The sequence below is a fragment of the Vibrio sp. SNU_ST1 genome, assembly GCF_030563405.1.
In the GTDB taxonomy this organism is placed as follows: Bacteria; Pseudomonadota; Gammaproteobacteria; order Enterobacterales; family Vibrionaceae; genus Vibrio.
Genome location: NZ_CP130748.1, coordinates 2,017,256 through 2,132,598, shown reverse-complemented (window position 1 = coordinate 2,132,598; position 115,343 = coordinate 2,017,256). Strand labels below are relative to the sequence as shown.

The window sequence follows — 115,343 nt, the reverse complement described above, 5'->3', positions numbered from 1 at the left end:
AAACCATAACCTAAATGTTTCAGCGACAGCAGAGAGTTTGTACACATCTCAGCCCGGCATAAGTAAACAGGTTAGATTACTTGAAGACGAGCTAGGCATTCAAATATTTGAGCGTAGCGGTAAGCATTTAACCCAGGTTACACAAGCCGGTGAGGATATTATTCGTATCTCTCAAGAGATTTTGGCACGTGTTGAAAGCATTAAAGCGGTTGCGGGTGAGCATACTCATCCAGAGATGGGCACATTGAATATTTCAACCACTCATACTCAAGCTCGTTATGCACTCCCTGATGTGATTAAAGGTTTCACGGCGCGTTATCCAAAAGTGTCGCTTCACATGCATCAAGGCACGCCAAGCCAGATGTCAGAAGCGGTAGCTAAGGGGACAGCGAACTTTGCGATTGCAACGGAAGCGCTGCACCTTTATCAAGATGCAATTATGCTGCCTTGTTATCATTGGAACCGTTCGATTGTGGTAACGAAAGATCACCCTCTTGCACAGAAACGAAATATCTCGATTGAAGATCTTGCCGCTTATTCTCTCGTGACTTATGTATTTGGTTTTACTGGCCGTTCCGAGCTTGATACAGCATTTAACAAAGTAGGCTTAACACCGCGTGTTGTGTTTACCGCGACGGATGCAGATGTGATTAAAACTTATGTTCGGATGGGGATAGGGGTGGGTGTAATCGCAAGCATGGCGATTGACCACGAGCAAGATACAGACTTGGTTGCTATTGACGCGAGCCATCTATTTGGGGCTAGCACCACAAGTATTGGTTTCAGAAAAGGCACTTTCCTGCGTTCTTACATGTTTGACTTTATGGAGCGTTTTGCACCGCACCTAACTCGCCCAGTGGTTGAGCAAGCTATTTCTTTGAAATCGAATGAAGAGATCGAAGAGATGTTTAAAGACATCGACTTACCCGTTCGCTAAGGGTCATAGTCTTACCTAGATTCCTAATACGGCCTGTTTACAGGCCGTTTTCATTTAAGCTCATTTGTGGTTTGCTTGCCGGTAGGTTGTCTTTATACAACCTCAATTTGTAACGTTCCTTTCCATTTTGGCCTCTTACCCCTACAATCCTCGCACCATAGGGGGAAGCATGCACTCACGATTTAAAATACTCGATTCATTTTTGCTAGAGCACCAGATTTACTGGCGTTCAGAGCCTTTTCACCTATGCCAAACTCACGATCAGCCATGGATAGGCGTAAACCTTCCACTTGTCGATTGGTTAGATGGCTTGAGTATTGAGCGCATTCAAACGTTAAAAGAACAGCCTCAAGTTCTGCTTTCGGAACTTATGCGTTTTCTCCCAGAGTTAGGGAATGCCAATCAACACATCCAGTTTGATAATTCGGCTTTAGTTGGGCTTGATCTTCCGCGCGGTACTGCCGATGGTATTCCCGGCAGAAAGCTGCAACAAATCGTCGCGATGGGTGAGGCTTCATTAAAAGGCCATCATGGTAAAGAGTGGCTTGAATGGTGCTCTGGCAAAGGCTTTCTCGGTCGAATCTTATCTCAGCAATCAGATCAAAAAGTCACTAGCTTTGAATGGCAACAATCGTTATGTGAAAGCGGACAAAAGATTGCAGATGACCAAAAACTAGAGATGGACTTTGTTCAAGGTGACGCGTTTTCAAAAGATGCAGATCGGGTGTTTAACTCAAATCAACATGCTGTTGCTCTTCATGCTTGTGGTGACCTTCATGTCGAATTAGTGAAAAAGTCTGTTTCACATGGGCTTCCTGCAGTCACCATTTCTCCATGTTGCTACCACCTTATTCGCGATGAAAGCTACCAAGCTATGTCTTCTGTCGCGAAAAGCTCTGAATTAACTCTAAGTAAAAATGATTTAAGAATACCGCTTCAAGAAACCGTCACTGGTGGTGAAAGAGTAAAGAGACACCGTCAATTAGAGATGAGTTACCGTTTGGGTTTTAGCCAACTACTTAAGGGTGAGCTTGGTGTCGACGAGTACATTCCTGTACCAAGCATTAAGAAATCGGAGCTATCCGAAGGCTTTGAATCATTTTGTTGCTGGGCATCTGAAGTGAAAGAGCTATCGATGGGTTCAGATATTGATTTTGACTCTTATTTAATTCAAGGCGAAGCGCTTTTCTGGGAAATGGAAAAGCTGAGTTTGGTTCAGCAAGTATTTAGACGACCATTAGAAATATGGTTGGCTTTAGATCGTGCCATCTATCTGCAAGAACAAGGATATGAAGCTTCGATAGAAGAGTTCTGCGAACGCAACATTACGCCAAGAAACCTATTGATTCATGGGGTTAAAGTCTAGTGCTAGCGGTAAACAGCATTGGTACGTGTTTTTACGATCTAAACTTATGAATGCAAAATAAAGTTATAAATACAAAAAAGCTATACATACAAAAAAGCCAGCGCGACATTATGTCGTACTGGCTTTTTGTTTAATGTGTATGAGTTAACTGAACGTTTCAACGAGAAGGTTATTGCGTTCAGTTAGTCATTACATCATTAGTTAAACATTGCGATTGCTTCTGCAGGCGCTACGTATTCGAGGTCAAAGCTCTCTGCAACTTCTTTACAAGTCACTTTACCGTGGATTACGTTTAGACCTTCTAGGAAACCTTCATCAGATAGAAGTGCTTCGCGGTAGCCTTTGTTCGCTAGCTTAACAATGTAAGGAAGTGTTGCATTGTTTAGTGCGTAAGTAGAAGTACGAGCAACGGCACCTGGCATGTTAGCAACACAGTAGTGAACTACGTCATCAACGATGTAAGTTGGATCAGCATGAGTCGTTGCATGTGAAGTTTCAAAACAACCACCTTGGTCGATTGCAACATCAACAACCGCTGAACCTGGCTTCATCTTAGCGATGTGATCTTTTGTAACAAGTTTAGGAGCGGCTGCGCCTGGGATTAGTACTGCACCAATCACTAGGTCTGCTTCTAGAACATGCTTCTCAATAGCGTCTTCAGTAGAATAAACCACTTTTGCGCGACCTTGGAATTCTTCATCAAGACGACGAAGTGTATCTACGTTGCGATCAAGAATGGTTACATCAGCGCGAAGGCCAACAGCCATACGTGCTGCGTTAGCACCAACAACGCCGCCGCCAACTACAACAACTTTCGCTGGCTCAACACCAGGAACGCCGCCAAGAAGAAGACCACAACCACCGTTAGATTTCTCTAGTGTTTGTGCACCTGCTTGAATAGACATGCGACCAGCGACTTCAGACATTGGTGCTAATAGTGGCAAGCGACCCATATTATCTGTTACAGTCTCATAGGCTACGCAGACAGCTTTGCTCTTGATTAGCTCTTCCGTTTGTGGAAAATCTGGTGCAAGGTGTAAATAGGTAAATAATATTTGCCCTTCACGAAGCATAGCTCGCTCGACAGCTTGAGGTTCTTTAACCTTTACAATCATTTCTGCTTTCGCAAAAACGTCAGCAGCAGTAGGAAGAATGGATGCGCCTACAGCGATGTAATCATCGTCTGAAAAACCGATACCAGTACCGGCATTGGTTTCTACAAAAACTTGGTGGCCGTGTGAGATTAGTTCTCTCACGCTAGCTGGGGTCATACCAACGCGGTATTCGTGGTTCTTGATTTCCTTAGGTACGCCAATGATCATCCTGACTCCTTATTTTATTTTGGTTGTTTTATCTATGTGTAGGGTAATTCTGTCGAATTAATATCTAGTATAGATAGGTTTAGATAGAATTTGATACCGAATATTAAAAAGTTGTAGTATATTTTTTTGCAAGGAAGTAATAAGGTGGAATAAAAAATGGCAGACAATTATAAGAAGCCGTCCAAGGAACTAGATCGTATTGACCGCAACATTCTTAATGAGTTGCAAAAAGACGGTCGGATCTCAAACGTTGAACTCTCAAAACGAGTAGGACTTTCTCCAACTCCATGTCTTGAGCGTGTTCGTCGTTTAGAGCGTCAAGGTTACATTACTGGGTACACAGCATTGCTGAACCCACAGTACCTTGATGCTTCACTTTTAGTGTTTGTTGAAATTACGTTGAACCGTGGTGCGCCAGATGTGTTCGAACAATTCAACACCGCTGTGCAGAAACTGGATGACATCCAAGAGTGTCATTTAGTGTCGGGTGATTTTGACTATCTTCTAAAAACACGTGTATCTGATATGGGTGCTTACCGTAAGCTACTGGGTGATACGTTACTTCGTCTACCAGGCGTAAACGACACTCGTACTTACGTTGTAATGGAAGAAGTGAAACAAACCAATCAACTTGTGATTAAAACTCGTTAATCACAATTGGTGAAATGAAAGAAAGCGGACATTTGTTCCGCTTTCTTGCTTTCTGGAATTGGGTTTTTCTGTTTGATATGGTTAAATCAACAGTAGTTTCATTGAAACGAGCGGCTATTGCCGCTCGAGATGTTTTTATCCCGTTTAATTATTAAGTTGGTTTATGTTCAAGCAGAGCAGTAATAAAGTAGAAACAATCATTAAAACGAGTGAAGAGCCTCAGTCTCCTCGTTTAAGTGGTTCTCAACGTCTAAAAGAGTGCAGTCTAATTCTAGGTGTTCTCTTCTCTATTCTACTTGCCGTTGCGTTATTAACTTTTAGCCCTGCTGACCCGTCATGGTCGCAAACGGCTTGGGGTGGTGATATTCAAAATGCAGGAGGCTACGTAGGTGCATGGTTGGCGGATACGCTTTTCTTTGTGTTTGGTTCTTTAGCTTATCCTTTACCTATCTTGGTGACGGTTGCTGCGTGGGTATTATTCCGTAAACGTAATGAAGATGAGCAGATCGATTTCATGCTGTGGGGTACTCGTTTACTTGGACTTACTGTCCTTATTCTTACTAGCTGTGGTTTAGCGGATATCAACTTCGATGATATTTGGTACTTTTCATCTGGTGGTGTAGTCGGTGATGTATTAACAAGTCTTGCACTTCCAACGCTGAACGTTCTGGGCAGTACGTTGGTTCTTCTTTTCTTATGGGGAGCTGGCTTTACCCTATTAACGGGCATTTCCTGGTTAAGTATCGTTGAATGGTTAGGCGAGTGTGCAATCAAATTCTTTACGGCAGCCGTTAATAAGGCGCGCGGCCAAGATCAAGAGCTGCTTGAACCTCAGTTAACAGAATCAGCAGATCGCGAGTTAATTGAAGAACGTAATCACGCGCCTATCTACCGCGATGTTCCAGCTATAGAAGATAATGGTCTAGAAGGCAGTGCTATAGAAGGCTCTAAACAAATAGAACAAGAGCAGCTTGATCCCACTATGAGTTTCTCTGCAACCAATGATTCTTCAGATAAGACTGAAGAGTCGTTGGACAATACAGCAACACCGAAGCGCCATTATAATATTCATATGCCAATAGAAGCGGCCATTAAGCAAGATGCTTCTGTTCATGAACAACCTCAGGTTCAGCCTCAAGCTATAATTGAGCCAGAACAGTCGATCTCGGCAGTTCCTACTTACCAACAGCCAGAAGAGCCTTTGGAAGAGGGCATTGAGCGCTCGAAGCAGTTGAATGCAACGATAGAGCAGCTAGAAAATGCAGCAATGTATGAAGATGATCTAGCGGCTCAGGAACAAGTTGACGCACATGAATCTCAGGTTGCGTACCAACAATACATGCAAAACGAGCAAGCGGAAGTTAGTCCAACTCATAGTGATTTTGATAGTGCTGAAACAGCAACGGATAGTTCCTCTGAAGTCGAGAGTGAACTCGGTGCAGAAGACGTTCAGCCTGAATCTTTATATGCTTCGCCAGCGAATGAAACAGAAGAAACAATCGAAGACGATTCTTCTGTACAAGCATCTCCGTTTGATATGGCGGAAGAGCAAGATGAACAAGCTTCAGTATTTCAACCGGTATCGATTGAAGATGTTAATACTGAGCAACAAGAGCCTTTCGCCGCCCAACAAGGTAATGCGGAGTTTGAGCAAGCTAACGAACAAGCTCAAGAGCAGGCTGTTGATCTTCCATGGGAAGAGGTCACGGAAGATGAGTCTGCGCACCAAGACCAAGATGTAGCAGCATTCCAAAATCTGGTATCTGAAGCGCAAGCGAATATGGCGGCGACACAAAACCCGTTCTTGGTACAGCAAGATGTGAATTTGCCCAAACCTGCCGAGCCATTGCCAACACTTGAGCTGTTGTTCCACCCTGAAAAACGTGAAACCTTTATTGACCGCGATGCACTAGAGGCGATTGCTCGTCTTGTTGAATCGAAGCTAGCGGACTACAAGATAAAGGCAGATGTAGTTGATATCTTCCCTGGCCCTGTCATCACTCGATTCGAACTCGATCTGGCTCCTGGCGTGAAAGTGAGCCGTATTTCTGGTCTTTCTATGGACTTAGCGCGTTCACTTTCTGCATTGGCAGTGCGTGTCGTAGAGGTAATACCGGGTAAACCTTATGTTGGTTTGGAATTGCCGAACATGAGCCGTCAAACCGTATTCTTCTCCGATGTGGTAGGTAGCCCTCAGTTCCAAGAAGCGACGTCACCAACGACCGTTGTTCTAGGACAAGATATTGCAGGTGAAGCGGTTATTGCTGATTTATCGAAGATGCCACACGTACTGGTTGCAGGTACCACCGGTTCTGGTAAGTCGGTGGGTGTGAACGTGATGATCTTGAGTATGCTTTACAAGGCATCGCCTGAAGACGTTCGTTTCATCATGATTGACCCGAAAATGTTGGAATTGTCTATCTATGAAGGTATTCCACATCTACTGTCTGAAGTAGTTACTGACATGAAAGATGCGTCTAACGCCCTTCGTTGGTGTGTTGGCGAAATGGAACGTCGTTATAAACTGATGTCGGCACTTGGTGTTCGTAACATTAAAGGCTACAACGACAAATTGAAGATGGCTGCGGAAGCGGGTCACCCAATTCATGATCCTCTGTGGAAACCGGGTGACAGCATGGACCCTGAAGCACCATTATTGGAAAAACTGCCTTACATCGTAGTTGTCGTCGATGAATTCGCCGATTTAATCATGGTAGTTGGTAAGAAAGTTGAAGAATTGATTGCTCGTTTGGCGCAGAAAGCGCGTGCGGCGGGGGTTCACTTGATCTTAGCCACTCAACGTCCTTCGGTGGATGTTATTACGGGTCTTATTAAAGCCAATATCCCGACACGTGTAGCCTTTACTGTATCAACCAAAACGGACTCTCGAACCATTCTTGACCAAGGTGGTGCAGAGTCACTGCTTGGTATGGGTGATATGTTGTACTTACCACCGGGTTCAAGCCACACAACTCGTGTACACGGCGCATTTGCATCTGATGATGATGTACATGCGGTCGTGAATAACTGGAAAGCACGCGGTAAGCCAAACTATATTGAAGAGATTACGAACGGCGACCAAACCCCAGAAACACTATTGCCGGGTGAGAAGATGGAAGGCGACGAAGAAGTCGATCCTCTGTTTGATCAAGTTGTCGAACATGTTGTTCATTCACGCCGAGGTTCGGTTTCTGGTGTGCAACGTCGATTTAAGATCGGCTACAACCGTGCCGCACGAATTGTCGAGCAATTAGAAGCTCAAGGTATTGTCAGTGCTCCAGGACATAACGGTAACCGAGAAGTCTTGGCGCCAGCGCCACCAAAAGATTAGTTCCAATAGGAACTCATAACTATTCAGTCGGTCAAAACCAAAACATGACCGACTTATGTTCTAACAGGATTATTGATGAAAAAAGTATTCGCACTTTTATTTATGAGCTTCTCAGTATTTGCTTCTCCGAAAGAAGAGTTGAGTAGCCGCTTGTCGCTGAATGCAGGTTTTAGCGCTGACTTTAAACAAGTTGTCACCAGCCCTGACGGTGATGTTGTGATGGAAGGCGAGGGCACAGTAGAGATTGCACGCCCTAGCTTGTTCCGTTGGGAAACGACTTTCCCTGATGAAAACCTATTGGTCTCTGATGGTCAAAGCTTGTGGTACTACAGCCCGTTCATTGAACAAGTGAGCATTTACTGGCAAGAACAAGCCACATCGCAAACGCCATTTGTATTGCTGACTCGTAACCAAGCAAGTGATTGGGATAACTACAATGTTGCGCAAACGGGTAACCAATTTACGCTAACGCCAACGGCTGTGGACTCTAATCAGGGCGATTTCCAGATTAATATCACCGAGAAAGGCATTGTTCAGGGCTTTAATGTGATTGAACAAGACGGCCAAAAAGGTGAGTTTACCTTTAACAATGTTGACTTAGGTAAACCTGCTGCAGACCGCTTTACTTTTGTGGCGCCGGAAGGTGTCGAGGTCGACGACCAAAGAAACTGATCCAAACTGGCAGATCGTTTGGTAGTAAGTCGATAGGCATTGATGCCATCAACGAATCAAGAGATTGCAATTGAGTAATTACAGCTTAGATTTTGCAGGGGACGAAGATTTTCGTCCCCTTGCTGCTCGTATGAGACCTGAAACTGTTGAACAGTATATCGGTCAGCAGCATATATTAGGTCCAGGTAAGCCCCTTCGCAGAGCGTTGGAGGCGGGCCATATCCACTCTATGATTTTATGGGGGCCTCCGGGCACCGGTAAAACCACGCTGGCAGAAGTGGCAGCAAATTACGCCAATGCAGAAGTCGAGCGCGTGTCAGCAGTGACTTCGGGTGTAAAAGACATTCGTATCGCCATTGAAAAAGCGCGTGAGAACAAGCAAGCAGGGCGTAGAACGATTTTATTTGTGGACGAAGTCCATCGCTTTAACAAAAGCCAGCAAGATGCTTTTCTACCTCATATCGAAGATGGCACGGTTACGTTTATTGGCGCGACGACAGAAAACCCTTCTTTTGAATTGAACAACGCTTTGTTGTCGCGTGCGCGTGTTTACAAATTGACATCGCTCAATACAGAGGATATTTCTCTCGTCATTCGTCAAGCGATTGAAGACAAGCAGCGCGGGTTGGGTGATGTGTCTGCCGATTTTGCTGATAACGTCTTAGATCGCCTCGCTGAACTGGTCAACGGTGACGCACGTATGTCGCTCAACTATCTTGAGCTGCTGTATGACATGGCGGAAGACAACGATAAGGGCGATAAAGCGATAACCTTGCAGTTGTTAGCGGAGGTGGCTGGCGAGAAGGTTGCTCGTTTCGATAACAAGGGTGATATATGGTACGACCTAATCTCTGCCGTTCACAAGTCGATTCGTGGCTCTAATCCCGATGCCGCGTTGTATTGGTCGGCGCGAATGATTGCGGCGGGTTGTGATCCTCTGTATATCGTAAGGCGTTTATTAGCGATTGCTTCTGAAGATATTGGTAATGCTGACCCAAGAGCAATGCAGGTTGCGATGTCGGCTTGGGATTGCTTCACGCGTATTGGCCCAGCAGAAGGGGAGCGTGCGATTGCTCAGGCGGTTGTCTATTTAGCGTGTGCACCTAAGAGTAATGCCGTTTACACCGCTTGGAAGCAAGCCTTAACGGATGCGCACAATCTTCCTGAATATGAAGTGCCTCATCATTTAAGAAATGCACCCACAACTTTGATGAAGGACATGGGCTACGGGCAGGAATACCGTTATGCTCATGATGAACCAGGTGCCTACGCGGCTGGCGAAAAGTATTTACCGCCAGAAATGGGCGATACACAATACTATTTCCCAACAAAACGAGGCTTAGAGACCAAAATTGGCGAGAAGCTAGATTATCTGGCGGATTTGGACGCAAAAAGCCCACAAAAACGCTATGAAAAGTAGTCTTTTTTGGATATCGTTACCTAGTCATAAAATTTAAATTAAACCGTTAGATATTGGTTGAAATAGCACCAATTTTAGGGGTTTAGCAGTGATTCAGTAGCAAACTACTGAGTATTCAAATAACTAAAGCATAGGATTAGCAATGCTGGATTCTAAATTACTTCGAGCTGAGCTGGATGAAACAGCGGCAAAATTAGCACGTCGAGGCTTCACCCTTGATGTAGAGACAATTCGTGAACTTGAAGAAAAACGTAAGTCCCTTCAGATGAAAACTGAAGAGCTGCAAGCGTTACGTAACTCTCGATCGAAGTCCATTGGTCAAGCGAAAGCAAAAGGCGACCATGAAGAAGCTGAGCGTATCCTTGCTGAAGTAGGCAACTTAGGCGCAGAACTAGACCAAGCTAAAGTAACATTGGCTGAGCTTCAATCTGAGCTAGAAACGATCACAATGTCGATTCCTAACCTACCTGACGCAGAAGTGCCAGATGGTAAAGATGAAGACGACAACGTAGAAGTTTCTCGTTGGGGTCAACCTAAGACTTACGACTTCGAAGTGAAAGATCACGTGGATCTTGGCGAAATGTCTGGCGGTCTTGATTTTGCTAGCGCAGTTAAAATCTCTGGTTCTCGTTTCATCGTGATGAAAGGTAAATTCGCACGTCTACACCGTGCTATTGCTCAGTTCATGCTGGACCTTCACACTGATGAGCACGGCTACACAGAAATGTACGTACCGTACCTAGTGAACCACGATAGCCTATACGGTACTGGTCAACTTCCTAAGTTCGGCGAAGACTTGTTCCACACAAGCCCGCTAACTGAGCAAGTAAGTGACGTGCCTCTTAAGACTCTATCGCTTATCCCTACTGCGGAAGTGCCGGTAACGAACATGGTTCGTGACACGATTACTGATGAGGCTGAACTGCCACTTAAGATGACAGCTCACACTCCATGTTTCCGTTCTGAAGCGGGTTCTTACGGACGTGACACTCGTGGTCTTATCCGTATGCACCAATTCGACAAAGTTGAATTAGTACAAATCACTAAGCCAGAAGACTCAATGGCAGCGCTTGAAGAGCTAACAGGTCACGCTGAGAAAGTACTTCAACTTTTAGAGCTTCCTTACCGTAAAGTGATTCTATGCACGGGTGACATGGGCTTCGGTTCTGCGAAAACTTACGACTTAGAAGTATGGGTTCCAGCACAAGAGACTTACCGTGAAATCTCTTCTTGTTCAAACATGTGGGATTTCCAAGCGCGTCGTATGCAAGCTCGTTTCCGTCGTAAAGGCGAGAAGAAACCTGAACTAGTGCATACACTAAACGGTTCTGGTCTTGCTGTCGGTCGTACTATGGTTGCTATCTTAGAAAACAATCAAGAAGCTGATGGTCGTATTGCGATTCCAACAGTACTTCAACCATACATGGGCGGCGTAACGCACATCGGTTAATTAGACTGATTCAGCATTAGATTGCTAATAAAACCCAGCCAGCAGGCTGGGTTTTTTATTGCCTATAGAATGGGGCAATGGTGAGAAATAATTAACTTTGTTACCTGTACGTAATAGTGTTTTCTTAATTCTGACGATTATTGCAAGTCGATAATGTGGTTATAATATGCTCTTACCGCGGTAGGTATAGATTTTCTCGTTCAATTACTGAGGAGGGCTTATGGCCGTAGGATGGGCTGGTGACGATAGTGTGAGCCAGCAAATTCAAAACACCATTGATGATGAGATCTCTCGAGTTAGAGGTAACATTCAAGGCGGAGAAAGCTTACGTTATTGCGATGAATGCGGTGGTGAGATACCTGAGCAAAGGCGACTTACGATAAAAGGCGTACGTTTCTGTATTGAATGCCAGTCAATGTTAGAGCATGCAGCACATCGACATTCATTGTTTAATCGTCGAGCAAGTAAAGATAGTCAATTACGTTAAATTATTAGCTATCACCGAAAATAGAGTAAGGCCTTACGTTCACGTAAGGCCTTTTAATTTATGAGATTAACCAACAAAGAAAGATAAGGGTATACTTCGTTTTTACTTAAAGCAGTTCTTATCTTGTAATGCACTTTCAATGGCTGAAACAAGTTGTTTGATATGTTCAGGTTTGCTAATGAAAGGAGGCATCATATAAATCAATTTACCAAATGGGCGAATCCAAACACCTTGTTCAACAAAGTGAGCTTGGATGGTTTCCATATCGACTGGTGTGTGTGTCTCAACAACGCCAATCGCGCCCAACCAGCGAACATCTTTGACAAGATCATGCTCGAGTAGAGGTGGTAATAACTCAGAAAAGAGTTGTTCAATCTGATGAGTCTGATTTTGCCAATGACCTTGCTCTATGATCGACAAACTTGCTGCACCTACTGCACAAGCTAAAGGGTTGCCCATGAAGGTTGGCCCGTGCATAAAGCACCCGGCTTCACCGCCACATACAGTGTCGGCGACTTCTTTACTCGCAAGCGTCGCTGACAGCGTCATGTAACCGCCAGTTAGCGCCTTTCCAACGCATAAGATATCCGGTTGAACATCGGCATGTTCGCAAGCAAACAATTTCCCTGTACGGCCAAAGCCGGTCGCAATCTCATCTAAGATCAGTAAGACGTTAAATTCATCACACAGCAAGCGGACTTGTCTCAGGAATTCAGGGTGGTAGATGCGCATACCGCCAGCACCTTGAACGATTGGTTCTAAGATCACAGCTGCCACTTCTTTGTGGTGGAGCGTTAGCTTTTCTCGAAAGCTATCGATGTCACTTGAGTTCCAGTCATCCCAAAAGCCAGTTTTTGGTGAATCGGCAAAGACGTGTTCAGGTAAAAAGCCCTTGTAGAGACTATGCATTGAGTTATCAGGATCGGTCACTGACATTGCCGCAAAAGTATCGCCGTGATAGCCATCTCTCAGTGTGAGGAATTTTGAACGAGGTTGCCCTTTAGCATGCCAGTATTGAAGGGCCATCTTGAGACTAACCTCTACGGCTACTGAACCTGAATCGGCCAAGAATACGTGCTCGAGATGATTTGGCGCTAGGTTCAAAAGTTTCTTACATAAATCGATAGCAGGCTGGTGGGTGATACCTCCAAACATAACGTGTGAAACCTTATCGATTTGGCTGTGAGCTGCAGCATTGAGCTCTGGATGATTGTAGCCGTGGATGGTTGACCACCAAGAGGACATTCCATCAATAATTCGTTTTCCGCCCTCTAATTCTAGGTAAACGCCGTCTGCATTGGTGACTGGGTAGCAGGTCAGAGGTGTCAACGTTGATGTATAAGGATGCCAGATATGCTGGCGGTCAAAGGCGAGATCCATAGTAACTTCCATTCTTGGTGTGGTTTAAAAATAACCAAATGTAAACTTTTGATATTATCAATGTGTTGACAGTCTAAAGCTTGTCGGTAGACTATCCAAGCATAAATACAATCTCTATTGATAGAGATGTAACATCAAATAATAAAAAAGGATCGACACGTGGAAGTTCGTCATGACTGGACAGTTGCTGAAGTAAGAGCACTGCTTGAAAAACCGTTTATGGATTTAATGTTTGAAGCTCAAGTCGTTCATAGACAGTACCAAGAGCACAACCACGTGCAGGTGAGTACGCTGTTATCGATTAAGACAGGTGCTTGTCCTGAAGATTGTAAGTACTGTCCTCAAAGTGCTCACTACCGAACGGATGTCGACAAAGAGCGCTTGATGGAAGTCGAGCGTGTTTTGGATGCGGCACAAAAAGCCAAGAACGCGGGTTCGACTCGTTTTTGTATGGGCGCGGCGTGGAAAAACCCGAAAGAACGCGATATGCCTCACCTAACTGACATGATCAAAGGTGTGAAAGGCATGGGCCTAGAAACATGTATGACACTAGGCATGTTAACGCCTGATCAAGCAGGTGAGCTAGCGGACGCAGGTTTGGATTACTACAACCATAACCTTGATACGTCTCCGGAGTTCTACGGCAGCATTATCACCACTCGTACTTACCAAGATCGTTTAGATACGCTATCTCACGTGCGTGATGCCGGTATGAAGATCTGTTCTGGTGGCATTATTGGTATGGGCGAAAGTACTAATGACCGTGCAGGCCTACTTGTCGAGCTTGCGAACCTTCCTGTTCACCCAGAAAGTGTACCAATCAACATGCTTGTGAAAGTGAAAGGCACACCGATGGAAAACGTCGATGATGTTGAGTCTTTCGACTTCGTCAAACTGATAGCGATTGCTCGTATCATGATGCCAATGTCTGCGGTTCGTCTATCAGCAGGCCGTGAGAACATGAACGAACAGATGCAGGCAATGTGTTTTATGGCTGGCGCGAACTCTATCTTCTACGGTTGTAAGCTACTGACTACGCCAAACCCAGATGAAGACACGGACATGCAGCTGTTTAAGAAGTTAGGTATCAATAGCCAACAGGTGGCTCAGAAGCCTGACGAAATTCAAGAAAATGAACTGTTAGATCAAGTGGTGGAGCGCGTTGCCGCTCGTCCAACGAAAGATGACATGTTCTACGATGCCACTGTTTAAATCTCGTATCAAAAGCGCTCTTGTTCACCGCCGTGAGCAAGGGTTAACTCGTCAACTTAAGGTACTCGAAAACAGTAATGGCCCTTTGCTTACTAGCGAAGGTTCTAGCTTCATTAATTTTTCGAGTAATGATTACTTAGGCTTGGCAAACGATTCTGAATTGGTTGATGCGTGGCAAGTGGGGCTTTCCCAGTATGGCGCTGGCAGTGCAGCATCGCCCTTGGTCACGGGCTTTAGTCCTGCTCATCGAAATTTAGAGGGTCAGCTGTGTGAATGGCTTGGCTTTGAACGCGCGATTCTCTTTAACTCTGGTTTCAGCGCTAACCAAGCCTTATTGTTCTCTCTGCTCGAGAAAGACGACTCTCTACTGCAAGATAAGCTCAACCACGCCTCTTTGATGGAAGCGGGGATGCTTTCACCTGCAACCATGAAGCGCTTTAAGCACAACGACACGCAACATTTAGAATCGCTGTTGAGCCGAACCCCACAGTCGTTGGTTGTGACTGAAGGTGTGTTCAGCATGGATGGCGATCAAGCGCCTCTCAGCCAGATATCTAACCTAACTCATCGATACGACAGTTGGTTGGTGGTTGATGATGCTCACGGTATCGGCGTATTAGGTGATAAAGGGGCAGGGAGTTGCAGTGCGGCACAAATCTCACCTGATATTTTGGTGGTGACCTTTGGAAAAGCATTTGGCCTTTCTGGTGCTGCGATTCTTTGTTCGTCTGAAGTGGGTGATTACTTAACTCAGTTCGCTCGTCATCATGTGTATTCGACGTCAATGCCACCTTCACAAGCGGTGGCTTTGTCTCATGCATGCCAGATGATTCAAACGCAAGAGTGGCGTCGTGAGAAACTCACGGAGTTAGGAGCTCTCTATGCAGAGCAGATGAGTGGCGTGAAAGGTTTTATTGATACTCAGACGCCGATCAAGCCATTTTTAATCGGCGAAGCCCAAGCTGCACTATCTATTGCTGAAGAGTTAAAGCGCAACCAAGTTTGGGTAACGGCAATAAGGCCACCAACGGTGCCTATTGGGACTGCTCGTTTGCGTATTACCTTAACGGCGAACCATAGTCAGAAACAGATTTCTCAGTTAACCAATTCTCTGCTTCAAGCAATGGAGCAACACGCCGAATTAAATATCAAACCAAGCTTAGAATCGAACTTTGAATTAAATAAAGAGGCTCAGTAAATGTCACAAGAAGCAGTAGTGGATAATTACGTAGGCCAAGACAAGAGTGCGATTGCCGAAGCCTTCGGCAAAGCAGCAACAACCTATGACAAACACGCTGAATTCCAGCGCGATGTCGGCCACCGACTGCTGGGTAAGTTACCGAGTGACCTCTCTGGGTTAAAGGTGCTCGATCTAGGTTGTGGCACTGGCTATTTCTCACAGCAATTGGTGAAACGAGGCGCTGAAGTGGTATGCGCAGACCTTTCTGTTGGAATGCTGCAAAAAGCCGAACAGCGCTGTGGCGCAATGGTCTCTTTATATCGACAAGCTGATGCCGAGCTATTGCCATTCGAAGATGGGGCTTTTGATATTGTTTTCTCTAGCCTTGCGTTGCAATGGTGTGACGATTTGTCGTCGCCTTTGAGAGAGATGAAGCGTGTTACAGCAGTTGGTGGGCGTGTTATTTTCTCAACTTTGCTTGATGGGTCACTGTTTGAGCTGAAAAAGTCATGGTCAAAAATTGACACACATCAACACGTTAACCATTTTATTACAATCAATCAGGTAAAAATTGCGTTAGCGCAATCTAGCTGTACTGCTCATCAACTAGACTTGCCCACCATCACCGTTTGGTACGACACTGCGTTTGAACTGATGCGCGACCTTAAAGGCATCGGCGCTAATCACGTAAGTGGTCGCTCACAAGGTTTAACAAGCCGTCGAATGTTGCAGCTTGTTGAGCGGGAATATAGAGAGTTTAAAAACCATCAAGGTTTCTTACCAGCAACATATCAAGTTTGTTTAGGGGTTATTCAATTATGATTGATGCATTATTCATTGCAGGTACGGATACCGAAGTGGGAAAAACTGTGGTTTCAAAAGCGATTCTTCAAGCTTTAGCCGCACAAGAGTTATCAACAATAGGCTACAAGCCAGTTGCCGCAGGGTGTGAACAATCCCCTGAGGGATTACGTAATAGTGATGCACTGCATCTTCAAGAAGCTGCGACGCAAGATATCGCCTACGAAGACGTTAACCCGTATGCGTTGTTGCTACCATCATCACCACACATCGCTGCCAAGCATGATGGTGTCGTGATTGATGAAGCGGTATTATCAGCTAAGTTGGCAGAGCATAAGCAAAACTCTGACATCGTGTTAGTTGAAGGTGCTGGTGGTTGGCGTGTCCCGGTTTCTGATGAAGAATATTTGTCTAGCTGGGTCAAAAAAGAACAGCTGCCAGTGGTATTGACGGTCGGTATTAAGCTTGGCTGTTTGAGTCATGCTCTGCTAACCGCAGAAGTGATTCGTGCTGATGGACTGAACCTAGTGGGTTGGGTTGCAAACCGCATTAACCCAGGTACTGAACATTACGCCGAAATTATAGCGATGCTTGAAGATAAGCTAGGTGCACCGAAGTTAGGTGAAATTCCGTATGTGCCAAGAGCGGAGTCTAAGGACATCGGTAAATATATTGATGTTGCCCCGCTTCTTAATTTATAGGTTTAGCCAACTGAATCAGAAAAACCGATTGTAATTGTTACAGTCGGTTTTTTTATTTTTGCATCAGCACATTACTTTTTATCTTCTTGATTCTCTGGTTTATAGCCCATCGTTCGAATATGTTCACCGTGGATTGTGTTTTTCATTAATGCCCACAAAGCTTCAAGAAATCGTTTATGCGCTTCGTGGTGTCGAATGTACTTAATATGGACAAATAGATAAATTGCTATGAAAAGTAGAGTTGCTATAGTGAGGCCATAGGCTTCATATAAGGTGATTAAATTCATTTTTTATCTCTCAATTTTATCAAGTAAAGTGTGTTATTGGGCTAGATAGTTCAGCCACTTTTTGCTTCTAAACCGATGAATACATGCAAACCATTTGAATAGAGCTTCCAAGAAAAACAGAGCGAAGATCCATTGCGGGCTCAAACCCATTAATAAAGCACCTATTGCAGCCAAAGGAATACCAAAACACCATTGGGTGAGTAGATCTTGGTATAAGCAGAACTTTACGTCACCCCCTGCTCGTAACACGCCAACAACCATCGTTGTTGGGAGTGACCGCAAAACAATTCCTACACAAAAAATCAAATAGAACTTATTGGCTAGCTCTCTAGTAGTGGCTTCCATCGAGGTAAAGAGGTTTAGAATGCTGTCTTTGAGTACGTACAAAGATAGAGATACACAAAGGGTAACCAAGAATGCGGTTGCAGTGAACACGATAGCGTGGCCGTAGGCTTTCTCAAAATCTTTCGTACCTATATGGTTACCAATAATAACGGCAGAGGCGTTGGCGATGCCGATCAAGAAGCTAAGCGAAAATGCTTCAATCGGTGTAATGATAGATAAAACGATCAGGCCTTCATCGCTTGCCTGTCCCATGATTGAGGTATAGGCAAACAATCCTCCTGCCCATAATGTAAAATTCACTGTGGTAGGGAAGGCCAAACAAGTGAGTTGCTTTATGTGGGTAAACTGTAAAGCTTGTTTGATATCTGAGGAATTAAATAAGGTTACGCTTTTACTCAGTTTCAAATAGATAAGCGTAATAACAACTTCAAGCCCACAACTGATTAACGTTGCAATAGCGGCACCTTTCAACCCCATTTGTGGCGCACCGAAGTGTCCGAAAATGAATACCCAATTAAATAATATATTGAGAATAATCCCAATACTACTCAGATAGAGACTGGTTGAGGCTTGATGTACCGAGCGTAAGTAGGCGGCGATACTGCCTGTAAAAGCTACACAAAATAAGCTAAAACTTGTAACAAACAGATATTGAGAGCCTAAAGCTTGAACTTCAATGTTATTAGAAGACATTCCCATTATCTGTGAATTTGCTAGCGCCAGAACACCGAAAGGTAATAAGGCGAGTAAGCTTGATAGTAACCAGGTTAATGCAGTACCTCTTCTTGTCCCTTGATGATCTTTTTTTCCAAAATATTGAGCAATTAAGATCGCTCCGGCGGTTGTTACACCAGAGAGAATAATGGTAGCAACAAATAAGGCTCGGCTAGCAACGCCTGCGGCAGCGATGTCATTTTCGCTCAATTGACCAATCATGATTAGGTCAATCACTCCTTTGCTAGAAAAAAAGATACTTTGTAGCGTTATAGGGATCGCGAGAGCAAAAAGCTGCTTTAAGAGTGGAGCATTAAATTGCGCCAATGGATTTGAAGTTATTGTTCTTTTTTTGGGAGTCATAGCACTAGCAAGTAAGAAATACTGCTAGCAATTATGATTGCACTTTAGCACCATATAAAACCACTTATGATGGGGTTTTACGTTCAAGGGGTCATGTGCATACATTGGAACAATTGCGATCTTTTGTCGCTGTTTACGATGAACATTCGTTTAGTGCTGCGGGACGTCGTTTAAAGAAAGACCGTACGACAATTCGAGAGTTGGTTAAATCTTACGAAGATTCATTAGGTTATGAGCTTTTTACTATCATAGGAAGAAAGGCAGTCGCGACCTCAGCGGCAGAAAAACTCTACCCACACGCTATTTTGGTTATTCGACAAGATAGTAAGTTGGCAGAAATCAGTAAGTTTTTATTTACCGATTCGAGAACACATTTCAATATCGGCTATGACACTGATTTTCCTTTTGATTTTTTGAAATGCCTAGAGTTATGGGCAGCAACATCTTTTCCATTGGTCAGTATTAATTGGCTAGCAAGAAACCGTGAAATTGGGCTAGAGGATTTGAAAAGCGCAGAGTTAGACTTTGCTTTCTTCCCAACAAGAGGTTCAATTTCATTGACGTTCCCTGCCTATTTTCAACACCTTGGTTATGTCGATTATGGGTTATATGTTGGATCGAATTCTAGATTAGCGACTAAAGCAAGTTTTGACCTCGAAGATGTGCAGTTGGAGACTCAATATTTGAGTGAAAATGCCTTAAAAGCAGGGGGAGTGATAAAAGCTTTCTCTTATAGCACGCGCGTTGTGAGCAGTAGCGATCTCATTATTCAATTGCTTCAAGAGCAAGGGTGGGCATTGCTTCCTAATCATACGGCAGAAAATGGCGTGCGGAATGGAGGGGTACAAAAGAAAGAGACGAGCTTGCTTTGTAACGATTTGAAAGTGCCTTTTAGTTTGTTTCATACTGTTGAGCTAGAACGTGACCCATTTATTAAAGCGCTTTGTGAAGAGTGTGCTGTGCTGGCTAAACGGTATTTTCAATAGTGGTGTAGGCCATCGATCATCGGCCTTGTAAGGAAGATTGAGGTGTTGTCAGTTAGTCAATATAGAGTTTTAACAACAAGAAAAGAGCTGCGATTGCAGCCCTTTTGCTATGTTAAGCCTTTTGGCCATAAGTTTATAAACAACTGGCCTTTGAACAAGTCGCTATGGGTTAGTGTTCTTTGGTAAGTCCCATCAGTGCTTGTTGTGTTTCTGTGATTTTTGTCTGTGCCGCTTGTGGAGTTAGGATCCCAATCTGCTTTTTTGCTTCTTCTTCAGTAATCCCTAGGTGACAGCACAGTAAATCGATAGCCATTTGAGTGTTAGTACCTTCAACCATGATTCTTCCCTTTTTGTACATGGACTAGCCAATAAATCATCTGAAGCCACTGTAAACGGATTGTTATACCGACACCATACGACTTAGGTCTAATAGACTAGGGGTAAGTCGAATATGGTCTCGTAATCAAATGTTGCAATTTAATGCTTAACCTTGTTTTCTTAATCTAAGACTATATGTATAAGTAAGGATAAGTCTTCAAGGTTGGAATAAATTGCTGTCTGCCTTGTCTATAATAATAAGTTTTATAAAAACAGCTTTCATGCGGAGATAAGTAATGAAGCGAGTAATGTTGTTCCTTGCAACCAACCTAGCGGTTGTATTGGTACTAAGTGTTGTTCTTAATATTGTATACGCAGTTACAGGTATGCAACCTGGTAGCCTATCAGGCCTATTGGTGATGGCTGCAGTATTTGGTTTTGGCGGCTCATTCATTTCGTTGATGATGTCAAAGAAAATGGCGCTACGATCGGTAGGCGGCATGGTCATTGAAAGTCCACGTAACGAAACAGAACATTGGTTGATGGAGACGGTAAGCCGTCAGTCTCAACAAGTTGGCATTGGTATGCCAACAGTGGCAATTTACGACTCGCCAGACATCAACGCATTTGCGACGGGCGCTAAGCGTAATGATTCATTAGTAGCAGTCTCTACGGGTCTGCTACACAACATGACGCGTGATGAAGCTGAAGCGGTATTAGCGCATGAAGTTAGCCATATCGCGAACGGTGATATGGTGACCATGACGCTGATGCAAGGTGTAGTGAACACATTCGTTATCTTCCTATCTCGTTTCATCGCCAACATTGTTGCGTCGAATGACAATGAAGAAGAGGGTGGTAGCAACATGATGGTGTACTTCGGTGTATCTATGGTGCTGGAACTGGTATTTGGTTTCCTAGCGAGCTTCATTACGATGTGGTACAGCCGTCATCGTGAGTTCCATGCCGATGCAGGTGCTGCGCACTTGGTAGGTAAAGAGAAGATGATTGCAGCGCTAGAGCGTCTTAAGGTGAGCCATGAGCCACAACTAGAAGGTTCTATGATGGCGTTTGGTATCAACGGTAAGAAGTCTCTAACTGAGCTTCTAATGAGCCACCCGCCGCTAGATAAGCGTATTGCTTCTCTACGTAACATGTAATATCTAACACAAGCTACTGTCGTTAAGCGGCAATATGTATTCTAAAGGCTTCCTTCGGGAGGCCTTTTTTGATCTTAGCGTTTAAGAATGTTTGTCTAATGTGGTTTGCAGTATTTGAATGGGGGAGGTGAGTAGGATAAGTCAGATTTGATTCATTGTTGTTGCTTTACCTAGGGCGCTACTGTTCGAGACATTTGTTCTACGCAACAAAAAGGCTTCCACATGGGAAGCCTTAGTTTATTTTTTGATTCGAACTTTGAATCTTACAGCTTGTCAGTAAGCTCGATTGCTTGACCGATGTAGTTCGCTGGAGTCATCTCTTTCAGGCGAACTTTCTCGTCTGCAGGGATTTCAAGGCCGTCGATGAATGCACGCATGCCTTCGCCATCTACACGTTTACCACGAGTTAGCTCTTTTAGCTTCTCGTATGGCTTCTCGATGCCGTAACGACGCATTACTGTTTGTACGGGTTCAGCTAGTACTTCCCAGTTTTTGTCTAGCTCAGCAAGTAGCGCATCACGGTTAACTTCTAGCTTGCTAATACCTTTCAGAGTCGAAGTGTATGCAATGATAGCGTAGCCAACACCAACACCTAGGTTACGAAGAACCGTAGAGTCAGTAAGGTCACGCTGCCAGCGAGAAACTGGAAGTTTTTGTGCAAGGTGGCTGAATACTGCGTTTGCTAGACCAAGGTTGCCTTCAGAGTTTTCGAAGTCAATTGGGTTAACTTTATGCGGCATTGTAGAAGAACCGATTTCGCCAGCAATAGTCTTCTGCTTGAAGTGACCAAGAGCGATGTAGCCCCAAACGTCACGGTCGAAGTCTAGAAGGATAGTGTTGAAACGAGCAACAGCATCGAATAGCTCAGCGATGTAATCGTGAGGTTCGATTTGAGTTGTGTACGGGTTCCAAGTTACGCCAAGAGATTCAGTGATGAACTCTTCGCTGAACTGGTGCCATTCAACTTCTGGGTATGCAGAAAGGTGTGCGTTGTAGTTACCTACAGCACCGTTGATTTTCGCTAGGATCTCAACGTTTTCGATTTGCTTGTATTGACGTTCCATACGGTACGCAACGTTAGCCATCTCTTTACCCATAGTAGAAGGAGAAGCAGGCTGACCGTGTGTACGAGACAGTAATGGAATGTCACGGTACTCGTTCGCAAGTGCTTTGATAGCATCAATTACGTTACGGATTTCTGGAAGAATCACTGTGTCACGAGCTTCTTTAAGCATAAGCGCGTGAGATGTGTTGTTGATGTCTTCAGACGTACATGCAAAGTGAATAAATTCGTTTACAGCGTGAAGTTCAGGAACGCCAGCAACTTTCTCTTTCAAGAAGTACTCAACTGCTTTAACGTCGTGGTTAGTCGTGCGCTCGATCTCTTTGATACGCAGAGCATCTTCTTCACTGAAGTTAGCAGCTAGTTCATCAAGAAACTGGTTAGCTTCTGTACTGAACGCTGGTACTTCTTTGATTGCATCTGTAGCTGCAAGCTTTTGTAACCAACGAACTTCAACGATAGAGCGGTACTTTAGTAGGCCAAACTCACTAAAGATGCTGCGTAATGCAACAGTCTTGCTTCCGTAACGGCCGTCTACTGGTGAAACAGCAGTCAATGCTGACAGTTCCATGATGTTCTCCTGAATTGAGTTTTCTAAATTTTGAGAGGTTTATACCAGTAACAATCTCAATTGTCACGCACATTGCGCAATCGTTTGCGTGAGGGTTGTGTTGGTACAAAAAACAAGCTCGCGACGATGCGCGAGCTAATAAATCACATGCGAGCTAGTAGGATTTGAGCCTGCTCGATCATCTTCTTTCGACCGAATATAAGGTGGCGACGTTTACCGCCAACTTGACGCCATAACACAGCGCTTCGAATTCCTGATAGCAGCAGAGCGCGAACCTTATGCTGGCTCGACGTCTGTTGAAGTACAGCTGGCGTACCAGAAACCTGAATACGCGGGCCGATAGGGCTTACAATATCAAGGTAGATACTGGCTAGGTTGCTGACCATTTGCTCGTCAAACAGATCAAAGTGTTCAGTTTGACGTTCTGCAGTTTGAATACGATCGCCAAGCTGAGACATAGAGTCGTTACGAGAAGATAGCTTACGCTCAAGTGCCATCAAGCTGATGATGTAGCGCGTAATATCGCTACCAGCTGGAGTACTATCGATACCTTTTACTAAGCACTCAAGACCAAGCTTTAGGTTCGCTTCACGTCCAAAGACACCCACGGTGTTCGCTGGATTGGTGTTTAAAATGGCACTGAGTGAAGCTTCGAAGGCATCTTTATCACAATGGCCGTCTTTCGCTACTTGTTGAACCAAAGCCACAGCTTGGCAAATTCCAGCGAAAGCAATAGTACGGTCATAAAGTGTATTAGCCACGTAGTAACTCCTAGTTGTCTTCTATTGTTTGTCGTTCGTTTATTGGTTAGATGCGCTTTTCAATGATACCACCACCAAGACATACCTCGTCTAGGTAGAACACTGCTGATTGACCTGGGGTCACCGCAATTTGTGGTTCGTCAAAAATAACCTTAATGTTCTCATCATCAATTGGAATGATTGTACAAGGAATATCGGTCTGACGGTAACGTGTTTTTACCGTGCACGTCATAACTTCAGTAATTGGTGTGCGATTAACCCAATGAAGTTGAGAAGCGATCAAACCTTCTGATTTTAAAAGAGGGTGGTCTTTACCTTGCACCGCGATCAGAACGTTACGTTTAAGATCTTTTTCACCAACAAACCATGGTTCTTCATTACCGCCGCCACCTTTGGTGCCACCGATATGCAGGCCTTTACGTTGGCCTAGCGTGTGGTACATCAAGCCTTGGTGTTGCCCAATAACTTGGCCTTCTGGTGTTTCGATGTTTCCCGGTTGAGCGGGTAGGTATTTGCCTAAAAACTCAGTGAACTTGCGCTCACCAATAAAGCAGATGCCTGTTGAATCTTTCTTTTTCGCAGTGATCAAGTCTTGCTCTTCAGCAATACGTCGTACTTCTGGCTTCTCTAATTCACCCACAGGGAATAGGCTGCGTGCCACTTGATCTGAGCTTAGCGTATAAAGGAAATAGCTTTGGTCTTTATTGCCATCTAGGCCGCGTAGCATTTCTGGCTTCGCACCAGCGTCTAGCTCTTCTTGAGTTGGGAAAGTACGACGAACGTAATGACCCATAGCAATGTAGTCCGCGTCTAATACTTCATCCGCAAACTCTAAGAATGCTTTGAATTTAATTTCTTTGTTACAAAGGATATCTGGGTTCGGTGTACGACCCGCTTTGTATTCTTCCAGAAAGTACTCGAATACATTATCCCAGTACTCTGCTGCAAAGTTGATAGTGTGAAGGTGGATACCTAACTTGTCACATACCGCTTGAGCATCAGCAAGGTCTTCAGCTGCCGTGCAGTATTCTTCGTTATCGTCTTCTTCCCAGTTTTTCATGAAAAGGCCTTCTACCTGATAGCCTTGTTGCTGAAGAAGATACGCCGATACTGACGAATCTACACCGCCGGACATACCGACAATTACTTTCTTTTCGCTGTTTCCAGAGCTGATATCTGACATGTCTAAACACCGTTACTATTACTTGGTCGCAGATTCTAACAGAAAGAGAAACACCGTGACAGATCCGAGACCGGAATCACAGTTTCATTTGCACAAATAATGCGCTGACTTCGTTAGAGAATCGCATGAACGCGAGGAGACTCGCTAGGATGTCAGATCTATATGTGGCATAGTCGCTCAAAATCCAAGAGCTGAGATAAAAAATGTCTGAACAAAATGAGTTTATGCAAGAAGAACAGTTGATCGAGATTATCGAGAACCAACTTGAAGATGGACAACCAGTAAAAGTGAAAGAGACGCTAATGCGTTTAATGATGACAGGTACGCCTCGTGAAGAGGCAATTGCAGCGATGGCATGTGCACTGGCAGTTGAAGTATTTGATGTAATGAAAAACGGCGCAGAGTTTAATCAAAAACGTTACGCCGAGCATTTGGGGATGCTGCCTGATCTAAGCTTTATGGAAGGCGAATAAAAAAATAGCCTGGCAAACGTTTGCTATAGTTTGAAAGATTGCCGCGTTAAATATAGCGCGGTAGAATCCGCCACCTATTTCCCCTTGACTTAGACTAGCCCTATGAAATTCCCTGGACAACGTAAATCAAAGCACTATTTTCCTGTTCACGCTCGTGACCCTTTAGTAAGCCAAGCTCAAACGAGCAAAAGAATGTCACGTACCCATATTATCGGTATTGACCAAACCTTGGTGGATATTGAAGCAAAGGTTAGTTCTGAGCTAATCGAAAAATACGGCTTAAGTAAGGGACATTCACTGGTTATCGGTGATGAAGCTGCTGAATCCTTGTATCAAGAATTAAAAGAACAGTGCCTGATTACTAATGAATACGCAGGTGGCACAATTGGTAATACATTACACAACTACTCAGTATTGGCGGATGACCGTTCAACACTATTGGGTGTAATGAGCCAAGATATTAAAATTGGTAGCTACGGTTACCGCTATTTATGTAATACATCAAGCAGAATGGATCTGAACCATTTACAAGGGGTAGATGGCGCAATTGGTCGCTGCTTTGCATTAATTACAGAAGATGGTGAACGTACTTTCGCAATTAGCGAAGGACAAATGAATCAATTAAAACCAGAAAGCATTCCTGAGAAAATTTTCAAAAGTGCTTCTGCTTTAGTATTAACGGCGTATTTAGTTCGTTGTAAACCAGGTGACCCTATGCCTGAAGCAACAATGAAAGCTATTGAGTACGCGAAGAAATACGATGTACCTGTTGTTTTAACGCTTGGTACTAAATTCGTTATTCAAGATGATCCCGAGTTTTGGAAAGATTTCCTTGAACAACATGTAACCGTTGTTGCAATGAACGAAGACGAAGCTGAAGCATTAACTGGTGAAAGCGATCCTCTAGCTGCTTCAGACAAAGCACTCGATTGGGTAGACTTAGTTCTATGTACAGCAGGCCCTGTGGGCTTGTTTATGGCGGGTTACACTGAAGATGCAGTGAAGCGTGAAACATCATTACCGTTGTTACCAGGCTCGATTGCTGAATTTAACCGTTATGAATTTAGCCGTCCCGCACATAAAAATTTATGTGAAAATCCAACGAAAATCTATTCGCATATCGCACCTTACATGGGCGGTCCAGAAAAGATTAAGAATACTAATGGTGCCGGTGATGCTGCGTTGTCAGCTCTATTACATGATATGGCCGCTAATAAGTACCATAAAGAAAATGTGCCTAACTCAAGTAAGCATCAGCATTCATTCTTGACGTATTCTTCTTTCTCACAAGTTTGTAAATATTCAAACCGCGCAAGTTATGAAGTATTAGTTCAGCATTCGCCACGATTATCTCGAGGCCTTCCTGAAAGAGAAGATAGTCTAGAAGAAGCGTACTGGGAAAGATAAGGCATTTTTTGATTTATAATTCTAATAGTGAAATATAAAAAAGGCTCCGAAAGGAGCCTTTTTTGTTTCTGAATATATTGAAGCCGTAAATAATACTTTAGTCGACTTAAATATTAATTCTATTGCTTAGTGGGTTATTGATTATTCACTTAGCAAACTCGATGCCTTAAAGAGCAAACTCTTCTAGAGATTTACCAGCATCTAGTTGTTCTTGGATAGCTGAAGGCGTACGACCTTGACCTGTCCAAGTTTTCTCGTCGCCATTCGCGTCTACGTATTTGTATTTCGCAGGGCGAGGAGCACGTTTAGATTTTGTTGTTTTAGATTTTGCTTCACCAGAAAGTGCAGCAATAAGATCGGCAACATCGATTCCGTCTTTTGCAATTTGTTCTGCGATAGCAGAAAGCTTAGCTTCTTGCTCTGCTTTTGCTGCGCGTTCTTCAGCTTCAGACTCTTGACGTTCTTGTACAACAATAGTCAGCTTGTCTAGCGCTTCTTCAAGTTGCTCAAGAGTTAATTCACGTGAGAACGCACGAAGGCTACGGATATTTAATAGAGTTTTTGTTAATTCAGACATGATATTTCCCATCAAGGTAAACTAAATAATCCTCCTAATAATAAACAGAGCCTAAGAATAAAACAAATAGTATTTCTTCTATTAGTTATTTAAATAAAAAAATGAGACGAGTGCTTTAAGATGAAAAGGTAGACCTCTAATGAACTTATAATAACTATTAAGAATATCTTAAAAAAAACAGGTGATATCTGATATGTGTTAAGTGGAGTAATCCGTAAAAGTTGACTATTCTTCTATTGATTACTTCATTAACAAAAAGCTATTTTTCTCGGAATGATATGTTGCATTGTTGCTCTTGATGGGTACAATTGCGGCTACCTGATGCGGTGCTTTGGTTAATCCGTTGTTAAACTCTGGTTTACACGGTTAATAATGTTACCGCACGTAGAGGTGCAATTATAAAGAGTAGTTTTCGTTGGGGTGATGCCAATGAACGGAAATGAAAGGTGTAATTGCCGAAGTAAATTGTATATCTAAGCAATTTGCTGGGGTTGTGCTCAATAGGTACAACACTGCCATAGTCTTAATTTTAAACTATGGAGCGCTACTGTAGGGTTGGGTGAAGTGTTCACTTCCCTTTCGCTTAGTTCAACATGAGCTTGATAAGCCGTATCAAGTTTATCTGCAGTAGATCTCTAGCCAAATAAAAAACTGGTTTTTGAAGATCATGAATTTAATAGATTTTGCAACATCGCCTTTATCGCTGCTTCCTCCCTTGGTTGCCTTGACTCTTGCTATTGTTACCCGCCGTGTATTAGTTTCCTTGGGTGTCGGTATCGTAATGGGTGCGATTCTACTTGCTGACTACTCAGTAGGTAACGCAGCTAGCTACGTCTTTACTAAAGTATCTGGTGTTTTCATCGAAGATGGTGGTATTAACACTTGGAACATGAGCATCGTTGCTTTCCTTATTATCCTTGGAATGACAACGGCATTATTAACACTATCTGGCGGTACTCGCGCATTCGCTGAGTGGGCACAGTCTCGTGTTAAGAGCAAACGTGGTTCAAAACTACTTGCTGCATTTTTAGGTGTATTCATCTTTGTTGATGATTACTTCAACAGCTTAGCGGTAGGTGCGATTTCTCGCCCTGTAACTGACCGCTTCTACGTATCTCGCGCTAAGCTAGCTTATATCCTAGATTCAACTGCTGCTCCTATGTGTGTGATCATGCCGGCTTCTAGCTGGGGTGCTTACATCATCACTATCATTGGTGGCATCTTAGTGACACACGGTGTGACAGAGTATTCTGCACTGGGTGCTTACGTTCGTCTTATTCCAATGAACTTCTACGCTGTGTTTGCACTATTAATGGTGTTTGCTGTTGCGTGGTTTGGTTTAGATGTTGGCAAAATGCGAGAGCATGAGATCGAAGCCTCTCAAGGACGTGGCTTTGAAGGCGACAACGATCAAAAGCAAGCTCACGATCTAAATGAAGAGCTAGATATTCAAGAGAGCGAAAACGGTTCTGTTTCTGATCTCGTTATGCCAATCGTAGCGTTAATCGTAGCGACGGTTGCAGCAATGCTTTACACCGGTGGCCAAGCGCTTACTGCTGATGGTCAAGCATTCAACTTACTTGGTGCATTTGAAAATACAGATGTAGGTAAGTCTCTGGTTTACGGTGGTGTTATTGGTTTACTCGTCGCGCTAGCAACGGTATTCAAACAGAAACTGCCTATGGTTGATATCGCAAGAACAATGTGGATTGGTGCAAGCTCAATGTTTGGTGCTATCCTTATCCTTGTATTTGCATGGACGATCGGTTCTGTTATCGGCGACATGAAAACAGGTTCGTACCTATCCTCTCTAGCAACAGGTAACATCGATTACCACTGGCTACCGGTTATCTTGTTCCTTCTTGCTGGCCTAATGGCGTTCTCGACAGGTACATCTTGGGGTACGTTCGGTATCATGCTACCGATTGCTGGTGACATGGCTGCAGCCTCTGACATCGCGCTAATTCTTCCTATGCTAAGTGCGGTTCTTGCGGGTTCTGTATTTGGTGACCACTGTTCTCCAATCTCAGATACAACGATTCTGTCTTCTACAGGTGCGCGTTGTAATCACATTGACCACGTATCGACTCAGCTCCCTTATGCGCTGTCTGTGGCGTTCGTATCGTGTATTGGTTTCATCACCCTAGGAATGACATCATCAACTGGTATTGCATTTGGCGCAGCGTCTCTAACGTTTGTTGCGGTATGTTTTGCATTGGCTTATTTCTCTCGTTGCAAGATAGCAACATGTAAAAGCTAATCATCATTTGATTGAATAATGAGAAGGGAGGCGTTTGCCTCCCTTTTTTTGTGTTCGTTAATTTAATTTTAAATTTCGTGAAAAAAGTTCGAATAAATGGTTGAAAAAGGGTGTCAGCTTAGTTAGTGTGGAGACAAGACAGCAAACAACCTAAGAGCTGATAAGTATGCGTAAATTAGTAATGAACATTCATCACCATCATCACCCTATCTAGTCTTTCGGGGAGATTTACGTATACCCGGGAGCTAGAATTCTCCCGGAGGTTAAGTCAAAGAATTTAGATTTAAACCCTCGGGACGACAAAGTCTTCCGAGGGTTTTTTAGTTTTAGCACTTTAAATAATCAATAAATTCAAATATTTGCACAGGGATATAGCAATGCAGAGACAACGCCTAAGAATCGCAATTCAAAAGAAAGGTCGCTTAAGTAAAGAGTGCCAAGATCTACTTAAAAAATGTGGTGTGAAATTTAACATCATGGGTGAGCGCTTAGTTGTTCATTCACTAAATATGCCAATCGACTTGTTACTCGTTCGTGATGACGACATCCCAGGCCTTATCATGGATGGTGTGGTTGACCTTGGCTTTATCGGTGAGAATGAACTAGAAGAAGTTCGCCTAGACCGTGTCGCTCTAAAAGAACCATCAGATTTTCGCACACTTCGTCGCTTAGATTTTGGTGGTTGCCGTCTTTCTATCGCGATTAACAAAGATGAAGAATACAACGGCCCACAAGATCTAGCGGGTAAACGTATCGCGACAACCTACCCACAACTACTTAAAGCCTACATGGATGAGCAGGGTGTTGAATTCAGCGCTTGTATGCTAACTGGCTCCGTTGAAGTCGCTCCTCGTGCCGGCCTTGCAGACGCTATCGCTGATTTAGTTTCTACAGGCGCAACGCTAGAAGCAAACGGCCTAAAAGAAGCAGAAGCTATCTTCCAATCTAAAGCAACACTGATTCAACGTGTTGGTGATTTCGATGCAGACAAAACCGCGCTGATTGAAAAGCTACTGACTCGTATGCAGGGTGTTCAACAAGCGAAAGAGTCGAAGTACATCATGCTTCACGCACCAACGTCTCAGCTAGAGCAAATCAAAGCACTACTGCCTGGTGCTGAAGATCCAACGGTTCTCCCTTTATCAACAGACAAAGACAAAGTTGCCGTTCACCTAGTAAGTACAGAGAACTTGTTCTGGGAAACAATGGAACAGCTGAAAGAGTTGGGTGCAAGCTCGATTCTAGTATTACCAATCGAAAAAATGATGGGGTAGTGACGATGAGAACCGTTGTTTGGCAATCTTTAAGTGAATCACAGCAAGACTCGGTATTAGAGCGTCCAGCTATTACTGAAGGTGCAAACATCACTGCGACTGTTTCTGATGTTATTGCAAAAGTACGAAATGAAGGCGATGCCGCACTTAAGGAACTGACTGAAAAGTTCGATGGTGTGACTCCAGAATCTATCCGAGTTAGTTCGGGTGAGATCGAAGAGGCGTGTGCTCGTCTAACACCAGAGATGAAGCAAGCGTTGGAGCAAGCTTACAGCAACATTGCTAAGTTTCACGAAGCTCAAAAGCCACAGCCAATTAAGGTTGAAACACAACCTGGTGTTGTGTGTGAGCAGGTGACGCGCGCTATTAATACTGTTGGACTTTATATTCCGGGTGGCAGCGCGCCACTTCCATCAACGGTTCTTATGTTAGGTGTACCCGCTCAAATTGCGGGTTGCCGTAAGGTTGTGCTTTGTTCACCTCCGCCAATCGCGGATGAAATCTTGTATGTCGCTAATCTTTGTAAAATCGATGAGGTTTACAATGTTGGTGGTGGTCAAGCAGTGGCTGCCATGGCTTACGGTACAGAGAGTGTTGCTAAGGTCGATAAGATCTTCGGCCCAGGTAACGCTTACGTAACGGAAGCTAAACGCCAAGTAAGTAACGACTTCCGCGGCGCAGCGATTGATATGCCTGCTGGCCCGTCTGAAGTGTTAGTGATTGCAGACGAAACTGCGGATGCTGACTTCATTGCTGCTGATCTCCTGAGCCAAGCTGAACACGGGCCAGACTCACAGGTTGTATTAGTAACACCATCACCAGTTATTGCCGACCAAGTAACCGATGCGGTTCAGAAGCAACTGAGAGAGCTGTCTCGTGCGAACATCGCTCAGCAAGCATTGGCTTCAAGTCTAATCATCATTGCAGAATCGATCACTCAAGCGATTGCGATTTCGAATTTCTATGGTCCTGAGCACTTGATTGTTCAGACCAAGAGTCCACGTGAATTGCTGCCGTTGCTAGATAATGCAGGTTCAATTTTCCTTGGTGACTGGTCTCCAGAATCTGCAGGTGACTACGCATCTGGTACAAACCACGTATTACCGACTTATGGTTATACCAAAACCTATTCAAGTTTAGGTTTGGCTGATTTCTCTAAGCGTATGACGGTACAAGAGCTAACGGCTGATGGTTTGAAAGGTCTAGCACCAACGGTAGTCACAATGGCGGAAGCCGAAGGTTTGGATGCGCACAAACGTGCTGTGACTATCCGAGTTGAAAAATTAAATCGATTTGAACAGTTAAATAAAGCGAAATAAGGGTAGGGCATGGAAAAGTTAGCAAGAAAACAAGTTCAGGCTCTGACACCTTACTTGTCTGCAAGACGCATTGGTGGCAGCGGAGATGTATGGTTGAACGCCAACGAATCTCCGTTTGATAACGAGTACAACCTGAACTTGTCTCGTCTTAACCGCTACAGCGAGTGTCAGCCAAAAGAGCTGATTGACGCTTACGCCCAATACGCAGGCGTGAAATCAGAGCAAACTCTGACAACGCGTGGTGCTGACGAAGGCATTGAACTACTGATTCGTGCTTTCTGTGAGCCGAACGAAGACGCTATTCTTTACTGCCCACCCACTTACGGTATGTACGCAATCAGTGCAGAGACGATTGGTGTTGAGCGTAAAGTGGTGCCTCTGACTTCTGAATGGCAATTGGATCTTCCTGCTATTGAAGCTCAACTTGACAACGTAAAAGTGGTGTTTGTTTGTAGTCCAAATAACCCAACCGGTAATTTGGTTGATCGCAAAGACATCATCAAGCTGCTTGAAATGACACAAGACAAAGCGATTGTGGTGATGGATGAAGCGTATATCGATTTCTGTCCAGAAGCCTCAACTGTTGACTTGCTTGAGCTATATCCAAACCTAGCGATTTTGCGCACCTTGTCGAAGGCCTTTGCTTTAGCGGGTTTACGTTGTGGCTTTACGCTAGCGAACAAAGAGCTTATCGATGTATTGTTAAAAGTGATTGCTCCTTATCCTGTACCAATCCCTGTTGCTGACATTGCCGTTCAAGCACTTTCAGAGCAAGGACTAGCGCGTGCTAAGTTCCAAGTTCTGGATTTAAGTGCTAACCGAGCGTATTTACAAGCAGGTCTATTAGGCATGCCTCAAGTGACGGTATTTGATGGCTGGGGCAACTACCTACTGGTTAAATTCCCGAACGGCGATGAGTTATTTAAAGCGGCTTGGGATACGGGCATCATTTTACGTAATTCACCAATTGAAGACTGTGTTCGTATTAGTATTGGTAATCGCGAAGAGTGCGAAAAGACACTTGGATTTATTCGTAACTTTTATCAGTAACGAAAGGCTTACCAGTAATAACATTTGTCAGTTTGGTTCGATTAATTAGGTTGGCAAGTGAAACCAATATTTTGGGTTAGCGTTGATTTTAGCTAGGCCAGCAGATTTAAAATTAAAAGGAAGTTCAAGTGAGTAAACAACAGAAAATACTTTTTATAGACCGTGACGGCACCTTAATTGTTGAGCCGCCAGTTGATTTTCAAGTAGACCGTTTAGACAAACTAAAATTCGAACCGTTAGTGATCCCTAGCCTACTTGCACTGCAAGATGCTGGTTACCGCTTAGTGATGGTTACTAACCAAGATGGTCTAGGCACAGATAGCTACCCGCAAGAAGAGTTCGATGCTCCACACAATATGATGATGGAGTTCTTCGAATCTCAAGGCGTTAAGTTTGACGACGTGCTTATTTGTCCTCACTTTGACGAAGACAACTGTTCTTGCCGCAAACCGAAGCTAGGTATGGTTAAAGAATACCTTCAAGGCGGTAAAGTTGACTTCCAAAAGTCAGTCGTGATTGGTGACCGAATGACGGATCTTCAACTTGCTGAGAACATGGCAATTCGTGGTATCCAATATGGCCCAGATGCGGAAACTGAAGGCACGCTTAACTGGCCACAAATCGTTAAAGATCTGACGGTTAATGCACGTGTTTCTGAAGTAATTCGTACTACTAAAGAAACGGATATCAAGGTGGCAGTAAACCTTGATGAAACCGGTGGTAACAAGATCGATACCGGCATGGGTTTCTTCGACCACATGCTTGATCAAATCGCGACACACGGCGGTTTCCAAATGAACCTGACTGTGAAGGGCGATCTACATATTGATGATCACCACACAATTGAAGACACCGCTCTGGCTTTAGGCCAAGCACTAAAAGATGCGCTAGGCGACAAACGTGGCATTGGCCGCTTTGGTTTCAGCTTACCAATGGATGAGTGTTTAGCTCAGTGTGCGCTAGACCTTTCTGGCCGTCCATACCTGAAGTTCGATGCTAAATTCAGCCGCGAGCAAGTGGGTGATCTTTCAACAGAGATGGTGGTTCACTTCTTCCGTTCTCTAACCGATACATTGGCTTGTACGCTACACCTCTCTTCTGACGGTAATAATGATCACCACATCATTGAGAGCCTATTCAAAGCGTTTGGCCGTACTCTTCGCCAAGCAATCAAAGTTGAAGGTAACGAGTTACCAAGCAGCAAAGGCGTTCTGTAAGGCTAACGTTAGCAAGGAAAAACAATGAAAGAGCAAAAAGTAGTTATTATTGATACTGGTTGTGCCAATGTTTCCTCGGTGAAGTTTGCGATTGAACGTCTGGGCTACGCAGTTGAAATTTCAAAAGAACCAGAAGTTGTTCTTGCTGCCGATAAGCTATTCCTACCCGGTGTAGGTACAGCAAGTGAGGCAATGAAGAACCTGCAAGAACGTGACCTTGTTACCCTTGTGAAGCAAGTAGAGAAGCCTCTGTTAGGTATCTGTTTAGGTATGCAGCTGTTAGGCAAACTGTCTCAAGAGAAAGGCCAAAAGGCTGACGAGTTAGTTGAATGCCTAGGTTTGTGTGATGGTGAAGTTCGTTTACTTGAAACGGGCGACTTGCCATTACCACACATGGGTTGGAACACCGTCACGGCAACACCTAATCACCCTCTATTTAAAGACATTGAAGAAGGTGAATACTTCTACTTTGTTCACAGCTTCGCAATGCCCGTGGGTGACTACACAATTGCACAATGTGATTACGGTAAACCGTTCACTGCGGCGGTTCAAAGTGGCAATTATTATGGTGTTCAGTTCCACCCAGAGCGATCTTCGAAAGCTGGCTCTAAGCTGATTCAGAACTTCTTGGAATTGTAATAAGGATTAGGCAGCGGCTAACGTTGCCATATAAGGAATGTAAATGATTATTCCCGCGTTAGATTTAATTGAAGGCCAAGTAGTTCGCTTATTCCAAGGAGACTACGGGCAAGTAACAGAATACAAAGTAGACCCAGCAGAGCAGTTTAACTTGTACCACCAAGCTGGCGCAGGTTGGCTTCACCTTGTTGATTTAACCGGCGCAAAAGACACAACGGCTCGTCAATTAGACTTGATCGCTAAGCTACTTGCTAGCACGCCTGCGAACATCCAGATTGGTGGTGGCGTGCGTAACGAGCAAGATGTCGTTGATCTGCTAGAAGCTGGCGCACAGCGCGTTGTGGTTGGTTCTACAGCAGTTAAGCAACCTGAGTTGGTGAAAGGTTGGATGGAGAAATACGGCGCGGAAAAAATTGTGCTGGCTCTGGACATCAATATTGACGAAAGCGGCACACGTAAAGTCGCAATTTCAGGTTGGCAAGAAGATTCAGGCGTGACCATTGAAGCGCTGATTGAAGACTACCTCACGGTTGGTCTTAAACACGTTCTGTGTACCGATATTTTACGTGATGGCACGCTAGAAGGATCAAACGTAGAGCTCTATGTTGATCTTTGTAAGCAGTACCCACAAGTGCAATTCCAATCATCGGGCGGCATTGGTAGCCTAGCTGATATCGAAGCGCTTAAAGGCAGCGGTGTTGCTGGTGTGATTGTGGGTCGTGCGCTACTTGATGGCAAGTTTACCGCAGAGGAGGCATTTGCATGTTGGCAAAGCGAATAATCCCTTGTTTGGATGTCCGTGATGGACAGGTGGTTAAGGGCGTTCAGTTTCGTAACCACGAAATTATTGGTGACATCGTTCCGCTAGCACAACGCTATGCAGAAGAGGGTGCTGATGAACTGGTATTTTATGACATCACTGCATCAAGCGATGGTCGTGTGGTTGATAAGAGCTGGGTAAAACGCGTAGCTGAAGTGATTGATATTCCTTTCTGTGTGGCTGGTGGTATTAAATCAGCGGAAGATGCGGCGCGTATTCTTGAGTTTGGTGCGGATAAAGTATCCATCAACTCACCTGCATTGGCTAACCCACAACTGATCACTGACCTTGCTGATAAGTTCGGCGTGCAGTGTATCGTTGTTGGTATCGATTCATACTTCGATAAAGAAACCGGTAAATATCAGGTTTACCAATTCACTGGCGATGAAGCGCGTACTAAAGCAACCAAATGGGAAACCAAAGATTGGGTACAGGAAGTACAGAAGCGTGGCGCAGGTGAAATTGTGTTAAACATGATGAACCAAGATGGTGTTCGTAACGGCTATGACATCGATCAGTTAAACATGGTACGTGAAGTGTGTAATGTGCCATTGATTGCCTCAGGTGGCGCGGGTGCAATGGAACACTTTGCTGAAGCCTATAAGAAGACCAACGTGGATGGAGCGTTAGCAGCTTCGGTATTCCACAAACAAGTCATCAATATTGGTGAACTTAAACAGTATTTAAAACAACAAGATGTAGAGGTGCGACTATGAGTTTTGAATCCGCAAGCTTATCAAAAACAGAAGTAGGCGCATTGTCAGAGCGTATTAACTGGGAAAAAGTAGATGGCTTAGTGCCAGCTATTGTTCAAGATTACCAATCAAGCCAAGTGTTAATGATGGGATACATGAACCAAGCAGCACTTGAGAAAACAGGTGAAACTGGCAATGTGACGTTTTTCTCTCGCACCAAAGAGCGTCTTTGGACGAAAGGTGAAACGTCGGGCAATGTATTGCAACTGCAAAACATTGCCTTGGATTGTGACAACGACACTTTACTGGTTAAGGTTAATCCCATTGGCCCAACGTGCCACACTGGTACTACAACGTGCTGGGACGGAGACAAACAACAAGAGTCTCAGATGGTGTGGCTTCATCAGCTTGAGCAGCTATTGGCTGCCCGCAAGGACGCCGATCCTGAGTCTTCTTATACTGCCAGTCTATATGCCCGCGGCACCAAGCGTATTTCGCAAAAAGTGGGCGAAGAAGGCGTTGAAGTCGCGCTTGCGGCGACGTCGGGCGATAAGGCGGAGTTAGTGTGTGAATCTGCGGATTTGATTTACCACCTAATGGTCTTATTGCAAGACCAAGGTCTATCGATGAACGACGTGGTGAACAAACTAAAAGAGCGCCACAAGTAGTTTTGTTAGATAAATAAAATCGTGTAACAAACAAAGAGCGCCGTAAACAAATATGTTTACGGCGCTCTTTGTTTGTTTTCATTCCTGAACTTCTCTCGTAATGCATCTAATCCTGATTCTTCGTCATTCCGAGGAGCCTAAGCGACATCAGGAATCTTTTCTCTTAATCTGACTTCTTAGTCGTACGAGTTACCCGCAGCACTTTTTGTATTTCTTACCACTGCCACAAATACACGGATCATTACGACCGATCTTAAAGCTCTCAACGGTTTGATTTAAGCGTGGGTCAATTTCTTGCTCTTCTTGCTCATTTCCTTGCTCGGGGAAAGTGCCGTCAATGTAGTACCACAAACCGTCTTCACGAACAAAGCGCGAGCACTCTTGCATGCAAAACTGTTCAGTGCCTTCGTTGAAGTAGGCTTTAAATTCAACAAAACCTTCGTCTTGGTGCGAGCCTGCCGCAGTATCGATGACTTCTAGTCCTACCCAATCACTGTCGATAGATTCGGCAATACCTTCTCTTTGCGCTTCTGCATTGCAGCTAGGGTGGTAAGTCGCAACAACATAGTCAACCAAACCCAACACGTGCGCTGAATAACGAGAGCGCATCAACTGTTCAGGTGTTTCAACAGCACTGTGGTGAAGGTGCGCTGATTCGCAGCACTGTTGGTAAGTATTTTTGCTACCGCATGGGCATAAAGACATGGTCAAATCCTGTAAAAATGGCCTCTGTTAAGAGGCCATAAATGAATGCGTTGGAGTTTATCAAGAAACGACCGCTCACCAAAGCTTAGTTTCGATTGAAGTTGCTGTGTGATGTGAACTATTTCAAAGTAGGAGACAGCAGGTCTTGGGCCCAAGAAGTTGCTTCGTCATAAGCTTGACCTAGCTCAGCTTCGTTGAGTTTGAGCAGTTTACGAATGCGCGTTGCTTCATCCCAGCGAGCTTGTTCATAAGCTATGACCATCGCCAAAATGGCACCTAATATACCCTTGCGCTCAATCAAGGCTTGTTTAATCTCATCATCGATCGGCACTGAGTCCAGTACTTTTACTAACGGCAGATCGAATAGGGAGTCGAGTAGCGAGAACATGCCGGTTAAAAAGGCTTGTCCGGGCTCAACCTTAACGTTCATTTTCTCGACCAACAGTTCACATTGGCGCGCACGTATCACGGCTAAACCATAAAGTGAGTCTGGTTTATCTTCTTTCGCTGATGCGATAGCAACCAGTGACACTAGCTTACGTAGCTTCTGTTCACCAAGATAAACAAGCGCTTGGTGGAATGAACGAATCGGTGTTGATGAGCCACCTGCGGAGTTTACGTAAGAGAGCAACTTATACGACATTGTCATATCAAGGGTAATCAAACGCTCTACTTCGGCAAAGTTGATAGGATCGTTGGCTATCTCTTTCAACAGTTGAACAATGGTTAAAAAAGCAGGGTTTAATGCACGAGTTTGAATCATCTCCGGCTTGCTGAAAAAGTAGCCTTGAAAGTAGTTAAACCCGGCTTGGATTGCTTCTTGATATTCTTCGTGAGTTTCTACTTTCTCCGCTAGAAACTCGATATTCAACTCTTTCAGCGTGTTCATGAACATCGCTGCTTTAGCGATTGAGATCAAACGTATGTCGAATTTGATAATTGATACGTAGGGTAAGAAGCGTTTCCATGCTTTGCTGGGCACAAAGTCATCTAACGCGATCGTGTAACCCGCATCATAAATTGTGATGATGGCTTCTAGCAGTTCGTCTGTTGGCTCACAGTCTTCCAGTACCTCGACAACTAGGCTCTCTTTCGGAAATAGAGTCGGGACTAGGTTAACCAAGCTTGCATATGGGAAATTAACGAATCCAAGCTTATCACCCAATGTATTATAGTGGGTAGATAAGAAGTGGTCGGAAAGCAAACGGCTAGTAGCGAGCTCCGGCTCTACTTCAGGGAAAGTGTTCTTAGGACCATCCCTAAATAGCAACTCGTAACCTATGGTCTTCTTGTCTGCATCGAGTATTGGTTGACGCGCTACGTATGAATATTTCAACTTGGTACTGTGTTCGGTTTATTTTTGATAGACAGATAATAGCTAATTCAGGAGAAATTACCATATACAAGTGAAGAAAATCTGACCGATGATAATAATAAAAGTGAAAGTTTAAGCGTGATGCTAAAAGCGATTGCTAAACTCGCGATTCTGTAGTTCAAAACTTTGCGGAGTGAACACCAGAACTGATCCTTGAGTATACCAATCACCCAATACGATACGGGTTTTAGTGCAATTATTGGCACTAAAGGTGTGTATGTCTGGACGGTGAGTATGACCGTGGATCATCAAATCGACGTTGTGTTGTGTCATCACATTTTCGACTTCTTGCTGTGTTACATCCATGATATCGAGAGACTTTGTCTGCTTGTCATCTTTGATATCAGACTGAACCTTGGAGACAATTTTCTTTTTGATAAAAAATGGAATTCTATTAAAGACCCATTGTAACCAGGGCTGATGAACTTTTTCACGAAAGGCGAGGTACTTTATATCTTCGGTACACAGAGTATCACCATGCAATACCACTGCTTTTTGTCCGTAGATATCGATAGTTGACACTTCATCTAGAAGTTGTACGCCTGTTTGTTTCGCAAATTTTTTGCCAACTAAAAAGTCACGGTTACCTTGTGTGAAATAACAAGGTACGCCAGTGTTAACTAAGTCTATAAACGTTTGGCGAATTGAATTCGCGAACTCGCTTGTATCGTCGTCACCAATCCAGAATTCGAAAAGATCGCCCAACACGTAGAGTGCATCCGCTTCTACGGCCTCGTTCTTCATGAAGGTTAAGAAGCAGTCTGTGATGTCTTGTCGTGACGGAGCAAGGTGTAGATCTGATATAAAATATGTTTTCATAGGTCTAAAAAAGGGAGCGATTCGCTCCCTATATCCTGATTTTATCGGCTCATCAATACTAACCGAAAGCGGTGAATTAAGCTTCGATTGTAGTACCAGTGATGATCACTTCTTCCAGAGGTACGTCTTGGTGCATACCCATAGAACCAGTGCTAACACCTTTGATCTTGTTTACGATGTCCATGCCTTCAACAACTTCTGCGAATACACAGTAGCCCCAACCGTCTAGGCTTTCGCTACGGAAGTTTAGGAAAGAGTTGTCGTTAACGTTGATGAAGAACTGAGAGCTCGCTGAATGCGGTTCCATAGTACGAGCCATTGCTAGCGTACCCACTTTGTTCGCTAGGCCGTTGTTTGCTTCGTTCTTGATAGTCGCGCGAGTTGTTTTTTCTTTAAGGCCAGAAGTCATGCCGCCGCCTTGAACCATGAAACCATCGATAACACGGTGGAATAGCGTGTTGTCGTAAAAACCGTCACGGCAATACTGTAGGAAGTTTGCGCTTGTTTCTGGTGCTTTTTCTTCGTTAAGTTGAACTTTGATGTCACCAAAATTTGTGTGAAGGATGATCATGATTGTTACCTTACTGTCTTTTTAATATGAAGTTTGAATTCTAGCGCATGTTGGCGGACTTTCAAATCACCAAATCATTAACTTAACTCGGATGTTTGAGGTAATTCCTGCTTAGGGGGATTACCTATTAAGGTATGACTTGTTATACTGCGAGCTTATTTTTGATTAATCCATAAAATAGATAGAGATCATGCTGAAGATATATAACACGCTCACAAGACAGAAAGAGGAATTCAAACCAATTACAGCTGGCAAAGTCGGTATGTATGTCTGTGGGGTAACCATATACGATCTCTGTCATATTGGTCATGGTCGTACGTTCGTTTCATTTGACGTGGTAACTCGTTACCTGCGTTACCTTGGTTACGATTTGAATTTCGTTCGTAATATCACTGATATCGATGACAAAATCATCAAGCGCGCTAATGAAAACGGCGAGTCTTGTGACTCTCTGACTGAGCGTCTGATCGGTGAAATGCACGCGGACTTCGATGCATTGAACATGAAACGCCCAGATGTCGAGCCTCGTGCGACTGAATTCATCACAGAGATCATTGAGTTAGTAGAAAAGCTAATTCAACGTGGCTTTGCTTACGTTGCAAGCAACGGTGACGTGATGTTCGAAGTTAAGAAGTTTGACGAATACGGTAAGCTTTCTAAGCAAGATCTTGACCAGCTTCAAGCTGGCGCCCGTGTTGACATCGATTCTGCAAAACGTAGCCCGTTAGACTTTGTTCTTTGGAAGATGTCTAAGCCTGGTGAACCTACGTGGGAATCGCCATGGGGTCCAGGTCGTCCAGGTTGGCACATCGAATGTTCAGCAATGAACTCGTCTATTCTCGGTAATCACTTCGATATTCATGGTGGTGGTTCAGATCTACAGTTCCCGCACCACGAGAACGAAATAGCACAATCTTGCTGTGCACATGGCACCCAGTATGTGAATACTTGGATGCACAGCGGTATGGTGATGGTAGACAGAGAAAAAATGTCTAAGTCACTGGGTAACTTCTTCACTATCCGTGACGTACTTCAGCATTACGATGCAGAGACAGTTCGTTACTTCCTAATGTCTGGTCACTACCGTAGCCAACTAAACTACAGCGAAGATAATCTAAACCAAGCTCGTGCATCACTTGAACGTCTCTATACATCACTTCGTGGTCTAGACGTTACCGCAGCCCCTGCTGGTGGTGAAGAGTATGTGACTCGTTTCTCTACAGCGATGAACGATGATTTCAACACACCTGAAGCTTATTCAGTGCTGTTTGAAATGGCTCGTGAAATCAACCGTATCAAGACTGAAAGCATCGAAAAAGCAAGTGCACTAGGGGCACTGATGCGTGAACTGGCAGACATCATCGGTATTCTTCATCAAGATCCAGAAGCGTTTTTGCAAGGCGATGCAGCAGGTAACGATGACGAAGTCGCTGAAATCGAAGCGTTGATCAAACTGCGCAACGATTCTCGTGCTTCGAAAGATTGGGCAAATGCCGATCTTGCACGTGATAAGCTGAACGAGCTAGGTATTGTTCTGGAAGATGGTCCAGAAGGTACGACTTGGCGTCGTAAGTAAATCTGATAAAAAGGGCTGATTTTCAGCCCTTTTTTCTAGCAAAAATTCTCTAATTTCACCTTTTTATCTTCAACTTTTAATTAACAGGAATATTTCTGTGGCTCAGATGTATTTTTATTACTCGGCAATGAATGCGGGTAAATCAACAACGCTTCTTCAATCTTCATTCAACTACCAAGAACGTGGTATGACACCAGTGATCTTTACGGCTGCATTAGATGATCGCTATGGTATCGGTAAAGTGAGTTCACGAATTGGTCTTCAATCTGAAGCTCAATTGTTTAAAAACGACACCAATATGTTTGAGGCAATTCAAAAGCTCAACGAAGAAGAAAAGCGTCATTGTGTATTGATCGATGAGTGTCAGTTTTTGTCGAAAGAGCAGGTGTACCAACTAACAGAAGTAGTTGATAAACTGCATATCCCAGTACTTTGCTACGGTTTACGTACCGATTTCTTGGGTGAATTATTTGAAGGTAGCCGCTACTTGTTGTCTTGGGCTGACAAATTAGTAGAACTTAAAACAATTTGCCACTGTGGCCGTAAAGCCAATATGGTAATTCGTACAGATGAGCACGGTGTGGCGATTGCTGAAGGTGACCAAGTCGCTATTGGTGGCAATGACCAATATGTTTCGGCTTGCCGTTTACATTATAAAGAAGCGCTAGGTAAATAAGCAGCCTATAAGTCGGTATTGCTAAAACCAATAGCGTTCAAATTAGAAAACGGTGACCTAGTGTCACCGTTTTTGTTTATTGAGCCTGTATTTTGTTTTATTCCAAGCCGAGCTTTTATTTTATTCTTAGTCGATCTTTTGCTTTATTCGAAACCGAGATTCTTCAATGTTTGATAGGCGTGGTCAACATCGTCGGGGATCGGCATCTCAATCTGAAAGCCTTTCTCTGGGTAGGATTTGATTCGTTCATAATCAGCAATCAATGCGCCTAGCACCATATCCATTGGCAACTCTTCGTTAAAGTAATCATCCCAATTCTGCCATTGTGATGTCACCGTTATCTCGGAAGTTTTGTCAGGCCATTGCTTACAGAACGTTGCGTAAGTGCGTTTCTCCATGAAGGGCTTCTGAACTAGAGTCAGCCGTTTCGGTGATAATCCTCGCTGAGCCAGTAGCTCGTGGGTAAACCGTACATTTTCCCCAGTGTTTGTCGCGTGCTTCTCAATGATAATGTCTAAGTCAGGCACACCACAGTCTCGTGCGATAGAAGCGAACGTTTCTGCTTCTGAACGCTCAACCCCCCCTTCTGTAAAGCGTCCCACACCACCAGAAAAGACAATATAAGGCGCTACACCTTGGTGATAGAGCTCAGCTGCGTATTCAGCAACGCGAGTGTCGTTACTGCACAACACAAATATACAGTCTGAAGGCGCAACTTTGTGACCCATAGACATAAAGTTCCAAAGGGTGTCGACTGAGCGATGCAGTTTTATATTGGGATTTTTCTTAGCTGTAGATTGCTCAGTCATGAAGTGCGTCCAGTGTGGAATCGAATTTAAACGAGTAACCTAAACCGAGGATTTTTTTAGAAGAGATCAGCTTGTCTGGGGTGTCGACAATAGGAGGGAGTGGCTCGCTGCTATTGGCACTTTTTAGTGCAGCTGCGTAGAACTCCGCCTTGCTCACTGTATTCGGTGTGGTGACATTTACGACTTCATTGTGAAGTTGATTGATAGCGAAATCGACCGCACCAATCGCATCATCAAGGTGAAGCATGTTTGCTGGCGCTTGAGAGCTGACCTGCTTTAGCTTGCTTGCGAATCGAGATGGATGACGACTAGGGCCGATTAACCCACTGAAGCGAAGAATGGTGTAATCGATACCGGAATCCATCACCAATTGTTCAGCCTGAAGCATCACGCGTGCATTGTCCGAAAATGCGGATGCTTGCTCGTCTGCTGAAGTTGAAAGAGTGAGTGAGGCGTCTTGCTCGTACAGAACTCCGGGCTTGGTTGGGTATACCGTCGTCGAACTGACCATAATGAGCTTTTTCACGTTTGCCTTCTGGCAAGCGCTAGTCAGTTGTTGCCAATAGTCGGCGTACTCGACACCAGCGCCTTTTCTAAAGCCGGGAGGAAAGCTACCAATAACTATCTCGGTATTGTTTTCCAATAGGAGTGAGTAGAGTTGGCCAATAGAGCGTTCAGGCTGTTTTGCATCAAAGCTGAACACTTCACAAGGAATGCGTTCGTTGCCAATAGCGTCAGCGCCTGCTTGGGTCGTTTTCGTGACCACAACTTGGTTACCATGTTTTTCTAAATGTTCAGATAAAGGTGCACCGACCCATCCTGCACCAACAATAAATATAGAAGCCATGTGTTCCTCACAACTGCAAATGACGGATTTATGATAAGCCTAACAAACCTTTGCCCAAAAATGAAAAAACTCCACGGCCGAAGCGAGTGGAGTTTTTACTAGAACCGTGGAGTTTTAGTTCAGTACGCGAAGTAACTTGTCTGCGCGCTCTGCCATCTGGATACCTTCATCTGTTAGGTAACCACCGTCTGGCTGGGTGCAAAGGTTCTTTTCGAATAGGCGCTTAACAGCGTCTTGAGTTTCTTGAGCAGCCTCTTGATGAACTTTAATTCCAGTAGCGGCGCTACTTACATCAAATTGAAGAAGGAGGTTTAAATCAGCAATATGTTCAGCGTTGTACTTCATAATTAACCTATATATTCATAACGTTCTCTACCTTCACCTTAGTGCGCATTCACGGCTCAAGCAATAGCAAATAAATAGAATTGATAAGTGATACCAAATTGAATGATTAATCGTCGTATGGTGGGTTTATTTTAGTTAGATTGCGTGATTTGCAGCCACTTAAATTCTGAACGATGTTTATTGCGAAGTGGTTGTAATATATTGTGTTACTAGAAATATATTGTATCCAGCTAATATTGTATAAAAAGGAAACGCATCAGTGAGAGTGAACAAAGTAGCATTAACGATCAGTATGCTATTTGCTATCTCAGGTTGTCAAAGTACACCCTCAGAGCAGACAGGCGCGAACCAAACCACAAATGACAATGAATCAACAGTAGAGGTCCGTTCATTTCAGTCTGTCCAAAGTGTTTACTCCGAGTGGGAGGCTAAGCTTGAAGAACACGCTCAATTGTCTCTCTATGCTCCAGAGAATTACAATGAACTATTAGACGCTTGGGATGATGCTGAAAGCATTTATGCGGACTTACTGAAAGATCAAACACAGTTAACCAAGAGTTACTCGATTTTTTCGACACTAACTTACGCAGAAGCCTTTGATGAAAAAATCGCGTTGATTCGATCAAATTATGACTCGATCTTAGTGTTAAAGGAGAAGGCTGATAGAGTATTAGCCGACTCGATAGTGCAAATGGATTACTTAAAGTTTCTTGGTGCCGACACTATGTTTGCATCGAGCTACAAGCGCTTGTATTCAGAATACAGCGAGTTGTTCGAATATGTGCTTGTCGATGAACTTGAAGACGCTCAGGAAGCACAGGTAGAGTTTCTTAATAACGCGAGTTTGTTAGAAGTTAAAGTGGCACACAAGAAGTACATCGAACCTTTGAAGGATGAGTTGGAGTTCTTGGAAGATGAAGATTTCGATGACGTTGTTCCACTGACGTTTGCTAAAGCGGCATCTCAAATTGCTTTGGCAGAAAGCCAAGTGAAAGCCAGTCCCCGTGAAAAGTCGATCATTGAAGACGCAGTTCACGCTGCGGAGTTCGAATTGAACCACGTGCGCAGTGTTGCTCATGAAGTGAAAGTGCTCGCGAGCATTAAAGGTGACAAATTTGAACAATCGGTTTTAAATGCCGAGAATCAGTTATTGAGCATTTCACGAGTGGTTAATGATGAAGACCACCGCGATGTTGTATTGCGTCTTCAGTCTCAAAAAATTGTAGCGAGTGTTAAAACGCTGAAAAGCTCGGACATGACGGCGTCATTAAAGTCAGAAATTGAAGCTTTGACTAAGCAACTTGCTAAGTTAGAAAGCGAGAATCAGAAGCAAGTACAGAAATTGGCTGAAGCGACTAAACACAATGAGTTATTGGATGGGCAGATTACCAAGAGTGATGCTCATATAAAAAGCTTAGAAGAGTTAGTCGATAGTTTGAAAAGCTTAGGTGGTAAAGTTACCAACGAAAGTGACTCTGGTGCGATTAATCCTAGTTTTGAATCTAGCCTAGGGGATGCACCCTTAGAACAATCATCAGAAGAAGTGATTGAACCTTCGGTTTAGCATAACTAATTTCTTTATTTGTGATTGACTTAAAAGCGCCTATAGGCGCTTTTTTACTTTCTGTTGATCTATATCAAAATCTAGAGGTGGGTGTGCTCAATCCATCGTTATAGTGTGCGGCATTCTCTTTATAGATCTATAACTTGTTGATATATAAAGGTACGTTATTTTTTATGTTGAGATGCTCTCATTTAGCAGAGTTTTCTTTTTACTACTAAAGTTGTATGAATTTGGAATAACTTGGGTTATTTCCTTACAGCAAGGTTTCGGGAGGTATTTTGAACCCAAAATAGCGCTTGAATTCAGAAATGAAAGAGAGGATTATCGCGCTCCCGACGACATGTTTCAAAATGTAAATCATCATGAATCTAAACCAATTCGACTCATTATTACCGCCACAAATGGCTGAGCGCGCTGCAGATATTGGCGTAGGTAAAGCAACCAAAGACCCAATCAAATCTTTTCTCCTAGCGATTTCAGCTGGTATACATATTGGTATTGCGTTTGTGTTCTACACCATCGTAACCACTGGTGCTGGTGATTTACCGTGGGGTATTACTCGCTTATTAGGTGGTCTAGCTTTTAGCTTAGGCTTAATCCTTGTTGTTGTTACTGGTGGTGAACTGTTTACCAGCTCTGTGTTGACGCTTGTTGCTCGCGCAAGTGGCAAGATTACCTGGCGTACATTAGTTAAGAACTGGACCACGGTTTATGTCGGTAACTTAATTGGTGCATTGCTGCTGGTGGCATGTATGCTTCTGACTAAACAGTACATGTTCGATCATGGGCAAGTGGGTTTGAACGCCATGGCGATTTCCCAACACAAAATGCACCATGATTTTATCCAAGCTATCGCGCTTGGCATCATGTGTAATGTATTGGTTTGTATCGCGGTATGGATGACATTTAGTGGACGTACACTGACTGACAAAATCGCAGTTATGATTTTACCTGTTGCGATGTTCGTATCAGCCGGTTTTGAGCACTGTATTGCCAACATGTTCCAAGTCCCTTTAGCTATCGGTATCAAAACATTTGCTCCCGCAGAATTTTGGACAATGACAGGCGCTAACCCTGCGGACTATGTTGATCTGAACATGATGGACTTTTTGATGAACAACTTGCTGCCCGTTACCATTGGTAACATCATTGGCGGTGGTATCTTTGTTGGTATGTGGTACTGGTTGATCTACCTACGTGACTAATAATGGCTTTGTGATCCACAAAGCAAAAGTTTCGTGATTAATTCCGATTACTCGGTTAATCCAGTTTACGAGTTAATTTGGTAACCTGGACTCAGTGAAAACACTGAACTGACTTATGACATTTACAAGACGGTCTGCATTGCAGGCCGTTTTTATTTGTGGAAAACCTACTTGTTCATTTCTCAAATTATCATGTGAACGCTCAATAGCGATGATCACCGTGTGTGTATATGTCTTTGAAAACGCCCAAAGATCAAAGGTAATGATCTTTCCCTAGGTGGGAATGGACGAAAAAGGATCTATATTGATTTGGTTATCCACAATTTCTGTGGATAACCTGTCTCAAATTCAGTGAGTAACCAGATCTAAGTGGAGTAGGGAGGCTATTTCGAAGGCTGTATTTGCGCGAGAACTCGGCCTTCTTTAGTTAGAGATGTCTTCAATGAGAGCTGAAGTGCAAGTGCTAAAGAGCAGCTCATCATCACGAAGATAGCTAACATGATCATCAACTGATACTTAATCGCGATCATCGGTGATGCACCTCCTAAGATCTGTCCTGTCATCATTCCCGGTAACGTGACTAAGCCTGTCGTTGCCATAGAGGCCATAATCGGTGACATCGCTTTCTGTATCGCATTACGAACAAAAGGCGCGGCTGCATAGGAAGGAGACGCGCCCAAAGCGATAGCCGCTTCGTACTCTGATTTCTGCGTTTCAAAAGCCCCAAACAAGTTTTGCAATGCCACAATATTACTGCTTAAGCTATTACCTAACAGCATCCCTGCAATAGGGATAAGATACTGTGCGTTAAAAATCGGTGTTGGTTTAATGATGAAAAAGCAGATAAACAAGACAATAGGTACACAAGTTACAGCAAGGCTAACGGCTATAGGAGCTAAAAGTAGGTTTTTGGGGAGCCTAGATTTTTCAACAATTGAGCTTGCCCCAACGATGATCATTGCAAATAACCACAGTAAATTGACCCATAAGCTATTCAAGGTGAACAAGTATTCTAGGTAAAGTCCAACCAGAAATAGCTGAATAACCATACGAATTATGCTGACAGAAGCCTCTTTGCCAAGGCCGAGTTTTAACTTGTGGTTGATGGTAATGGGTAGCAAGAGAAGTGAGCTGAAGAACAATAACTGCCACCAAGATATATCAATAATGTCTTGCATAATGATTCCTTTTAAGTGGTCTACATCATATCTGAAAGTGCCAAATGACGCATTTCAGCTTCAAAGTCGTCGATTCAAAAAATACGCAATTATTTAACAAACAACATACGAAATAGTGGTTGTTTGATACTTTTTTGGCTACTACTTAGTAGGTAAAAGGTTAAAAATAGTTACCATCTGGTTGCGTAAATGTTGGCTTTTAACATTTATGAAGCATACTTAATTCTTCACATTTGTTAATACTTTTTAATAACTTTGTTTAACTGAAAACAAGTTTGGATGACCTCAAAAAAGTATTGATTAGCAAGGGTTATAACGGGGGATTTGATTGAACCCTACTTTGTGTATGGTCTAAAATTTGTTGTTAGATACTCAAGAACTTTAGCCCCATAGAATGGGTTATTCGAAATTACTAAATACAAAATAGGCAAAATGTATGAGTGATGTTAATAAAATTGAAACAGGCGAAAAACGCTCGTTGGAGTGGAAGTCTTTCCTCTTCATCGCGGTGGTTCTCTTTCCAATATTAAGTGTGGCTTTTGTAGGCGGTTACGGCTTCCTAGTTTGGGCACTGCAAGTGTTTGTATTCGGACCTCCTGGTGCTCACGGCGGCATGTAATGCCCTCTAGTAACAACATTTTCTAAAATCAATATTTAAGAGAGCTAAACATGAAATCATTTTTAGTTAAATTATGGCGCACAATGACTCGCCCTGCAGTACACATCAGTCTTGGTGTACTAACTATGGGTGGCTTTATCGCTGGTGTTATTTTCTGGGGCGGTTTTAACACAGCTCTAGAGCACACAAATACAGAAGAGTTCTGTGTAAGCTGTCACACCATGCGTGACAACGTGTACGTAGAACTACAAGAAACGGTTCACTGGAAAAACACTTCTGGTGTACGTGCTACTTGTCCTGACTGTCACGTTCCACATGAATGGACAGCAAAAATCGCTCGTAAGATGCAAGCATCTAAAGAAGTATTCGCTCAAGTATTTGGTGACCTAGATACACCTGAGAAATTCGAAGCTCGTCGTATCGAACTGGCTAAACACGAATGGGATCGTTTCTCTTCGAACAAATCTCTAGAGTGTAAAAACTGTCACAACTACGATTCAATGGACTTCGAGAACATGCGTCCAACAGCGCGTATCCAGATGAAGAATGCAGCAGAACGTGATCAAAGCTGTGTTGACTGTCATAAAGGTATTGCTCACAACCTTCCAAAGGATATGGCATCAGCAAGCGGCATTGTTGGCGAGCTAGAAAATGTAGCAAGCAGCACATCTTACGCAAATGGTTCTGACGTGATCTCTATTCGTCACCTACCAATGTACACAGATGAAACAGCAACAGTTGAAGCGGGTCTATTAAGCCCTGCAAGTAAAGTGGCTGTGATCGACGAAAAAGGCGACATGATCAAGATTCAAATCGACGGTTGGCGTAAAGCGAAAGGCTTCGGACGTGTAATCCAAGAAGACTTCGGTATGAACATCTCAACTGCAATCTTGACGAAAGAAGTATCTCAAAGTGACGTTATCACTGTTGGTGAGAAGAAAGAAGATGAGCTTACTGGCCTTCCATGGGAAGAAGTTAACCTAGCACTTTGGATGAAGAAAGAGTCTATGGTTGATAACTTCGATCCAATCTGGAACGCAGCGGGTCAAGCGTACCAATCTAACTGTTCAACGTGTCACTCACAGCCAGATGAAGCTCACTTCAGTGCTAACGGTTGGGTAGGCATGCTAGATGGTATGATTGCATTTGTTAACTTCGATACAGATACAGAAGCTCTTGTTCTGAAGTATCTACAGAAGCACTCATCAGATTTTTCTGAAGGCCATCACTAATAAGACGTCAATTGGAGTAACACAATGGCAATTACAAGAAGAAGTTTTCTTAAAGGTGTCGCTACTACAAGTGCGGCATCGGTTATCGGTCCAAGCTTATTGGCGTCGGCATCAGCGTCTGCAGCAGAAACAGACGGCGCGTGGAAAGTCTCTGGTTCTCACTGGGGTGCATTCCGAGCTCGCGTTTACGCGGGTAAAGTACAAGAGATTAAACCTCTAGAAATCGATCAACACCCAACTGAGATGTTGAAAGGTATTAAAGGTATTATCTACAGCCCATCACGTGTGCGTTACCCAATGGTTCGCCTAGATTGGTTGAAGAAGCATAAATACAGCGCAGACACGCGTGGTAACAACCGTTTTATTCGTGTGACTTGGGATGAGGCACTAGACCTTGTTTACCGCGAACTAGAGCGCGTACAGAAAGATTACGGTCCATGGGCGCTTCACACAGGTCAAACTGGTTGGAGACAAACGGGTCAGTTCCACAGCTGTACTAACCACATGCAACGTGCAATGGCACTTCACGGTTACTCTGTGAAGAAAATCGGTGACTACTCAACAGGTGCTGGTCAAACGATCATGCCTTACGTGCTAGGTTCTACTGAAGTTTACGCACAAGGTACATCTTGGGAACTTATCCTAGAAAACAGTGACAACATTGTTCTTTGGGGTAACGATCCAGTTAAAAACCTGCAAGTAGGTTGGACATGTGAGACTCACGAGTCATTTGCATATTTAGAACAGCTGAAAGAGAAAGTTGCTAAGAAAGAGATCAACGTTGTTTCTGTTGACCCTGTTAAAAACAAAACAGGCCGTTACCTAGAAAACGAGCAAATGTACATCAACCCACAAACTGATGTGGCATTCATGCTTGGTGTTGCTCACGTTCTTTACAACGAAGACCTATACGACAAGAAGTTCATCGAAACTTACTGTCTAGGTTTTGAAGACTTCATCAAGTACGTTCAAGGTGAAACGAAAGATAAAGTTGAGAAGACACCAGAGTGGGCTTCGGCTATCTGTGGCGCAAGCGCGGACTCTATCCGTGAATTCGCTAAGATGCTGGTTAACGGTCGTACGCAGATTCTTGTTGGTTGGAGTATCCAACGTCAAGAGCACGGTGAGCAGCCTTACTGGATGTGTGCCGTTATTGCAGCAATGGTTGGCCAAATTGGTCTTCCAGGCGGTGGTATCTCTTATGGTCACCACTACTCTGGTATCGGTGTATCTTCAACTGGCTTCGCTGCTCCGGGTTCATTCCCGCTGAACATCGACCAAGGTCAATCGCCTAAGCACACTAACACTGATTACAACGGTTACAGCCGTGTAATCCCTGTTGCTCGTTGGGTAGATAGCTTGCTAGAGCCAGGTAAGAAGATCAAAGCGAACGGTTCAACGGTAACACTACCGGATATCAAGATGATGGTATTCAGTGGTAATAACCCGTGGCACCACCACCAAGATCGCAACAAGATGCGTAAAGCATTCAAGAGCCTACAAACTGTAGTGGCTGTTGATTTCGCTTGGACTGCAACTTGTCGTCACTCTGATATCGTGCTTCCTGCATGTACTCAGTGGGAACGTAATGATATTGATGGTTACGGCGCGTACTCTGGCCGTGGTTTGATCGCGATGCACAAACTAGTGGATCCTCTGTTCCAGTCTAAAACTGACTTCGAGATCATGTCTAGCCTAACTAAGCGTTGGGGCCGTTACGACGATTACACGCGTGGTATGGACGAAATGCAGTGGGTTAAATCTCTGTATGACGAATGTCGTGCATCAAACGAAGGCAGCTTCGAAATGCCTGAGTTTGCTGAGTTCTGGGAGAAAGGTTTCCTAGACTTCGGTAAAGGTAAGCCATGGACTCGTCACGCTTCATTCCGTGAAGATCCAGAGATCAACGCACTAGGTACTCCTTCTGGTTTCATCGAAATCACAAGCCGTACTGTTGGCAATATGGGTTACGAGCACTGTCAAGAACACCCAATGTGGTTTGAGAAATCTGAACGTTCACACGGTGGTCCAGGCTCTGACAAACACCCGTACTGGCTACAATCTTGTCACCCAGACAAGCGTCTTCACTCTCAGATGTGTGAATCTGAAGAGTGGCGTGCGACTTACGCGGTACAAGGCCGTGAGCCAATCTACATCAACCCAATCGATGCTAAGAAGAAAGGCATCAAAGATGGCGACGTAGTACGTGTGTTCAATGACCGTGGGCAACTACTAGCAGGTGCTGTTCTAATGGATAGCTACGCGCCTGGTGTTGTTCGTATCGAAGAAGGTGCTTGGTATGGCCCGATTAACGAGAAAGTTGGCGCGCTATGTACATACGGCGATCCAAACACACTAACTCAAGACATCGGTACGTCTGAACTTGCTCAAGCAACGTCAGCAAATACATGTTTGGTCAACTTCGAGAAGTTCCAAGGCAAACTGCCTCCTGTAACTTCATTCGGTGGTCCAATCGAAGTTTCTTAAGTTGTTACTTGAGCAACCGAGCTTATTTGCTAAGTAACTTAAGTACAAAAGCTTGAATTAAAGCCCCTGTAAGGACTCTTACCGGGGCTTTTTGTTTTTCTGGTGCCCTGATTGGGGTTTCTAACAAAACATTGTCATAGTGTTTATGGAGGTGTATTTGAGAAGGGCTACAACGTGCTGCTACTGATAAGCTGTAGAAACAATCGAGTAGGGAGAGTATGTCAAAAGAATTTCTTGTAACAAGCTTAGGTTACTGGAAACAAAAAGGCCGATACAAAGTACCGACCTAATAAAAACCTATGGGGGTTATGCTTAAACCTTGAATATAAATCTCAGCCTTGAACGCAAATCCAGAACTCAAACTTTATATATAGAGCTCAAGTTTCGTACATAAAGCTAAAGCTCGAACATAAACCAATAACCGTATGCACAGATTAATGCGGGCACGCCTGAATATAACGTTGCTACAAGAGCAGCTTTAGGTGCCATTGCGATAGCTGGGAATAAAGCATCACCATCATTTGAAATTGCGTTACCTACCTGAGCAGAAAGTGGCAGTGCGCCTGAAAGGTATAGGCTAGTGACCAACAATTGCGGACCACACCCCGGTAACAAACCCATCAACACACCCGCCAGGGGGAGCATCATGCCCCAGCTTGAGAATAGCGTCGCAAAATCGACATTTGCAATCACAGAGCCAAATTCGAAGAAAAGAAAAGCAACCACCACCCATGCGGTGACAAAGTTGGTGTCTTGAGCGGTTTTTTGTAATGGATGAGAGCCTAAACATTTCTCATCTTCACTTACGGCTGATTTGTAATCCTCAATTTCACGGGTAAGCCCCCACAGGAACATCGAGCTGATCAGTAAAATCGTTCCCGTCCATTCCATAGACATTTCAGGCAGTGTGAGCAACTGGTTTACATCGACTTGAAAAGAGCCAAGCAGGGCAACTGCGGCTCCCGGAATAATAAGCACAGACCATAGGTAACCCTGAAGGTTTATCGCTTTTTTAGAGACAGGGTTTTGATCTTGAGGTTGTGAGGCGCCGTTGTTTTCCGCTTCATTTTTCTCTGCCTGTTTCGGGCGTAAAAAGTCGTCTGCGTGAAACAAGTTTGTGATTCGTCCTGAGGCGGTACCCACTATTATGCCCATCGCCATCATGGCTAAACCTGTTTTGGGCTCGCTAGCAATTAACAGGAAGGCCGCGTCACCCATGGTTGAGACGAGCACAGCCACAACCGCACCAAATCCGAGTTTGCCTGAAATAAATTGTGTGGTGACCACAATCGCCCCCCCACAGCCTGGCAATGCCCCCATTAGCGCGGCGAATACAACTTGGTTTGAACGAGATTGATGGACGAGCTTATTGAAGACGTTGTCTTTGTTGATGTATAGACTTAACCAGTGGTAAATCGCTAAGGTTAGCGCAACGTAACATGACACTGCCCAGAAGGCGTCTGACAAGGTAGTGACCGTCAATTCTCGCGTAGCAGGAGCTGCAACTAACGCCGCAAGTGAAATAGGTAAAAGCAGGCGCTTAAAAGACAGTGAAAACTGAGTTGTTTTCGCAGCGCTGCTGCTTGGCAAAAAAGAGATTAGTCGATCCATAAGTGTCACTCAAAATTTGTGTATTAAGATAATCATATACGAATGATAATAATTATCAATTGCATTCGTTGTTTTTTTATCTATTGTTACCATTGGCCAAACCCACGAAACATGACCAATCTAAAAAAATGAGGTAAAGTATGTCTAATAAAGAGAGACTCTAAAGGTAGAGTCATAATTGTTAGTGTAATAGGAAGAAACATGATTTTAGTTGTTGGTCACAAAAACCCTGATAGTGACAGTATTTGTAGTGCGTTAGTTGCAACTGAGCTTCTTAAAGCTCGTGGCGAGGAAGCGACACCAATTCGCCAAGGCGAGATCAACCGCGAAACTCAACACATTCTAGAAGTTGCTGGCGCTGAGTCTCCAGAACTTCGTACTTCTGTTGCTGGTGAGAAAATCTGGCTAGTAGACTACTCAGATCTAGCACAAGCACCAGACGATGTTGCTGAAGCAGAGATCGTAGGCATTGTCGATCATCACCGTCTAGGTGACGTGATGACAGTTAACCCTATGGAAGCTTGGATCTGGCCTGTTGGCTGTACAAACACAGTACTTTTCAACATGTTCAAGATTGAAGGTCACGCTATCTCTCAACAAATCGCTAAACTGATGATGTCTGCAATTCTTTCAGACACAGTTGGTTTTGCTTCTCCAACATGTACTCAAAAAGACAAAGACGCTGTTACTGAGCTTGCTGAAATCGCTGGCGTAACAGACGTTGATGCTTTCATCAAAGCACTTCTAATTGCTAAAACAAACATCGAAGGCCTATCTGCTGCACAGCTAGTAGAAAAAGACCTTAAAGGCTACCCATTCAACGGTCGCGATGTTGTTGTTGGTCAAGTTGAGCTTGCGACTCTTGAGCAAGTAGACGGCATGATCGAAGCGCTAGAAGCTGATCTTGAAGCGCGTTGTGAGAAAGATGGTCTAGCGTTCGCTGCAGTAATGCTGACAGATATCACTACAGCTCAAACTCGTCTTCTATACAAAGGTGAGTGGGCTGATAAGCTGGTTAAATTCGAGAAAGACGGTGTATTGATGATGGAAAATACACTTAGCCGTAAGAAGCAAGGTTGGCCTTGGCTTCAAGGCGAGCTTGTTTAACCAAGTCGCTTAATTATAAACGCCTGCTTATTTAGCAGGCGTTTTTCTTTGAAGTAGACTTTCTTCTTCATCGATAATGTTTGAAGTTAAAAACACTCGGCATAAAATAGCTTTAAGAACAAAGTTACTGACTAAAGTAGGAAATTGAGATGACTACACAGCTAGACGATAAAAAAATCGCTGAAATCAATAAGTATACGGGTGAGCAACGCCTGAAGTACTGTGTGAAAGAAATCGTAGCGAACCGTGAAGTATGGATCTTAACCGATGAACACGGTTGTGTAATGCTGAACACAGAAGATGAAGACTGTGTTCCTGTATGGCCAAATCAAGAGTTTGCGGAGTCTTGGGCGACGGGTGATTGGTCTGAGTGTAAAGCGGAGTCTATTTCACTAAACAAATGGCATAGCCGTTGGACTAACGGTCTAGAAGACGACGAGCTTGCAGTTGTTGTGTTCCCGAACGAGCAAGAAGAAGGTGTTATCTTATTCCCGGATGAGTTCGACTTCGAATTGAAAAAGCAGGCCGCTAAGCGTTAATGCTTTTTGTTCCCGTAACACAGTAACATTCTAATTCAGCGTTGCCTTTGAGGCGGCGCTATATTCTTACTGCTCCCGTCTAAGCTATTTTCAACGCATTTTCGTCAGTACCCGATCAATTGATACAATGGTGCTTGTTGAGCGGCTTTTGAAGCTTGCTTAAGTACACCTGTTTCGCTGTATCTTTTCAGTATTTTTCGAACAACTGGTTTTGCCTGTTCTTTTGTCATTCCCACTTTCAATTGAGGCTCATACAGTAGCTTTAACAGCACCACATCTAAGGGGGATAACAAGTCTTCTGGCGTGTGATCATTGAAAATAGAAGGGTAGGCTTTATCTGAATCATTCGGCAGGCCTAGAACCTGTGTGATCTCTTCCACTATACATGCGACCAGCTTACCTCGCGATCTTGCTTGATCGACTGGAATAATAACCCCGGCGTAAACGATCTCACCTTTAGAATTGGTTCGATAACCCGCTGTGCAAATAGCGTTATCTAAATGCTGAGTTGATTTGAGCTTGAGTATCGATTTCGCCTCAGATATCCACTGACTCTGCCTCGTGTATATCCATTTTACATTCGCTTCAGACTTATTTTTAACGATTGTTATGGGGTGCTGGGTCACTTCGGACAAGTGTTGGAGATGAAGTTCCGTGAGCTCCTGATGCAGCTCTTTATCACCCACTCGATGATCAACCCATACCTTGATAGGCTGTTTCCATTTAGCGAGTAGCTTGTCGCCTTGTGAATATTCGTGTTGAAGTGCGACGTGATAAAAGGCAGTTTCGACGAAGGTTCTATCTAGCCATGTGAGTGGTGTGCTTGCTGCATTAAAGGACAGCAGCGCCAACAAGAGGGGAAGCATTGAAGCTCTTGGTAACATATCTTTCCCCTTTGCGGAATATAGCGCAATCACAGATTAATGGCTTGGTGCTTTATAGAAGTGGCTCTCAACTAACCTTTGTGTGATTTGGTGAGTTGGGTTGGTAAGCACTTCATGAGTTTCACCACTTTCAACTACATTGCCTTCGTGCATGACGATGATCTTATCTGTGATGTGTTTAACGATGCCGATGTGTTGGGAAACATAAACGAACGATACGCCCATCTCTTCTTGAAGTTCTAGGAACAGATTGATGATTTGCGAACGCATCGCCATATCCAAACCATTCAACGCTTCATCAGCAACAATGATGGAAGGCTGAAGTATCAACGCGCGAGCCAAACAAACCCTCTGCTTCTGGCCTGCAGCAAGCATCTGAGGATAGAAGTAAGCGTGTTCTGGTAGAAGCCCAACACGTAATAATGTGTCCTTTACGCGGCGCATGCGGGCTTCTGGTGGCATGTTGGTATTTCGCTTCAATGGTCCTTCAAGGATTCGACCAATCTGGATGCGTGGGTTTAGCGAGGTGTTCGGATCTTGGAAGATCATTCGAATCAGTTTACAGCGAGTCGAGTAGTCTTTGTGTTCTAGTTTTTCCCCGTTCACACGAATTTCACCCGCAGTCGGTTCAACCATGCCGGCAAGCATTCTAGCTAATGTCGATTTTCCTGAACCATTCTGACCAATAAAACCAATCGTCTGCCCCGCTTCAAGGGAAAAACTGACAGGCTTCACTGCCTGATGAATCTTTTTACGGAAAAGACCAGAGCGAGTCGTAAAGTCTTTAGATAAATCACTGACTTCTAATAGTGCACTCATGATTTCTTTTTCTTCTCCATATTCAGAGGGAAGTGACAGTTAAATTTGTGATTCTTCATACGCTTAGTATGTGGAATCTCTACACACTGTCTTTGCGCGTATGGGCAACGAGGCCCCAGGCGACAACCAATTGGAAGGTGTTGCAGCGGAGGAATTGACCCGGGTAAAGATTGCAATTTTTCTTTATGGGGAATCCAGTCATTAAAGTCGGGCATCGCTTTTAGTAGTGCGACAGTGTAAGGGTGCTTTGGTACATCCAATAGTTTTGTCGTATCGGCTGACTCAACGGACTGGCCGCAGTACATCACGGTAATTCGTGTTGCCCATTGAGTGATGGTCGTTAAATCGTGCCCGATAAGGAGAATCGTCGTGTTATGGAGCTGATTCATTCGGCTCAATAAGCGCAATATTTGAGACTGCGTAATGGGGTCTAAATCGTTGGTTGGTTCATCGGCTATTAGCACTTTTGGCTTGGCTGCAATAGCCATCGCGATCATGACCTTTTGACACTCACCATCCGTCAACTCATAAGAATAACTGTCCATTAGGTGAGAGTGATTTTTGATTCCCACTTTATGCAGTAATGCTATCGCTTGCTTTTTACGCCACTTAAACCGTTGCCACCATCGACCTTCAAATGAACGCGAAGGAATCGCCTCAATCAGCTGGCGTCCCACTTTTTCGGAAGGGTCAAGACACGTCGATGGTTCTTGGAAGATCATCGCGATATCGCGAGCGATCACTCGGCGCCGTTCTTTGGGCGTCAGTTGCAGCAGGTCGATATTGCCAAGGCGCATTCGGTCGGCTGACACTTTCCAGTTTTCTTTACAAACACCGACGATCGCTTTTGCTACCAAGCTCTTTCCTGAGCCTGATTCACCTACTAAGCCACGAATTTCTCCCTCATTGAGGGTAATACTCATTCGATCTACGGCTTTAACCATCCCTTGAGGAGTCTCTATCTCGATGGTTAGATGTCGAATATCAAGTAACGGCATTATTCGATTCCTGCATTTAGCGCTTGGCGAACACCTTCACCGACGAGGTTAATCACGATCACTGTAAACATAATGGCTAAGCCGGGTAGGGTTACTGTCCATGGTGCAAGGTAAATCAGCTCTACAGAGTCACCCAAAATAGAGCCCCACTCTGTACTTGGTGCTTGAGCGCCAAGGCCTAAGAAACCTAAGGCCGTGATGTCAAGAATGGCGACTGACAATGCCAGTGTAATTTCAAGTGCCACTACAGTAAGAATATTAGGAAGGATTGAATTCCATAACAGGTAGAAGTCATTTGCACCATCAAGGCGAGAAGCCAAAATATAGTCTTTTTCTACTTCTGCATGCACGGCAATGTATACCGAACGAATAAAGCGTGGAATCAATGCCAAACATAGGGCTAGCAAGATATTAAACTCGCCAAAGCCAAGAAATGCCACGAAGATAATCGCGAGTAGCAGAGACGGAATAGACATTACCGTGTCAAGCAGGTGGTTTAGCGTGCTTGATAGCAACCCACGAGTCATACCTGCAAGTACGCCAATCAGACAACCGATGACTGCTGCGATAAAGGTAATCACGACTGCGGCACCAAATGTCAGCTGAGAGCCAATAATCAGACGGGATAGAATATCTCGCCCTAAATCATCAGTACCTAGAAAATACTCAACTGTTCCAGCAGGATCCCAAGAAGGAGGTGTTAGTAGGTGCCCCGTCTGCTCTTGAGCATCATGCGGTGCTAGCCATGGTGAAGTGATGGTGATCAGAATGATCAAGACCAAACACCACAGTCCAAACATTGCGAGATTATTGCCACGGAAGCTGCGCCAGAAACGCTCGAATTGGGTTGGAATCTGTTCTTCTTGGTAGACGTTATTTGTTAGCATACCATTCCTTCCTTACCAGAGGATTGACCATCGCGCCCAGTAGATCAGACAGTATATTCGCGGTCAAAACCAAGGTTGCTACTACAATTACACCAGCTTGAATTGAAACGTAATCTTGATTGGATAATGCATCCAGTAACCAGCGGCCAATGCCCGGCCAGTTAAAGATAGACTCGGTGATGATAGCGAGCGTTAACATACTGGAGAGTTGAACGCCGACCTTAGGAATAATCGGTGGTATTGCATTTCTTAATACGTGTTGAGTGACGATCTCTCTTGTTGAAAGACCTTTAATTCGTGCGGCACGGATGTAGTTTTGAGCCATCACTTCAGCCACTGACGCTCTCATTAGTCGGATAACCTGGGTTGTTGGAGCGAGCGCCAAAACAAGACAAGGTAACGCCATATGGTCTATTACGCTCTGTAGGGCGTGTGCTCGATAGTTACCTTCGGCAAAGAAGGCATCAATCATTGCAAATCCAGTCACGTGTTCAATTTCGTAAAGTAGATCGTATCGCCCCCCAACAGGGAACATCTCGAAGTGCAGTGAAAACACCATGATCATTAGCAATGCGACCCAAAATATAGGTGCTGAGTAGCCTGCCATTGAAGTAAACGATATCGTAGTATCGACAAACTTGCCCTGTTTCATACCAGCAATTGTGCCGAAAGGGATGCCGATAAACAGTGCGAGTAAAAAAGCAAAGAAGCACAATTCTAAGGTCGCAGGGAATACCACGACAAGCTCTTCGATGATAGGAACACCGTGTTTGCTCAGGCCGAAATTCAGCGTCGATAATTCGCTGACATAGCTAAGCCAACCTGGCCAAAAATCTTGAATTGCCCAAGGTGATGTTTGGTCTAATCGAAGTAGAGCAAAGCCCACTAAAGTCAGAATTCCAAGCGTAATAATGAATAAGTTTACACGTCTTAATGTATACCAAAACATCAGTTCACCTCCCTTCTGACTTGATCAAAAGGTTGAGCATTAAAAGGACTACGTTTAAAACCTGTTAGCGAACGATCGTGCACGCGGAATTGCACGCCATGAGCGAGAGGTATCACAGGAACTTCTTCATTAAGAATGTTTTGGGCTTGTCGATACAAGTTCACACGGTGCCTTTGTTGATTAATTTCTAATGCTAAGTCGAGAAGGAAATCAAAGTCTGAGTTGCACCACATAGAGACGTTTAATCCTGCGCGTTCCGAACTACATGATAGAAGTGGACGCAAGAAGTTGTCTGGGTCGCCCGTGCTGCCAATCCAACCTGTGAGTAACAAATCTGTTGAGGAAATTGAAGACAGCTGTGTTCGGTCAAATCGATCATCGGTATAGAGTTTGAGTTCGATACCAATATCGGCCAAGTTCGCTTGGATTAATTCTGCAGTTTTTCTTGGACTCGGGTTATAAGCGCGTGGCTCTAGTGGTACCCACATTGAAAGCTCTAACCCAGGTTCTACACCGGCCTCTCTAAGAAGTGCGATCGCGTAGTTTCGATCATAGCGAACTTGAACACTGTCTTTTTGATAAGCCCAAGAAGTAGGGGGAAGTAACGTGTAGGCTTTTGTACCTGTACCGTAGTACACAGAATCAAGAATGTTCTCACGGTTAATAGCCAAGTTCAGTGCTTTACGTACTCGTGAGTCACGCAATGCAGGATGCTCGGTGTTCAACGCGATGAAAGAGACATTTACTGCAGGTGTGGCAGAAATCTTCAACTCTTCATGAGCTTGAATAATAGGGATCTGGCTAGAAATTGGTGAGTTCAACACGTCACACTCACTGCGAAGCAGCTTGGCCAGTGTTCCGGTACCACGTTGGGAAGTGTCGAACACAACTTGATCCATTTGTACTTCACCCTTCCAGTAATGCTTGTTCTTTTTCAAGCGTACAAGATCATTGATTTGGTATTCATCCAAGTAAAAAGGACCTGTCCCAACTGGCTTGGAGTCTATTTCATTTTTTTCATCTGTGGTAATCAGCTTGTTGGCATACTCTTTGGAGTGGATAACCGCATAGCTGGTGGCGATATTGTTAAGAAATGAATTATCTGGGCGACTTAACTGGAACTTCACCGTTAGGTCATCCACCGCCGTGATTTCAACAATCAGGTTTTGAAAGTCGATGCCTGCGAACCATGGATATAAACCGCCGCCCACATAATGAAATGGGTTTGAACTATCAATGATACGTTCAAAACTAAAGACCACATCCAGTGCATTCATACTGCGGGTTGGGGTAAACCAATCTGTAGTTTGAAACGCAACATTTGGGCGCAGCTTGAAAGTGTATTCTGTACCTGATTTATCGACAGACCAGCTTGTTGCCAAGTTCTGTTTTGGTCGGTAAGTCATAGGATCAAGAGTGAGCAGGGTATCGAAAATTTGAGGGCTCAGCGATTCTGAGGTAATGCCACTATCAACCAATTGTGGATTGAAGGTACTAGGATTACCTTGGCCGCAATAAATGAAGCCTTTTTCACGGATTTGCTCGTGAGTGACACTCTCACCACATCCAGCTAAAAAGCCAAGCGTGCAGATGCTCAGTGATAGTCTTATTAGTGCTTTCATAAAAAGAAATACTTTTCGAAACGAGGCGTTAGAGGAGCCTCAAGATCCCGACAATTTAACATTTTATTTATTCGGCTCCAAATAATAATCAAGTGTGGACAGCTATTTATCGTTAGCTTGCCCTACAATCGCGTACTTCCTCACCATTCCACGTAATTGGTTATAGGTTAACCCAAGTAATTCTGCTGCTTGCTTCTGGTTATACTTGCTCTGTTTTAGTGCTTGATTGAGTAATTTAATGTCTTGCTGTTCTTGCCATGCTTTGTAATCAAGCGGCAAAGAAAATGAGTGCTCTAATGGAGTATGGCTGTTGGACAGATCATTGCCAGTTTCGTGCGTGGAATCTTGATCTATTTTCCATGTCGGTTTAAAGGGGTTAAACACCAAAGATTCAATAGGATATGGGTCTTTACCGTGCTGGTAGATAGCTCGTTCAACGACGTTTTTGAGTTCTCTCACATTTCCCGGCCAAGAATAATCCAATAGTGCCTCAACAGCAGATGGAGCAAAACCGACAAACAGCTCCAATTCTAATTCTCGACACATCTTAATGGCGTAGTATTCTGCTAGCAGCGTGATGTCTTCTTTTCGTTCGCGAAGAGGTGGGATAGTAATGACATCAAACGCCAGTCTATCTAATAAATCGGGTCTGAATTCGCCTTTTAACGCCATGTCTGGTAAGTCAGCATTGGTCGCACACACCAGTCGCACATTGGCACTTAGCGCCTTTTGTCCACCGACACGCTCATATTGCCCGTATTCAATAACACGCAATAGTTTCTCTTGAACGGCAAGGGGGGTGGTCGCTAGTTCATCTAAGAACAGAGTGCCACCTTCGGCCCTTTCAAAGCGACCTTGATGACGACCTTTTGAACCAGTAAAAGAACCTGATTCATGACCAAACAACTCTGAATCAATCAACCCTTCGCTAAGGGTTGAGCAGTTCAGTGAGATCAATGGTTGGTCCCAGCGCCTTGAAAGGTAATGCAGCCTTTGAGCGATTAACTCTTTACCTGTACCACGTTCACCAATGATCAGAATCGGTCTTTCGATTGGCGCGAGTTGAGACACTTTATCCAAAACAGAGAGAAAACTAGGGGATTCACCAATGAGATTCTGCTGCATAATGGGTCCTTGTATGGTCTGATTTCCAATGGGCATGATTTAGAGAGCTTTATTGACATCACTTGATGTAAATAGAATTAATCACAGAACTGTAGTGGTGAAAAATACCAATACTTGGTTAAATTCATCATAGCATGGTTCGGATTAATCGCCATTACATTGTAAGTAGCTGATAATTAGTATATTAAAAGTTGGCACGCTACTTGGATTACCTATGGTAGGTTTAACTACAAACGTAAATTTTTTAGCAAGTGGTTTGAGAGTTGAACAACTATTTAAAGCACATTTGCCATTATTGTAATTAAGGAGCTTCTCATGGGTATTTTTTCTCGCTTTGCAGACATCGTAAATTCAAACATCAGTGCACTATTAGATAAGGCTGAAGATCCTGAAAAGATGATTCGCCTGATTATCCAAGAAATGGAAGACACGCTGGTTGAGGTTCGTACTAACTCTGCAAAAGCCATCGCAGACAAGAAAGAGCTAGCGCGTAAAGTTGAAGCTATCGAAACGCAGATTCTAGATTGGCAAAATAAAGCGACACTGGCACTTACTAAGCAACGTGAAGATTTAGCGAGAGCAGCGCTAATTGAAAAGCAAAAGCTGGAAGACATCATCAAGAGCCTTCACACCGAGCAAACTTTGGTTCATGAAACCATAGAAAAGCTAACCAGTGAGATTGGCAAGCTTGAAACTAAAATTGCAGAAACTCGAGCAAAGCAACAAGCATTGATGATCCGTAACAACGCTGCAAGTAACCGCCGTGATGTTCAAAAACACCTGCACTCAAGCAAAACCAACGAAGCAATGGCGAAGTTTGAGCAATTCTCGCGTAAAGTGGATGAATTAGAAGCTGAAGCGGACGTTTACGCTAAGACGGGTAACGCAAAATCTTTAGACCAAGAGTTTGCAGAGCTACAAGCTCAAGATGAAATTGAAAAAGAGCTAGCGAAACTGAAGCAACAAGTTGAAAACCGCGATAAATAATTTAGGAGTTGTCTATGTCAACATTTCTAATTGCAGGTCCACTGATTGTTTTTTTAATCTTCGTGGCACCGCTATGGTTATTCTTACATTACCGCAGCAAGAAGAAATCCAGTAATGGTCTTTCAGAAACGGATCTTCAGCGTTTGCATAAGCTTTCTGAGCAAGCCGAGTCGATGCAAGACCGTGTAAAAACGCTAGAAAAGATACTGGATGCGGAGTCGCCTAATTGGAGACGAAACTATGAGTAGAGAACTGTATCGCGATCCGATTAACGGTAAATTGTCTGGCGTGTGTGCCGGGTTAGCGAACTATTTGGGCCTTGAAGTTTGGTTGGTTCGCATCTTAGTTATCTCAGCCGCACTGCTAGGTGGTAGCTTTTTGGTGTTATTAGCGTATTTAGCTTTGACATTTATGCTTGAAAAACAACCACCTCAATATGTCGATCAGATGAAAGCCAAACAAGAGCACACACTCAAGCAAAAACCCTGGGAAAAAGGGCAAACAGCAGAGTCTTTGTTGGGCACTTTAGAGGGGGATTTCCAGACGTTAGAGACCAGTGTACGCAATATGGAAGCTTATGTGACTTCGGACACTTTTAAAGTCGACCGTGCATTTAAGAACATGTAGTGGTTAAGCCTCAAAAAGATTAGATAACGGTTTAGGAAAATTTATCCCAAGCCGTTATTTTTTTTAATAATTTTGTCTAAATAAATCTTGCGATAACTGGTAAGTTACATGTGATTAATCTATGTTAATAAAATATTTATAGATATGGATGATCGCAATGTACAAAGCCTCCCTAGTCCTATTGGTGACCTTATCTGGGTTATCTGGGTGTGGTAAGGAGCTCCCTCCGGTTCCTGAACCCGAATCACGACCAGCCAAACTCTTCACCGTCTCGGTCGGTAACAATGCCTTCGAACGAAATTTTCCTGCGACTACTGAAGCGGGCGATAAAGCCGTATTGGCATTTCGAGTCCCCGGTTTACTAAAAACGATCGATGTCACTGCAGGGCAACAGGTCTCCAAAGGTGATGGGCTTGCAACGCTTAATCCTGACGAATATCAGTTGTTAGAGAAGCAAGCGAGAGCTAACTTCAAACTTGCCGATGTGCAATACCAACGCTCCATCAAGCTACGTAAGGATAGAGTGGTTTCTGAGCAAGATTTTGACCAAGCGAAAGCAAATCATAACTCTGCGAGAGCGGTTTTAAATCAAGCCAAAGCGAATCTTCGCTACACCACACTCGTTGCGCCTTATGATGGTACTATTTCTATCATTCCTGCTGAAAACCACGAATACATCGCGGCTAAGCAAGGTGTCATGAATATCCAAACGAATCAGATCCTCAAAGTTGTCTTCTTATTGCCTGACCAATTAATTGCACGCTTTTCTGCAGGGTTTGAGACCGACGCAACTATGGTATTCGATGCCTTCCCCGAACATTCTTATGTCCTCACCTTTCAAGAAGTCGATACCGAAGCCGATCCAAAAACCGGGTCATACAAGGTCACCATGGTAATGGAGAGACCGACTGATATCGGCATCCTGCCGGGTATGTCTGGCACGGTTAACCTTGTTTCTTCACAAGCAGCGGCGACAAAAATTCCAACCTCAGCAATGATGACCAATGGAGATGATGTCTCAGTATGGCGCGTAAATAGCGATGGTATCGTCGAAGAAGTTGCGATAGTCATTGATGAAAAACGTCATATTATTTCGGGTCTTAACGACGGAGATCGGGTTGTGACCTCGGGCGTTAATGGATTAGAAACTGGCGTCAAAGTTCGTGAGTGGATCAAGGAAAGGGGGCTCTAACATGAAGACAATATCAAAAGCCATCGGCCTATCATGTTTGGCGTTGCTGACAGCCTGTAAAGACAAAGGTGTCACTGAAGTCGAAAATCTTCCTCTTGTTAAAGCCATTGAAATCTCAGTCTTAGACTTTAACGATAAACTCTATTTTCCAGCAGTGGCTAATGCTGCTGAGAAAGCGCACCTAAGTTTCCGTGTCGCTGGTGAAATTTTTAAACTTGATGTCAAAGAAGGTGAACAAGTTAAAAAGGGTGATGTTCTTGCCGAGTTAGATCCGACCGATTATCAGTTGGATGTTGATAACGCTCAAGCTCGATACACAGTAATTAACAGCCAATACAGACGTTCAAGTCCGTTGGTCAAAAAAGGGCTATTGGCTAAGTCTCAATTCGATGAGATTGCCGCTCAGCGTCAAATCGCTTATGCCGAGTTAGAATTGGCAAAACTGCGCTTGTCATTTACTAAGCTTCGCGCACCGGTTGATGGAATTATCTCTCGTGTCAGTGTTGACCAATACGAAAATATTCAGGTTGGCCAACAGATTGTGAATATTCACAGTGTTGAGGATGTTGAAGTTGTTATCCAATTACCTGACCAAATCTATGTAAATCAACCAAATGAAGCGACTATCTCGAATATTGAGGCAGTAGTTAGAGTTCCAAGTGGGAATGAATACAGTGCGGGGATAAAAGAGTTTACGACTGAACCCGATCCAAACACAGGTACATTTACCGTCACGCTTGCTTTGCCTATGCCAGAAGATGATTTGATTCTTGACGGTATGGCCGTTGAGGTAACGTCAAATGGGCGTGATATCGGTTTGAAATTAAAAGCTGGCGTACTTATTCCTATTGAGGCTGTGTTTAATGCCGATGGGGATGAGTTAACTCGTCAAAACTCTTACGTGTGGATTCTTAATGACGACAATACAGTGTCTAAACAGCAAGTCGTGTTAGGCAAAGCGAATCAGAAAACATTGCAGATAATTAAAGGATTAGAAATGGGGCAGCATGTCGTTGTTGCAGGCGTATCGCGATTGCGAGATGGGATGACAGTGGAAGTATTGCCTCAGGAGACGAACAATGAGTGAAGTAAATAACAAGCCTCAAAATGACGATCAACAGGGTGATGATCAGATCACAGGTGTCGCTTCTTACTTTATACGTAACAAAGTCATCAGCTGGATGCTGTCCCTGATCTTTCTTATTGGTGGTGTTTCTGCATTCTTTGGTTTGGGCCGTTTAGAAGATCCTGCCTTTACCATCAAAGATGCGATGGTAGTGACCTCTTATCCGGGAGCTACGCCTCAGCAAGTGGAAGAGGAAGTGACTTACCCATTAGAGAAAGCGATTCAACAGCTTACTTATGTTGATGAAGTTAACTCTATCTCTAGTCGTGGCCTGTCTCAGGTTACGGTAACGATGAAGAATAATTACGGCCCTGATGATCTTCCACAAATTTGGGATGAACTTCGACGTAAAGTGAATGACTTGAAAGGTCAACTTCCACCCGGGGTAAATGACCCTCAAGTCATAGACGACTTTGGTGATGTTTACGGTATTTTGTTGGCGGTGACGGGGGATGGCTATAGCTACAAAGAGTTGCTTGATTACATTGATTACCTAAGGCGAGAGCTAGAACTTGTTGATGGGGTCAGTAAAGTCTCGGTATCCGGCCAACAGCAAGAGCAGGTGTTCATTGAGATATCGATGAAACGGATCAGCTCTCTGGGTTTGTCTCCAAATACTGTATTTAACCTTTTATCAACTCAGAATATTGTTTCAAGTGCCGGTGCTGTAAGGATTGGTGACGAGTACATTCGAATCCATCCAACAGGAGAGTTTCAGAATGTTGAACAGCTCGGTGATTTGATTCTAACAGAAGGTGGCGCTCAAGGGCTTATCTATCTGAAAGATGTGGCGAATGTAACTCGTGGTTATGTTGAAGTACCAAGTAATATTATTGGTTATAACGGCGAGCTCGCACTTAACCTTGGTGTCTCTTTTGCGCAAGGCGTGAACGTGGTCGCAGTGGGTGAAGCCTTTGATCGAAGGCTCGCTGAGCTGAAATATCAGCAGCCTGTTGGTATTGATATATCTGAGGTTTATAACCAACCCAAAGAAGTAGATAAGTCGGTTAGTGGATTTGTAGTGAGTTTAGGACAGGCGGTTGCGATCGTAATCATAGTGTTACTGTTCTTCATGGGATTACGATCGGGTTTGTTGATCGGTTTGATACTGCTATTGACCGTTTTCGGTACCTTCATTTTCATGCAGTACTTCAAAATCGATCTTCAACGTATTTCATTGGGCGCGTTGGTTATCGCGCTAGGGATGCTGGTGGATAATGCCATTGTGGTGGTGGAAGGGATATTGATCGGCACGCAGAAGGGGCGAACCCGGATGCAGGCCGCCACGGATATCGTGACCCAAACCAAATGGCCACTGCTTGGTGCAACCGTGATAGCGGTCACCGCGTTTGCGCCTATTGGTTTATCTGAAGACTCGACGGGCGAATACTGTGGCACCTTATTCACGGTTCTACTTATTTCTTTGATGCTGAGTTGGTTTACTGCCATCTCGCTCACGCCGTTCTTTGCCGATATGTTCTTCAAAGGCCAGAAAGTCGATCCAGAAAGTGAGGGTAAAGACCCATACAACGGGATGGTTTTCGTTATCTATAAAAACTTTCTTGAGTTTTGTATGAAGCGTGCGTGGTTAACCATGTTTGTGTTGATCATTGGTTTAGGCGCGAGCGTTTATGGTTTTGGCTTCGTAAAACAAGCCTTTTTCCCATCTTCAACCACGCCGATGTTCCAAGTTGATGTCTGGATGCCGGAAGGTACGGATATTCGAGCGACCAACACCAAACTGAAAGTACTGGAAAGTTGGTTAGCAGAGCAGGACGAAGTTGAACATATCACGACAACGGCGGGTAAAGGTCTGCAACGTTTCATGCTGACTTATGCGCCAGAGAAAAGTTATAGCGCATACGGTGAGATAACGGTTCGTGTGAAGAGTTATGAAGTACTTGAAGGTTTGATGTTGCGCTTTCGTGAGCATGTAAACGGCCAGTTCCCTGAAATTAATTACAAACTTAAGCAGATCGAATTAGGTCCTGGTGGCGGTGCGAAAATTGAAGCGCGAATTGTGGGTTCTGATCCAACAGTTTTACGTTCAATCGCAGCTCAAGTTATGGATATCATGCGTGCTGACAATGGATCGTTTAACGTTCGTCACGATTGGCGTGAAAGAACTAAGGTACTGGAGCCTCAGTTCAACGAAAGCCAAGCGCGTCGTTATGGTATTACCAAATCTGACGTGGATGATTTCCTAGCGATGTCTTTCTCTGGTAAGTCGATCGGTGTGTACCGTGATGGGACGACGCTGATGCCTATTGTCGCTCGTTTACCTGAAGATGAACGTGTCGATATACGCAACATCGAAGGCATGAAGATTTGGAGCCCAGCATTAAGTGAATACATCCCACTACAACAAGTAACACTAGGCTACGAATTGGAGTGGGAAGATCCACTGATCATCCGTAAGAACCGTAAGCGTATGCTGACGGTAATGGCGGATCCTGACCTACTGGGTGAAGAGACAGCTTCAACTTTACAGAAACGCTTACAGCCACAAATAGAAGCGATTGAGATGCCACCGGGTTATTCATTGGAGTGGGGTGGTGAGTATGAGTCGTCTGCGGATGCGCAGGCATCACTATTCACAACCATGCCTCTTGGCTACTTGTTCATGTTCTTGATCACTGTGTTCTTGTTTAATTCGGTGAAAGAGCCTCTGATTGTTTGGTTAACGGTTCCATTGGCGTTGATTGGGGTGACGACTGGCTTGTTAGCCTTAAATACCCCCTTCGGTTTTATGGCGCTGTTGGGCTTCTTGAGCTTATCGGGCATGCTACTCAAAAATGGTATCGTCCTGCTTGATCAAATTGAGATTGAAATGAAATCAGGTAAAGATCCTTATGTCGCAGTTGTCGATGCAGCATTGAGCCGTGTTCGTCCGGTATGTATGGCAGCGATCACCACGATTCTCGGTATGATTCCGTTGTTACCGGATATCTTTTTCAAACCAATGGCGGTAACCATTATGTTTGGTCTGGGTTTTGCTACTGTACTGACGCTAATTGTAGTACCTGTGCTGTATCGTCTGTTCCATAAAATTGAAGTAGCTTAATGTCTGTTGACCTTTGAAATAATGCCCCGGATTGGGGCATTATTTTTATATACGATTACTAGGGCGTGTTGATCTTTCGCGGTTAAATTTTGTTCGAGATAAAAGCGTTTTAATCGCGGCGAGGGGGAAGTAGCCTAGTCATTCTAAGCAAATCTCCCTCAACAAAGAGTAAAACGCTTTTAGCCGAACCCTTTGGGCAGCGTTTGCTGGTCATTTCTACTACGTTATCGGCTTCTCATGTAGGCTAGCTACACATTAAAGCCTCTGCCTTGTATAAATACCCAGCAATTTGCTGCAAAAATCAGCTCGAAAGATCAACACGCCCTAAGAAGAGACCGTAATAATGGAAGTGAATACATCGGATAGAACTTGCGCATGGGCACTTAAACACGAACTTGAAAGGGAGTACCACGACGAGGAGTGGGGCGTGCCTGTTTATGATGACCAAGTTCTTTTTGAGTTCATTACCTTAGAAGGCGCTCAAGCTGGTCTCAGTTGGATTACTATCCTTAAAAAGCGTGAAGGGTATCGTGCTGCATTTGATAACTACGATTTGAATAAGTTAGCTGAGTTGAATGGAGACAACGTGCCGTACATCATTGCAAACTTCGATGTGGTTAAGCATAAAGGCAAGATTGCTTCGGTATACAACAATGCACGAGCAACGCTTGAATTACAGAAAGAGTTCGGTTCTTTATCAAATGCGTTGTGGCAATTCGTAGATAACAAGGTGATCGAAAACCACTGGGCTGATATGTCTCACGTTCCGGCTTCTACAGAGGAATCTAAGGCAATGAGTAAGTTTTTGAAGAAAAGAGGCTTTAAGTTTGTTGGGGAAACAATCTGTTACGCGTTTATGCAAGCGATGGGTATGGTCAATGACCATTTAGAAGGTTGTCCATACAAATAAAAGCGTTATTTCTTGCTGCGATAAAAATTGAAAAATTTACTGGTCATTGTAAACAATCAAAACAGGCTTCATGACTCAGCTATATTAGCCCTATCAAGGGGGCGGTGTTCTATAACCGATAAATCTCTTTATTTATTTAACGAGAATCGTTTGAGGTATTCCATTGGGTTTGCTTCAAGGCTAAACCTTGAATAGTGAGGTGCTCTAATATAGAAAAAGGCAGGGTAATCCTGCCTTTTGGGTATGAGTTTGCTTAACTATTGAAATTAAACGAGCGCGTTGTAACGCTCTAGTCCAGCTTCTAGATCTGCAATCAAGTCATCAACGTCCTCTAATCCGATATGTACGCGAATAAGTGTTCCTGTGAAGTTGGGGTTCGCTACTGTTCTTAGGCTGTCAAAGCTGTTCGGTTCGTTCGCTAGAATCAAGCTTTCAAATCCACCCCATGAGTACCCCATACTAAAGTGCGTCATACCATCAAGCAGCGCTGTGGTCGCTTTTGTATTTGAGTTCTTCAGCACGAAAGAGAACAAGCCATTACCACCAGTGAAATCTCGTTTGAAGAATTCATGCCCTGGGCATGATTCAAACGCAGGGTGACGAACATGGTCAACCTCAGGGCGAGTTTCTAGCCACTTCGCTACTTTCAAGCTGCTCTCTGCGTGTTGGCGTAGACGAACGTCAAGAGTGCGAATTCCGCGAAGCCCCAAGTAAGCGTCATCTGGCGAGACACATTGCCCCATCAAGTAGCTTTGCTCTCTCAGTTGCTCCCAACATTTTTCGTTGGCTACCGCCGTTCCTAGCATCACATCAGAGTGACCAACAATGTATTTAGTCGCCGCTTGAATTGAGATATCGACGCCAAAATCGAACGGTGAGAAGTTAACACCAGCCGCCCACGTGTTATCAAGCATTACGATGATGTCATGTTCATGAGCAATACGTGCGAGTGTTGGGATGTCTTGAACCTCCATGGTGACTGAACCCGGAGACTCAGTAAATAGAACCTTAGTATTTGGCTTGATGAGGTCTTGGATGCCTTCACCGATCGTTGGCTCGTAGTAAGTGGTCTCTACACCCATCTTTTTCATGATGGTGTCACAGAAATCACGAGTGGGTTCATAACAGGTATCGACCATCAGAATATGGTCACCTGTTTCAACAAAAGAGAGGATGGCATTAGAGATAGCTGCTGTACCACAAGGGTAGAGTGCACAGCCTGCGCCGCCTTCCACTTCCACCATGGCATCTTGGAAGGCGAAATGAGTGTTGGTTCCACGACGTCCGTAAAAAAGTGTTTTGTTAGCGCGGTTAATTGTAGCTTTACGCTTCTCTTCTACTGAGTTGAATACGACAGTTGAAGCGCGCTGTACTGGTGGGTTAACGACACCATTGGTCCACTTCTTATCACGACCTGCAGTGATCAGCTTAGTGGTTTTGTTCTCGGACATGCTGTGAATTCCTTATCAATCGGTTATGTCCTATTTAAAACATGCCAATAGCCTTCAAAGCAAGAGGGGAGCGGGAGTTTTTACGCTTTTCTTTCGCTTTTTAACCTTTCACTTAATTAATGGTGAAAGGTTAAAAACTTACGGGAGGAAGTGATGAGCCGCAATCGACTCATCATAAGTATTACAGCAGAGGGTTGAATAAATAGAACAATCTTTCAAAGAAGCGATTTCGTAAGTTTCTCTGTTCCCACTGTTCCAGTACAACTGGGTGAGATGATTCAATGTACGATTGTTGTAGCTCAGAGAGCTGCTGAGTGAAGTGCACGTCATCTACGGCTAGTGTCACTTCAAAGTTCAGCCATAGGCTGCGCATGTCGATATTGACCGTTCCGATTAAGCAAAACTCTTCATCAATCACTACCGATTTGGTGTGAAGAAGCCCGCCGTAAAACTCATATATCTTCACACCGGCTTCTAGCAGTTCAGTATAGAAGGCGCGAGAAGCCCATTTAACCATTAGTGAATCGTTGTTATGTGGAATGATTAGCTCTACGTTGACACCACGTTGCGCTGTCATTTTGAGTGTCTCTAATAAGTCGGCGCTTGGGACGAAGTAGGGCGTCGTGATACGTACAGAGTGATTCGCCTGATTGATCGCAATGGTTAGCACTTGCAGGATCAGATATTCCGGCATGCCCGGCCCAGATGGCACTACTTGAACAGGATGATGTGTCATAACTTCTTCAACCGGACATTCTGGTAAATCAGGAAGGATTCGTTCACCTGTTTCCACTTCCCAATCCCAACCGTGAATGGCGGATAACACGTTAACGGTCGGGCCTGTCACTCGAACCATCACATCTATCCACTGACCTACACCTGAACTCTGTTTGAAGTGAGCAGGGTCGACCATGTTCATTGAACCGGTATAGGCAATGGTTTCATCAATCACGATGATCTTGCGATGCTGTCTTAAATCTAAGCGTCGTAGAAAAATACGCCAAGGGCTCACTTCAAGTGCTTGCACAACGTGAACACCTGCGTCTTTCATCATGGATAGCCAATGGCTTTTGAAAAAGCGCGGGCTGCCCGCAGAATCGAGCAAAACTTTAACATCGACACCACGTTTTGCGGCTCGAATAAGAGCAGAGGCAACCGAATCAGTGAGGCCGCCAGGATGCCAAATATAGAAAACCATTTTGATACTAGTCTGGGCGTTTTCTATATCTTCGATAATTGCGTGTAGGATCTCATTAGGAGACGCTTGCAGTGAAAGTGTGTTTCCGCTGAGAGCTGGAATGCCCATCCGATTGTTACAAAGCTCATCAATTTTGTGGATAGGAGAGCCGACTTTACCTGGAAGGTGGGCTTGGCAATCATTTAATTGGCGGAACCAATCACCAAAAGGCGTAAACATGCGATGCGCCCGCTCAGCCCTCTTTCTACCAAGATTTAGCTCTCCGAAAAGGAAGTAACAAGCGACGCCAACAATAGGGATAATGTAGATAACCATCAACCATGCGAGAGAAACGCTGACAGAGCGTCGTTTTAGTACGACACGAAAAGTCACACCGGCGACAAGGACCCAGTATAAAGCTACAGAAGCTAAAGTTAAAAAATGGTAGAGCTTTTCCACATTGAATACTCGAAAAAAGAGACACTTAGATAGTAATGCTATTTTACGGATATGGGAATTTAAGGAATCAACTATTTACAAAATAGAGCAAAAGCTGTAAATAGGTTAAAGTTGTTAAGTTTTAGTTAACTTAAGACGAATGCAATTGTTTTGTATGAAAAATCGGCATTTAACCATAAAGATTTACATTGATAACGAAATATATACGGTTCGGGCTTCCAATTGTATTCTTAAACTGGTTTACTTGCTAGATAACGAGCGTCAATCAAATCTTTTGATGGTGTAAATTATTATATACACCTTATCTTTTAATGACGCCACACACAGCAAAATACAACATCACATAACACAAAAGTTTGGAGTAAACGTGGCTACTAGTAATACAACCACTACACCCCGCGATACCTGGGGTTCGAAATTAGGATTCGTAATGGCTGCAGCAGGTTCTGCTGTTGGCTTAGGTAACATCTGGAAATTCCCATACACAGCAGGTGAAAGTGGCGGCGGTGCATTCGTTGCAATTTATCTGTTTTTTGTAATCTTCATCGGTTTTAGTGTGATGCTGACTGAATTTGCGATTGGCCGTCATACGCAAAAATCAGCAGTAGGTGCATTTAAATCAACTGACCGTCGCTGGACGTTCGCTGGTGTTATTGGCGTAGTCAGTGGTTTACTTATCATGGGTTTCTACCCTGTAGTAGGTGGCTGGTCTATCGCATACATCGGTAAAATTGCTGGTGGTCTACTAGACGCACCTGAAGCAATTGGCGACAGCTTCGGTGGCTTTATCTCAAACCCAGTTCAGCCACTAATGTGGATGGGCCTATACCTACTACTTAACGTTGTCATCGTTATGAAGGGTATTTCTGGCGGTATTGAGAAAGCGGGTAAGATTCTGATGCCACTTCTTTTCATCATCCTTATCGTGGTATCAATCAAAGGCCTAATGCTTCCGGGCGCGATGGCTGGTCTTGAATTCCTATTCAGCCCTGACTTCTCTAAAGTAGACAGCGGTGTAATCCTAGCCGCACTAGGTCAAGCATTCTTCTCACTATCTCTTGGTATGGGTTGTATGTTGACTTACGGTTCTTACCTTAAGAAGAAAGAGAACCTAGTTCAAACTACAGCTATGGTTACGGCGATGGATACAGGCGTTGCTATCCTAGCTGGTGTTGCAATGTTCCCTGCAATGTTCGCATTCGGTATGGAACCTGCAGCAGGTCCTGGTCTAGTATTCGTTGTTGTTCCTCAGCTATTCGCTGAAATGGGCGGCGTAGTTGGTCTTCTATTTGCTCTTATGTTCTTCGTTGGTCTAAGTGTTGCGGCACTGACTTCTTCAGTATCTCTACTTGAAGTTGTTGTTTCGTACCTAATCGATGAGAAAGGCATGAAGCGTGTAACAGCTGTACTGTCTGCAAGTGTCGTAATGGCGATTCTATGTATCTTCGCTTCTCTATCACTTGGCGGTTTCGGTCCAACACTGTTTGGTACTGGTGCATTTGATATCTTCGACTTACTAACGGATAAAATCTTCCTAGCAGTTGGCGGTATGTTGGTATGTATCTTCGCTGGTTGGAGGCTAAATCGTGCTGACCTAGAGAAAGAAATCACTAACGACGGTGAAGTTTCTTTCCCTCTATTTGGTCTATGGTACACACTCGTTAAGTACATCATCCCAGTAGCTATCGCTATCGTAGCGTTCATGGGTATATCTTCTGGCTTCGACAGCGGTAAAGGTGCAATCATGCTACTTGGTATTGGTATCATTGCTGGTTCTGCGCTTATCTCTAAGAAGCTATAATTCTAAGAAGTTTTAATCGCAAGCTAAAGTTAATTGATAAACGGGAGCCATCGGCTCCCGTTTTTTTATGCTATTCACTTATTTCTTTTCGAAAAATAAAAACATCATTCCCTAAAGTTACCGAGGTGGTAGCCGATATAGTTTTGGTAGGGCTATATTGGTCTGTTTTTTTTTAGGTAGGTGTTTTGTGAAATTGTCAGTGAGAAAAAAACTATACTTGGGTTTTGGATCTATATTGGCGGTGCTTGTCACGTTAGTTGGGATTGTATCGTTAGAAGTTATTGGAGCTCATAAGAGCGCTGATAACATTAGAATGGATGATGTTCCAGGGACGGTTACCTACCTGATATTGATCGATGAAGCCGGAGACGTTTACCGAGATGCCTTGGGAGCGATTACTCAGGTCGACAATGCACTCAATGACTACCGTTCGAACAAAAATGAGTTTGCTCAAGCTATTTCAGATGCAAAGCGCCTAGAGAGTCAAGGTTCTGAAGATCACCGTCGCATTCAAAGAATTGAAGATTTGATGGGACGTTTTACTCAAGAGTTTGAAAGCAACATCGTACCGAAGATCAATAATGACACTGCTCTGCTATCGAATATTAAGCAGCTTAGAGCGCTTTATGAGCAGAACCTAATTCCGATAGAAAATATGTTAGACCAAGCGTCAACAGGTGAGCGTGCTGATACTGAAGAATCGCTGGCTCTATTAACCGATTCGTTTACCACTATTGAGCGTACGATTATGGTGTTGTCGGCCATCGCGATTGTGTTTGGTTGTGTGATTGCGTATGTATTATCGAGTTCTATCACCAATCGTTTAACCCGTGTTGAACAAGTTGCACGACGCGTAGCAAATGGTGACCTAACGGCCGGTGATATTGTTGATGATTCTGGAGATGAATTGGCGGACCTTGCTCAATCGATCAATCAGATGCAAAAGTCATTGGTGGACTTATTAGGTTCTATCTCTTCTGTGACGACCCAAGTTCAATCGGTTACCGGTGAGCTTTCATCAATTAGCCATGACATCGTATCTGGTGCCTCTGCTCAAGCAGATAAAGCGACCTTGATTGCGACCGCGGCAGAAGAGTTAAGCTTGACCATTTCAGAAGTAGCGCAACAAGGCACCTCTACTTATGAAGAAGCACGTCGCTCAGAAACGTCTGCTGAAGATGGCCGCAATGTGATTGTTGAGATGGTCGCGAGCATCCAACAAGTGTCTACTCAAATGAGTGATATGTCGCTGCAAATGAACACGTTGGGTTCACATGGCGAACAGATTGGTAGTGTTATCAAAGTAATCGAAGACATCGCTGGGCAAACTAACCTATTGGCTTTGAATGCTGCGATTGAAGCTGCGCGTGCTGGCGAGTTCGGTCGAGGCTTTGCGGTTGTCGCTGATGAAGTGCGAGCACTAGCAGAGAGAACGACAAAAGCGACTCAAGAAGTGTCCGGTATCATCCAGTCTATCCAATCTGGTACTCAAGAAGCGGTGACTTACACGCAAGATAACTGCCGTTTAGTGGAAATTGGTGTTGAACAGAGTTCTGGTGCAGTTTCAGCACTAGAAGCGATTGTAAGCGGTGCGGGCAATGTACAAAGCATGGTCAACTCTATCGCTACTGCAGCAGAAGAGCAGACAGCGGTGACTAAAGAGATTGCTGCAGATATTACGGCGATCAGTGATATCTCTGAACAGTCATTACAGTTAGCGACTCGTAGCTCTGAGAACACATCAGGTTTGAATGCTAAAGTTGCTGAGCTAGAAGGCTTAGTGAGTAAGTTCAAACTTGCTTAGTGCATCAGTCTAGACCATAAGCTTAGAACTGAGAGCGAATTGATTAAAGACTTAGCATTGAAAACTGTCTATTGAAACATAAGCCCAGCGATTCAATATTTATTGAACTAGTTGGGCTTTTTCGTAGCTGGAATCTGGGTTCAGACACGGTATACTCCACGTTCTACAATGGAGCTAGCCTTTAAATGTTCGACATTCTTCTGAACCACTCTGATTTTTTACTCATAAACAAACATCCAGGCGTCAGCGTCCATAAAGACGATGGTGATACGATGTTGCTGCAAGAAGTTGCTAAGGCAATCAATGAGCCGAAGCTATACCTAGTCCATCGTCTCGATAAAATGACGTCAGGAATTCTGCTGCTGGCAAAAAATGCTTCAGCTGCGAGTGAGCTTTCACAGCTGTTTGCAAAGCGTGAAGTAGAGAAATACTACCTTGCGATTGGCTCTAAGAAGCCGAAGAAAAAGCAGGGGCTGATCTCAGGGGATATGGAGCGTTCACGACGTTCAAGCTGGAAGCTACTGACAACCAAAGAAAACCCAGCGATTACCCAATTTTTATCTGCAACGGCTGAACCCGGAGAGCGTCTACTGTTATGTAAACCCTATACGGGGCGAACTCACCAGATCCGGGTCGCGATGAAGTCGATCGGTTCGGCCATTGTTGGTGACCCTATTTACAATCCATCGAGTGGGGCTGACAGAGGTTATCTGCATGCCTTCGCGATTCGATTTACCTATCAATCACAAGCCTACGAATATGTCTGCGATCCAAGAAGCCTCGATTCTTTGGGTGAGAAGTGGCATCAAGATATAGTGTCTAATGGTTTAGACAACTGGCTTGAACCTTGGTCATTAACGTGGCCAAAGCTAAACACTAAGTGAGTGAAATAATGGAAGCATCAGCTTTACCTCTGTTTTTTAGTCATATTGAACAGCAATTGAATGAAGTGCCGAATGAGCTACGTCGTATTTTTCACGGCCGTGGTAAGTTTTGGCCTGGCCTAGAACAACTAACATGTGATTGGGTTGATGGGCAATTATTGGTTAACGTATTTAAAGAGGTGGACGATGAATTCTTGCTATCTCTTAAAGCTGGATTGGTTGAACTTACTAACAAAGACATCTGGCAATCAAAGCAGGGCACAAGTATCGTGCTGCAACACCGTTATGCTGATGGTGCGCCCTCTGAAGTGTTGTGGGGGGAATTAAACGACTCACCAGTAGTGATTGAGCATGGCCTTAAGTACCAACTAGACATTGGGCGCAATCAGAACTTTGGTCTGTTCCTCGATATGCGTAATGGACGTCAGTGGGTACAAGACAATGCTAAGGGCAAGAACGTTCTCAACCTATTTGCATATACTTGTGGATTCTCTGTAGCGGCTATTGCTGGTGGCGCTCGTCAGTGTATGAACGTAGACATGTCACGCGGCTCACTAAATAAAGGCCGTGATAATCATCGCTTAAATGAGCACGATATGCGTTCGGTGAACTTCCTAGGCTACGATATTTTTAAATCGTGGGGAAAGATCAAGAAGGGTGGCCCTTACGAGCTAGTTATCATCGATCCACCTTCGTTTCAAAAAGGCAGTTTTGCACTCACTAAAGATTACAAAAAGATCTTACGTCGCTTGCCAGAGCTTCTAACCGAAGGCGGTGAAGTGATTGCTTGTGTTAACTCGCCAGCAGTATCACCAAACTTCTTGATTGAGACTATGGCGGAAGAAGCGCCCACTGTTGAGTTTATCGAGCGCTTAGACAACCCACCTGAGTTTGTCGATGTCGATCTCGATTCAAGCTTGAAGGTGCTGAGATTTAAAATTAACGCATCAGCAGACGCTTAATTTAAAGTAAATAAATATCAACGTTTAAAAGTAAAAAAGCCACTCAATGAGTGGCTTTTTGGTCTTTAGGTTTCTAAGAAGTTTAAGCTTGTTGTTTCTCTAGCTCAGCTTCTTTCACTTCGTCTTTGATTAGAGAATCAACGATTACTGCACATGCTGCATCACCAGTGATGTTAAGAGCAGTACGAATCATGTCGAAGATACGGTCTAGAGCGAACAACAGAGGTAGACCTTCGATAGGGATACCAGCTGCTAGAAGAACTGCAACTACTAGGAAAGAAGGACCTGGAACACCTGCTTGACCAACTGCGCCTAGCGTAGACGTTACGATGATAGCAACGTAAGCGCCCATAGAAAGGTCGATGTTGAATAGCTGTGCGAAGAAGATAGCCACTAGGCCGTAGTAAATTGCGTTACCAGACATGTTGATCGTCGCGCCAAGAGGCAGAACGAATGAAGCCGTAGAGTTACGAACACCAAGTTCTTTCTCTACCGTTTCCATTGTTACTGGTAGTGTCGCCATTGACGATGCTGTTGATAGTGCAACCGCTTGAGGCTTCTTCATTGCCACTAGGAACTTCTTCGCTGAAGTCTTAGTGAAGATTTGAATCATCAGTGGGTAAGCAACAAAGCCGAAGATTAGGATCGCAGCGATGTAAACAATGAACAGCTTGAACACGACCATAAGCGCGCCAAAACCAAACGTACCCACGGCTTCTGCCATTAGGCCGAATACGCCAAGTGGCGCAATGATCATAACTTTGTTGATCATCCATACCATAGCGTCAACGATAGCATTTACACCGTTGATGATAGGGTCACGCTTCTCTTTTGCTTGTTTAGAAATCGCAATACCAAAGAATAAGCAGAAAACGAGAATTTGCAGAATGTTTGCTTCATTCAGTGATTGGAAAACGTTGGTAGGGATCATGCCAGTGATGGTTGCCCAGAACGTTGGAAGCTCGCCTTTCGCAGCGTATTCTGAAGAGAACATACCTTCAACGCCAGAAACATCGATACCGCGACCCGGTTCGAACACTTCACCCATTATAAGCGCTAGTGCTACAGCCAGTGCAGACGTTAGTGCAAAGTAACCCAGTGTTGTTACACCGACTTTACCTGCCGATGAACTATTACCTAGACCAGCAGCACCTGAAATCAGTGCAACCGCGACTAGAGGGATAACCAGCATCTTGATTAAATTGATGAAGATTGCGCCCAGTGGAGCGAACATTGTTGCGCTGTCACCCATCATTGCACCAACAGCGGTACCGATGATCATTGCAATAACGACTTGAACGCCGATGTTGCTTAGTAAACTCTTTTTATTTAACACTTCCATTACCTCTGTGCTACAAAATATAAAAATCCCAGAACTACTCACCAATGTACTATGTATCATTGGATTAATATTTCGCGACGAGTTTTACACGTATCCTTTACATTTATCAATATGAGCTGAGGTGAAAGTCCTTTAAAAAGAGGTGGTCGAATCTCATTTGGTGTTTTTTTATACCGATGCAAACGTTTGCTTTGATTTTTCACTGTTCGGTTATTTATAGGGTTTATAAAAGTGTTTTTCTTGATCACTTTGTGAATGGATTGTGTTCTGCGTTGTTTACTCGCGTTTCTTAACATTTAATCCATATTTCTGCCATTTTTCTATACAGAACAATCTAACTAAAATGATAAAGCTTGTTGTGCGAAACTTAGCCTGAACTATGCTTAAGGTGTCTATTTATTACCAAGATGTTACCTCTACGCTTTAAATAAAACGTCTATCTAGCATCTCAGTTGTAAGGAGAGGGGCATGACTTTTATATTAAAGTACTTGTTTGTGTTTCTTCTGTTGTTCAGCTCTACGTATGTTCAGGCTGATGATGCCTGGGTGATTGAGGTGAACGGAGGGATAGGTCCTGCGACCAGTGATTACCTCACTCGAGAAATAGAACAAGCTCACGATGAGCAAGCCAAGCTTATTATTTTGAAAATGAACACGCCCGGCGGATTAGATTCGTCGATGCGCGACATTATTAGCTCCATTACTACATCACCGATTCCAGTTGCGACTTGGGTTGGGCCTGCGGGCTCACGAGCGGCGAGTGCGGGAACCTATATCTTACTTGCCAGCCACATCGCTTCCATGGCGCCTGGAACTAATCTAGGTGCAGCAACCCCTGTTTCTCTAGGTGGCGGTAAAGCGCCTTCAAATCCTTTATCTCCCCAAGATGACACCAACAAAGACGACGACACTTCTGCTGCCAATGAAAGTACTCAAGAGCCACAAAATTCTGACCAGGTTAAAGCTACCACCGCGATGGAAAAGAAAGTCATTAATGATGCAGCAGCTTATATCGTCAGTTTGGCCAAGTTACACAACCGTAATGAAGAATGGGCAGAAAAAGCGGTACGAGAGGCAGCAAGTTTGGATTCTGAGAATGCACTGACTCTTAACGTGATTGATTTCATCGCGAGCGATCTACAACAATTGGTAGAACTGAGTAATGGACGTTCTATCACAATCAATGGTGTCAGTCAGGAAATTCAGCTTAATGAGGTGGCTTTTGTCGAGCGAGAGCAAGACTGGCGCTTTAGTTTGCTTTCGGTGATCACAAATCCAAATGTCGCTTACATTCTGATGCTCATTGGAATCTATGGTTTGCTCCTTGAGTTCTATAACCCTGGCGTCGGTTTACCCGGTGTATTGGGCGGCATCTGTCTGTTATTGGCAATGTACTCCCTACAAATGCTGCCGGTGAGTTACGCAGGCCTTGCCTTAATTCTATTGGGAATTGCCTTAATGGTCGCAGAGGCCTTTAGCCCTAGCTTTGGTATCTTCGGTTTGGGGGGCGTCGCCGCATTCACATTGGGCTCGATCATGCTGATGGATACTGAGGTGCCGGGTTATCAAATTGCATTGCCGCTAATCATTGGTATTAGCCTATTCTCTGTCGCTTTTATCGTTGTAACTATCTCTATGCTAGCCCGACTGAGAAACAAGCCAGTGACCACGGGGATGGAAGCGGTTGTCGGTGACACAGGCAAAGTTGTAAGCGGTTTCCCTGGATCGGGTCGAGTGTTGGTCGAAGGTGAGATATGGCAAGCCAAATGCGCGAGTGAATTGCAAGCGGGGCAGATCATCAGAGTCACCAAGTTGACGGGGCTATCTTTGGATGTTGAAGCGCTGCCCGATGATACATCATCGAAATCTAGCTAGCGCGACATGCTAGGACAAACGTTATTGAATTATTATTTGCTTAGCCATCGTTACCATTAGGGGGCGGTTATGTTTATACACACTATAGGTATTGTCATTGTGCTCGTTATCTTGTTGATAGCCAGCATGTTCAGAGTGCTGCGCGAGTACGAGCGTGCAGTGGTGTTCTTCCTCGGGCGCTTTTACGGTGTGAAAGGGCCGGGTTTGATTATCATCATTCCTTTCATTCAACAAATCGTGCGAGTTGACCTTCGAACCATTGTGTTGGACGTACCGACGCAAGATTTGATCACTCGGGACAATGTGTCGGTCAAGGTCAACGCTGTGGTCTATTTCCGCGTGCTTGATCCTAAGATGGCGATTAACAATGTTGAGAACTATCTTGAAGCCACCAGCCAACTTTCGCAAACAACGCTGCGTTCAGTACTAGGGCAACATGAGTTGGATGAGCTGCTGTCTGAGCGTGAAGAGCTCAATAGAGACTTACAAGCGATCTTGGATCAGCATACCGACAATTGGGGAATTAAGATTGCCAATGTCGAGATCAAGCATGTTGATCTGGATGACAGTATGGTGCGTGCTCTTGCTAAACAAGCCGAAGCCGAACGTTCTCGTCGAGCTAAGGTAATACATGCTACTGGTGAGCTTGAAGCATCCTCTAAGTTACGTGAAGCCGCAGAGGTGTTGAATCAAGCGCCTAACGCCATTCAATTGCGATATATGCAAACTCTAACTGAGGTGGCTAACGAAAGAACCTCCACCATCATCTTCCCAATGCCCATCGATCTAGTGGAGAAGATAACCGACCCGATCAAAGCGACACTCAATGAGGCTGCAATCAAGAAAGCGATGAAAGCCGATGAGTGATTGGCTCAAATGAAAAGCAATAAAAAAGGCTCCACAGTTGTGGAGCCTTTTATTATTTGAATCGCTGGTTCTATTTAATGACCAATGATTACTAGCCTCTATTTACTGACCGTAGATTACTTCTGCGTAGCCGCTTTCATTGGCGTTACAAACTCCGCAAGTGCTTTAAGCATTGCTTCTGGTTGTTCAACGTTGTTTTCAATAATCTTCACAACCGCTGAGCCAGAGATCGCACCGGCAGCGCCAGCTTCAATCGCTTCTTTTACTTGTTCAGGAGCAGAGATACCGAAACCAAGCAGTGCGGGTGGAGCATCAAACTTGTTCAAACGGTCAAGCAGAGCTGTCACTGGCATGTTTGCCTTGGTTTCTGCGCCCGTTACGCCAGCACGAGAAAGTAGGTAAGTGTAACCTCCACCTAGCTCAGAAACCGATTGAAGCGTCTCATCACTTGCTGTTGGTGGAGCAATAAAGATTGGGTGAATACCAAACTTCTCAGCAGCTGCAACAAACTCGGCACTTTCGTTAGTAGGTACGTCAGCAATCAATACTGAGTCGATACCCGCATTAGCACAACGCTCGTAGAAGTTCTCGATACCACGTGCGTAAACCAAGTTCGCGTACATCAGTAGGCCGATTGGTAGCTCTGGGTATTGAGCGCGGATTTGACCAATAAGATCAAAACACACATCAGGCGTTACTTTAGAGTCTAACGCACGAATGTTCGCACCTTGGATTGTCGGGCCATCTGCAAGCGGATCTGAGAATGGAATACCAAGCTCAAGTGCGTCAGCACCCGCTTCAACTAGCGTTTCCATGATCTTAAGTGATTGCTCTGGGTTAGGATCGCCAACCGTTACGAATGGCACGAATGCGCCCTGATTATTTTCAGCCAAGCGAGTGAAGAGTGATTGATAGCGATCCATTATAATGCTCCTTTCTCTTTAAGAATGTCGTGTACAGAGAAAATGTCTTTGTCACCACGACCAGATAAGTTAACGACTAATAGCTGCTCTTTCTCTGGGTCGTCGTGAGCCATTTTAACTGCATGAGCCACAGCATGAGATGACTCTAGCGCTGCGATAATACCTTCTTTACGAGCAATCAATTGGAACGCTTCTAGCGCTTCATCATCGGTCACGTTGTCGTATTCAGCACGGCCAATAGCATTTAGGTGCGCGTGTTGAGGGCCAACTGATGGGAAATCTAGACCCGCAGAAACAGAGTAAGACTCTTCTACTTGGCCGTTCTCATCTTGCATCAGTGGTGCTTTCATGCCAAAGAAAATACCCGTTTTACCGTGCTTGAGTGGCGCGCCGTGTTGGTCGGTATCAATACCTTTGCCTGCCGGCTCTACACCGATCAGGCGAACAGACTCTTCTTCAATGAAGTCAGCGAACATACCGATAGCGTTTGAACCACCGCCTACACAAGCGATAACCGCATCAGGAAGGCGACCTTCGCGAGCTAGAATTTGGTTCTTCGTTTCCTCACCAATCATGCGTTGGAAATCACGAACAATCGTTGGGAATGGGTGAGGACCGGCTGCAGTACCCAGTAGGTAGTGCGCGTCTTCATAAGTTGCAGACCAGTCACGCAGAGCTTCGTTACATGCATCTTTTAGCGTTGAAGAGCCAGAATGAACTGGGATAACTTCTGCGCCCATTAGTTTCATGCGAAACACGTTCGGGCTTTGACGTTCAACATCTTTTGCACCCATGTAAACACGACACTTAAGACCTAATAGAGCACAAGCTAGAGCTGTTGCAACACCGTGTTGGCCCGCGCCAGTTTCAGCGATGATTTCCTGCTTACCCATGCGTTTGGCTAGTAATGCTTGACCAAGTACTTGGTTTGTCTTGTGAGCGCCGCCGTGAAGTAGATCTTCACGCTTAAGGTACAGTTTGGTTTTTGTACCTTTAGTCAGGTTACGTGCTAGCGTTAGTGCCGTTGGACGACCAGCGTATTCTTGTAGAAGCGTCATGAATTCGCTGCGGAACTCAGGATCGGCTTGTGCATCGATAAATGCTTGTTCAAGTTGGTCTAGTGCTGGCACTAGGATCTGCGGTACGTATTGACCACCGTATTCACCAAAGTAGGCATCGAGTTTAGCCATTGTGTTATTCCTTCAATTCTATTGGAGTGTCTTCACACCAAATCATTTAGTCTTGTTTGAGCTTCGCAAAGGCAAAGCTCACAAATATGTTTTTAGTTTCTGTTTTCTAGTTCTGGTTTCTAAGCTCTAGGTTCTAGGTTCTAGGTTCTAGGTTTTAAGTTCTAGAAGCCAGACTAGTAATTACGAATCGCTGCAAAAGCACGTTGCAGCTTGTCTGCGTCTTTTTTACCTGGAGCGGATTCAACGCCGGAGTTTAGGTCTAGTCCTAAGCAGCCTAGTTTCGCTGCTTGGTTAGCGTTTTCAGGGTTTAGCCCCCCCGCTAACATGATTGCGCTTTGGTTGTTGATTAGGCTCCAATCAAACGCTTGACCTGTACCACCCGTTTGAGAACCCACTTTAGTATCTAGTAGGTGACGAGTCACGTTGCTGTGAAGTAATTCTGGTAGCGCATTTTCAGCGCCGTTTTCAGCACTGCAAGCAACACCGTAAGCTTTCCAAATCTCAACGTTTTCAGGTAGTGATTGTTTTAACTCATCTATAAATGCTTGAGACTCATCACCGTGCAGTTGCACCGCAAACAGACCGAGTTCAGAAACTGTGTTAGCAACGTCAGCAACACTATGATTTTTGAACACACCCACGTAGTTCAAAGGTGCGCCGCTCATCGTCAAACGAGCCGCTTCGATATCCACATGGCGCTTAGATGCTTCAACGAAAATCAAACCACCGAATACCGCACCCGCTTGATACGCTTTCGCAGCGTCATCAGAGTGAGTTAAACCACACACCTTGTTTTCACCGAGTGTTACTTTACGCACCGCAAGCTCTAGGTTCTTTTCTGCCATCAAAGAGCTGCCGATTAGGAAGCCGTCTGCAAACGTTGAAAGGTCACGCACTTGTTGATGTGTGTAGATGCCAGACTCTGAAATCACGACTGCGTTTGGAGCCAGTTCGCGAATCAGCGGAGCCAACTCTTTAGTACGGTTCAAATCCGTCGAAAGGTCACGCAGGTTACGGTTATTAATACCGATCACTTTTGCTTTTAAAGCGACTGCGCGGTGAAGTTCTTCTTCGTTACTGACTTCGGTAAGCACACCCATGTTGAGTGAGTGAGCAACCTCAGCAAGTGCTTTGTACTCTTCATCATCCAATACCGATAGCATTAGTAAGATCGCATCAGCAGAGTAATGTCGAGCTAAGTAAACTTGGTAGGTATCCACCATGAAGTCTTTACACAGGATTGGCTGCTTAGCAATGCTACGAACTTTAGGTAAAAACTCAAAGTCACCTTGGAAGTATTTCTCGTCTGTCAGAACTGAAATCGCGTTAGCGTGGTTGTTGTACACCGATGCAATGTAGTCCAGGTCAAACTCGTCACGGATCAAACCTTTTGACGGTGATGCCTTTTTACATTCAGTAATGAAAACCGTCTGTTCGCCGCTCAGTGCATCATAAAAGCTGCGGTCTGTTGCGGTTAACGCTGCTTTAAACTCTTCCAATGGTTGAGTTTGCTTACGCGCTTCAACCCATTGGTATTTATCACGAACGATTTTTGCTAGTACTTCCGCCATTTCAGCTTCTTTGACTGAAACGTGGGTCGACAGTTTATCGGTAGTCTGTGTCATGTTCTTTGTCTCGTCGTTCGTTAGGCGTGTGCAGCAAGCTTTTGTACAAGCTCGTACGCTTTGCCAGAGTTCATCGCGTCAATCGCTTGTTGTGCGTTGGCCTTTAGGTCTTCATGCCCAAACAGACGCATCAGTAGAGCAACGTTGACTGCCACTGCGCCAACTTGAGCATCTGTGCCTTTACCCGTCAGGATATCTGTTGTGATGGCTTTGTTCTCTTCTGGCTCGCCGCCTTTGATTGCTTCAAGAGGGTGAGTGTTCAGGCCAAAGTCAGCCGGTGTCACTGTGTACTCGTGAATTGCGCCATCTTTAATTTCAGCAACGATTGTTTCTCCATGAATCGCCACTTCATCAAGGCCGTTACCGTGCACAACGGCAGCACGCTTCATACCCATTTGCAGCATGGTTTCCGCGATAGGGCGTACTAGCTCTTTGCTGTAAACACCCATTAACTCGATGTTAGGGCGAGCAGGGTTAATCAGTGGGCCAAGGATGTTAAAGATAGTGCGTGTTTTCATTGTTTGACGAACAGGCATCGCGTGGCGTACACCAACGTGATACTGCGGAGCAAATAGGAATGCTACGCCAAGTTCATCGACTGCAGTACGAGTGTCTTCCGCAGTCATCGCTAGGTTGATGCCGAACGAATCCAGTAAGTCAGAAGAACCTGATTTGCTCGATACACTGCGGTTACCGTGCTTCGCGATTTTTAAACCACACGCTGCTGCTACAAATGCAGAAGTTGTAGAAATGTTGATGGTATTGTGACCGTCGCCACCAGTACCAACGATGTCTGCAAAATCGTAATCAGGGCGTGGGAACGGGTTTGCATTGGCAAGCAGTGCTTTCGCCGCACCAGCGATTTCATCAGGCGTTTCGCCTTTGATTTTTAATGCAGTTAGAGCCGAAGCCATCAAGATTGGGTCTAGCTCACCCTTGATGATCACATCAAACAATTGTTGGCTTTCTTCTTGAGTAAGAGACTGCTGTTCGTAAAGTTTATTAATCTGTTCCATGATCGTTTCCTAGTTAGTCTTTTGGTCAAGAGTGGCTGTCTTCTCAAGGGTAGAGCTTTTCTCTAGGCGAAGAGGTTTCTCAAGAGCCCATTCGATAGCGTTCGCAAGAAGCGTTGCACCGTAGGTCGTCATAATTGATTCAGGGTGGAATTGGAATCCACAAACCTTGTCTTGTTCTTGAACCACAGACATCACCAAATCATCGACTTCAGCTGTCACTGTTAGGCTATCGGATACATGCGTTGCAACCAGAGAGTGGTAGCGAGCGATAGCTAGTGGCGAAGGTAAGCCTTGGTAAGTCGCATGGTTTTGGTGTTCCATCATCGACACCTTACCATGAATGATTTCGCCTGCACCTGCAACGGTGCCACCATAGGCTTCAACAATCGCTTGGTGACCTAAGCAAATACCAATCATTGGTACTTTGCCTTTTAGCAGCTGAATCAGTTCTGGCATGCACCCCGCGTCGGCAGGAGCGCCAGGACCTGGCGAAAGCAGTGCAACAGGGTTGTCTAGTTCGTTGATCGCCGCTTCAACAACCTTTGCTGGAATGTTGTTACGATAAATCTTTACGCTGTGACCTAATGAACGGAACTGGTCAACAAGGTTGTAGGTGAACGAGTCGAAGTTATCGATGAATACAATATCAGCCATGATTACGACTCCTTCTTGTTTGATGCGTGTTTATTTGACGACAAGCTCTTGGTATGTGCTGCTTGAATCGCAGAGATAACCGCTTGTGCTTTGCCGCGAGTTTCATCCGCTTCTGCTTGTGGGTCAGAATCAAACACCACGCCCGCGCCCGCTTGTACTTGTGCTACGCCATCTTCAACGTAAGCAGAGCGAATCACGATACAAGTATCTAACGTGCCTTCACCCGTTAGGTAACCCACAGCACCACCGTAGCTACCACGACGTGTTTTTTCTACGTCACGGATAAGCTGCATTGCGCGGATTTTTGGTGCGCCCGTTAGCGTACCCATGTTCATACAAGCTTGGTAAGCGTGTAGGGCATCTAAGTCTTCACGTAGCTGACCAACAACACGAGAAACCAAGTGCATTACATGACTGTAGCGGTCAACTTTTAGCAAGTCTGCCACGTGGCGAGTGCCTGCTTCTGCAATGCGTGCTACATCGTTACGTGCTAGGTCGACCAACATCATGTGTTCAGCGTTTTCTTTCTTGTCGGTACGCAGCTCAAGCTCGATACGGCTATCGAGGTCGCAATCGATTTGACCGTCTGGGCGTTTACCGCGACGACGAGTACCAGCAATTGGATAAATTTCGATTTGGTTGGTTTCGGTTTCGTACTTCAGCGCGCTTTCTGGAGAAGCACCAAACAGAGTAAACAGCTCATCTTGCATGTAGAACATGTAAGGGCTTGGGTTACTTTGCTTGAGTTCTTTGTAAGCCGCCAGTGGAGCAGGGCAAGGCAGTGTGAAGCGACGTGAAGGTACGACTTGGAATACATCGCCTTTGACTACGAATTCTTTAAGGTCACGAACCGTTTGGCAGAAGTCTTCATCTGAAACGCTTGGTACAGCTTCAACGTTGTCGAGCGGCGTTACTTCTGTGATGGCTTTCAGTGACTGACACTGTGTTTGAATATCAGCTAGGCGCTCTGTTAATTGCGCTTTAATGCTTTCATCTTGAGCAAACAAGCTCGCGTGAAGTAGGCCTTCGTTCTCTTGGTGGTCGAAACGCAATAGTGTCTCGGCAACGTAGAAAACAAAGTCAGGACAATTGTTGGTTGCTTTAGCATCGCCTAGCGGTTCAAAGTTCGCCACGATGTCGTAAGCGAATAGGCCAGCCATGAATAACGCGTGCTTGTTATCCGCGTCTTGCTCAAAGCTGTGTTGAACCAAACGCAGTGCATCGAATGAAGATGCCTCTCTTAAACGTGAGTCTTCGTCTAATTCGTTGCTTGGCTCGACAAAAGTCAACGTCAAAACGTTATCCGTAAGGTCAGATTTGATCTCTGTTTTAACGTTTTGATCTAGGTGTTCGATTAACGCTTGACCATTTTGAGTCAACGCTTGAAAGGTTACTTCATGTCCGCGACATACGATGCGAACAGCAGAGTCGATAAGGAGTAGGCTTGTCAGGTTCTGTTTAGATTCAATCTCAGCCGATTCCAACAGCAAACTGTCTGTTTTGTTTTCACACAGAGTATGAAAAACACTGGTTGGATCTTGCGAGTAAGGAACGGAAGAATTGATGACCTCAATGGTTCCCAGCTTTTTGATTTCAATGGCCTTGTTCACAAGACCTCCTTTATGATTCTTTAAATTTCCTGCCTTACATAGTCGCATAAAGATACCTTTCACCCAATCTAGAATATGGTCAATTCGTTGATTTGTTAGTCAGTTGAATGTGAGATGTTCGACAAATTAAAAAGCCCGCTATGAAAGCGGGCTTAGTGATAACTTTTTTATAAACAAACTGTTTAATTAGAAGTACACGTTGGCCCACCAAGAACTTGTCCAAGTGCGCCACCAATTAAGCTCTGAACTTGCTTCTACTGAAGAAAGTTCTAAAACTTTATCTTTATGGTTTTGGTTAAATTCTTGTAACATAGTGAACCTATCAAATGTGACACTTCGTATTTGTGTACTAGTTAACTAGTTTTACGCTTGCAGGTCAAGTGTGTTGACACAAATATAACGATAAAAATTGAAAACAATGAAAAAGAATATATGAGAATTGATCTACATAGTCATACAACAGCCTCAGATGGCCGACTTACTCCACCTGAACTGATTGACCGAGCGCTAGGCTTTAACATCGAAGCGTTAGCGATTACAGATCATGATACGACTGATGGGCTTGCAGAAGCACGCCGCTATATTGCTGATAACAATCTTCCTATTCAGTTGATTAACGGCATCGAGATCTCAACCGTTTGGCAAAACAAAGATATCCATATTGTTGGGTTAAACGTCGATCCTGAATCACTAGAATTGAAAGCATTAATTGAACAACAAAAGCTTCATCGTATTGGGCGCGCTGAGATGATTGCTCAACGTCTTGAGAAAGCGACTCGTGAAGGTGTGTTAGAAGAGGTTAAGTTGATTGCAGGCGATGCACCAATTACTCGAGCACACTTTGCGAAATGGTTAGTCGACAATGGCTACGCGAAAACCATGCAGCAGGTGTTTAAAAAGTTTCTTACGCGCAACAATCCAGGTTATGTGCCGCCAACATGGTGCTCAATGAGTGATGCTGTCACGGCGATTCATGCGGCTGGTGGTCAAGCGGTATTAGCTCACCCTGCGCGATATGGCCTTACCGCCAAGTGGGTTAAACGCCTTCTCGCTGCATTTGTTGAAGCAAATGGTGACGCCATGGAAGTGGCTCAACCTCAGCAAGCACAACAAGAAAGACGCACACTTGCGGATTATGCTATACAATACAAACTATTAGCCTCCCAAGGCAGCGACTTCCATTACCCATCCCCATGGATGGAACTTGGACGTAATCTCTGGCTACCTTCTGGGGTCGAAGAAGTATGGAAAGATTGGGAGTTTCAAACGGTTTCACCATCTGAATAGTCTTTAGGTGAACCAGCTCCTTCTGATGATAGAGTCGAGAGATTCGATAATGAGGATCAACAATGAGCCAGTTTTTTTATGTACACCCAGATAACCCACAAGCACGCTTAATTACTCAAGCGGTAGCGATTATTCGTAATGGTGGCGTTGTGGTTTATCCAACAGATTCAGGTTATGCACTGGGTTGTCAGCTTGAAAATAAGCAAGCACTCGAACGCATCTGTAAAATTCGTCGAATCGATGATAAGCACAATTTCACTTTGTTATGCCGTGATCTGTCTGAGTTGTCACTGTATGCACGAGTAGATAACGTGGCTTTCCGTCTGCTTAAGGCACATACGCCAGGTGCTTATACGTTTATTTTCAAAGCGACCAAAGAAGTGCCAAAGCGTTTGATGAACGCTAAGCGTAAAACGATCGGTATTCGTGTACCAGACAACAAAATTGCCCTAGACCTTCTAGAAGCGATGGGTGAGCCATTGATGTCGACCTCGTTAATCCTACCGGGTAACGAGACAACTGAATCGGATCCTGAAGAAATTCGCGACAGCCTAGAGCATGCGGTTGATGTCATTTTGAATGGCGGCTACTTAGGTGAGCAACCTACTACGGTTATTGACTTCAGTGACGATGACGCGGTTGTTTTACGTCGTGGTGCCGGTGATCCAGCGCCGTTTGAATAATAGCGTTACTGATTAACAGTCTGTAACGAAACAGCAAACCTGCCAAAGTAAATAACAAGTGCTTTTTGGCAGGTTATTTGCGATAATACGCGACCGCGATTTGGTCGCGAAAAATTCATTCGACGTCTGTGAAGACGACAATTAGGTAGAAAAGAGTAAATGAGCGAAAAATTACAGAAGGTTTTAGCGCGAGCTGGTCACGGTTCTCGTCGTGAACTAGAAGGTTTAATCAAATCTGGTCGTGTAAGTGTTAACGGTCAAGTTGCGAAATTGGGTGAGCGTCTTGAAGACGAGAACTCAGTGATCCGTATCGATGGCCACACTATTACAGGCAAAGCCTCTGAAGAAGTGGTTTGTCGTGTACTTGCTTACTACAAACCTGAAGGTGAGCTTTGTACTCGTCACGATCCTGAAGGTCGCCGTACTGTTTTCGATCGTCTACCTAAGATCCGTGGTTCTCGTTGGATTTCAGTTGGTCGTCTTGATGCAAACACATCAGGCCTACTGTTGTTCACAACCGATGGTGAACTAGCAAATCGCCTAATGCACCCAAGCCGTCAGGTTGAGCGTGAGTACCTAGTACGTGTATTTGGTGAAGTAACCGAGCAAAAAGTTAAGAACGTGACTCGTGGCGTTCAACTTGAAGATGGTATGGCTCGTTTCGAAGATGTGGTTTACGCTGGCGGTGAAGGTATGAACCATACTTTCTACGTAGCAATTAACGAAGGTCGTAACCGTGAGGTTCGTCGTCTTTGGGAATCACAAGAAACAACAGTAAGCCGTCTGAAACGTGTACGTTACGGTGATATCTATCTTGATAAGAAACTGCCTCGTGGCGGTTGGAAAGAGCTAGATCTTCAAGAAGTAAACTACTTGCGTGAGCTTGTAGAACTTCAGCCAGAAAAAGAGACATTGTTGGATCTTGATCCTGCAAACACTTCTCGTAAGCGTGAACGTTCTCGTAGCCAGAAAATTCGTCGTGCTGTTAAGCGTCACGAAGAGCGTGCAAATGCTCCTAAAGGCCGTAGCAACCAGACTAAGCGTAAGAAGCCTGCAACTCGCGGTACTACAACACCTGACTCAGGTCGTAGCGCTCCAGCGACTAATGGCAAACCTCAGGCGACTAAAAAGCCTAAACTGAACAACGGACGCCCGGCTAAACCGGCTAAGCCAAGATCACGTAAATAATTACGTCGCTTTTGAAGCTTAATCCAATGTTTCGAATACAAAAAAACCTGCTAACTTAGCAGGTTTTTTTATGTCTTGAATATGGCGCAGTTCAAATCATGTGGAAGTGCTTAACTAAGTAGAAGTGATTAACTAAGTAGAAGTGATTAACTAGCTAGAAGCGCTCAACCAGCTCGGCTTACTCGCTACGATTGGTATTAGGTCACTTTCAAATGATTAGAAAAGTTATCACCCTTTGCCATGCGGTCATACAAAATAACATTGACCGCGGCAGCAAGGTTCATGCAGCCATTAGTCGGAACGTAGATGGTTTCACGACAGAAGTCCGTGATCTCTTTTTTCAGAGTCCCATCTTCAGGGCCGAAAATATAAAAAGCACGAGGGGGGTGCTTATAATCAGGCAGAGGCTTAGCGCCTTCTATCAAATCAACCGCGATGGGAACGCAGCCAACAGGAATAATGTCTTTAAGATCTTCAACACCAATTAATGGCAACTCAAGGTGCTTTTCTTTGGTGTCGGTATGAAACTGTCGAGCGTGGTCATAACGGGTGCCAGTATAAAATACAGAGTTTGCTCCGTAGCAACCAGCCGCTCGCATTACTGAGCCAACATTTTCAGGGGTTTTGGGATTTACTAATCCAACACAGGCATAGCCTTTGGATAGGGTATCTGTCTTTGCTTTGGTCATAATTTTGTAGAGTTGCAGTTTGGTAAAGTGATGAGGCTATGAAGTCGTAAGAAAACCAGCTCGGGACTCTGAGCTGGTTTAAGAAGAGCCTAGTCGCGTTTCCACAACATGTGACAGAACTTATGTTCAGGGTCACGGCTGATCAGTAGACGAGCGAACACGTCATCTAAGACATCATCAGCTTCATTTACAAGACCAATGCGTACTTCAGCGTAGATCTCTTTGTCGACTTCAAAGCCAACATGTTCAACCCAATCGTCACCAGTTTCAACAAGTTCTGCAGCGCCACGATCTTCAAACTGAGCCGTGAATAAGATCACGTCTGCAGGTTCAAGGTTATCAGCAGCCATCTCTAGAAAGATGTCGTAGGCAGTGTCAATTGCGTCGTCGTAAGACATTAGGTCGTTAGCTTCGGTCATAATCAGTATCTTAGCTTGCGCGGTTCATGTATTTACGTTCAGCTGTGTTCACAACAACTTTGTCGCCAGTTGCAATGTACTCAGGAACTTGAACAGTAAGGCCTGTAGACAGGCGAGCTGGCTTAGTACGAGCTGAAGCAGATGCACCTTTGATTGAAGGGTCTGTCTCTTCGATCACTAGCTCAACCGAAGTTGGTAGCTCAAGAGTCGCCGCAGTACCGTCGATAAGAATCGCGTACATGCCTTGAGTGTCTTCGTTGATGAACAGCAGTTCGTCTTCGATCATTTCACCGTTGAAGATGAATTGTGTGTAATCTTCGTTATCCATGAAGATATACTCGTTGCCATCAACGTAAGAGAACATCACTGCACGCTTAGTTACGTCGATAGTTTCAACGATTTCGTCAGCTTTGTGACGAACTTCTGTTTTAACGCCAGTAGCTACATCGTGACCACGGAAGCGGTAAATCTTTTGACCGCCACGGCCACCTGGTGTTGTTACTTCGATATCTTTAACGAGTACTGTTTTGCCATCAACGTTGATCGCAAAACCTTTTTTAATCTCACTTGCTCTAGGCATTTTGTGTTTGTCCTTATTGGGTCTATCCGGTGATTATATCTCGTAGACGCTATAAATAGGAATAGCTTGAATCATAAAGTCACCTAAGCGATCATAGAGAGACAGTTAAATCATTATTTTATTTACCGAAACGACCTATGCAGCTACCTGTTATTGACCCAACACAGCCATTTCAACCTGAATTTCAACCTGTGGTTAACGATCTGATTACCTTTCTAAAAGGTGGGTTAGGTTCTAATCTACACAGTGTCTATGTTTATGGCAGTGTGGCACGTAAGCAAGCCGTTGTCGGTCGTTCGAATCTAGATGTGGTTGTGGTTACCCGTCGTCCTTTCCCAGATCAACGAACCACGCTGCTGAATACCATCAAATGGCGCTTCCAAAAAAGCTTCCCTCAGGTCACACAAGTGGCGATCAAAACCACCTTGGTGAGCGAGATAGTTGATTTCGACAATATCTTTACGTGGGGCTTCATGCTCAAGCATTTAGCTGTGTGTGTGCATGGTGAAGATTTATCAGACTGCTATGGTGATTTCGAAACGAGTTGGGAAATTGCCAAGCATTGGAATATGGACGCGGAAAATTGGTTAGCGGTTTATCGTAATAAGATTGCCCGAGCAACAACGCCAGAACAACAAGTCGCCGCGCAGGTGATTATTGCCAAGAAGCTTCTGCGAGCCAGTTACTCTTTGATCATGTACCGAGACAAGAACTGGTTCGATGCGCCTATGGAGTGCGGTCAACAGTTCTTAAGATATCATCCAGAGAAAGAAATCGAGATTCAAAGATTGGGTATTCTACTGTCTGGACGAGCGATTCCAAAACGTTCAGTGATAGGGATTCTTGATGGCTTTGGTGAATGGCTGGTTAAGCAGTATCAGAAAACTGAGTTTCGTATCGGATAGAGATTCATAACGTCCCAATGAATACTAAAAAGCAGAGCGGGCTGAGTAACACAGCACTTCTCTGCTTTTTTCGTTTTGATGTCCGGTTCGAGCTTAATCGATATCTCTAGTCTAATGTCGCCTCGAAAAGAGAATTAAATCTAGAACAGGCCTAGTTGCTGGCCGCTGACTCTTTCAAAATCTAACCCTATAAATGGCAGAATCGCTTCAGCGACCGGTTTAATCTGCTTGTCGATGTAATGTTGATAATCGATGCTACTCTTCAAGTACTCCTTGGGCTCAGGGCCACTCAGAGTAATCAAGTATTCAATACGCCCTTTGTTTTGGTATTGAAGCGGGCGACCAAGCTGGGCATTTATCTCGTCGGCCAATCTTGCCGCGCGAACCTGTGGCGGAATGTTCTTTTGGTATTCATGCAACTTACGGCGCAAGCGCTTTTGATAAACCAGTAAATCATCGTGTTTGCCAGCAGAGGTTTCATCAACAAACTGTCTGACATAGTCGGTCGGGTCTTGATCGTGAAACACCATTTCATACAAGGTTTGTTGGAACTGTTGTGCGAGTGGTGTCCAATCCGTTCGAGCACTCTCAAGGCCTTTAAAGATGATCTTCTCTTGGTCACCTTGATTGATTAAGCCAGCATAACGTTTCTTCGAGCCTGTCTCAGAGCCTCGAATAGTCGGCATTAGAAACTTGCGGTAATGGGTCTCGTATTCCAATTCAAGTATCGAGGTGAGGTTGTAGACCTCTTTCAGGTGATTCGTCCACCAGTCGTTGATGTAAGCAACAAGGGAGTGACCAATCTCGTCCGCTTGCTCTTGCTCATAGCTGCCATTGAGAGACACGAAGGTTGAATCTGTGTCCCCGTAGATCACTTGATAGCCTTTATCTTCTATCAGAACCTTGGTTTGCTTCATGATCTCATGCCCGCGCATGGTGATAGAGGATGCCAAGCGTGTATCAAAGAAACGACAACCAGAAGAACCAAGTACGCCATAGAAAGAGTTCATGATGATCTTAATCGCCTGAGAAAAAGCTTTCTCGTTATTTTTCTTTGCGACATCACGCGCTGCCCAGAGATTTTCGATCATCTCTGGTAGAAAGTGCTTAGAGCGGTGGAATTGACCACCACGAAACCCAGCCACTGCTTGGTCTTCTTCAGAGCCTAACTCTAACTTTAGCCCTTCAATTAGCCCCATTGGATCAATCAAGAAAGAGCGGATAATCGATGGATACAGGCTCTTAAAATCGAGTACCAACACAGAGTCATAAAGGTTGGGAATGGAATCCATCACGTAGCCACCGGGGCTAGCAATCCAATTCTCGGGCTCTAAATTAGGCGCGACGTAACCTGCGCGGTGTATCTGAGGCATGTATAAATTGGTAAAGGCCGCAACAGAGCCGCCAACGCGATCAAGTTCAACACCGGTTAAGCGAGATCGTTCAATAGCAAAATCGAGTAGGTGAGTGTGTTCGAAGATGCGATTTACTAGCACGCAGTCTTGAAGGTTGTACTTGGCGAGTGAAGGTTTATCGAACTTGAACATTCGATTGATTTCATCCATACGGTCATGAACATTATGAATGTCTTTGCCTTCGCTCAGTAACTCTTGTGACACGGACTCAAGAGACCATGATCGGAAATGGTAGGTTGCTGTTTTAAGCATATCGATACCATCCAAGACAACACGGCCTGGAATAGTGATAAAGCCTTGCTGATTTTGTACAGAACTACGGAAAAAGCTTGGTTGATTGTCTCTACCGATGCTGAGCTTCACTTCGTTCCATTCTGAACGTTTGTGCAGCAGCCTAAAATCGAAATCAATGACATTCCAACCTATGATGATGTCCGGGTCAAACTCGGAGAACCACGCAATCATGGCTTCAAGGAGCGATTTCTCGTTGGCAACCCATTGGATATTGGTGTCGGCTTCTTGTGGGTCGCCAATCATTATCACTCGGCTGTCCATCGGGCTGTCTAGGCCGATGGAATAAAGCACACCTTTTTCCGAACACTCAATATCAAGCGAAACCACAGACAAGTTTGGCACGTAATCGCCAGCTCGACATTTTGCATTCGAAACTCTGAGGTGTTGTTTTTTTTGAGTGATAGCGCCTGTGAATTCGATGCTGCCCTTGATAAAGCGCTCCATTAAGAAACGATCGGCGAGTCGAATATCACTTTCAAAGGTTTGTATCTCTTCACCGTTAAAGGCTTGAGCTAACCCAAAGCTGCTTCTCGATAACGAGGTATAACAAGCGGCTAAAGGGGTTTGGTCAAATGTCGCTAGCTCTAAAGGCTTAAATTGACAATCTATGGCCTCTTTATCGGCAATAGATTGGCACGTTTCGATATCAGATTGAGCAACAAAAAAGACAGGCTTTTCGTTTTGAATAGTCAGTAGCGTTGGGCCTTTAGGGGTGCTTAACCACAAGTCGATTTGTGTGCGCCCTGAAAAGTCTCTTGCTTGTCTTGTGAGTACAAAGCCTTGCTGAATATCCAATGTAGTAACCTATTGAAATTGGGAATCGAATACTACCACCTAGCGACCCTCAGCGCATAACAAGCAGCAAAAATACTAACTAAATTCTAGTTAACAGAGGCAAATAACGGGACTCTATAAGCAAATAAGTGAAATTGTCGCGAATGGCTATTCAATGGTATTGAAAATATCTTTATCTTGTGTAATTTTATTGGGTGTTGTTTTAACTGGTTGATTTTTAGAAAAAGCTTGTTGTTTTAGTTGGCTTATTTGTTAATAAGTACTTGCTAAAGTTCGTGTTTCAGCACATATTCAACAGAGCTTTTTTTTAGTAATTAAGTTAAGATGTACTCAATGCTGCGATTCACTGTTCCTTTGTTCAATTGTTTCAAACAGATGAAATGACACAGTGGTTGCAGAGCCAATTAATAGTGTGGAGATACAAGTTTGATAAATGTTTTCCTTGTAGATGATCACGAGCTGGTTCGCACAGGGATACGACGTATTATTGAAGACGTCCGTGGAATGAACGTAGCAGGGGAAGCTGAAAGCGGTGAAGATGCTGCAAAATGGTGTCGTACTAACAATACTGACGTTATTTTGATGGATATGAATATGCCTGGTATTGGTGGCTTAGAAGCAACCAAGAAAATCTTGCGTTTCAACCCTGATGTTAAAATCATCGTTTTAACTGTTCATACGGAAAATCCGTTTCCAACTAAAGTGATGCAAGCTGGAGCTGCTGGTTACCTTACTAAAGGGGCAGGTCCGGATGAAATGGTAAATGCAATTCGAGTGGTCAACAGCGGCCAACGATACATTTCACCAGAAATAGCGCAGCAGATGGCTTTGAGCCAATTCTCGCCTGCGTCTGAAAATCCATTCGCAGACTTATCTGAACGTGAACTTCAAATCATGATGATGATTACCAAAGGTCAGAAAGTGACGGATATTTCAGAACAACTCAATCTAAGTCCTAAAACAGTCAACAGTTACCGCTACCGCTTGTTTAGCAAGCTGGATATCAGTGGCGATGTAGAGCTGACGCATTTAGCAATTAGACATGGAATGTTAGACACTGAGACCCTTTAACACTGAGATCGTATAGTGACTAACTTGTTTGACTCAGTCTCATTCCTCAAGACAGTAACAGAGCAGCCCGGCGTTTATCGAATGTATAACGCCGAGGCTGTTGTTATTTACGTCGGTAAAGCTAAGAACCTCAAAAAACGCCTTTCCAGTTATTTCCGTAAAAAAGTCGACAGTGAAAAAACACGCGCTTTAGTCAGCAATATTGACAAGATCGATGTCACTGTAACGCACACGGAAACAGAAGCGCTCATCCTTGAGCATAACTACATCAAGCAGTACTTGCCTAAATACAACGTACTTTTGCGTGATGATAAGTCGTACCCTTATATTTTTATTAGTGGTCACAAGCACCCTCGTTTGTCGATGCATCGTGGTGCTAAGAAGAAAAAGGGCGAATACTTTGGTCCTTACCCTGATTCCGGCGCTGTGCGTGAGACGCTACACTTAATCCAAAAGATTTTCCCTGCCCGCCAGTGTGAAGATACCGTTTATGCCAACAGAACGCGCCCGTGTTTGATGTATCAGATTGGTCGTTGTGCTGCGCCATGTGTCAGCTCAATCATCTCTGATGAAGAGTACAGTGAGCTTATCGACTATGTTCGTCTATTCCTGCAAGGGAAAGATAAGTTGGTGCTAGAGACGCTCATCGAGAAGATGGACACGGCCAGCCGAGAGCTTCGCTTTGAACAAGCTGCTGCTTTCCGCGATCAAATCCAAGCGATTCGACGTGTGCAAGAACAACAGTATGTATCTGACGACTCTATGGAAGATATGGATGTGTTGGGCTTTGCTCAAGAGAATGGCGTGGCGTGTATTCATATCTTGATGATCCGCCAAGGCAAAGTCTTAGGTAGCCGAAGCCACTTTCCTAAGATTCCAAACAATACGGTACGCGAAGAGGTCTTTTCGAGCTTTTTAAGCCAATACTATCTTGCGCATAATGAAGCGAGAACCATCCCAACGCGTTTAATTCTTAATGCTGATTTGATGGAAGATATCACACCGATTCAAGAAGCCTTGTGTGAAGTTGCGGGTCGTAAGATCCACTTCCATGCCAATCCTTCTGGAACTCGAGGTCGCTATCTTAAATTGTCGAATACCAATGCGTTGACGGCTATTACCACCAAGATTAATCACAAAATGACGATCAATCAGCGCTTTAAAGAGCTTCAAGAAGTGCTGTCGATGGATGCTATCAAGCGCATGGAATGTTTCGATATCAGTCATACCATGGGTGAAAGTACGATTGCGTCTTGTGTGGTGTTCAATCAAGAAGGGCCGGTTAAGCCGGAATATCGTCGTTACAACATTACTGGTATTACCGGTGGTGATGACTACGCGGCCATGGCTCAGGCTCTTGAGAGGCGTTACTCGAAGCAACTTGATGTCGATAAGATCCCAGACATCATTTTTATCGACGGTGGTAAAGGTCAACTTAACCGCGCTCATGAGATTATCTCCCAATATTGGGATGATTGGTCGTTTCGACCTCGAATGATGGGTATAGCCAAAGGGGTTACGCGTAAACCGGGTTTAGAAACCTTGGTTACTCTTGAGGGGGAGGAATTTAACTTACCGAGCGATGCACCAGCGTTACATCTTATCCAGCATATCCGCGATGAAAGTCATAATCACGCGATAGCTGGGCATCGCGCAAAACGTGGTAAAACTCGCCGAACTAGTGCTTTGGAAGGAATCGAAGGGGTAGGACCGAAACGTCGTCAATCTTTGTTGAAATATATGGGTGGCTTACAAGAACTTAAGCGTGCAACTGTCGAAGAAATAGCCAAAGTGCCGGGCATTAGTCATTCTTTGGCAGAAAACATTTATCAAGCATTGAAACAATAGTAAAAATCCCGCACCATTAAAGCGCAATTAATAAGAGCCCAATAATATGCGTTTGAATATACCTAACATTTTGTCCTTACTGAGACTATTTTTGATCCCAGTATTTGTTGTTGTCTTTTACCTACCTTATCAATGGGCTCCTTTTGCTTCTGCGATGGTATTTTGGGTAGCAGGCTTTACTGACTGGCTAGATGGCATGCTGGCTCGTAAGCTCGGACAAACGTCTCGCTTTGGTGCCTTTATTGACCCTGTGGCGGATAAAGTGCTCGTTGCTACGGCTCTTATCCTGATCACTGAGCATTACCATTCGATTTGGATAACAATCCCAGCAGTGACCATGATTGCTCGTGAGATTATCATTTCAGCGCTTCGTGAATGGATGGCTGAAATCGGTAAACGCGCAAGTGTTGCGGTGTCTTGGGTTGGTAAAGTAAAAACCGTTTCTCAAATGTTTGCTCTTTGGGTACTTATCTGGCGATACGACGACTGGATGGTTTGGGTAGGTTATATTGCGCTCTATGTTGCCACCGTTCTTACTTATTGGTCTATGGCGCAGTACTTGATGGCCGCCAAAGATGATTTGTTAGACGAAAAACACCATTAATGAAGAAGCGAGCTGAGGCTCGCTTTTTTGATCTTTAACCTACGGTTAAGTTATCAATAGTGGATATCTAATGTGATATTGATCTCTTTTGGATAACCTACTCACAGTGTGTTTTGCACATTAAGTCAGCTATTTGGCCTCTTTCGTATGAAATCTATTCAAACGAATTAAAAATACAAAAATAATATTGACTCAATCGTCTGAATCCGTAGAATGCATCCCGTACCCAAGAGGATGGCAGTGTGCGATTCGGTTGGAGTTACTAAGGCGCCTTGGCAGAGTGGCTATGCAGCGGATTGCAAATCCGTGGACCTCGGTTCGACTCCGGGAGGCGCCTCCATTATCTCTTTTTTTTAGAAGAGTAATGAAAATGCGATACTAGCTCAGTTGGTAGAGCGCAACCTTGCCAAGGTTGAGGTCATCGGTTCGAACCCGATGTATCGCTCCAAATTTTGTAATGTTGATTGGCGTCAGCATTAAGATGGTGTTTTACTTTTCAGTAATCGGCATCGCAATAAAGAATTGCGTGCCCTGGTGGTGGAATTGGTAGACACAAGGGATTTAAAATCCCTCGGCGTTCGCGCTGTGCCGGTTCAAGTCCGGCCCGGGGCACCATCTATTGAAGTCTACGTCTTAACGGATGTAGCAAATGCGATACTAGCTCAGTTGGTAGAGCGCAACCTTGCCAAGGTTGAGGTCATCGGTTCGAACCCGATGTATCGCTCCAAATTAAAAGCCCGAACAGAAATGTTCGGGCTTTTTGGTTTCTGGTGTTTAGCTTTTACGTGTAATACCAATCACAGTAAGTAAGTGATCAAACATAGCGTAGGAAAAAAGCTTGAGAACAAGGCTGCTCTTCTCGATAAGAAGTTTCGATAAGTAGTTATTCTACAATCAAAAATTCTAACGAAGTTATCGAGGTTTTTAACAAGCTAGGGTGACCAGTTATTTACTACGATTGGTATAAGTACTCTTCTTGTTCGAACCTTCACTCAAAATTTCGCAAGCAAGTTAGTTTTTAAAAGCGAGATTCCTTATGAGCTCGTTCCTTGTGCTATGGAATGACGGAAAGAGGCGATGACCTCAAAATATCTCTAGCAACGTTTATAACCCCACATCGCCCTCGTATTAGGGAATGGCATAGGGGGGAGCGGTAAGCAGCATTATAGTCACCGTACTAGCATTTGTATGTTCAAGTCGCCATCCTCGGGCATGAGGAACGAGTGAACCAGGGGTTTTTAAAGGCAAGATTGATGATTATTACAGCAATTGCTCAATCATTGCTCTTATTTCTTAAGTCATTATTAAAAACTATTGATCGTTCATTTCACTTTATGTTATTTTTCGAACAATCTCGGAATTGCCGATGCTCAAAAAGAGCCGTGATTGCTTCTGGGGGATACGCGTAGTGACCATTCTTGCTGATTGGGACATTACGTAGGGTAGGTATCAGCTAGCCTTTAGCTGATAGACGGGATACTTATGGCGCAATTCGCCATGCTAATGGGAAACCCAACATTGAACACACTAATAACAACATTGCTAATCAGCTCTGCATTTCCAAAAGGGCCAGTTCTTCATAGCTGTCCGATACTGCATAAATGTCCAATTCTTCAAAACAGTAGCATTACTGAACCTTGAGCTCACGCTAACTAATTTCTGCTGTCCTAAGACGGCCTAATTTCGTATTCGTCATTTGACTTATGCGAGCGTACAGCTATATCTCATTTCTAGACAATACGCGTGTTTCACTATGAACTCTCTCCAAATTTAAAGAGGGCTGGTGGGTAATTGCGTGTGATGGAGGTGAGTATGAACACATTCAAGGGGACTTTTATGACTACCGCCTTTGAAGTCGATATCAATACTATCGCAAATTCATTTTCAACTATGGTTCCTATCTTAGAGGGAACGCACGACCTAACACCTGACGCTATTTTGCTAGAGCAAGAACAGCATGAGTCGGATGTTCGTTCTTATCCAAGACGCCTGCCTATTGCTATTAAACGAGCATGTGGCGCTTTAGTTGAAGATACTCGTGGCCAACTCTTTCTCGATTGCTTAGCCGGTGCAGGTACACTTTCTCTGGGTTACAACCACCCTGAGATTAACCAAGCACTTAAAGACCAACTCGATTCAGGTTTGCCATACCAGACTCTTGATATCACGACTCAAGCAAAAGAGACCTTTATCAAGCGAGTTAAAGCTTTTCTTCCTCAAGACTTTTCAACGAACTCGGTTCTTCAATTCTGTGGCCCATCTGGCGCTGATGCTGTGGAAGCGGCTATCAAGCTAGCCAAGCAAACTACAGGTCGTAACACCATGTTTGCTTTCCGTGGTGCTTACCATGGCATGACTAACGGCACTATGGGCATGATGGGTAACCTTGGCACTAAAGAACGTCGTAGCGGCTTAATGTCTGACGTACATTTCATGCCTTTCCCATACAACCTTCGTTGCCCGTTTGGCATTGGTGGTGAGGCGGGTGCTAACGCAAGCATTCGTTACATCGAGCGTATTTTGAATGACGACGAATCTGGCATCATGAAACCTGCCGCGATGATCGTTGAGCCAGTACAAGGTGAGGGCGGTGTGATTCCAGCTCCAGCATCTTGGCTACAAGGTCTACGTCGCATCTGTGATGAGCATGGCATCCTACTGATCTTTGATGAAATTCAGTGTGGTGTGGGTAAAACCGGCCATCGCTTTGCGTTTGAAGAATCAGGTGTTAATCCAGATATTTTGTGCTTGTCTAAAGCGATTGGTGGCGGACTGCCAATGTCGTTGCTTGTGTTCGATAAGAGCATTGATACTTGGAAAGCGGGTGAGCACACCGGCACATTCCGTGGTAATCAGTTGGCAATGGTATCTGGCGCTAAGGCGTTGGAAATCATCGAACGTGATGGTTTGGTTGAGCACGCGAACATCGCAGGCCAATATTTACGTCATGGGCTTGAGAAGATTCAATCTCGCGTGAACTGTATTGCTGAAGTTCGTGGTAAAGGCCTGATGCTTGGCGCTGAGATCAAGCAACCAAATGGTGAGCTTAACAAGTTTGGCGAACCACAATCAGACGGCGAGTTAACTCTAGCGATTCAACGAGCAGCACTAGAGCGTGGCTTGATGGTCGAAAAGGGTGGCCGTGATGGTTCGGTTATTCGCTTCCTTCCACCAATGATTATCTCTTTTGAGCAGATCGACTTTGCACTCCGCGTGATGGAAGAAGCCATCATCGCTGCTGGTGGTGGTTCACAACAAGACCAAGCTTCAAGTGAGCAAACAAACCAAGAATGGAACAAGCATTTCATCCAGACGGGTTTAGGCGGTAGTAACGAATTTGCTAACGTGATGAATCAAACTACTCAAGCGATGAAAGCTGTTTTTGAACAGGTTGAAACCCCTTATTCGGGTTTAGAACCAAAAGTGCTAGAAGCAGCTATCAATGCTGTCGACCTCGATAACAACCAACACGCTTTGGTTGATGTTGTGGATAGCACGGCTGACTTAGTGGCAGCTAACTCTATCTTTGTGCAACACCCAGATTGTATTGCACACCTTCACACGCCTCCTCTTATGGCTTCGGTAGCTGCGGAATCCATTATCGCGGCGTTGAATCAATCAATGGATTCATGGGATCAAGCATCGGCTGCGACTTATGTTGAGCAGCGCGTCGTGGATTGGATGTGTGACAAATACCAACTTGGCGCACAAGCTGACGGCGTTTTCACCAGTGGTGGCACGCAAAGTAACCTAATGGGTTTATTGCTTGCGAGAGACTGGGTTGCCGATAAGTACAATGGTCACTCAATTCAAAAGCTTGGCTTGCCAGAATACGCGAGCAAGCTGCGTATCTTATGTTCAAAGAAATCTCACTTCACGGTTCAAAAGTCTGCATCTCTGCTCGGGTTGGGTGAAGCTGCAGTGTGCTGTGTTGAAACCAATGAAAATGGCACTATCAAGCCTGACTTGCTAGATGCAGAAGTAAAAGCACTTAAAGCTCAAGGGTTGATTCCTTTTGCTGTTGTCGGTACTGCGGGTACAACCGATCACGGTGCTATTGATGACCTTGAAGTGATTGCTGACATCGCAAACCAACAAGACCTTTGGTTCCATGTCGACAGTGCTTATGGCGGCGCTCTTATTTTAAGCAGCCACAAAGCTCGTTTGAAAGGTATCGAAAAAGCGGACTCAGTGAGTGTCGACTTCCACAAGTTGTTCTTCCAAACCATCAGTTGTGGTGCTGTGCTTCTGAAAGACAAAGCGAACTTTAAGTACTTACTGCATCACGCAGATTACTTGAATCGCGAGCACGATGAGCTGCCAAATCTAGTCGATAAGTCTATCGCGACCACCAAGCGTTTCGATGCACTGAAAGTCTTCATGACGATGCAAAGCGTTGGGCCAAAGCAACTGGGTGATATGTACGACCATCTTCTAGAGCAAACGCTAGAAGTGGCAGACCTTATTCAAAACCAAGCTGACTTAGAGCTACTCGCGGAGCCTTCACTATCAACAGTGCTGTTTCGTTCGGTGCCTAGCAATGGGCAATCAGAAGACAGCGCTACGGATTTGGACAAACTGAATCAAACGTTAAGACTGGAAGCGCTGACTCGTGGTGTTGCAGTTCTTGGCGAAACAGTCGTCGACGGTAAAAGCGCGCTGAAATTTACTATCTTAAATCCGTGCTTAACGACATCAGATTTCAATTCTCTAATTAACAAAATTCAAACTCTAGCCACTGAGCTAGCAGAACAACAAGGGTAATTAATACTATGGCTATTCTACAAATTGGTGCAGGCGGCGTTGGTTGGGTTGTTGCACATAAAGCAGCACAAAATAACGAAGTTCTGGGTGATATCACAATCGCTTCTCGTACAATTGCGAAATGTGAAAAAATCATCGAATCTATCAAGGGCAAAAACAACCTTAAAGATTCAACTAAGAAACTAGAAGCACGCTCAGTAGACGCTGACGATGTTGATGCGCTTGTTGCTTTGATTAAAGAAGTTAAGCCGGATCTAGTGATCAACGCTGGTCCTCCTTGGGTAAACATGGCGATCATGGAAGCGTGTTACCAATCGAAAGTCTCTTACCTAGATACATCGGTAGCGGTTGATCTATGTTCTGAAGGCCAACAAGTACCACAAGCTTATGATTGGCAGTGGGGCTACCGTGAGAAGTTCGCTGAAGCGGGCATCACAGGTATTCTTGGTGCTGGTTTCGATCCTGGTGTGGTATCAATCTTTGCTGCGTACGCCGTTAAGCACTTATTCGATGAGATTGACTCAATTGATGTAATGGACGTGAATGCCGGCGACCACGGCAAGAAGTTTGCGACAAACTTTGACCCAGAAACCAACATGCTTGAGATCCAAGGCGATTCTTTCTACTGGGAAAATGAAGAGTGGAAACAAGTACCTTGTCACTCTCGTATGCTTGAGTTTGAATTCCCGAACTGTGGTTCTCACAAAGTTTACTCAATGGCGCACGATGAAGTTCGTTCAATGAAAGAGTTCATCCCAGCTAAGCGTATCGAATTTTGGATGGGCTTTGGTGATGCATACCTGAACTACTTCAATTGCATGCGTGATATCGGCCTTCTAAGCCCAGATCCGCTAACATTGCACGATGGCACTGTGGTTCAGCCTCTACATGTTCTTAAAGCACTATTACCAGATCCAACCTCTTTAGCTCCAGGTTACACAGGTTTAACGTGTATCGGTACTTGGGTTCAAGGTAAGAAAGACGGTAAAGAGCGCAGCGTATTTATCTACAATAACGCAGACCACGAAGTGGCTTACGAAGACGTAGAGCACCAAGCGATTTCTTACACAACCGGTGTACCAGCGATTACTGCTGCACTTCAGTTCTTCCGTGGTGAATGGGCTGATAAAGGCGTATTCAACATGGAACAGCTAAACCCAGACCCGTTCCTAGCAACGATGCCTGAGATCGGTCTAGATTGGCACGTTCAAGAGCTAGAGCCGACAGCCGGTTTACCTCTGATCCATACTTTGAAGTAATTCTGGCTCTTTGCCCTCGTTGCGTTGTCCATCGTGCTCATTTACATTTGTAAACTCCGTGCGATGTCCTAGCTACAAGGGCAAAGTTCTGCGAATGACAAGAACGTATAATTACAAGCCGATGCATCAGCGTCGGCTTTGTTCGATTATCATGTGCCTTCGTGAACTCGAGGGCCGCAAGGTATTAACATGCAAAACAACGAACTAAAAACGCCTTATTTCATGATCAACGAAGAGAAGTTGATTGCGAATTTAGAGATAGCCAAGCAGCTGAAAGAGATTTCAGGTGTGAAGTTGGTATTGGCACTCAAGTGTTTCTCTACATGGGGTGTGTTTGACATCATCAAACCTTACCTCGATGGCACGACCAGCTCTGGTCCATACGAAGTAAAACTTGGCCACGAAACCTTTGGTGGTGAAACGCATGCTTACAGTGTGGGTTACAGCGAAGATGACGTGAGAGAAGTTGCTGATATCTGCGACAAGATGATCTTCAATTCACAAAGCCAGTTCGCGGCGTACCGACATATCGTTGAAGGTAAGGCTTCGCTGGGTTTGCGTTTAAACCCAGGCGTGAGCTATGCAGGGCAAGACTTAGCAAACCCTGCGCGTCAGTACTCTCGTTTGGGTGTGCAAGCTGATCACATCAAGCCTGAGATCTTCGATGAGATCAATGGTGTGATGTTCCACATGAACTGTGAGAACAAAGACGTCGATGCATTTATCGGCCTGCTTGATTCAATTTCAGAACAGTTTGGTGAGCACTTAGATAAGTTGGACTGGGTGAGCATGGGCGGTGGTGTGTTCTTCACATGGCCGGGCTATGACATCGAGAAACTGGGCCTTGCGCTAAAAGCCTTCTCTGAAAAGCACGGCGTGCAGATGTACCTTGAACCGGGTGAAGCCATCATTACTAAGACGACTGACTTAGTTGTGACTGTGGTTGATATCGTAGAGAACGTGAAGAAAACGGCAATTGTCGATTCGGCAACCGAAGCTCATCGCCTTGACACGCTTATCTACAACGAGCCTGCATCGGTATTGGAAGCGTCTGAACACGGAAGTCATGACTACGTGATTGGTTCGTGTTCATGTCTGGCGGGCGATCAATTCTGCGAAGCGAGCTTTGACGAGCCGCTGAAGATTGGCCAAAAGCTGCACCTATTGGATAGTGCAGGTTATACCATGGTGAAACTGAACTGGTTCAATGGGCTAAAGATGCCATCGATTTATTGCGAGCGCAGCAATGGCGAAATTCAAAAACTGAATGAATTTGGCTATGAAGACTTCAAGCGTTCTCTGTCACAATGGTCAGTTCAATAACTGAGTCATCGCTTCAGAATAATAAAAAGAGCAGCCAATGAGCTGCTCTTTTTGTTTTCCTTTAAAACTAGTTAAATGGCTTAACTAATCTAATCAGAGGAGAAGGGGGGTTACTTGGATCTATAATCGTTTCCAGAGCCTCTTCGAAATCAATGATCAAACCATCATAGGCAGTGTTAATTTTGTGTGCGTCTGGGGTGTTCGTCCAGTAAGGCTCATTGGTTGTCGTAGGGAAATGTGTAAGGTTAATGGCCGGTTTAGTGCAGCGATACTCAACGATTGAACTGAGTTCTTTGATATTTGGCAAGCGAAAGCCCGTTTGACTAGCAATCGTCGTCAGGCTTGTATCTTTAGTTGCATTGAGTGCATCTTGCCAGCTTTTGTACTTAAGCGCTGTTCCATCACACGTACCTTTTACCGAGCTGTAGCTCTCACCTAAGTTGCATTTAGACCAAAGTAAATTAGTGGTAACGTCCAATAATGTGCCATCTTTACGGTCAATAAACTGCCCATCTTTAATAGAAGCTGGCTGTGTCGTTACACACGTTTGTGCCAATACGTTACCGCACAGTAAGGCGGTCAGAGCCCCTAAGCATATATGGAATTTCATTAATCTAAGCCTCCGCTCACAGCGACAATACCCGCAGAGCTAAAAATGTTTTTATTGCAAAGCTTTAGTTCACCCGTTGTCGTATCAACGCATCGCACGCTACCATTTTGTTTTACTGAGCTTGTTTTTGTAAAAATCTTGCTACCTAGGTTAGGGAAGAAGTCCACGCCATTTGATGGCTTGCTGCCCACATTGAAGTTAATGAATGAACGTGCCTCAATAGGAGAGGGCAGACGCCAATCGGTAATACCACAGATGGCATAACTGTTTAGGGCATTAATATAGCTACTGGTATTACAATAGCGGTTGCCTGACTTGTCATTGGGATAAGCGCATTGAGAAGATATTGGTCCTTCATTGTACAGGAGGTCGTTAGGCGCCCCTGCATAACCGCCATTGGTGGTTGCATCGGAGTCATACCAAGTGTAGGTGTATGAAGCACTTCGCCAAGAGCTTGATTCCGCTCCCCAAAGGTAAGGGTTTGCGTTGGCATCTAGCTTGTGTTTTTTCACCCAATCTTCGATGGCGCTTGTCGTAGGCAGAGCTTTAGCGGCTTGTTTGTTTTCAATATACAAACCTGTGCGTTCATCTTTTACACAACGCCAGCTAGAGGCTGATGAACTTACTGGATTAGCATTCGCATCAATCTTGGTGTAGCGGAATCCATATGCACCATCAGAGTGTTCGCTTCCATCCGTTTTATCTAAACCAAAATCGGCATCTTGATTCGGGTGTGTTGCTGGTGGAGTGACGCTGTCGTAAGCTGTGCCATCGAAATAGGTAACATAACCAGTATCGTTGAAGCTTTTCTGTCCGGGTATATAGAACGCAAGCGAGTTTTTCTTAGCATCGATAGCCGCGTTTCCTGCGCTAGCGATAGTGTAGATGACGGATTCTCCGCCTTCATTGAAGCTGTCAGCAATCGCAGAAAACTTGATGCTTGTTGAAAGGGTTTCAGCGGGTATCTTGATACTTGAACCAGCGATATCAACGCTAAAGTCTTTAGCGGTGGCGATGCCCGTTTGAGCGAGAGTCAGCGTAACGTCTTTAGAGGTGTAGTGGCTTAGTTCCACTTTTTGAATAATGCTGTCGCCCTCTACAACGGTACTTAACCCTTTGTTAAATCTTACCGTGGGCTGAACATCACTATCATTGATGGTGATTGTAGTTTGTTTGTTAGACAGTGTGTAATTTTCACTGTTGTTAATGCTAATGGTGTAGTGAAAGGTCTTGTTCCCTTCGTATAGATTATTATGGATAAGGTTTAGTGGAAGAACTGCACTGGTTGCACCTGCCGAAACTTTGACGTTTTGAGCAGAGATAGCGTCGTAGTTTTTGAACATACCAGTAGAGCGTGTCGTGATATCACTAGTAGTGATAGCTAGACTGATCTCTTGACTTAAGGCTTTGGAAAAAGAAACGGTAATTGACTCTGTCTTCGACCCTGATTGTGGTTCAGAAAACGAAACACTTTTAGGGATGCTAACGCTAATCTTGGATGATGAAGCAGACGTTGTTTTACTATTATTTTCATGACCGCTTTTACAGCCACTGAATAGCGTTATGAGAAGGATTACTGAGATGGTATTGAGCTGCCAACTCGACCTATTTCTTTCCATGTTTTAACCTAAGCCACTAAATTGTATAAGATAATATATGGTAACAAAAATATTATACGAATGCCTGAATTCATATGGTTAAGTTATGTATTTCGGGTGTTTTTATATGGTTTTTTGTAAGTTATGTAAGAGAGGGGCTTTCTGGAGGGGATCCTCCCAATGATGAATTTATCATCAGGAGGCTAAGATTATTAACTCTCAATCATCACTCGAGTATCTTCACTGAGCGTTTCTAATTCATTTACGACATCATCAATCAAGACTTCAATTGGCAACTTCACGGCGATCTTGGAAGTAAATAGGCTTGAGCTAACACCACCGCCCCCAGCGATAAACACTCGGTGGCAATCCATATCTAGAATGCTAATCCCTTGTCTGTCTAGTACATGTGTCACTTCGTTGACGATGCCTGCTCGGTCGTTAGAGTCGAGTCGTAAGTGATGTATTGTGTCTTGTGCGTTGTGAGTGTGGTCTGAATCAACAAACTGCACGATCAAGTCAGCATTGGCACTGAAAGCATCCTTAACAATTGATTCGTTGATGGCAGGAAGTTGAATCTTTAATACGCCTGCAACTTGATCTTCAATAAAGTTAACTTTACTGATGAGCCATTTTCCGTCGTTTTCGTGAGTAACCGCAGCAAGTTGCTTGATTGTTGCTGGTGATGCTTGTCCGATAAAGTTTACGATAAATGTACTGTTCATATCAGCCCCCAAAGTCTCAATTGTTCGTTGCTAATTAAATATTTGATATCACGCGATAAAGTTCTTTAATTTCAGTGTAGAAGGTTACATCGAACAATGTTTGACCTGTGTCAATTTTTGAAACTAAGCTGTGATGCAAAAAAAGAGAATGAAGAGTAGGGCACAAAAAAGCGGCTAGAGAGCCGCTTTTAGAAGAGTTATCGCTTTTATTTGAAATGCAGCAACTTAGAGTTCAAAGACTGGAAGCCGATTTAAAACGTTACTTTAAAGTTCATACCAACAAACTGAGAGTCGTATGTTGCCCCTGCATCGTAGGCGAATCGGGCTGCGTCTTTGTTATCCCACCAAGGGTTAGTATTTAGATTAACTTCTGCGTCACCACCCCATGCATCACTTACCCAGTAGTGGATATGGCCAACAGGGTTGAGGAAGAATAACGAAACATCACCCATGGTTTGAGAGCCCATCACTTCGCCACCTGAAGCAACAATGTCTTGCTCTGCTTCTAGCATCATTTCACCGACAACAGCCCCAAAGAATGGTGTAATAAAGATATCTTGCCATGACGGTACTTCAGCAAACGCTTCTACGCCGTATTCCCAGAAAAATGTCGACATTGTCCAAGAGTATAAGAAAGACTCAAACTCGTCATAACCAGCATGTCGAGCTGCGGTGTAGTAAACACCACCGAAATACGGATGCATTACGTAGTTTAGGAAGTGTTCATCACGGTCCCATACAGGGCCTTCAGAAACATTATCTTTCCATTTTTTACCGAGTGAGCTGATATCACGTTGGTCATCATCCCACTTAGTGATACTTTCAGGTAATAGAGTCATTAGACCTACTGTAGCGACACTTAAGCCAAGAATGGTGTAAGTTTGACCCATTAGGTAATCCCAATCTTTCTCTTGACTAACCAACAGATATTCTGGCTGTTGGGTTGAGAGGTCGTACTCTTCACTCGATTCGCTTAGTGAGTAATTGTTACTAGGCTTATAGGTGTACAAGCTTTCATTAACACAGTAATCTTGAGCACATTCATCCGAATAAGAAAGGTTGATTGGCTGGTCGAAGTCGTATTGGCTTGCAACCGAGTTAACTGACATTAGCATTGAAAATGCAGCAGTAACCTTCGTTAGTAACGGTGATTTGGCCACAAGGGTCTCCATGAGAAGTTAATAATTGATCCGAGTCACAATTATCTATTAAATGCTTAGTTTAGGGAACTAATAATTTATTGCTTTTCCTAAGAAAACCTTAGATTTTGCATTAGTAATATTTGTGAAAAGGTGAATGACTCAAACTCAACCTCAACCTTAGACTAGTTTGTAAATAATGCCGTGTCTTTTAATGGCCACAAGGGATATAAATATGACGAAAATCGCAATGTTAAGCACTGGTGAAGAAGTTCTTCATGGGGACATTGTCGACACAAATGCAGCTTGGATGTCTGCTGAGTTTTATCAGCACGGCTTTGCTTTGGCTAAACGTTCAACTGTGGGCGACCAAATGAACGCTCTGGTCGAAGAACTGCTGATGCTGAGCTTCAACTATGATGTGGTTATCGTCAATGGTGGTTTGGGGCCGACAACTGATGATATGAGTGCGGCTGCTGCGGCTGCGGCCTCAGATCAAAAGCTTGCTATGTTCCCTGAGTGGTTGACTCGTATGGAAGAGATGTTCTCTGGACGCGGCATGCCGATGCCTGACAGTAACCTTAAGCAAGCTTTATTACCCGCGAGTTCAGAGATTGTTGATAATCCTGTGGGTACGGCTTGCGGCTTCAAGCTGAAAATCAACGATGCGACTTTCTATTTCACTCCAGGTGTACCGAGTGAATTCAAACGTATGGTTACGTTTGAGATTCTTCCTGACTTGTCGCGTACCTATCCTCAAGTGGTTGCCTCTGAATGCAGTCGATTGTTTACGTTTGGTTTGTCTGAATCGGGTATCTCGGATGTGTTAGACCAGCTTAAGCTTCCAGCAGGCTATGAACTTGGCTACCGCTCTTATCTGCCTTTTATTGAGGTCAAACTGTTTGGTCCTAAGGCAGACTTAGAAACTCGCGTTAAGCTTCTGCAAATGGTTTACAAGCTGCTAGAGAGTAATGTCGTGAGCGTTGATGAGC

General features: G+C 44.3%; 101 protein-coding genes, 4 tRNA genes, 1 riboswitch and 2 other annotated features (2 of these 108 running past the window's edge). Of the genes, 62 read left to right on the top strand and 43 right to left on the bottom strand.

Features of this window, described 5'->3' with window-relative positions; all coding sequences use genetic code 11:
- Window positions 1-937: the 3' portion of an HTH-type transcriptional regulator CysB gene (cysB, locus tag Q5H80_RS09230; RefSeq protein WP_009848858.1), read on the top strand. Its footprint begins 38 nt before the window's first position; the window shows 937 of its 975 coding nt (coding positions 39-975); its start codon lies beyond the left edge, outside the window; the stop codon is at window positions 935-937.
- Window positions 938-1,106: 169 nt separating this feature from the next.
- On the top strand, window positions 1,107-2,303 hold the full coding sequence (locus tag Q5H80_RS09225) for a methyltransferase (RefSeq protein WP_304564543.1): 1,197 nt from the start codon (window positions 1,107-1,109) through the stop codon (window positions 2,301-2,303).
- Window positions 2,304-2,500: 197 nt separating this feature from the next.
- Here the strand turns inward: Q5H80_RS09225 and ald are convergent, their stop codons facing one another.
- On the bottom strand, window positions 2,501-3,625 hold the full coding sequence (gene ald / locus Q5H80_RS09220) for an alanine dehydrogenase (protein ID WP_304564542.1): 1,125 nt from the start codon (window positions 3,623-3,625) through the stop codon (window positions 2,501-2,503).
- Between the two features lie 156 nt (window positions 3,626-3,781).
- Here ald and lrp point away from each other — a divergent pair, with 156 nt between their 5' ends.
- The 6 genes from lrp (at window position 3,782) to Q5H80_RS09190 (ending at window position 11,636) form a co-directional block, all read left to right on the top strand.
- Window positions 3,782-4,276 (top strand): leucine-responsive transcriptional regulator Lrp, encoded by a 495-nt coding sequence (gene lrp, locus Q5H80_RS09215; RefSeq protein ID WP_004734558.1) that lies wholly within the window; start codon window positions 3,782-3,784, stop codon window positions 4,274-4,276.
- A 163-nt stretch (window positions 4,277-4,439) separates the two neighbouring features.
- Window positions 4,440-7,607, top strand: coding sequence for a DNA translocase FtsK 4TM domain-containing protein (locus Q5H80_RS09210; protein ID WP_304564541.1), 3,168 nt, complete (start codon window positions 4,440-4,442; stop codon window positions 7,605-7,607).
- A gap of 75 nt (window positions 7,608-7,682) precedes the next feature.
- Window positions 7,683-8,279, top strand: coding sequence for an outer membrane lipoprotein chaperone LolA (gene lolA / locus Q5H80_RS09205; RefSeq protein WP_009848826.1), 597 nt, complete (start codon window positions 7,683-7,685; stop codon window positions 8,277-8,279).
- Between the two features lie 64 nt (window positions 8,280-8,343).
- A complete protein-coding gene (locus Q5H80_RS09200; protein ID WP_304564540.1) occupies window positions 8,344-9,699 on the top strand; it encodes a replication-associated recombination protein A in 1,356 nt (451 codons plus the stop codon).
- Window positions 9,700-9,841: 142 nt separating this feature from the next.
- The gene (gene serS, locus Q5H80_RS09195) at window positions 9,842-11,149 is read left to right on the top strand and encodes a serine--tRNA ligase (protein WP_004734554.1); all 1,308 of its coding nucleotides are present in this window, start codon (window positions 9,842-9,844) and stop codon (window positions 11,147-11,149) included.
- Between the two features lie 220 nt (window positions 11,150-11,369).
- Window positions 11,370-11,636, top strand: a complete 267-nt coding sequence (locus tag Q5H80_RS09190; RefSeq protein WP_304564539.1) for a DksA/TraR family C4-type zinc finger protein — start codon at window positions 11,370-11,372, stop codon at window positions 11,634-11,636.
- 102 nt (window positions 11,637-11,738) lie between these two features.
- Here Q5H80_RS09190 and bioA read toward each other — a convergent pair whose 3' ends face one another.
- Complete coding sequence (gene bioA, locus Q5H80_RS09185) at window positions 11,739-13,016, bottom strand: adenosylmethionine--8-amino-7-oxononanoate transaminase (RefSeq protein WP_304564538.1); 1,278 nt, start codon at window positions 13,014-13,016, stop codon at window positions 11,739-11,741.
- 159 nt (window positions 13,017-13,175) lie between these two features.
- Here bioA and bioB point away from each other — a divergent pair, with 159 nt between their 5' ends.
- Genes bioB through bioD form a run of 4 tightly spaced genes read left to right on the top strand, consistent with a single transcriptional unit; the run spans window position 13,176 to window position 16,910 of the window.
- Window positions 13,176-14,228, top strand: coding sequence for a biotin synthase BioB (bioB, locus tag Q5H80_RS09180; RefSeq protein WP_009848820.1), 1,053 nt, complete (start codon window positions 13,176-13,178; stop codon window positions 14,226-14,228).
- Entirely contained in the window at window positions 14,215-15,426 is a 1,212-nt protein-coding gene (bioF, locus tag Q5H80_RS09175) for an 8-amino-7-oxononanoate synthase (RefSeq protein ID WP_304564537.1), read from the top strand. Before bioB ends, bioF begins: the two co-directional genes overlap by 14 nt.
- Window positions 15,427-16,230, top strand: a complete 804-nt coding sequence (gene bioC, locus Q5H80_RS09170; protein WP_304564536.1) for a malonyl-ACP O-methyltransferase BioC — start codon at window positions 15,427-15,429, stop codon at window positions 16,228-16,230.
- Window positions 16,227-16,910: a dethiobiotin synthase gene (gene bioD, locus Q5H80_RS09165; protein ID WP_304564535.1), complete on the top strand. Its 684-nt coding sequence runs from the start codon at window positions 16,227-16,229 to the stop codon at window positions 16,908-16,910. The genes bioC and bioD overlap by 4 nt, the downstream gene beginning before the upstream one ends.
- Before the next feature lie 71 nt (window positions 16,911-16,981).
- On the opposite strand, the gene Q5H80_RS09160 is transcribed toward bioD, so the two are convergent.
- Complete coding sequence (locus tag Q5H80_RS09160; RefSeq protein WP_135444842.1) at window positions 16,982-17,197, bottom strand: hypothetical protein; 216 nt, start codon at window positions 17,195-17,197, stop codon at window positions 16,982-16,984.
- 33 nt (window positions 17,198-17,230) lie between these two features.
- Window positions 17,231-18,619 carry an MATE family efflux transporter gene (locus Q5H80_RS09155; protein ID WP_304564534.1) on the bottom strand — a complete coding sequence of 463 codons (1,389 nt, stop codon included), beginning with the start codon at window positions 18,617-18,619 and terminating at the stop codon, window positions 17,231-17,233.
- Window positions 18,620-18,714: 95 nt separating this feature from the next.
- On the opposite strand from Q5H80_RS09155, the gene Q5H80_RS09150 reads away from it, so the two are divergent.
- Window positions 18,715-19,605 carry a LysR family transcriptional regulator gene (locus tag Q5H80_RS09150; RefSeq protein ID WP_304564533.1) on the top strand — a complete coding sequence of 297 codons (891 nt, stop codon included), beginning with the start codon at window positions 18,715-18,717 and terminating at the stop codon, window positions 19,603-19,605.
- A gap of 169 nt (window positions 19,606-19,774) precedes the next feature.
- Here the strand turns inward: Q5H80_RS09150 and Q5H80_RS09145 are convergent, their stop codons facing one another.
- Entirely contained in the window at window positions 19,775-19,942 is a 168-nt protein-coding gene (locus Q5H80_RS09145) for a hypothetical protein (protein ID WP_009848816.1), read from the bottom strand.
- A gap of 277 nt (window positions 19,943-20,219) precedes the next feature.
- On the opposite strand from Q5H80_RS09145, the gene htpX reads away from it, so the two are divergent.
- Complete coding sequence (htpX, locus tag Q5H80_RS09140; RefSeq protein WP_017098153.1) at window positions 20,220-21,083, top strand: protease HtpX; 864 nt, start codon at window positions 20,220-20,222, stop codon at window positions 21,081-21,083.
- Between the two features lie 263 nt (window positions 21,084-21,346).
- Here the strand turns inward: htpX and purB are convergent, their stop codons facing one another.
- The 3 genes from purB to mnmA all read right to left on the bottom strand — a co-directional run bounded on the left by purB (window position 21,347) and on the right by mnmA (window position 24,661).
- The gene (gene purB / locus Q5H80_RS09135) at window positions 21,347-22,717 is read right to left on the bottom strand and encodes an adenylosuccinate lyase (RefSeq protein WP_304564532.1); all 1,371 of its coding nucleotides are present in this window, start codon (window positions 22,715-22,717) and stop codon (window positions 21,347-21,349) included.
- A gap of 143 nt (window positions 22,718-22,860) precedes the next feature.
- Entirely contained in the window at window positions 22,861-23,478 is a 618-nt protein-coding gene (gene hflD, locus Q5H80_RS09130) for a high frequency lysogenization protein HflD (RefSeq protein WP_304564531.1), read from the bottom strand.
- 46 nt (window positions 23,479-23,524) lie between these two features.
- Window positions 23,525-24,661, bottom strand: coding sequence for a tRNA 2-thiouridine(34) synthase MnmA (gene mnmA, locus Q5H80_RS09125; RefSeq protein ID WP_304564530.1), 1,137 nt, complete (start codon window positions 24,659-24,661; stop codon window positions 23,525-23,527).
- Window positions 24,662-24,864: 203 nt separating this feature from the next.
- Here mnmA and Q5H80_RS09120 point away from each other — a divergent pair, with 203 nt between their 5' ends.
- Together Q5H80_RS09120 and Q5H80_RS09115 are read left to right on the top strand one after the other, a co-directional pair.
- Complete coding sequence (locus Q5H80_RS09120) at window positions 24,865-25,134, top strand: hypothetical protein (RefSeq protein ID WP_304564529.1); 270 nt, start codon at window positions 24,865-24,867, stop codon at window positions 25,132-25,134.
- A 102-nt stretch (window positions 25,135-25,236) separates the two neighbouring features.
- On the top strand, window positions 25,237-26,541 hold the full coding sequence (locus Q5H80_RS09115; protein WP_304564528.1) for an inosine/guanosine kinase: 1,305 nt from the start codon (window positions 25,237-25,239) through the stop codon (window positions 26,539-26,541).
- Window positions 26,542-26,707: 166 nt separating this feature from the next.
- Here the strand turns inward: Q5H80_RS09115 and Q5H80_RS09110 are convergent, their stop codons facing one another.
- Entirely contained in the window at window positions 26,708-27,118 is a 411-nt protein-coding gene (locus tag Q5H80_RS09110) for an H-NS family nucleoid-associated regulatory protein (protein ID WP_012604381.1), read from the bottom strand.
- Window positions 27,119-27,495: 377 nt separating this feature from the next.
- Window positions 27,496-27,673, top strand: a riboswitch (Lysine riboswitch).
- A gap of 112 nt (window positions 27,674-27,785) precedes the next feature.
- Here Q5H80_RS09110 and Q5H80_RS09105 point away from each other — a divergent pair.
- The 9 genes from Q5H80_RS09105 (at window position 27,786) to hisIE (ending at window position 37,060) form a co-directional block, all read left to right on the top strand.
- On the top strand, window positions 27,786-29,378 hold the full coding sequence (locus Q5H80_RS09105) for a Na+/H+ antiporter NhaC family protein (protein ID WP_304564527.1): 1,593 nt from the start codon (window positions 27,786-27,788) through the stop codon (window positions 29,376-29,378).
- A gap of 189 nt (window positions 29,379-29,567) precedes the next feature.
- Window positions 29,568-29,703 (top strand) — a sequence feature (His leader region).
- Window positions 29,704-29,755: 52 nt separating this feature from the next.
- A complete protein-coding gene (hisG, locus tag Q5H80_RS09100) occupies window positions 29,756-30,652 on the top strand; it encodes an ATP phosphoribosyltransferase (RefSeq protein ID WP_304564526.1) in 897 nt (298 codons plus the stop codon).
- On the top strand, window positions 30,652-31,971 hold the full coding sequence (gene hisD, locus Q5H80_RS09095; RefSeq protein ID WP_304564525.1) for a histidinol dehydrogenase: 1,320 nt from the start codon (window positions 30,652-30,654) through the stop codon (window positions 31,969-31,971). Before hisG ends, hisD begins: the two co-directional genes overlap by 1 nt.
- A 9-nt stretch (window positions 31,972-31,980) precedes the next feature.
- Complete coding sequence (gene hisC, locus Q5H80_RS09090) at window positions 31,981-33,021, top strand: histidinol-phosphate transaminase (protein ID WP_304564524.1); 1,041 nt, start codon at window positions 31,981-31,983, stop codon at window positions 33,019-33,021.
- A gap of 128 nt (window positions 33,022-33,149) precedes the next feature.
- Window positions 33,150-34,238 carry a bifunctional histidinol-phosphatase/imidazoleglycerol-phosphate dehydratase HisB gene (gene hisB / locus Q5H80_RS09085; protein ID WP_304564523.1) on the top strand — a complete coding sequence of 363 codons (1,089 nt, stop codon included), beginning with the start codon at window positions 33,150-33,152 and terminating at the stop codon, window positions 34,236-34,238.
- A gap of 24 nt (window positions 34,239-34,262) precedes the next feature.
- Window positions 34,263-34,877, top strand: coding sequence for an imidazole glycerol phosphate synthase subunit HisH (hisH, locus tag Q5H80_RS09080; protein WP_304564522.1), 615 nt, complete (start codon window positions 34,263-34,265; stop codon window positions 34,875-34,877).
- Between the two features lie 43 nt (window positions 34,878-34,920).
- Window positions 34,921-35,658, top strand: coding sequence for a 1-(5-phosphoribosyl)-5-[(5-phosphoribosylamino)methylideneamino]imidazole-4-carboxamide isomerase (hisA, locus tag Q5H80_RS09075; RefSeq protein WP_304564521.1), 738 nt, complete (start codon window positions 34,921-34,923; stop codon window positions 35,656-35,658).
- Complete coding sequence (hisF, locus tag Q5H80_RS09070) at window positions 35,640-36,413, top strand: imidazole glycerol phosphate synthase subunit HisF (protein WP_017060270.1); 774 nt, start codon at window positions 35,640-35,642, stop codon at window positions 36,411-36,413. Before hisA ends, hisF begins: the two co-directional genes overlap by 19 nt.
- The gene (gene hisIE / locus Q5H80_RS09065) at window positions 36,410-37,060 is read left to right on the top strand and encodes a bifunctional phosphoribosyl-AMP cyclohydrolase/phosphoribosyl-ATP diphosphatase HisIE (protein ID WP_304564520.1); all 651 of its coding nucleotides are present in this window, start codon (window positions 36,410-36,412) and stop codon (window positions 37,058-37,060) included. The genes hisF and hisIE overlap by 4 nt, the downstream gene beginning before the upstream one ends.
- Window positions 37,061-37,249: 189 nt before the next feature.
- On the opposite strand, the gene Q5H80_RS09060 is transcribed toward hisIE, so the two are convergent.
- The 4 genes from Q5H80_RS09060 to Q5H80_RS09045 form a co-directional block, all read right to left on the bottom strand.
- Window positions 37,250-37,765 (bottom strand): YchJ family protein, encoded by a 516-nt coding sequence (locus Q5H80_RS09060; protein ID WP_304564519.1) that lies wholly within the window; start codon window positions 37,763-37,765, stop codon window positions 37,250-37,252.
- Window positions 37,766-37,883: 118 nt separating this feature from the next.
- Complete coding sequence (locus Q5H80_RS09055; RefSeq protein WP_304564518.1) at window positions 37,884-39,101, bottom strand: EAL and HDOD domain-containing protein; 1,218 nt, start codon at window positions 39,099-39,101, stop codon at window positions 37,884-37,886.
- Window positions 39,102-39,224: 123 nt separating this feature from the next.
- Entirely contained in the window at window positions 39,225-39,959 is a 735-nt protein-coding gene (lpxH, locus tag Q5H80_RS09050; protein WP_304564517.1) for a UDP-2,3-diacylglucosamine diphosphatase, read from the bottom strand.
- Between the two features lie 76 nt (window positions 39,960-40,035).
- A complete protein-coding gene (locus Q5H80_RS09045) occupies window positions 40,036-40,530 on the bottom strand; it encodes a peptidylprolyl isomerase (RefSeq protein WP_004734582.1) in 495 nt (164 codons plus the stop codon).
- 190 nt (window positions 40,531-40,720) lie between these two features.
- Between Q5H80_RS09045 and cysS the strand changes: the two genes are divergently transcribed.
- Together cysS and Q5H80_RS09035 are read left to right on the top strand one after the other, a co-directional pair.
- Window positions 40,721-42,106, top strand: coding sequence for a cysteine--tRNA ligase (gene cysS / locus Q5H80_RS09040; RefSeq protein WP_086049697.1), 1,386 nt, complete (start codon window positions 40,721-40,723; stop codon window positions 42,104-42,106).
- Between the two features lie 97 nt (window positions 42,107-42,203).
- Entirely contained in the window at window positions 42,204-42,782 is a 579-nt protein-coding gene (locus tag Q5H80_RS09035) for a thymidine kinase (protein ID WP_009848795.1), read from the top strand.
- Between the two features lie 143 nt (window positions 42,783-42,925).
- Here the strand turns inward: Q5H80_RS09035 and Q5H80_RS09030 are convergent, their stop codons facing one another.
- The 3 genes from Q5H80_RS09030 to Q5H80_RS09020 form a co-directional block, all read right to left on the bottom strand.
- Window positions 42,926-43,591: a YdcF family protein gene (locus tag Q5H80_RS09030; RefSeq protein ID WP_304564516.1), complete on the bottom strand. Its 666-nt coding sequence runs from the start codon at window positions 43,589-43,591 to the stop codon at window positions 42,926-42,928.
- Window positions 43,584-44,438, bottom strand: a complete 855-nt coding sequence (locus Q5H80_RS09025; RefSeq protein ID WP_304564515.1) for an NAD(P)H-binding protein — start codon at window positions 44,436-44,438, stop codon at window positions 43,584-43,586. The genes Q5H80_RS09030 and Q5H80_RS09025 overlap by 8 nt, the downstream gene beginning before the upstream one ends.
- 114 nt (window positions 44,439-44,552) lie before the next feature.
- Window positions 44,553-44,783 (bottom strand): TIGR02647 family protein, encoded by a 231-nt coding sequence (locus Q5H80_RS09020; RefSeq protein ID WP_009848792.1) that lies wholly within the window; start codon window positions 44,781-44,783, stop codon window positions 44,553-44,555.
- 259 nt (window positions 44,784-45,042) lie between these two features.
- Between Q5H80_RS09020 and Q5H80_RS09015 the strand changes: the two genes are divergently transcribed.
- Both Q5H80_RS09015 and focA read left to right on the top strand, forming a co-directional pair.
- A complete protein-coding gene (locus tag Q5H80_RS09015; protein ID WP_304564514.1) occupies window positions 45,043-46,347 on the top strand; it encodes an ATPase in 1,305 nt (434 codons plus the stop codon).
- Window positions 46,348-46,709: 362 nt separating this feature from the next.
- Window positions 46,710-47,552 carry a formate transporter FocA gene (focA, locus tag Q5H80_RS09010; protein ID WP_009848790.1) on the top strand — a complete coding sequence of 281 codons (843 nt, stop codon included), beginning with the start codon at window positions 46,710-46,712 and terminating at the stop codon, window positions 47,550-47,552.
- A 383-nt stretch (window positions 47,553-47,935) separates the two neighbouring features.
- Here focA and Q5H80_RS09005 read toward each other — a convergent pair whose 3' ends face one another.
- Window positions 47,936-48,730, bottom strand: coding sequence for an ABC transporter permease (locus Q5H80_RS09005; RefSeq protein WP_304564513.1), 795 nt, complete (start codon window positions 48,728-48,730; stop codon window positions 47,936-47,938).
- Between the two features lie 436 nt (window positions 48,731-49,166).
- Between Q5H80_RS09005 and torE the strand changes: the two genes are divergently transcribed.
- From torE to torA, 3 genes are read left to right on the top strand one after another with little or no spacing between them, the layout of a single operon-like run.
- On the top strand, window positions 49,167-49,349 hold the full coding sequence (gene torE, locus Q5H80_RS09000) for a trimethylamine N-oxide reductase system protein TorE (protein ID WP_008222628.1): 183 nt from the start codon (window positions 49,167-49,169) through the stop codon (window positions 49,347-49,349).
- Between the two features lie 50 nt (window positions 49,350-49,399).
- Window positions 49,400-50,581, top strand: a complete 1,182-nt coding sequence (torC, locus tag Q5H80_RS08995; protein ID WP_060982817.1) for a pentaheme c-type cytochrome TorC — start codon at window positions 49,400-49,402, stop codon at window positions 50,579-50,581.
- A gap of 24 nt (window positions 50,582-50,605) precedes the next feature.
- Window positions 50,606-53,068 carry a trimethylamine-N-oxide reductase TorA gene (gene torA, locus Q5H80_RS08990; protein WP_304564512.1) on the top strand — a complete coding sequence of 821 codons (2,463 nt, stop codon included), beginning with the start codon at window positions 50,606-50,608 and terminating at the stop codon, window positions 53,066-53,068.
- Between the two features lie 396 nt (window positions 53,069-53,464).
- Here torA and Q5H80_RS08985 read toward each other — a convergent pair whose 3' ends face one another.
- Window positions 53,465-54,679: a putative manganese transporter gene (locus Q5H80_RS08985; protein ID WP_304564511.1), complete on the bottom strand. Its 1,215-nt coding sequence runs from the start codon at window positions 54,677-54,679 to the stop codon at window positions 53,465-53,467.
- A 201-nt stretch (window positions 54,680-54,880) separates the two neighbouring features.
- Here Q5H80_RS08985 and Q5H80_RS08980 point away from each other — a divergent pair, with 201 nt between their 5' ends.
- The gene (locus Q5H80_RS08980) at window positions 54,881-55,786 is read left to right on the top strand and encodes a manganese-dependent inorganic pyrophosphatase (protein WP_304564510.1); all 906 of its coding nucleotides are present in this window, start codon (window positions 54,881-54,883) and stop codon (window positions 55,784-55,786) included.
- A gap of 149 nt (window positions 55,787-55,935) precedes the next feature.
- Window positions 55,936-56,325: a DUF2750 domain-containing protein gene (locus Q5H80_RS08975; protein WP_004734596.1), complete on the top strand. Its 390-nt coding sequence runs from the start codon at window positions 55,936-55,938 to the stop codon at window positions 56,323-56,325.
- A 104-nt stretch (window positions 56,326-56,429) separates the two neighbouring features.
- Here the strand turns inward: Q5H80_RS08975 and Q5H80_RS08970 are convergent, their stop codons facing one another.
- The 7 genes from Q5H80_RS08970 to pspF form a co-directional block, all read right to left on the bottom strand.
- Window positions 56,430-57,209 carry a DUF2927 domain-containing protein gene (locus Q5H80_RS08970; RefSeq protein WP_304564509.1) on the bottom strand — a complete coding sequence of 260 codons (780 nt, stop codon included), beginning with the start codon at window positions 57,207-57,209 and terminating at the stop codon, window positions 56,430-56,432.
- A gap of 36 nt (window positions 57,210-57,245) precedes the next feature.
- Complete coding sequence (locus tag Q5H80_RS08965) at window positions 57,246-58,028, bottom strand: ATP-binding cassette domain-containing protein (RefSeq protein ID WP_009848782.1); 783 nt, start codon at window positions 58,026-58,028, stop codon at window positions 57,246-57,248.
- Window positions 58,025-59,026 (bottom strand): oligopeptide/dipeptide ABC transporter ATP-binding protein, encoded by a 1,002-nt coding sequence (locus Q5H80_RS08960; RefSeq protein WP_304564508.1) that lies wholly within the window; start codon window positions 59,024-59,026, stop codon window positions 58,025-58,027. Before Q5H80_RS08960 ends, Q5H80_RS08965 begins: the two co-directional genes overlap by 4 nt.
- On the bottom strand, window positions 59,026-59,913 hold the full coding sequence (gene sapC / locus Q5H80_RS08955) for a putrescine export ABC transporter permease SapC (protein WP_009848780.1): 888 nt from the start codon (window positions 59,911-59,913) through the stop codon (window positions 59,026-59,028). The genes Q5H80_RS08960 and sapC overlap by 1 nt, the downstream gene beginning before the upstream one ends.
- Entirely contained in the window at window positions 59,900-60,862 is a 963-nt protein-coding gene (locus Q5H80_RS08950; RefSeq protein WP_304564507.1) for an ABC transporter permease subunit, read from the bottom strand. Before Q5H80_RS08950 ends, sapC begins: the two co-directional genes overlap by 14 nt.
- Window positions 60,862-62,484, bottom strand: coding sequence for an ABC transporter substrate-binding protein SapA (gene sapA, locus Q5H80_RS08945; protein ID WP_304564506.1), 1,623 nt, complete (start codon window positions 62,482-62,484; stop codon window positions 60,862-60,864). Before sapA ends, Q5H80_RS08950 begins: the two co-directional genes overlap by 1 nt.
- A gap of 102 nt (window positions 62,485-62,586) precedes the next feature.
- Complete coding sequence (pspF, locus tag Q5H80_RS08940) at window positions 62,587-63,609, bottom strand: phage shock protein operon transcriptional activator (protein WP_304564505.1); 1,023 nt, start codon at window positions 63,607-63,609, stop codon at window positions 62,587-62,589.
- 315 nt (window positions 63,610-63,924) lie between these two features.
- Between pspF and pspA the strand changes: the two genes are divergently transcribed.
- From pspA to Q5H80_RS08905, 7 genes are all read left to right on the top strand, one after another.
- Complete coding sequence (gene pspA, locus Q5H80_RS08935; RefSeq protein WP_010440091.1) at window positions 63,925-64,596, top strand: phage shock protein PspA; 672 nt, start codon at window positions 63,925-63,927, stop codon at window positions 64,594-64,596.
- 14 nt (window positions 64,597-64,610) lie between these two features.
- The gene (gene pspB, locus Q5H80_RS08930; RefSeq protein WP_009848775.1) at window positions 64,611-64,844 is read left to right on the top strand and encodes an envelope stress response membrane protein PspB; all 234 of its coding nucleotides are present in this window, start codon (window positions 64,611-64,613) and stop codon (window positions 64,842-64,844) included.
- Window positions 64,837-65,223, top strand: coding sequence for an envelope stress response membrane protein PspC (gene pspC / locus Q5H80_RS08925; protein WP_304564504.1), 387 nt, complete (start codon window positions 64,837-64,839; stop codon window positions 65,221-65,223). Before pspB ends, pspC begins: the two co-directional genes overlap by 8 nt.
- A 157-nt stretch (window positions 65,224-65,380) precedes the next feature.
- Window positions 65,381-66,415, top strand: coding sequence for an efflux RND transporter periplasmic adaptor subunit (locus tag Q5H80_RS08920; protein ID WP_304564503.1), 1,035 nt, complete (start codon window positions 65,381-65,383; stop codon window positions 66,413-66,415).
- 1 nt (window position 66,416) lies between these two features.
- Window positions 66,417-67,502 carry an efflux RND transporter periplasmic adaptor subunit gene (locus Q5H80_RS08915; protein WP_304564502.1) on the top strand — a complete coding sequence of 362 codons (1,086 nt, stop codon included), beginning with the start codon at window positions 66,417-66,419 and terminating at the stop codon, window positions 67,500-67,502.
- A complete protein-coding gene (locus Q5H80_RS08910; protein WP_304564501.1) occupies window positions 67,495-70,605 on the top strand; it encodes an efflux RND transporter permease subunit in 3,111 nt (1,036 codons plus the stop codon). Before Q5H80_RS08915 ends, Q5H80_RS08910 begins: the two co-directional genes overlap by 8 nt.
- Before the next feature lie 343 nt (window positions 70,606-70,948).
- Entirely contained in the window at window positions 70,949-71,515 is a 567-nt protein-coding gene (locus Q5H80_RS08905; protein ID WP_304564500.1) for a DNA-3-methyladenine glycosylase I, read from the top strand.
- Window positions 71,516-71,781: 266 nt separating this feature from the next.
- Here Q5H80_RS08905 and Q5H80_RS08900 read toward each other — a convergent pair whose 3' ends face one another.
- Window positions 71,782-72,966: a cystathionine beta-lyase gene (locus Q5H80_RS08900; protein ID WP_304564499.1), complete on the bottom strand. Its 1,185-nt coding sequence runs from the start codon at window positions 72,964-72,966 to the stop codon at window positions 71,782-71,784.
- Between the two features lie 181 nt (window positions 72,967-73,147).
- Window positions 73,148-74,602 (bottom strand): cardiolipin synthase, encoded by a 1,455-nt coding sequence (cls, locus tag Q5H80_RS08895; protein ID WP_304564498.1) that lies wholly within the window; start codon window positions 74,600-74,602, stop codon window positions 73,148-73,150.
- 367 nt (window positions 74,603-74,969) lie between these two features.
- Here cls and Q5H80_RS08890 point away from each other — a divergent pair, with 367 nt between their 5' ends.
- From Q5H80_RS08890 to Q5H80_RS08875, 4 genes are all read left to right on the top strand, one after another.
- Entirely contained in the window at window positions 74,970-76,403 is a 1,434-nt protein-coding gene (locus Q5H80_RS08890) for a sodium-dependent transporter (RefSeq protein WP_012604350.1), read from the top strand.
- 187 nt (window positions 76,404-76,590) lie between these two features.
- On the top strand, window positions 76,591-78,207 hold the full coding sequence (locus Q5H80_RS08885; RefSeq protein WP_304564497.1) for a methyl-accepting chemotaxis protein: 1,617 nt from the start codon (window positions 76,591-76,593) through the stop codon (window positions 78,205-78,207).
- A gap of 185 nt (window positions 78,208-78,392) precedes the next feature.
- A complete protein-coding gene (locus Q5H80_RS08880; protein ID WP_304564496.1) occupies window positions 78,393-79,091 on the top strand; it encodes a TIGR01621 family pseudouridine synthase in 699 nt (232 codons plus the stop codon).
- Window positions 79,092-79,099: 8 nt separating this feature from the next.
- A complete protein-coding gene (locus Q5H80_RS08875) occupies window positions 79,100-80,053 on the top strand; it encodes a class I SAM-dependent methyltransferase (protein ID WP_304564495.1) in 954 nt (317 codons plus the stop codon).
- Between the two features lie 82 nt (window positions 80,054-80,135).
- Here Q5H80_RS08875 and Q5H80_RS08870 read toward each other — a convergent pair whose 3' ends face one another.
- Window positions 80,136-81,455: a dicarboxylate/amino acid:cation symporter gene (locus Q5H80_RS08870; protein ID WP_369809695.1), complete on the bottom strand. Its 1,320-nt coding sequence runs from the start codon at window positions 81,453-81,455 to the stop codon at window positions 80,136-80,138.
- 408 nt (window positions 81,456-81,863) lie between these two features.
- On the opposite strand from Q5H80_RS08870, the gene Q5H80_RS08865 reads away from it, so the two are divergent.
- Both Q5H80_RS08865 and Q5H80_RS08860 read left to right on the top strand, forming a co-directional pair.
- Window positions 81,864-83,270: a nodulation protein NfeD gene (locus Q5H80_RS08865; RefSeq protein WP_304564493.1), complete on the top strand. Its 1,407-nt coding sequence runs from the start codon at window positions 81,864-81,866 to the stop codon at window positions 83,268-83,270.
- Between the two features lie 69 nt (window positions 83,271-83,339).
- Window positions 83,340-84,137: a slipin family protein gene (locus Q5H80_RS08860; RefSeq protein ID WP_012604343.1), complete on the top strand. Its 798-nt coding sequence runs from the start codon at window positions 83,340-83,342 to the stop codon at window positions 84,135-84,137.
- A gap of 116 nt (window positions 84,138-84,253) precedes the next feature.
- On the opposite strand, the gene trpA is transcribed toward Q5H80_RS08860, so the two are convergent.
- The 7 genes from trpA to Q5H80_RS08825 form a co-directional block, all read right to left on the bottom strand.
- Window positions 84,254-85,060 (bottom strand): tryptophan synthase subunit alpha, encoded by an 807-nt coding sequence (gene trpA, locus Q5H80_RS08855; RefSeq protein WP_304564492.1) that lies wholly within the window; start codon window positions 85,058-85,060, stop codon window positions 84,254-84,256.
- Window positions 85,060-86,250: a tryptophan synthase subunit beta gene (trpB, locus tag Q5H80_RS08850; RefSeq protein ID WP_076678938.1), complete on the bottom strand. Its 1,191-nt coding sequence runs from the start codon at window positions 86,248-86,250 to the stop codon at window positions 85,060-85,062. Before trpB ends, trpA begins: the two co-directional genes overlap by 1 nt.
- A gap of 173 nt (window positions 86,251-86,423) precedes the next feature.
- Window positions 86,424-87,875 carry a bifunctional indole-3-glycerol-phosphate synthase TrpC/phosphoribosylanthranilate isomerase TrpF gene (trpCF, locus tag Q5H80_RS08845; RefSeq protein WP_304564491.1) on the bottom strand — a complete coding sequence of 484 codons (1,452 nt, stop codon included), beginning with the start codon at window positions 87,873-87,875 and terminating at the stop codon, window positions 86,424-86,426.
- Window positions 87,876-87,895: 20 nt separating this feature from the next.
- Window positions 87,896-88,891, bottom strand: coding sequence for an anthranilate phosphoribosyltransferase (gene trpD, locus Q5H80_RS08840; protein ID WP_304564490.1), 996 nt, complete (start codon window positions 88,889-88,891; stop codon window positions 87,896-87,898).
- A 9-nt stretch (window positions 88,892-88,900) separates the two neighbouring features.
- Window positions 88,901-89,545, bottom strand: a complete 645-nt coding sequence (locus Q5H80_RS08835; protein ID WP_136984991.1) for an aminodeoxychorismate/anthranilate synthase component II — start codon at window positions 89,543-89,545, stop codon at window positions 88,901-88,903.
- Window positions 89,546-89,547: 2 nt separating this feature from the next.
- Window positions 89,548-91,155 (bottom strand): anthranilate synthase component 1, encoded by a 1,608-nt coding sequence (locus Q5H80_RS08830; RefSeq protein ID WP_304564489.1) that lies wholly within the window; start codon window positions 91,153-91,155, stop codon window positions 89,548-89,550.
- 125 nt (window positions 91,156-91,280) lie between these two features.
- Window positions 91,281-91,395, bottom strand: a sequence feature (Trp leader region).
- Entirely contained in the window at window positions 91,342-91,467 is a 126-nt protein-coding gene (locus Q5H80_RS08825; RefSeq protein WP_009848753.1) for a trp operon leader peptide, read from the bottom strand. (Overlaps the previous feature by 54 nt.)
- Before the next feature lie 120 nt (window positions 91,468-91,587).
- Here Q5H80_RS08825 and Q5H80_RS08820 point away from each other — a divergent pair, with 120 nt between their 5' ends.
- The 3 genes from Q5H80_RS08820 (at window position 91,588) to rluB (ending at window position 94,313) form a co-directional block, all read left to right on the top strand.
- Entirely contained in the window at window positions 91,588-92,442 is an 855-nt protein-coding gene (locus tag Q5H80_RS08820; RefSeq protein ID WP_304564488.1) for a PHP domain-containing protein, read from the top strand.
- A 62-nt stretch (window positions 92,443-92,504) separates the two neighbouring features.
- The gene (locus Q5H80_RS08815) at window positions 92,505-93,125 is read left to right on the top strand and encodes an L-threonylcarbamoyladenylate synthase (protein ID WP_009848751.1); all 621 of its coding nucleotides are present in this window, start codon (window positions 92,505-92,507) and stop codon (window positions 93,123-93,125) included.
- A 159-nt stretch (window positions 93,126-93,284) separates the two neighbouring features.
- Entirely contained in the window at window positions 93,285-94,313 is a 1,029-nt protein-coding gene (gene rluB / locus Q5H80_RS08810) for a 23S rRNA pseudouridine(2605) synthase RluB (protein WP_004729784.1), read from the top strand.
- A 197-nt stretch (window positions 94,314-94,510) separates the two neighbouring features.
- Here the strand turns inward: rluB and Q5H80_RS08805 are convergent, their stop codons facing one another.
- The 3 genes from Q5H80_RS08805 to yeiP form a co-directional block, all read right to left on the bottom strand.
- The gene (locus Q5H80_RS08805; RefSeq protein WP_004729783.1) at window positions 94,511-95,002 is read right to left on the bottom strand and encodes an RNA methyltransferase; all 492 of its coding nucleotides are present in this window, start codon (window positions 95,000-95,002) and stop codon (window positions 94,511-94,513) included.
- Between the two features lie 89 nt (window positions 95,003-95,091).
- A complete protein-coding gene (locus Q5H80_RS08800) occupies window positions 95,092-95,421 on the bottom strand; it encodes an HI1450 family dsDNA-mimic protein (protein ID WP_012604336.1) in 330 nt (109 codons plus the stop codon).
- Window positions 95,422-95,431: 10 nt separating this feature from the next.
- Entirely contained in the window at window positions 95,432-96,001 is a 570-nt protein-coding gene (yeiP, locus tag Q5H80_RS08795) for an elongation factor P-like protein YeiP (protein ID WP_009848748.1), read from the bottom strand.
- Between the two features lie 137 nt (window positions 96,002-96,138).
- On the opposite strand from yeiP, the gene Q5H80_RS08790 reads away from it, so the two are divergent.
- Window positions 96,139-96,906: a nucleotidyltransferase domain-containing protein gene (locus Q5H80_RS08790; RefSeq protein ID WP_304564487.1), complete on the top strand. Its 768-nt coding sequence runs from the start codon at window positions 96,139-96,141 to the stop codon at window positions 96,904-96,906.
- 140 nt (window positions 96,907-97,046) lie between these two features.
- Here Q5H80_RS08790 and Q5H80_RS08785 read toward each other — a convergent pair whose 3' ends face one another.
- Entirely contained in the window at window positions 97,047-99,410 is a 2,364-nt protein-coding gene (locus tag Q5H80_RS08785; RefSeq protein ID WP_304564486.1) for a DNA polymerase II, read from the bottom strand.
- Between the two features lie 426 nt (window positions 99,411-99,836).
- Between Q5H80_RS08785 and uvrY the strand changes: the two genes are divergently transcribed.
- The 10 genes from uvrY to nspC all read left to right on the top strand — a co-directional run bounded on the left by uvrY (window position 99,837) and on the right by nspC (window position 110,279).
- Window positions 99,837-100,481 (top strand): UvrY/SirA/GacA family response regulator transcription factor, encoded by a 645-nt coding sequence (gene uvrY / locus Q5H80_RS08780; protein WP_004729778.1) that lies wholly within the window; start codon window positions 99,837-99,839, stop codon window positions 100,479-100,481.
- A 15-nt stretch (window positions 100,482-100,496) separates the two neighbouring features.
- Window positions 100,497-102,329 carry an excinuclease ABC subunit UvrC gene (gene uvrC / locus Q5H80_RS08775; RefSeq protein WP_304564485.1) on the top strand — a complete coding sequence of 611 codons (1,833 nt, stop codon included), beginning with the start codon at window positions 100,497-100,499 and terminating at the stop codon, window positions 102,327-102,329.
- Between the two features lie 46 nt (window positions 102,330-102,375).
- Window positions 102,376-102,933 carry a CDP-diacylglycerol--glycerol-3-phosphate 3-phosphatidyltransferase gene (gene pgsA / locus Q5H80_RS08770; RefSeq protein WP_304564484.1) on the top strand — a complete coding sequence of 186 codons (558 nt, stop codon included), beginning with the start codon at window positions 102,376-102,378 and terminating at the stop codon, window positions 102,931-102,933.
- A gap of 266 nt (window positions 102,934-103,199) precedes the next feature.
- A tRNA-Cys gene (locus Q5H80_RS08765) sits at window positions 103,200-103,273 on the top strand.
- A gap of 32 nt (window positions 103,274-103,305) precedes the next feature.
- Window positions 103,306-103,381 (top strand) — tRNA-Gly (locus Q5H80_RS08760).
- An 80-nt stretch (window positions 103,382-103,461) separates the two neighbouring features.
- Window positions 103,462-103,548 (top strand) — tRNA-Leu (locus Q5H80_RS08755).
- 36 nt (window positions 103,549-103,584) lie between these two features.
- Window positions 103,585-103,660: transfer RNA gene (locus tag Q5H80_RS08750), tRNA-Gly, on the top strand.
- A 1,085-nt stretch (window positions 103,661-104,745) separates the two neighbouring features.
- Window positions 104,746-107,697 (top strand): pyridoxal phosphate-dependent class III aminotransferase, encoded by a 2,952-nt coding sequence (locus Q5H80_RS08745; RefSeq protein ID WP_304564483.1) that lies wholly within the window; start codon window positions 104,746-104,748, stop codon window positions 107,695-107,697.
- Window positions 107,698-107,705: 8 nt separating this feature from the next.
- Entirely contained in the window at window positions 107,706-108,956 is a 1,251-nt protein-coding gene (locus Q5H80_RS08740; protein ID WP_004733354.1) for a carboxynorspermidine synthase, read from the top strand.
- A 189-nt stretch (window positions 108,957-109,145) separates the two neighbouring features.
- Entirely contained in the window at window positions 109,146-110,279 is a 1,134-nt protein-coding gene (nspC, locus tag Q5H80_RS08735; protein ID WP_304564482.1) for a carboxynorspermidine decarboxylase, read from the top strand.
- Window positions 110,280-110,346: 67 nt separating this feature from the next.
- Here nspC and Q5H80_RS08730 read toward each other — a convergent pair whose 3' ends face one another.
- The 4 genes from Q5H80_RS08730 to Q5H80_RS08715 all read right to left on the bottom strand — a co-directional run bounded on the left by Q5H80_RS08730 (window position 110,347) and on the right by Q5H80_RS08715 (window position 114,372).
- Window positions 110,347-110,889, bottom strand: coding sequence for a DUF1566 domain-containing protein (locus Q5H80_RS08730; protein ID WP_304564481.1), 543 nt, complete (start codon window positions 110,887-110,889; stop codon window positions 110,347-110,349).
- Entirely contained in the window at window positions 110,889-112,508 is a 1,620-nt protein-coding gene (locus Q5H80_RS08725; RefSeq protein ID WP_304564480.1) for a DUF1566 domain-containing protein, read from the bottom strand. Before Q5H80_RS08725 ends, Q5H80_RS08730 begins: the two co-directional genes overlap by 1 nt.
- Window positions 112,509-112,699: 191 nt before the next feature.
- On the bottom strand, window positions 112,700-113,212 hold the full coding sequence (locus Q5H80_RS08720) for a glycine cleavage system protein R (RefSeq protein WP_009848853.1): 513 nt from the start codon (window positions 113,210-113,212) through the stop codon (window positions 112,700-112,702).
- A gap of 251 nt (window positions 113,213-113,463) precedes the next feature.
- Window positions 113,464-114,372 (bottom strand): DUF3943 domain-containing protein, encoded by a 909-nt coding sequence (locus Q5H80_RS08715; RefSeq protein ID WP_304564479.1) that lies wholly within the window; start codon window positions 114,370-114,372, stop codon window positions 113,464-113,466.
- A 214-nt stretch (window positions 114,373-114,586) separates the two neighbouring features.
- Here Q5H80_RS08715 and Q5H80_RS08710 point away from each other — a divergent pair, with 214 nt between their 5' ends.
- Window positions 114,587-115,343, top strand: the 5' portion of a protein-coding gene (locus Q5H80_RS08710; protein ID WP_304564478.1) for a CinA family nicotinamide mononucleotide deamidase-related protein. Its footprint extends 479 nt past the window's final position; the window shows 757 of its 1,236 coding nt (coding positions 1-757); its start codon is at window positions 114,587-114,589; its stop codon lies beyond the right edge, outside the window.

Coding starts and splice junctions, on each gene's coding strand:
- pspB (WP_009848775.1), top strand. CDS start 64,611: ATGTCAACATTTCTAATTGCAGGTCCACTGATTGTTTTTTTAATCTTC.
- hisG (WP_304564526.1), top strand. CDS start 29,756: ATGCAGAGACAACGCCTAAGAATCGCAATTCAAAAGAAAGGTCGCTTA.
- Q5H80_RS08905 (WP_304564500.1), top strand. CDS start 70,949: ATGGAAGTGAATACATCGGATAGAACTTGCGCATGGGCACTTAAACAC.
- Q5H80_RS08985 (WP_304564511.1), bottom strand. CDS start 54,679: ATGGATCGACTAATCTCTTTTTTGCCAAGCAGCAGCGCTGCGAAAACA.
- bioF (WP_304564537.1), top strand. CDS start 14,215: ATGCCACTGTTTAAATCTCGTATCAAAAGCGCTCTTGTTCACCGCCGT.
- Q5H80_RS08860 (WP_012604343.1), top strand. CDS start 83,340: ATGTTTATACACACTATAGGTATTGTCATTGTGCTCGTTATCTTGTTG.
- hisC (WP_304564524.1), top strand. CDS start 31,981: ATGGAAAAGTTAGCAAGAAAACAAGTTCAGGCTCTGACACCTTACTTG.
- Q5H80_RS08790 (WP_304564487.1), top strand. CDS start 96,139: ATGCAGCTACCTGTTATTGACCCAACACAGCCATTTCAACCTGAATTT.
- Q5H80_RS09020 (WP_009848792.1), bottom strand. CDS start 44,783: ATGAAGTACAACGCTGAACATATTGCTGATTTAAACCTCCTTCTTCAA.
- Q5H80_RS08745 (WP_304564483.1), top strand. CDS start 104,746: ATGAACACATTCAAGGGGACTTTTATGACTACCGCCTTTGAAGTCGAT.
- Q5H80_RS08730 (WP_304564481.1), bottom strand. CDS start 110,889: ATGAAATTCCATATATGCTTAGGGGCTCTGACCGCCTTACTGTGCGGT.
- hisH (WP_304564522.1), top strand. CDS start 34,263: ATGAAAGAGCAAAAAGTAGTTATTATTGATACTGGTTGTGCCAATGTT.
- Q5H80_RS08980 (WP_304564510.1), top strand. CDS start 54,881: ATGATTTTAGTTGTTGGTCACAAAAACCCTGATAGTGACAGTATTTGT.
- Q5H80_RS09030 (WP_304564516.1), bottom strand. CDS start 43,591: ATGACTGAGCAATCTACAGCTAAGAAAAATCCCAATATAAAACTGCAT.
- Q5H80_RS08920 (WP_304564503.1), top strand. CDS start 65,381: ATGTACAAAGCCTCCCTAGTCCTATTGGTGACCTTATCTGGGTTATCT.
- Q5H80_RS09115 (WP_304564528.1), top strand. CDS start 25,237: ATGAAATTCCCTGGACAACGTAAATCAAAGCACTATTTTCCTGTTCAC.
- lpxH (WP_304564517.1), bottom strand. CDS start 39,959: ATGAAAACATATTTTATATCAGATCTACACCTTGCTCCGTCACGACAA.
- trpB (WP_076678938.1), bottom strand. CDS start 86,250: ATGGCTAAACTCGATGCCTACTTTGGTGAATACGGTGGTCAATACGTA.
- Q5H80_RS08835 (WP_136984991.1), bottom strand. CDS start 89,545: ATGGCTGATATTGTATTCATCGATAACTTCGACTCGTTCACCTACAAC.
- purB (WP_304564532.1), bottom strand. CDS start 22,717: ATGGAACTGTCAGCATTGACTGCTGTTTCACCAGTAGACGGCCGTTAC.
- hisIE (WP_304564520.1), top strand. CDS start 36,410: ATGAGTTTTGAATCCGCAAGCTTATCAAAAACAGAAGTAGGCGCATTG.
- bioC (WP_304564536.1), top strand. CDS start 15,427: ATGTCACAAGAAGCAGTAGTGGATAATTACGTAGGCCAAGACAAGAGT.
- Q5H80_RS08865 (WP_304564493.1), top strand. CDS start 81,864: ATGACTTTTATATTAAAGTACTTGTTTGTGTTTCTTCTGTTGTTCAGC.
- Q5H80_RS09105 (WP_304564527.1), top strand. CDS start 27,786: ATGAATTTAATAGATTTTGCAACATCGCCTTTATCGCTGCTTCCTCCC.
- pspC (WP_304564504.1), top strand. CDS start 64,837: ATGAGTAGAGAACTGTATCGCGATCCGATTAACGGTAAATTGTCTGGC.
- Q5H80_RS08805 (WP_004729783.1), bottom strand. CDS start 95,002: ATGACCAAAGCAAAGACAGATACCCTATCCAAAGGCTATGCCTGTGTT.
- Q5H80_RS08870 (WP_369809695.1), bottom strand. CDS start 81,455: ATGATACATAGTACATTGGTGAGTAGTTCTGGGATTTTTATATTTTGT.
- Q5H80_RS08825 (WP_009848753.1), bottom strand. CDS start 91,467: ATGTTACAAGAATTTAACCAAAACCATAAAGATAAAGTTTTAGAACTT.
- Q5H80_RS09190 (WP_304564539.1), top strand. CDS start 11,370: ATGGCCGTAGGATGGGCTGGTGACGATAGTGTGAGCCAGCAAATTCAA.
- Q5H80_RS09045 (WP_004734582.1), bottom strand. CDS start 40,530: ATGATCATCCTTCACACAAATTTTGGTGACATCAAAGTTCAACTTAAC.
- Q5H80_RS09005 (WP_304564513.1), bottom strand. CDS start 48,730: ATGCAAGACATTATTGATATATCTTGGTGGCAGTTATTGTTCTTCAGC.
- ald (WP_304564542.1), bottom strand. CDS start 3,625: ATGATCATTGGCGTACCTAAGGAAATCAAGAACCACGAATACCGCGTT.
- bioD (WP_304564535.1), top strand. CDS start 16,227: ATGATTGATGCATTATTCATTGCAGGTACGGATACCGAAGTGGGAAAA.
- lolA (WP_009848826.1), top strand. CDS start 7,683: ATGAAAAAAGTATTCGCACTTTTATTTATGAGCTTCTCAGTATTTGCT.
- trpD (WP_304564490.1), bottom strand. CDS start 88,891: ATGGAACAGATTAATAAACTTTACGAACAGCAGTCTCTTACTCAAGAA.
- Q5H80_RS08950 (WP_304564507.1), bottom strand. CDS start 60,862: ATGTTTTGGTATACATTAAGACGTGTAAACTTATTCATTATTACGCTT.
- torC (WP_060982817.1), top strand. CDS start 49,400: ATGAAATCATTTTTAGTTAAATTATGGCGCACAATGACTCGCCCTGCA.
- Q5H80_RS09160 (WP_135444842.1), bottom strand. CDS start 17,197: ATGAATTTAATCACCTTATATGAAGCCTATGGCCTCACTATAGCAACT.
- Q5H80_RS09155 (WP_304564534.1), bottom strand. CDS start 18,619: ATGACTCCCAAAAAAAGAACAATAACTTCAAATCCATTGGCGCAATTT.
- Q5H80_RS09060 (WP_304564519.1), bottom strand. CDS start 37,765: ATGTCTTTATGCCCATGCGGTAGCAAAAATACTTACCAACAGTGCTGC.
- Q5H80_RS08910 (WP_304564501.1), top strand. CDS start 67,495: ATGAGTGAAGTAAATAACAAGCCTCAAAATGACGATCAACAGGGTGAT.
- bioA (WP_304564538.1), bottom strand. CDS start 13,016: ATGGATCTCGCCTTTGACCGCCAGCATATCTGGCATCCTTATACATCA.
- torE (WP_008222628.1), top strand. CDS start 49,167: ATGAGTGATGTTAATAAAATTGAAACAGGCGAAAAACGCTCGTTGGAG.
- trpA (WP_304564492.1), bottom strand. CDS start 85,060: ATGGATCGCTATCAATCACTCTTCACTCGCTTGGCTGAAAATAATCAG.
- sapA (WP_304564506.1), bottom strand. CDS start 62,484: ATGAAAGCACTAATAAGACTATCACTGAGCATCTGCACGCTTGGCTTT.
- Q5H80_RS08720 (WP_009848853.1), bottom strand. CDS start 113,212: ATGAACAGTACATTTATCGTAAACTTTATCGGACAAGCATCACCAGCA.
- Q5H80_RS08975 (WP_004734596.1), top strand. CDS start 55,936: ATGACTACACAGCTAGACGATAAAAAAATCGCTGAAATCAATAAGTAT.
- Q5H80_RS08970 (WP_304564509.1), bottom strand. CDS start 57,209: ATGTTACCAAGAGCTTCAATGCTTCCCCTCTTGTTGGCGCTGCTGTCC.
- serS (WP_004734554.1), top strand. CDS start 9,842: ATGCTGGATTCTAAATTACTTCGAGCTGAGCTGGATGAAACAGCGGCA.
- Q5H80_RS08915 (WP_304564502.1), top strand. CDS start 66,417: ATGAAGACAATATCAAAAGCCATCGGCCTATCATGTTTGGCGTTGCTG.
- Q5H80_RS08965 (WP_009848782.1), bottom strand. CDS start 58,028: ATGAGTGCACTATTAGAAGTCAGTGATTTATCTAAAGACTTTACGACT.
- trpCF (WP_304564491.1), bottom strand. CDS start 87,875: ATGACACAGACTACCGATAAACTGTCGACCCACGTTTCAGTCAAAGAA.
- mnmA (WP_304564530.1), bottom strand. CDS start 24,661: ATGTCAGATATCAGCTCTGGAAACAGCGAAAAGAAAGTAATTGTCGGT.
- Q5H80_RS09145 (WP_009848816.1), bottom strand. CDS start 19,942: ATGGTTGAAGGTACTAACACTCAAATGGCTATCGATTTACTGTGCTGT.
- htpX (WP_017098153.1), top strand. CDS start 20,220: ATGAAGCGAGTAATGTTGTTCCTTGCAACCAACCTAGCGGTTGTATTG.
- sapC (WP_009848780.1), bottom strand. CDS start 59,913: ATGCTAACAAATAACGTCTACCAAGAAGAACAGATTCCAACCCAATTC.
- Q5H80_RS09210 (WP_304564541.1), top strand. CDS start 4,440: ATGTTCAAGCAGAGCAGTAATAAAGTAGAAACAATCATTAAAACGAGT.
- focA (WP_009848790.1), top strand. CDS start 46,710: ATGAATCTAAACCAATTCGACTCATTATTACCGCCACAAATGGCTGAG.
- hisA (WP_304564521.1), top strand. CDS start 34,921: ATGATTATTCCCGCGTTAGATTTAATTGAAGGCCAAGTAGTTCGCTTA.
- pgsA (WP_304564484.1), top strand. CDS start 102,376: ATGCGTTTGAATATACCTAACATTTTGTCCTTACTGAGACTATTTTTG.
- yeiP (WP_009848748.1), bottom strand. CDS start 96,001: ATGCCTAGAGCAAGTGAGATTAAAAAAGGTTTTGCGATCAACGTTGAT.
- Q5H80_RS09225 (WP_304564543.1), top strand. CDS start 1,107: ATGCACTCACGATTTAAAATACTCGATTCATTTTTGCTAGAGCACCAG.
- torA (WP_304564512.1), top strand. CDS start 50,606: ATGGCAATTACAAGAAGAAGTTTTCTTAAAGGTGTCGCTACTACAAGT.
- pspA (WP_010440091.1), top strand. CDS start 63,925: ATGGGTATTTTTTCTCGCTTTGCAGACATCGTAAATTCAAACATCAGT.
- Q5H80_RS08815 (WP_009848751.1), top strand. CDS start 92,505: ATGAGCCAGTTTTTTTATGTACACCCAGATAACCCACAAGCACGCTTA.
- Q5H80_RS08740 (WP_004733354.1), top strand. CDS start 107,706: ATGGCTATTCTACAAATTGGTGCAGGCGGCGTTGGTTGGGTTGTTGCA.
- Q5H80_RS08725 (WP_304564480.1), bottom strand. CDS start 112,508: ATGGAAAGAAATAGGTCGAGTTGGCAGCTCAATACCATCTCAGTAATC.
- nspC (WP_304564482.1), top strand. CDS start 109,146: ATGCAAAACAACGAACTAAAAACGCCTTATTTCATGATCAACGAAGAG.
- Q5H80_RS08960 (WP_304564508.1), bottom strand. CDS start 59,026: ATGCCGTTACTTGATATTCGACATCTAACCATCGAGATAGAGACTCCT.
- Q5H80_RS08800 (WP_012604336.1), bottom strand. CDS start 95,421: ATGACCGAAGCTAACGACCTAATGTCTTACGACGACGCAATTGACACT.
- Q5H80_RS09025 (WP_304564515.1), bottom strand. CDS start 44,438: ATGGCTTCTATATTTATTGTTGGTGCAGGATGGGTCGGTGCACCTTTA.
- rluB (WP_004729784.1), top strand. CDS start 93,285: ATGAGCGAAAAATTACAGAAGGTTTTAGCGCGAGCTGGTCACGGTTCT.
- Q5H80_RS09110 (WP_012604381.1), bottom strand. CDS start 27,118: ATGTCTGAATTAACAAAAACTCTATTAAATATCCGTAGCCTTCGTGCG.
- Q5H80_RS08820 (WP_304564488.1), top strand. CDS start 91,588: ATGAGAATTGATCTACATAGTCATACAACAGCCTCAGATGGCCGACTT.
- Q5H80_RS08880 (WP_304564496.1), top strand. CDS start 78,393: ATGTTCGACATTCTTCTGAACCACTCTGATTTTTTACTCATAAACAAA.
- hisF (WP_017060270.1), top strand. CDS start 35,640: ATGTTGGCAAAGCGAATAATCCCTTGTTTGGATGTCCGTGATGGACAG.
- lrp (WP_004734558.1), top strand. CDS start 3,782: ATGGCAGACAATTATAAGAAGCCGTCCAAGGAACTAGATCGTATTGAC.
- cysS (WP_086049697.1), top strand. CDS start 40,721: ATGCTGAAGATATATAACACGCTCACAAGACAGAAAGAGGAATTCAAA.
- Q5H80_RS08900 (WP_304564499.1), bottom strand. CDS start 72,966: ATGTCCGAGAACAAAACCACTAAGCTGATCACTGCAGGTCGTGATAAG.
- Q5H80_RS09120 (WP_304564529.1), top strand. CDS start 24,865: ATGTCTGAACAAAATGAGTTTATGCAAGAAGAACAGTTGATCGAGATT.
- pspF (WP_304564505.1), bottom strand. CDS start 63,609: ATGCAGCAGAATCTCATTGGTGAATCCCCTAGTTTTCTCTCTGTTTTG.
- Q5H80_RS08875 (WP_304564495.1), top strand. CDS start 79,100: ATGGAAGCATCAGCTTTACCTCTGTTTTTTAGTCATATTGAACAGCAA.